General features: G+C 62.6%; 100 protein-coding genes and 1 pseudogene. 49 read left to right on the forward strand and 52 right to left on the reverse strand.

Annotated features, from left to right (window positions below; translation table 11 throughout):
• The first annotated feature begins 1,049 nt into the window (after window positions 1-1,049).
• From aepX to PQR67_RS28085, 3 genes are read left to right on the forward strand one after another with little or no spacing between them, the layout of a single operon-like run.
• Window positions 1,050-2,771 (forward strand): phosphoenolpyruvate mutase, encoded by a 1,722-nt coding sequence (aepX, locus tag PQR67_RS28075; protein WP_408466101.1) that lies wholly within the window; start codon window positions 1,050-1,052, stop codon window positions 2,769-2,771.
• On the forward strand, window positions 2,768-3,934 hold the full coding sequence (gene aepY / locus PQR67_RS28080; protein WP_408466102.1) for a phosphonopyruvate decarboxylase: 1,167 nt from the start codon (window positions 2,768-2,770) through the stop codon (window positions 3,932-3,934). The genes aepX and aepY overlap by 4 nt, the downstream gene beginning before the upstream one ends.
• An 11-nt stretch (window positions 3,935-3,945) precedes the next feature.
• Window positions 3,946-5,013, forward strand: a complete 1,068-nt coding sequence (locus tag PQR67_RS28085) for a 2-aminoethylphosphonate aminotransferase (protein WP_408466103.1) — start codon at window positions 3,946-3,948, stop codon at window positions 5,011-5,013.
• Window positions 5,014-5,093: 80 nt separating this feature from the next.
• Here the strand turns inward: PQR67_RS28085 and PQR67_RS28090 are convergent, their stop codons facing one another.
• From PQR67_RS28090 to PQR67_RS28105, 4 genes are all read right to left on the reverse strand, one after another.
• Complete coding sequence (locus tag PQR67_RS28090; protein ID WP_165614491.1) at window positions 5,094-5,246, reverse strand: hypothetical protein; 153 nt, start codon at window positions 5,244-5,246, stop codon at window positions 5,094-5,096.
• 166 nt (window positions 5,247-5,412) lie between these two features.
• Window positions 5,413-6,117: a PIG-L deacetylase family protein gene (locus PQR67_RS28095; protein ID WP_408466104.1), complete on the reverse strand. Its 705-nt coding sequence runs from the start codon at window positions 6,115-6,117 to the stop codon at window positions 5,413-5,415.
• A gap of 192 nt (window positions 6,118-6,309) precedes the next feature.
• Window positions 6,310-7,827 carry a UdgX family uracil-DNA binding protein gene (locus tag PQR67_RS28100; protein WP_408466105.1) on the reverse strand — a complete coding sequence of 506 codons (1,518 nt, stop codon included), beginning with the start codon at window positions 7,825-7,827 and terminating at the stop codon, window positions 6,310-6,312.
• A 206-nt stretch (window positions 7,828-8,033) separates the two neighbouring features.
• Window positions 8,034-8,738 carry an SDR family NAD(P)-dependent oxidoreductase gene (locus PQR67_RS28105; RefSeq protein WP_408466106.1) on the reverse strand — a complete coding sequence of 235 codons (705 nt, stop codon included), beginning with the start codon at window positions 8,736-8,738 and terminating at the stop codon, window positions 8,034-8,036.
• 174 nt (window positions 8,739-8,912) lie between these two features.
• Here PQR67_RS28105 and PQR67_RS28110 point away from each other — a divergent pair, with 174 nt between their 5' ends.
• A complete protein-coding gene (locus PQR67_RS28110) occupies window positions 8,913-9,839 on the forward strand; it encodes a LysR family transcriptional regulator (protein ID WP_408466107.1) in 927 nt (308 codons plus the stop codon).
• 76 nt (window positions 9,840-9,915) lie between these two features.
• On the opposite strand, the gene PQR67_RS28115 is transcribed toward PQR67_RS28110, so the two are convergent.
• The 8 genes from PQR67_RS28115 to PQR67_RS28150 all read right to left on the reverse strand — a co-directional run bounded on the left by PQR67_RS28115 (window position 9,916) and on the right by PQR67_RS28150 (window position 19,736).
• Complete coding sequence (locus PQR67_RS28115; RefSeq protein ID WP_408466108.1) at window positions 9,916-10,503, reverse strand: nucleotidyltransferase family protein; 588 nt, start codon at window positions 10,501-10,503, stop codon at window positions 9,916-9,918.
• 77 nt (window positions 10,504-10,580) lie between these two features.
• Window positions 10,581-12,803, reverse strand: coding sequence for a xanthine dehydrogenase family protein molybdopterin-binding subunit (locus tag PQR67_RS28120; RefSeq protein WP_408466109.1), 2,223 nt, complete (start codon window positions 12,801-12,803; stop codon window positions 10,581-10,583).
• On the reverse strand, window positions 12,800-13,801 hold the full coding sequence (locus PQR67_RS28125; protein WP_408466110.1) for an FAD binding domain-containing protein: 1,002 nt from the start codon (window positions 13,799-13,801) through the stop codon (window positions 12,800-12,802). Before PQR67_RS28125 ends, PQR67_RS28120 begins: the two co-directional genes overlap by 4 nt.
• A gap of 13 nt (window positions 13,802-13,814) precedes the next feature.
• Entirely contained in the window at window positions 13,815-14,567 is a 753-nt protein-coding gene (locus tag PQR67_RS28130; RefSeq protein WP_408466111.1) for a 2Fe-2S iron-sulfur cluster-binding protein, read from the reverse strand.
• Window positions 14,568-14,750: 183 nt separating this feature from the next.
• On the reverse strand, window positions 14,751-15,434 hold the full coding sequence (locus tag PQR67_RS28135) for a Fe2+-dependent dioxygenase (RefSeq protein WP_408466112.1): 684 nt from the start codon (window positions 15,432-15,434) through the stop codon (window positions 14,751-14,753).
• Window positions 15,431-16,237, reverse strand: coding sequence for a tetratricopeptide repeat protein (locus tag PQR67_RS28140; RefSeq protein WP_408466113.1), 807 nt, complete (start codon window positions 16,235-16,237; stop codon window positions 15,431-15,433). Before PQR67_RS28140 ends, PQR67_RS28135 begins: the two co-directional genes overlap by 4 nt.
• Window positions 16,238-16,247: 10 nt before the next feature.
• The gene (locus PQR67_RS28145) at window positions 16,248-18,497 is read right to left on the reverse strand and encodes a TonB-dependent receptor (RefSeq protein ID WP_408466114.1); all 2,250 of its coding nucleotides are present in this window, start codon (window positions 18,495-18,497) and stop codon (window positions 16,248-16,250) included.
• Between the two features lie 327 nt (window positions 18,498-18,824).
• Window positions 18,825-19,736: a LysR family transcriptional regulator gene (locus PQR67_RS28150; protein ID WP_408466115.1), complete on the reverse strand. Its 912-nt coding sequence runs from the start codon at window positions 19,734-19,736 to the stop codon at window positions 18,825-18,827.
• 90 nt (window positions 19,737-19,826) lie between these two features.
• Here PQR67_RS28150 and PQR67_RS28155 point away from each other — a divergent pair, with 90 nt between their 5' ends.
• Window positions 19,827-20,915, forward strand: coding sequence for a zinc-binding dehydrogenase (locus PQR67_RS28155; protein ID WP_408466116.1), 1,089 nt, complete (start codon window positions 19,827-19,829; stop codon window positions 20,913-20,915).
• A gap of 18 nt (window positions 20,916-20,933) precedes the next feature.
• Here the strand turns inward: PQR67_RS28155 and PQR67_RS28160 are convergent, their stop codons facing one another.
• The gene (locus PQR67_RS28160) at window positions 20,934-22,397 is read right to left on the reverse strand and encodes an amino acid permease (protein ID WP_408466117.1); all 1,464 of its coding nucleotides are present in this window, start codon (window positions 22,395-22,397) and stop codon (window positions 20,934-20,936) included.
• A gap of 240 nt (window positions 22,398-22,637) precedes the next feature.
• On the reverse strand, window positions 22,638-23,930 hold the full coding sequence (locus PQR67_RS28165) for an aspartate carbamoyltransferase (RefSeq protein WP_408466118.1): 1,293 nt from the start codon (window positions 23,928-23,930) through the stop codon (window positions 22,638-22,640).
• A 461-nt stretch (window positions 23,931-24,391) separates the two neighbouring features.
• On the opposite strand from PQR67_RS28165, the gene dapA reads away from it, so the two are divergent.
• The 4 genes from dapA (at window position 24,392) to PQR67_RS28185 (ending at window position 27,503) form a co-directional block, all read left to right on the forward strand.
• The gene (dapA, locus tag PQR67_RS28170) at window positions 24,392-25,303 is read left to right on the forward strand and encodes a 4-hydroxy-tetrahydrodipicolinate synthase (RefSeq protein WP_408466119.1); all 912 of its coding nucleotides are present in this window, start codon (window positions 24,392-24,394) and stop codon (window positions 25,301-25,303) included.
• A gap of 279 nt (window positions 25,304-25,582) precedes the next feature.
• Window positions 25,583-26,563 (forward strand): M23 family metallopeptidase, encoded by a 981-nt coding sequence (locus PQR67_RS28175; protein ID WP_408466120.1) that lies wholly within the window; start codon window positions 25,583-25,585, stop codon window positions 26,561-26,563.
• Window positions 26,556-26,942, forward strand: coding sequence for a hypothetical protein (locus PQR67_RS28180; protein WP_408466121.1), 387 nt, complete (start codon window positions 26,556-26,558; stop codon window positions 26,940-26,942). The genes PQR67_RS28175 and PQR67_RS28180 overlap by 8 nt, the downstream gene beginning before the upstream one ends.
• A gap of 126 nt (window positions 26,943-27,068) precedes the next feature.
• Complete coding sequence (locus PQR67_RS28185; RefSeq protein WP_408466122.1) at window positions 27,069-27,503, forward strand: bactofilin family protein; 435 nt, start codon at window positions 27,069-27,071, stop codon at window positions 27,501-27,503.
• An 81-nt stretch (window positions 27,504-27,584) separates the two neighbouring features.
• Here the strand turns inward: PQR67_RS28185 and PQR67_RS28190 are convergent, their stop codons facing one another.
• The 3 genes from PQR67_RS28190 to PQR67_RS28200 all read right to left on the reverse strand — a co-directional run bounded on the left by PQR67_RS28190 (window position 27,585) and on the right by PQR67_RS28200 (window position 31,167).
• Window positions 27,585-28,391 carry a hypothetical protein gene (locus tag PQR67_RS28190; protein ID WP_408466123.1) on the reverse strand — a complete coding sequence of 269 codons (807 nt, stop codon included), beginning with the start codon at window positions 28,389-28,391 and terminating at the stop codon, window positions 27,585-27,587.
• A gap of 122 nt (window positions 28,392-28,513) precedes the next feature.
• Complete coding sequence (locus PQR67_RS28195; protein ID WP_408466124.1) at window positions 28,514-30,583, reverse strand: putative bifunctional diguanylate cyclase/phosphodiesterase; 2,070 nt, start codon at window positions 30,581-30,583, stop codon at window positions 28,514-28,516.
• Window positions 30,584-30,735: 152 nt separating this feature from the next.
• On the reverse strand, window positions 30,736-31,167 hold the full coding sequence (locus tag PQR67_RS28200; RefSeq protein ID WP_408466125.1) for a rhodanese-like domain-containing protein: 432 nt from the start codon (window positions 31,165-31,167) through the stop codon (window positions 30,736-30,738).
• 133 nt (window positions 31,168-31,300) lie between these two features.
• On the opposite strand from PQR67_RS28200, the gene ftrA reads away from it, so the two are divergent.
• The 13 genes from ftrA (at window position 31,301) to PQR67_RS28265 (ending at window position 46,928) form a co-directional block, all read left to right on the forward strand.
• Window positions 31,301-32,272 (forward strand): transcriptional regulator FtrA, encoded by a 972-nt coding sequence (gene ftrA / locus PQR67_RS28205; RefSeq protein ID WP_408466126.1) that lies wholly within the window; start codon window positions 31,301-31,303, stop codon window positions 32,270-32,272.
• Between the two features lie 410 nt (window positions 32,273-32,682).
• Window positions 32,683-33,627, forward strand: a complete 945-nt coding sequence (locus PQR67_RS28210; protein ID WP_408466127.1) for a hypothetical protein — start codon at window positions 32,683-32,685, stop codon at window positions 33,625-33,627.
• Between the two features lie 154 nt (window positions 33,628-33,781).
• Window positions 33,782-34,549, forward strand: a complete 768-nt coding sequence (locus tag PQR67_RS28215) for a bestrophin-like domain (RefSeq protein WP_408466128.1) — start codon at window positions 33,782-33,784, stop codon at window positions 34,547-34,549.
• Window positions 34,550-34,613: 64 nt separating this feature from the next.
• On the forward strand, window positions 34,614-35,831 hold the full coding sequence (locus PQR67_RS28220) for a DUF2252 domain-containing protein (RefSeq protein WP_408466129.1): 1,218 nt from the start codon (window positions 34,614-34,616) through the stop codon (window positions 35,829-35,831).
• Window positions 35,832-36,232: 401 nt separating this feature from the next.
• Window positions 36,233-38,698, forward strand: a complete 2,466-nt coding sequence (locus PQR67_RS28225) for a DUF6531 domain-containing protein (protein ID WP_408466130.1) — start codon at window positions 36,233-36,235, stop codon at window positions 38,696-38,698.
• Window positions 38,699-38,718: 20 nt separating this feature from the next.
• Window positions 38,719-39,144 (forward strand): hypothetical protein, encoded by a 426-nt coding sequence (locus PQR67_RS28230; protein WP_408466131.1) that lies wholly within the window; start codon window positions 38,719-38,721, stop codon window positions 39,142-39,144.
• A gap of 182 nt (window positions 39,145-39,326) precedes the next feature.
• Window positions 39,327-39,770: a hypothetical protein gene (locus tag PQR67_RS28235; RefSeq protein WP_408466132.1), complete on the forward strand. Its 444-nt coding sequence runs from the start codon at window positions 39,327-39,329 to the stop codon at window positions 39,768-39,770.
• 227 nt (window positions 39,771-39,997) lie between these two features.
• Window positions 39,998-41,413 carry a GH1 family beta-glucosidase gene (locus PQR67_RS28240; protein WP_408466133.1) on the forward strand — a complete coding sequence of 472 codons (1,416 nt, stop codon included), beginning with the start codon at window positions 39,998-40,000 and terminating at the stop codon, window positions 41,411-41,413.
• A 39-nt stretch (window positions 41,414-41,452) separates the two neighbouring features.
• Window positions 41,453-42,694 carry an ABC transporter substrate-binding protein gene (locus tag PQR67_RS28245; RefSeq protein WP_408466134.1) on the forward strand — a complete coding sequence of 414 codons (1,242 nt, stop codon included), beginning with the start codon at window positions 41,453-41,455 and terminating at the stop codon, window positions 42,692-42,694.
• 9 nt (window positions 42,695-42,703) lie between these two features.
• Window positions 42,704-43,657 (forward strand): carbohydrate ABC transporter permease, encoded by a 954-nt coding sequence (locus tag PQR67_RS28250; protein WP_408466135.1) that lies wholly within the window; start codon window positions 42,704-42,706, stop codon window positions 43,655-43,657.
• Entirely contained in the window at window positions 43,657-44,568 is a 912-nt protein-coding gene (locus tag PQR67_RS28255) for a carbohydrate ABC transporter permease (RefSeq protein ID WP_408466136.1), read from the forward strand. Before PQR67_RS28250 ends, PQR67_RS28255 begins: the two co-directional genes overlap by 1 nt.
• A 98-nt stretch (window positions 44,569-44,666) precedes the next feature.
• Entirely contained in the window at window positions 44,667-45,818 is a 1,152-nt protein-coding gene (locus PQR67_RS28260; RefSeq protein ID WP_408466137.1) for an ABC transporter ATP-binding protein, read from the forward strand.
• 45 nt (window positions 45,819-45,863) lie between these two features.
• Entirely contained in the window at window positions 45,864-46,928 is a 1,065-nt protein-coding gene (locus tag PQR67_RS28265) for a LacI family DNA-binding transcriptional regulator (RefSeq protein ID WP_408466138.1), read from the forward strand.
• Here the strand turns inward: PQR67_RS28265 and PQR67_RS28270 are convergent.
• Together PQR67_RS28270 and PQR67_RS28275 are read right to left on the reverse strand one after the other, a co-directional pair.
• On the reverse strand, window positions 46,898-47,755 hold the full coding sequence (locus PQR67_RS28270; protein WP_408466139.1) for a PA4780 family RIO1-like protein kinase: 858 nt from the start codon (window positions 47,753-47,755) through the stop codon (window positions 46,898-46,900). The genes PQR67_RS28265 and PQR67_RS28270 overlap by 31 nt on opposite strands.
• A 76-nt stretch (window positions 47,756-47,831) precedes the next feature.
• Window positions 47,832-48,770 (reverse strand): LysR family transcriptional regulator, encoded by a 939-nt coding sequence (locus PQR67_RS28275; protein ID WP_408466140.1) that lies wholly within the window; start codon window positions 48,768-48,770, stop codon window positions 47,832-47,834.
• 124 nt (window positions 48,771-48,894) lie between these two features.
• Here PQR67_RS28275 and PQR67_RS28280 point away from each other — a divergent pair, with 124 nt between their 5' ends.
• From PQR67_RS28280 to PQR67_RS28290, 3 genes are read left to right on the forward strand one after another with little or no spacing between them, the layout of a single operon-like run.
• Window positions 48,895-50,082, forward strand: coding sequence for a M20 aminoacylase family protein (locus tag PQR67_RS28280; protein WP_408466141.1), 1,188 nt, complete (start codon window positions 48,895-48,897; stop codon window positions 50,080-50,082).
• Window positions 50,083-50,121: 39 nt separating this feature from the next.
• A complete protein-coding gene (locus tag PQR67_RS28285) occupies window positions 50,122-51,300 on the forward strand; it encodes a porin (protein ID WP_408466142.1) in 1,179 nt (392 codons plus the stop codon).
• 14 nt (window positions 51,301-51,314) lie between these two features.
• Entirely contained in the window at window positions 51,315-52,598 is a 1,284-nt protein-coding gene (locus tag PQR67_RS28290; protein ID WP_408466143.1) for an MFS transporter, read from the forward strand.
• A 13-nt stretch (window positions 52,599-52,611) separates the two neighbouring features.
• Here the strand turns inward: PQR67_RS28290 and PQR67_RS28295 are convergent, their stop codons facing one another.
• Window positions 52,612-52,986: an antibiotic biosynthesis monooxygenase family protein gene (locus tag PQR67_RS28295; protein ID WP_408466144.1), complete on the reverse strand. Its 375-nt coding sequence runs from the start codon at window positions 52,984-52,986 to the stop codon at window positions 52,612-52,614.
• A gap of 524 nt (window positions 52,987-53,510) precedes the next feature.
• Between PQR67_RS28295 and PQR67_RS28300 the strand changes: the two genes are divergently transcribed.
• On the forward strand, window positions 53,511-55,220 hold the full coding sequence (locus PQR67_RS28300) for a SulP family inorganic anion transporter (RefSeq protein WP_408466145.1): 1,710 nt from the start codon (window positions 53,511-53,513) through the stop codon (window positions 55,218-55,220).
• Window positions 55,221-55,278: 58 nt separating this feature from the next.
• Here the strand turns inward: PQR67_RS28300 and PQR67_RS28305 are convergent, their stop codons facing one another.
• The 3 genes from PQR67_RS28305 to PQR67_RS28315 form a co-directional block, all read right to left on the reverse strand.
• Window positions 55,279-55,638, reverse strand: a complete 360-nt coding sequence (locus PQR67_RS28305) for a hypothetical protein (protein ID WP_408466146.1) — start codon at window positions 55,636-55,638, stop codon at window positions 55,279-55,281.
• 69 nt (window positions 55,639-55,707) lie between these two features.
• Entirely contained in the window at window positions 55,708-56,346 is a 639-nt protein-coding gene (locus PQR67_RS28310) for a LysE family translocator (protein ID WP_408466147.1), read from the reverse strand.
• Window positions 56,347-56,578: 232 nt separating this feature from the next.
• Window positions 56,579-57,454: a LysR family transcriptional regulator gene (locus tag PQR67_RS28315; protein WP_408466198.1), complete on the reverse strand. Its 876-nt coding sequence runs from the start codon at window positions 57,452-57,454 to the stop codon at window positions 56,579-56,581.
• 203 nt (window positions 57,455-57,657) lie between these two features.
• Here PQR67_RS28315 and PQR67_RS28320 point away from each other — a divergent pair, with 203 nt between their 5' ends.
• On the forward strand, window positions 57,658-58,092 hold the full coding sequence (locus tag PQR67_RS28320; RefSeq protein WP_279224762.1) for a VOC family protein: 435 nt from the start codon (window positions 57,658-57,660) through the stop codon (window positions 58,090-58,092).
• Window positions 58,093-58,197: 105 nt separating this feature from the next.
• Here the strand turns inward: PQR67_RS28320 and PQR67_RS28325 are convergent, their stop codons facing one another.
• The 3 genes from PQR67_RS28325 to PQR67_RS28335 form a co-directional block, all read right to left on the reverse strand.
• Window positions 58,198-59,505, reverse strand: a complete 1,308-nt coding sequence (locus PQR67_RS28325) for an MFS transporter (protein WP_408466148.1) — start codon at window positions 59,503-59,505, stop codon at window positions 58,198-58,200.
• A gap of 94 nt (window positions 59,506-59,599) precedes the next feature.
• Window positions 59,600-60,559: a dihydrodipicolinate synthase family protein gene (locus PQR67_RS28330; RefSeq protein ID WP_408466149.1), complete on the reverse strand. Its 960-nt coding sequence runs from the start codon at window positions 60,557-60,559 to the stop codon at window positions 59,600-59,602.
• Window positions 60,560-60,734: 175 nt separating this feature from the next.
• Complete coding sequence (locus PQR67_RS28335; protein ID WP_408466150.1) at window positions 60,735-61,628, reverse strand: LysR family transcriptional regulator; 894 nt, start codon at window positions 61,626-61,628, stop codon at window positions 60,735-60,737.
• 127 nt (window positions 61,629-61,755) lie between these two features.
• Here PQR67_RS28335 and PQR67_RS28340 point away from each other — a divergent pair, with 127 nt between their 5' ends.
• The 6 genes and pseudogenes from PQR67_RS28340 (at window position 61,756) to PQR67_RS28365 (ending at window position 71,589) form a co-directional block, all read left to right on the forward strand.
• Window positions 61,756-62,880, forward strand: a complete 1,125-nt coding sequence (locus PQR67_RS28340) for a mandelate racemase/muconate lactonizing enzyme family protein (protein ID WP_408466151.1) — start codon at window positions 61,756-61,758, stop codon at window positions 62,878-62,880.
• Window positions 62,881-63,211: 331 nt separating this feature from the next.
• Window positions 63,212-66,445, forward strand: a complete 3,234-nt coding sequence (locus PQR67_RS28345; RefSeq protein ID WP_408466152.1) for an efflux RND transporter permease subunit — start codon at window positions 63,212-63,214, stop codon at window positions 66,443-66,445.
• A 61-nt stretch (window positions 66,446-66,506) separates the two neighbouring features.
• A complete protein-coding gene (locus PQR67_RS28350) occupies window positions 66,507-67,733 on the forward strand; it encodes an efflux RND transporter periplasmic adaptor subunit (protein ID WP_408466153.1) in 1,227 nt (408 codons plus the stop codon).
• A gap of 98 nt (window positions 67,734-67,831) precedes the next feature.
• Window positions 67,832-69,358 carry an efflux transporter outer membrane subunit gene (locus PQR67_RS28355; RefSeq protein ID WP_408466199.1) on the forward strand — a complete coding sequence of 509 codons (1,527 nt, stop codon included), beginning with the start codon at window positions 67,832-67,834 and terminating at the stop codon, window positions 69,356-69,358.
• Window positions 69,359-69,437: 79 nt separating this feature from the next.
• A complete protein-coding gene (locus PQR67_RS28360; protein WP_091802526.1) occupies window positions 69,438-70,124 on the forward strand; it encodes a heavy metal response regulator transcription factor in 687 nt (228 codons plus the stop codon).
• Window positions 70,121-71,589, forward strand: a pseudogene (locus PQR67_RS28365) (heavy metal sensor histidine kinase). The gene PQR67_RS28360 and the pseudogene PQR67_RS28365 overlap by 4 nt, the downstream one beginning before the upstream one ends.
• Here PQR67_RS28365 and dinB read toward each other — a convergent pair.
• From dinB to PQR67_RS28385, 4 genes are all read right to left on the reverse strand, one after another.
• Window positions 71,556-72,722, reverse strand: coding sequence for a DNA polymerase IV (gene dinB, locus PQR67_RS28370; RefSeq protein WP_408466154.1), 1,167 nt, complete (start codon window positions 72,720-72,722; stop codon window positions 71,556-71,558). The pseudogene PQR67_RS28365 and the gene dinB sit on opposite strands and share 34 nt — an antisense overlap.
• A 192-nt stretch (window positions 72,723-72,914) precedes the next feature.
• Window positions 72,915-74,066, reverse strand: a complete 1,152-nt coding sequence (locus PQR67_RS28375; RefSeq protein ID WP_408466155.1) for a substrate-binding domain-containing protein — start codon at window positions 74,064-74,066, stop codon at window positions 72,915-72,917.
• 131 nt (window positions 74,067-74,197) lie between these two features.
• Window positions 74,198-75,199, reverse strand: a complete 1,002-nt coding sequence (locus tag PQR67_RS28380; protein ID WP_408466156.1) for an ABC transporter permease — start codon at window positions 75,197-75,199, stop codon at window positions 74,198-74,200.
• Complete coding sequence (locus tag PQR67_RS28385) at window positions 75,196-76,830, reverse strand: sugar ABC transporter ATP-binding protein (RefSeq protein ID WP_408466157.1); 1,635 nt, start codon at window positions 76,828-76,830, stop codon at window positions 75,196-75,198. Before PQR67_RS28385 ends, PQR67_RS28380 begins: the two co-directional genes overlap by 4 nt.
• 254 nt (window positions 76,831-77,084) lie before the next feature.
• On the opposite strand from PQR67_RS28385, the gene deoC reads away from it, so the two are divergent.
• The 7 genes from deoC to PQR67_RS28420 all read left to right on the forward strand — a co-directional run bounded on the left by deoC (window position 77,085) and on the right by PQR67_RS28420 (window position 86,539).
• Complete coding sequence (gene deoC, locus PQR67_RS28390) at window positions 77,085-78,095, forward strand: deoxyribose-phosphate aldolase (RefSeq protein WP_408466158.1); 1,011 nt, start codon at window positions 77,085-77,087, stop codon at window positions 78,093-78,095.
• A 16-nt stretch (window positions 78,096-78,111) separates the two neighbouring features.
• Window positions 78,112-80,514 carry an aldehyde dehydrogenase family protein gene (locus tag PQR67_RS28395; RefSeq protein WP_408466159.1) on the forward strand — a complete coding sequence of 801 codons (2,403 nt, stop codon included), beginning with the start codon at window positions 78,112-78,114 and terminating at the stop codon, window positions 80,512-80,514.
• A 105-nt stretch (window positions 80,515-80,619) separates the two neighbouring features.
• Window positions 80,620-81,594 carry a ribokinase gene (gene rbsK, locus PQR67_RS28400; RefSeq protein ID WP_408466160.1) on the forward strand — a complete coding sequence of 325 codons (975 nt, stop codon included), beginning with the start codon at window positions 80,620-80,622 and terminating at the stop codon, window positions 81,592-81,594.
• A 32-nt stretch (window positions 81,595-81,626) separates the two neighbouring features.
• On the forward strand, window positions 81,627-82,694 hold the full coding sequence (locus PQR67_RS28405; protein WP_408466161.1) for an ABC transporter permease: 1,068 nt from the start codon (window positions 81,627-81,629) through the stop codon (window positions 82,692-82,694).
• A gap of 110 nt (window positions 82,695-82,804) precedes the next feature.
• Window positions 82,805-83,809, forward strand: a complete 1,005-nt coding sequence (locus tag PQR67_RS28410) for an autoinducer 2 ABC transporter substrate-binding protein (RefSeq protein WP_408466162.1) — start codon at window positions 82,805-82,807, stop codon at window positions 83,807-83,809.
• 103 nt (window positions 83,810-83,912) lie between these two features.
• On the forward strand, window positions 83,913-85,466 hold the full coding sequence (locus tag PQR67_RS28415; protein WP_408466163.1) for a sugar ABC transporter ATP-binding protein: 1,554 nt from the start codon (window positions 83,913-83,915) through the stop codon (window positions 85,464-85,466).
• Window positions 85,467-85,480: 14 nt separating this feature from the next.
• On the forward strand, window positions 85,481-86,539 hold the full coding sequence (locus PQR67_RS28420; RefSeq protein ID WP_408466164.1) for an ABC transporter permease: 1,059 nt from the start codon (window positions 85,481-85,483) through the stop codon (window positions 86,537-86,539).
• Window positions 86,540-86,599: 60 nt separating this feature from the next.
• Here PQR67_RS28420 and PQR67_RS28425 read toward each other — a convergent pair whose 3' ends face one another.
• The 5 genes from PQR67_RS28425 to PQR67_RS28445 form a co-directional block, all read right to left on the reverse strand.
• A complete protein-coding gene (locus PQR67_RS28425) occupies window positions 86,600-87,325 on the reverse strand; it encodes a DeoR/GlpR family DNA-binding transcription regulator (protein ID WP_408466165.1) in 726 nt (241 codons plus the stop codon).
• 206 nt (window positions 87,326-87,531) lie between these two features.
• On the reverse strand, window positions 87,532-88,149 hold the full coding sequence (locus PQR67_RS28430) for a hypothetical protein (RefSeq protein WP_408466200.1): 618 nt from the start codon (window positions 88,147-88,149) through the stop codon (window positions 87,532-87,534).
• Window positions 88,150-88,626: 477 nt separating this feature from the next.
• Window positions 88,627-89,205 (reverse strand): YceI family protein, encoded by a 579-nt coding sequence (locus PQR67_RS28435; RefSeq protein WP_408466166.1) that lies wholly within the window; start codon window positions 89,203-89,205, stop codon window positions 88,627-88,629.
• Window positions 89,206-89,253: 48 nt separating this feature from the next.
• Window positions 89,254-89,817 carry a YceI family protein gene (locus tag PQR67_RS28440; RefSeq protein ID WP_408466167.1) on the reverse strand — a complete coding sequence of 188 codons (564 nt, stop codon included), beginning with the start codon at window positions 89,815-89,817 and terminating at the stop codon, window positions 89,254-89,256.
• A 122-nt stretch (window positions 89,818-89,939) separates the two neighbouring features.
• Window positions 89,940-90,494 (reverse strand): cytochrome b, encoded by a 555-nt coding sequence (locus tag PQR67_RS28445; protein ID WP_408466168.1) that lies wholly within the window; start codon window positions 90,492-90,494, stop codon window positions 89,940-89,942.
• Between the two features lie 315 nt (window positions 90,495-90,809).
• On the opposite strand from PQR67_RS28445, the gene PQR67_RS28450 reads away from it, so the two are divergent.
• Window positions 90,810-92,057 carry an arsenic transporter gene (locus PQR67_RS28450; RefSeq protein WP_408466169.1) on the forward strand — a complete coding sequence of 416 codons (1,248 nt, stop codon included), beginning with the start codon at window positions 90,810-90,812 and terminating at the stop codon, window positions 92,055-92,057.
• Here PQR67_RS28450 and PQR67_RS28455 read toward each other — a convergent pair.
• Window positions 92,054-92,293 carry a hypothetical protein gene (locus PQR67_RS28455; RefSeq protein WP_408466170.1) on the reverse strand — a complete coding sequence of 80 codons (240 nt, stop codon included), beginning with the start codon at window positions 92,291-92,293 and terminating at the stop codon, window positions 92,054-92,056. The two genes, PQR67_RS28450 and PQR67_RS28455, sit on opposite strands and share 4 nt — an antisense overlap.
• Before the next feature lie 254 nt (window positions 92,294-92,547).
• The gene (locus PQR67_RS28460) at window positions 92,548-92,760 is read right to left on the reverse strand and encodes a hypothetical protein (RefSeq protein WP_408466171.1); all 213 of its coding nucleotides are present in this window, start codon (window positions 92,758-92,760) and stop codon (window positions 92,548-92,550) included.
• Between the two features lie 435 nt (window positions 92,761-93,195).
• Here PQR67_RS28460 and PQR67_RS28465 point away from each other — a divergent pair, with 435 nt between their 5' ends.
• The 3 genes from PQR67_RS28465 (at window position 93,196) to PQR67_RS28475 (ending at window position 95,696) form a co-directional block, all read left to right on the forward strand.
• Complete coding sequence (locus PQR67_RS28465) at window positions 93,196-93,498, forward strand: EF-hand domain-containing protein (protein WP_408466172.1); 303 nt, start codon at window positions 93,196-93,198, stop codon at window positions 93,496-93,498.
• A 129-nt stretch (window positions 93,499-93,627) separates the two neighbouring features.
• Entirely contained in the window at window positions 93,628-94,341 is a 714-nt protein-coding gene (locus PQR67_RS28470) for a response regulator (protein WP_408466173.1), read from the forward strand.
• The gene (locus PQR67_RS28475) at window positions 94,338-95,696 is read left to right on the forward strand and encodes an ATP-binding protein (protein WP_408466174.1); all 1,359 of its coding nucleotides are present in this window, start codon (window positions 94,338-94,340) and stop codon (window positions 95,694-95,696) included. The genes PQR67_RS28470 and PQR67_RS28475 overlap by 4 nt, the downstream gene beginning before the upstream one ends.
• Before the next feature lie 10 nt (window positions 95,697-95,706).
• On the opposite strand, the gene PQR67_RS28480 is transcribed toward PQR67_RS28475, so the two are convergent.
• From PQR67_RS28480 to PQR67_RS28500, 5 genes are all read right to left on the reverse strand, one after another.
• On the reverse strand, window positions 95,707-95,973 hold the full coding sequence (locus PQR67_RS28480) for a hypothetical protein (protein WP_408466175.1): 267 nt from the start codon (window positions 95,971-95,973) through the stop codon (window positions 95,707-95,709).
• A gap of 181 nt (window positions 95,974-96,154) precedes the next feature.
• A complete protein-coding gene (locus tag PQR67_RS28485) occupies window positions 96,155-96,475 on the reverse strand; it encodes a DUF1634 domain-containing protein (protein WP_408466176.1) in 321 nt (106 codons plus the stop codon).
• On the reverse strand, window positions 96,472-97,359 hold the full coding sequence (locus PQR67_RS28490) for a sulfite exporter TauE/SafE family protein (protein ID WP_408466177.1): 888 nt from the start codon (window positions 97,357-97,359) through the stop codon (window positions 96,472-96,474). The genes PQR67_RS28485 and PQR67_RS28490 overlap by 4 nt, the downstream gene beginning before the upstream one ends.
• Entirely contained in the window at window positions 97,356-98,102 is a 747-nt protein-coding gene (locus tag PQR67_RS28495; protein ID WP_408466178.1) for a GntR family transcriptional regulator, read from the reverse strand. The genes PQR67_RS28490 and PQR67_RS28495 overlap by 4 nt, the downstream gene beginning before the upstream one ends.
• Window positions 98,103-98,407: 305 nt before the next feature.
• A complete protein-coding gene (locus tag PQR67_RS28500; RefSeq protein WP_408466179.1) occupies window positions 98,408-99,379 on the reverse strand; it encodes a LysR family transcriptional regulator in 972 nt (323 codons plus the stop codon).
• A 207-nt stretch (window positions 99,380-99,586) separates the two neighbouring features.
• Between PQR67_RS28500 and PQR67_RS28505 the strand changes: the two genes are divergently transcribed.
• Window positions 99,587-100,438 (forward strand): aldo/keto reductase, encoded by an 852-nt coding sequence (locus PQR67_RS28505; protein ID WP_408466180.1) that lies wholly within the window; start codon window positions 99,587-99,589, stop codon window positions 100,436-100,438.
• A 175-nt stretch (window positions 100,439-100,613) separates the two neighbouring features.
• On the opposite strand, the gene PQR67_RS28510 is transcribed toward PQR67_RS28505, so the two are convergent.
• From PQR67_RS28510 to PQR67_RS28545, 8 genes are all read right to left on the reverse strand, one after another.
• Entirely contained in the window at window positions 100,614-101,000 is a 387-nt protein-coding gene (locus tag PQR67_RS28510; protein WP_408466181.1) for a BON domain-containing protein, read from the reverse strand.
• A gap of 30 nt (window positions 101,001-101,030) precedes the next feature.
• Window positions 101,031-102,176, reverse strand: coding sequence for a porin (locus PQR67_RS28515; protein WP_408466182.1), 1,146 nt, complete (start codon window positions 102,174-102,176; stop codon window positions 101,031-101,033).
• 108 nt (window positions 102,177-102,284) lie between these two features.
• Complete coding sequence (locus PQR67_RS28520) at window positions 102,285-102,641, reverse strand: Rieske (2Fe-2S) protein (protein ID WP_408466183.1); 357 nt, start codon at window positions 102,639-102,641, stop codon at window positions 102,285-102,287.
• Window positions 102,628-103,176 carry an RBBP9/YdeN family alpha/beta hydrolase gene (locus tag PQR67_RS28525; RefSeq protein WP_408466184.1) on the reverse strand — a complete coding sequence of 183 codons (549 nt, stop codon included), beginning with the start codon at window positions 103,174-103,176 and terminating at the stop codon, window positions 102,628-102,630. The genes PQR67_RS28520 and PQR67_RS28525 overlap by 14 nt, the downstream gene beginning before the upstream one ends.
• 46 nt (window positions 103,177-103,222) lie before the next feature.
• The gene (locus tag PQR67_RS28530) at window positions 103,223-104,071 is read right to left on the reverse strand and encodes a TauD/TfdA dioxygenase family protein (protein WP_408466185.1); all 849 of its coding nucleotides are present in this window, start codon (window positions 104,069-104,071) and stop codon (window positions 103,223-103,225) included.
• 10 nt (window positions 104,072-104,081) lie between these two features.
• Window positions 104,082-105,062, reverse strand: coding sequence for a quinone oxidoreductase family protein (locus PQR67_RS28535; protein WP_408466186.1), 981 nt, complete (start codon window positions 105,060-105,062; stop codon window positions 104,082-104,084).
• A gap of 105 nt (window positions 105,063-105,167) precedes the next feature.
• Window positions 105,168-106,484 carry an MFS transporter gene (locus tag PQR67_RS28540; RefSeq protein WP_408466187.1) on the reverse strand — a complete coding sequence of 439 codons (1,317 nt, stop codon included), beginning with the start codon at window positions 106,482-106,484 and terminating at the stop codon, window positions 105,168-105,170.
• Between the two features lie 152 nt (window positions 106,485-106,636).
• A complete protein-coding gene (locus PQR67_RS28545) occupies window positions 106,637-107,692 on the reverse strand; it encodes a beta-keto acid cleavage family enzyme (RefSeq protein ID WP_408466188.1) in 1,056 nt (351 codons plus the stop codon).
• 245 nt (window positions 107,693-107,937) lie between these two features.
• Here PQR67_RS28545 and PQR67_RS28550 point away from each other — a divergent pair, with 245 nt between their 5' ends.
• Window positions 107,938-108,939: an AraC family transcriptional regulator gene (locus PQR67_RS28550; protein WP_408466189.1), complete on the forward strand. Its 1,002-nt coding sequence runs from the start codon at window positions 107,938-107,940 to the stop codon at window positions 108,937-108,939.
• Between the two features lie 216 nt (window positions 108,940-109,155).
• Here the strand turns inward: PQR67_RS28550 and PQR67_RS28555 are convergent, their stop codons facing one another.
• A complete protein-coding gene (locus PQR67_RS28555) occupies window positions 109,156-110,283 on the reverse strand; it encodes an aminotransferase class V-fold PLP-dependent enzyme (protein ID WP_408466190.1) in 1,128 nt (375 codons plus the stop codon).
• 391 nt (window positions 110,284-110,674) lie between these two features.
• Here PQR67_RS28555 and PQR67_RS28560 point away from each other — a divergent pair, with 391 nt between their 5' ends.
• The 3 genes from PQR67_RS28560 (at window position 110,675) to PQR67_RS28570 (ending at window position 113,024) form a co-directional block, all read left to right on the forward strand.
• The gene (locus PQR67_RS28560; RefSeq protein ID WP_408466191.1) at window positions 110,675-111,421 is read left to right on the forward strand and encodes an SDR family oxidoreductase; all 747 of its coding nucleotides are present in this window, start codon (window positions 110,675-110,677) and stop codon (window positions 111,419-111,421) included.
• 155 nt (window positions 111,422-111,576) lie between these two features.
• A complete protein-coding gene (locus PQR67_RS28565; protein WP_408466192.1) occupies window positions 111,577-112,431 on the forward strand; it encodes a DJ-1/PfpI family protein in 855 nt (284 codons plus the stop codon).
• Window positions 112,432-112,559: 128 nt separating this feature from the next.
• Window positions 112,560-113,024 carry a YybH family protein gene (locus PQR67_RS28570; RefSeq protein ID WP_408466193.1) on the forward strand — a complete coding sequence of 155 codons (465 nt, stop codon included), beginning with the start codon at window positions 112,560-112,562 and terminating at the stop codon, window positions 113,022-113,024.
• A gap of 145 nt (window positions 113,025-113,169) precedes the next feature.
• Here the strand turns inward: PQR67_RS28570 and PQR67_RS28575 are convergent, their stop codons facing one another.
• Window positions 113,170-114,117 (reverse strand): GlxA family transcriptional regulator, encoded by a 948-nt coding sequence (locus tag PQR67_RS28575; protein ID WP_408466194.1) that lies wholly within the window; start codon window positions 114,115-114,117, stop codon window positions 113,170-113,172.
• Window positions 114,118-114,184: the final 67 nt, after the last annotated feature.

The following is a 114,184-nucleotide window of genomic DNA, read 5'->3' on the forward strand; positions in this document are numbered from 1 at the left end:
CGCAAAGAAAGATAAGCAAAGAAAGCGGCTCACACCGCCAGCTCATAAGCGGAGCCCCCGCACAGCCACGGTAGTGGTGCATCTGGAATCTGTGCTCTCGCACATTTGGCGCTTGTGACAACGCAGTCATACCTCCGGCGGCGCTGCGCGCGCCGTAGCGGTAGTTCACTAAACCCTATGTCGTTGCTAACGCCTCGCGATATTTCCTCCAACCGTGTGTTGCTCGCCAGCGCTCAGCAGTCTGCATTGCCCAAGTGATGTTCGCCGACACTCAGCAGTCTTCATCACCCGCGTGCTGCCCATCCACGCTCAGTAGTCTGCATTACCTGTGCGCTGCTCGCCCACGTTCACCAGTCTTAATTACACGCGCATTTTTCAGGAATTAGGTAGTATTCCATAGCAAAATACATGGCGCTTTCCGCACGTTGGCGAGGCGAAACTGATGGTCCCGCTACGCGAAGGGAGGCGTGGGTTTGCCTGATGAACCTTTCCGGCGAGCACGTAGTGCGAGGCGGGAGGTATGACTGCCTTGTCGCTTACGCTCAATGTGCGGGGGCACGGATTCCAGATGCACCACTACCGTGGCTGTGCGGGGGCCCCGCTTAAGAGTTAGCGGTTTGAGCCGCTTTCTTTGCTTATCTTTCTTTGCGGCGGCAAAGAAAGTAAGTGCTGCCCCGCACAGGGGCAACGCTAATAGACCATTACCGCAATTAATGCAGAAAGCAAATAAACCCCACCAATATGAAACTCCCAAAAAACCATAAAACCAAAATAGAAGAGAAAAACAAAAAACCGCCAAACCCCAAGCCCCGCAGGGCCCCCTCACATTCCTCCACACAACGCCAAAAAAATCCAACCAAAACCGAGCAGCATGAAATGCAAAAAAACAGCACATTTCCACACTTAACAACAACATCAAAAAAAACCAAACCCAACCCTCACTACCAATAAAAACGATTTCAGCTATAGTCGCCATTTTCCAGTCGCCAGCCGGGCAAAAAAAGAGCACCAAAGAGCACCAATAAGCCCGCCACCAGGAGTTAAAAAAAATGAACGCCCGCGAACCTGCATTTATCCCGGTTTCCCGTAGCGCACGTCTGCGCCAGATGCTCGTCAGCAACGAACTCGAATTCATGATGGAGGCCCACAACGGTCTCTCCGCCCGTATCGTCCGCGAAGCCGGCTTCAAGGCGATCTGGGGTTCGGGTCTCGCGATCTCCGCCCAATTCGGCGTGCGCGACAATAACGAAGCCAGCTGGACGCAAGTCGTCGATAACCTCGAATTCATGGCCGATGCCAGCGATCTGCCCATCCTGCTCGATGGCGATACCGGCTACGGTAACTTCAACAACGTGCGCCGCCTCGTGCGCAAACTCGAACAACGCGGCATCGCCGGCGTCTGTATCGAAGACAAGCAATTCCCGAAAACAAATAGCTTCATCAACGGCGAAGCTCAACCGCTCGCCGATATGGACGAGTTCTGCGGCAAGATCAAAGCCGGTAAAGACTCGCAGTCGGATGAAAATTTCTCGATCGTCGCGCGCGTCGAAGCACTGATCGCCGGCTGGGGCATGGACGAAGCGCTGCGTCGCGCGGAAGCCTATCGGCAAGCAGGCGCCGATGCGATCCTGATCCACAGCAAGCTCTCGCGTCCCGACGAAATCCTCGAGTTCGCGCGCGAATGGGCCGGCCGCGGTCCGCTCGTCATCGTGCCGACCAAGTACTACAGCACGCCCACCGAAGTGTTCCGCGAGGCCGGCATCAGCACGGTCATCTGGGCCAATCATCTGATCCGCGCAGCAACCTCGGCCATGCAGGCGGTCGCCAAGGAAATTCACTCGAGCGAAACGCTCGTCAACGTCGAAGACAGCATCGCCGCCGTCAACGAAATCTTCCGCCTGCAAGACGCCGACGAATACTCGGAAGCCGAAGACCGCTATCTGTCGAGCGGACGCGCGGCCGGTGCGGCCGTCGTGCTCGCGGCAAGCCGCGGCAAGGGGCTCGAAGCCGTCACCGAAGATCGTCCGAAAGTCATGCTGCCGATCGCGGGCAAGCCGCTCCTGCGCTGGCTCGTCGATTCATTCAAGAAGCAGAGCGTCAATGACATCACCGTGGTCGGCGGTTATCGCGCCGATGCGATTGATACGGCCGGTATCAAGCTGGTCGTCAACGAACGTCACGCGCAAACCGGCGAGCTGGCGTCGCTCGCCTGCGCAGCCGACAAGCTCGCGGGCGATACGGTCATCTCGTACGGCGATCTGCTGTTCCGCAGCTATATCCTGCGCGATCTGGTCGAGAGCGAAGCCGCGTTCAGCGTGGTGGTCGATTCGTCGCTGACCGATGCGGAAAACGCCAGCGTGCGCGACTTCGCATGGTGTTCGGCGGGCGACGACCGCGGTCTGTTCGGCAGCAAGGTCACATTGCGTCATGTGTCGAGCGGGCAGGACGCAGCGTCCGCCATCGCTTCGCAAACACCGCATGGTCGCTGGGTCGGTCTGCTGAATGTACGCGGCGAAGGGCGTGAGCGTCTGCAAGCGGTGCTCGGCAAACTGCAGGCGCGCCCGGATTTCGATTCGCTCGACATGCCCGCGCTGCTCAATGCGCTGATCGAAGCAGGTGAAGCGATCGAAGTGCAATACGTGCACGGCCACTGGCGCGGTGTGAACGATCTCGAAGACTTCCGCCGTGCGGGCGATTTCGCACACGCACAAGCGCCGTTCGCGGCAGCGGTCGGCGGCAAGACGAACGAAGCCAGCGGAGCCGCGCAATGATCGAGGCGGCACAGTTCGTCGAGGCGGCTCGCGAGCGTGGCTTCGACTGGTATGCAGGCGTGCCGTGCTCGTATCTGACGCCGTTCATCAACTACGTGTTGCAGGATGAGTCGCTGCATTACGTCTCGGCGGCCAATGAAGGCGATGCGGTTGCGTTGATCGCGGGCGTCACGCTCGGTGCGCAGAACGGCCGGCGCGGCATCACCATGATGCAGAATTCCGGCCTCGGCAATGCGGTGAGCCCGTTGACCTCGCTCACGTGGACCTTCCGTTTGCCGCAATTGCTGATCGTGACGTGGCGCGGGCAACCCGGCGTCGCGGACGAACCGCAGCACGCGCTGATGGGTCCCGTCACGCCCGCGATGCTCGATGCGATGGAGATTCCGTGGGAGACCTTCCCGACCGAGGCTGACGCGATCGGCCCGGCGCTGGATCGCGCCATTGCCCATATGGATGAAACCGGCCGTCCGTACGCGCTCGTGATGCAAAAGGGCAGCGTGGCGCCGTACGAGTTGAAAGAGGGTGCGGCCAGCGCTCGCCGCGTGCCGGCCGCGCCGCGTTCGCAATTCAAAAACGTTGCGGCGAATGAATTGGCTTCGCGTCACGAGGCGCTGCAGAAAGTCATCGCGCACACGCCGCTCGACTCGACGGTGGTGCTCGCGTCGACCGGTTTTTGCGGGCGCGAGCTCTATGCCATCGACGACCGTCCGAACCAGTTGTACATGGTCGGCTCGATGGGTTGCGTGACGCCGTTCGCGTTGGGTCTGGCACTCGCGCGTCCGGATCTGCACGTGGTCGCGCTCGACGGCGACGGCGCCGCGCTGATGCGCATGGGCGCCTTCGCGACGCTCGGCGCGTACGGCCCGTCGAATCTCACGCACGTGCTGCTCGATAACGGCGCACACGACTCGACCGGTGGTCAGGCAACCGTGTCGTCGCAAGTGTCGTTCGCGGGTGTCGCCGCGGCTTGCGGTTACGCGTCAGCGGTTGAGAGCGACGACGTCGATGTGATCGACGCGCTGTTCGAAACGGCGCCGTCACCCCATGGTCCGCGCTTCGCGCGACTGGCGATTCGCCGCGGCACGCCCGATGGCCTGCCGCGTCCCACTATCACCCCGCCCGATGTGAAAACGCGCCTGATGCGCCACATCGGCGCCGCTTAAGGAGTCCGCTCATGCTGCTGCTCAATCCCGGCCCGGTGACGCTCACCGAACGCGTCCGCAACAGCCTGTTGCAAACGGATCTGTGCCACCGCGAAAGCGAGTTTTTCGACTTGCAGGAAGAGGCGCGCACACGTCTGGTCGATCTGTACGGTCTCGACGCAAGCGAATGGCAAGCGGTCCTGATGACGGGTTCCGGTACGGCCGCTGTTGAAAGCATGACCGCCGCGCTGGTGCCGCAAAACGGCAAGCTGCTGGTCGTGGAAAACGGCGTGTACGGTGAGCGTATTTCGCAGATCGCCACGCAATACGGCATCGCGCACGAGTCGCTGAAGCACGACTGGATGCAGGCGCCGGATCTGGCAAAGATCGTCGAACGCCTCGACGCGGACAAAGCGTTCACGCACGTCGCGGTGATTCATCACGAAACCACCACGGGCCGTCTGAACGATCTGCAGGCGCTCGGCGCGCTGTGCCGCGAACGCGGTCTGCGTCTGCTGGTGGACGGCGTGAGCAGCTTCGGCGCGGAAGCGATCGATTTCGCCGACGCCAGTCTCGACGCCGTGGCGGCGACCGCGAACAAGTGTCTGCATGGCGTGCCGGGCGCGTCGTTCGTGCTGGTGCGGCGCGCGGCGCTGGCGCAGGCGGCGAGCCGCACGTATTACCTGGACCTCGGGCGCCTCGCGCGCTTGCAGGATCAGCGCAATACGCCGTTCACGCCGTCGGTCCATGCGTACTACGCGCTGGTCGAAGCGCTGCGCGAACTCGCCGAGGAAGGCGGCTGGCGTGCGCGTCACGCGCGTTACGCAGCACTCGCGGAGCAGGCGCGCGCGGGCCTGGCTGAGCGGGGCATCGGCAGTGTGTTGCCGCCGGAGCAGTCGTCGGTGGTGCTGCGCGCGTATCGCTTGCCGGACGGCGTGTCGTATCCGCAACTGCACGACGCGCTGAAGGCACGTGGTTTCGTCATCTATGCCGGCCAGGGTGGGTTGTCGGCCGAGCTGTTCCGCATCTCGACGATGGGCAATATCCACGCCGCCGACATCGAGCGTCTCCTGCAAGGCTTTTCCGAGCTGACACGCTAAGGCGAGCGTTCACTCACGCCTTCAGTCGCGCGTCCGGTAACAAGCCTGGTGAGAAACCTGGCGACAAGCCCTCGGCGGCGTCACACCGGATCTTTGTCCGGCGGTCCATCGGGCCGCTGCGGCTCCTCGGTGTGATGACCCGGCGACGGCGGCACTAGCGGGTCGGCTTCCGGGTCCCGATTCGGATCGGCGTTCGGATCGGGAATCGGGCTGGTATGCATGTCGTAGCTCATTGCATCACCTCTTTGAGTCGGGAAGAGGGCTGAAAGCGTGCCAAACAGGTGGACCGGCAAGCGTGCCTGAAAAATGGCTCAAGGCTCACGGGCGGCAGGTCCGCCCGAATCCGCGCAACCACCGGTCGTTTCCTTCTAGCGTAGGCGATCCAGCACGCGGCGCCCGTTACTTTTTCCTGCGACGGCCCGCGCTCAATTGCCAGTAGCGTTCGGCGGCGAAAATGTCGTCATAGTTGCCGGCACCGAAAGCGCGCAACTGGCTTTCGTAAGCGTTGACCGCTTCGCGTTTGAGCTGGATGCGCCGTGGCAGATCAATCGTGTGGTTCGCGTTCGGATAGGCTGGGGTGGCGACGATGCCGCGTTGCGCGAGGTCGGCAAGGCGTGCCTGCACGACACCCGGCGTGCGGCGATGAATCGCCTCCTCATAGGCGAACCATGTGAGGTGCGACAGGCGCGGCAGGATTTCGCAACAGGCTTCGAACACGAGCACGTGATCCTCGTGACGCAGGCCGAGCGGCATGAGCAGCGTATTCGCGGTGGTGCGGTAGATGGTCTCTTCAAGCGCCGCCGCCAGTCGGGCGATCGACGGCGAATCCATGTATTGGCCGTCGCGAAACGACATGCGTAGCGGAATCGCGTCGAGTACCTCGAGCGCAAGATTGTCTTCGCGCGTGCGGGCGTGGATGGCCTGATGGGCGCTCGTGAACCCGGACTTTTCATCCCATTCGGTATGCATTTCCTGCTGGGGCGGTGCCGCGAACACCGTGCAGACCGCGGCGTCGGGATGGGCGGCGAGCAATGCGCCGCAACTGAAGACGGCGTCGTCGAAATGGGGCGAGACGATGAAAAGGCGTGGGCTGGTTTCGCTCATGGAATAGGTGGAGATTGCGAGACGTGCGGGGCCGTATCCGAAGCTTCGATATTGCGCGCGACAAACTTGCCGGATCGGCGGCGTCACATCAGCTTAGGCGGAATTGGCGCGGCGTGTGTAATCGGCGTGAGCGCCGCAAACCGCGTGCCTGGCCGGGCCGATTCTGCGGTGGCCTCCCGTAGAGGCTCACCGTCAGGCATCCGGCGTATCCCGAACCTGCTCACCTTCAACGGGCACGTTGCCGTTCGCCAGCGCCGCTGCACGGCGGAACGCCGTCGCGATGGTTGCCACGATGTCGTCGCGCAAGGTGGCGTCGGCCATTCCTAGCGCATACGACGGATGCCAGGTCGGCACGATCAGACGCCCCTCGTGAGCGATGGTTTGACCGAGGTATTCGGACAGGTTGACGTGCGTGCCGGTCAATGTTTTCAGCGCCGTCGCGCCGAGTGCGACGATGACGCGCGGCGCGACCCGCGCCAGTTCCTTGTCCAGCCAGTACTGGCAAGCCTCGACTTCGCGCCACACGGGCGTGCGATGGACGCGCTGCTGGTCGAGCGTTTCCCATTTGTAATGCTTGACGGCATACGTCAGATACAGCGCCTGACGCTCCAGTCCGGCGCGCGCCAGCACGGTGTCCAGCAGTTGACCGGCCGGGCCGGTGAAGGGCTCGCCGTGCTGGTTCTCGTGCTCGCCCGGCTGTTCGCCGATCACCATGATCGCCGCAGGCGCGGGTCCGGCGCCCGCAACCGCCTGTTTCGCGTTGCGCCATAACGCGCAGCGCCGGCAGGTGGCGAGCGGGCCAGTGTGCTCCCGCAAGGGGGGCGTCACGGCCGAGTACTCGACCGGTGGTGCGCGAGGCACGGTGACGGCCGCGCTTTGCGCGCCGAGACGACTGCGCTCGCGCGCGAGGTGTGCGGGCAGCGGGGGACCGGCGGGCGGCATTCTCCAGTAGCGCAGCGGCACCGGCGATGGCTGGGCATTGAAGGCGCTGCTGTAGTACGCGAGCCAGAGTGCTTCCGTGGGCGTGCTGGTGACGGCTTCGCCGGTCATGGCGCCGGCCGCTAAGGCAGGCGCGGCTTGCTCGCTTTCCGTCATGACCGGCCGCTCGATGCGCAGCAGCATGCCGTTCCAGAACACCGCGCCGTGCGGCGTGGCCAGCATCCACGTGGAATTGCCCATGTGCTCGGCGAACCGCGCGGCGGCACGCTCCAGCAAGTCATGATGCGGCTCGTACCAGCCGACGAATTCGGGCGGCCCCATTGACGGATCACGCCGTCTGAAGAAGGTGAGTGTCAGCAGATCTTCGGTTTCGCGCTCGATAGTCCGGATGCGCTGATCCAGCAACGCGCCGTCGGGGTCGTCGGGATCGAGGACGTTGCGCTCGCCGCGCGTCCAGCGCCATAGGACGCGGTACAGCAGCGCCCAGCGATCCGGCGCGCGGAAGCACGCTGCCGTTTTCAGCCAGGCGAGCAGTTCGCGGGGAATCGCGGGCGTAGCGAGGGCTGGGGCTGGGGCCGGGCCGGCGGCGATTCCCGTGCCGCAGGCGCTTGCAGTGGGGTGTGCGGACTCAGTGGGTAGCGCGCCTCGCGCCCCGGCTTCATCTTCAGACTCAATCCACTCGATCTGCGACGGCTCGACAGCTTGACGCAACAGCGCCCGCGCGGCGCGCCGCCATGCGGCGAAAGACGGTTCAATCGGAATGTGTTTCATGCTGACGCGCCGTGGATACGCGCACCGTGATGCGCGTACCTATGCGGCCAAAATACTGTATGAATATACAGTATGCGCCAAACCGCCGGCCTGGATCAAGTCAGCCGGATCACGCCCACGCAATGGGCGCACATCATTGCAACCGGGGCAGAGGCAGGGGCGATGACCTATCCGCAATCAGACAGGCTTTTCCGTTATAGGGCTCGTCACCAGGGAACGACCCGTCCGAGATAGTCAAGGTAGTGCAGGCCGGCGCGCCCTTCATAAGCCTCGATCGTATTGACCAGGTTCGGAATGCTTTCTTCAATGGTCAAGCGCGCCGTAGGACCCCCCATGTCTGTCTGGACCCATCCAGGCGCCATCAGCAGGAGGCTGCGCGGAGATTCGGCGCTGCGCGCCGCGAAGGTACGCATGAACATATTCAGTGCGGCCTTGCTCCCCCGGTAGACGTCGTAATTCGCGTTGGTGGCATTCGTGAGACTGCCTTGCCCCGAAGACATGACGCCGATCGTTCCAGTCGGCGGGACCAGGTCTTGAAACGCATCAATGACTCTCATCGGACTCAGCGAATTCGTCACCATCACCCGCACGAATTCCCCGGTCGAGACTTCCGCGATCGTTTCGCCATCGTCGTTTTTGACGCCTGCGTTCACAAAGAGCACGTCGACGCGCCGGTCCGCGAGGCGGGCGCGCAGCGCTGCGACCTGCTCGGGAATCGTGATATCGACAGTCTCTACTTCGAGCGCACCAGAGGAGGCTTGCGCGAGCTGCCGAAGCTTTTCGGTCGAATCCGTTCGCCCGGTAGCGATGACCTGGTAGCCGCGCTTCAAATACTCCTCGACCATCGCGAATCCAAGGCCGCGGGAGGCGCCGACAAGGAGAACGGTTTTCTGCGAGCGTATGTTTTGCATTGACATTCCCGGTAAGCGAAGCCGCTCCCGAACCTGAAGGTAACGAGAGCGATCCTCTTAAGTAAATTGGTCAAACCAATATAGCGATACACAGGGAATGGCGGAAGCTGCGCTGAATGCAACTAATATCTGCATCAGACGCCCTACCTCACCTCTGCCGACGACGATTAAAAAATGCCAGAACCGGACCTCAATCTTCTTTTCGCGCTCGATGCGTTGCTTGCCGAGAAAAACGTGACGCGCGCTGCCCGGTCGTTGCATCTAAGTGCGTCGGCCATGAGCCGCACGCTGACTCGCCTTCGTGCCGAGACTGGCGATCCACTCCTCGTGCGGGCCGGGCGTCAGATGGTGCTGACGCCATATGCCGAAGAGATTCGCGAGCGAACCCGGAATCTCGTGCATGAGGCGCGTTCCTTGCTGCGTCCGTCGCCCGCCGCACCCGATTTTTCAACGTTGCGCCGAACCCTGACGATTCGCGTCAATGAAGCTTTCGTCGAAGCTCTCGGCGCTCCCTTGATTGCCGAAGTGACGGCACTGGCGCCGTTCGTGCGTTTGCACTTTTCGTCCAAGCAGGAAAAGAACGCGGAATATCTGCGAAATGGCTCCGCCGATCTTGAGATTGGTGTTCTGGAGGACATGGGGCCTGAGATACGCGTTCAGGCATTGTTTCGAGACCGCTTCATGGGGGTGGTCAGAAAGGGGCATCCGCTCGACCTGAAACAGGCGGTGACGATCGAGCAATACGCAGCGTTTGGCCGCGTTGTCGCTCCGCACGGTCGTCAGGTCATTGACGCTCTCGACGCCGCGATTGCCCGGTTAGGGTTGGAAGGAACGACCGTAGCGATCGTGCCCAGCTTTCCGGCCGCGTTGGCGGTGGCACGCGCGTCCGATCTGGTCGCGCTCCTGCCGGCGTCCTTTGTGGACACGCAGCCCGCCACATCCGTCACCGTTTTCGCGTTTGAGCTTCCTGTCGCAACGGATGGTTTTACGATTTCTCAGATGTGGCATCCCCGTTTGGAGAATGACCCGGTTCATCGTTGGCTTCGGCAGCTCGTTCTCAGAGTGTGTCGTCAGCAGGTGCAGGTGTCAGCCGGTTTGTGATCAGCCCGGACGTTCGGGCTCAGCCATTTCATTCCCGCGCCGGTTTGTCCACGGCGCGGTCGCGCTCGCGCTCGCGTTAAACGTTGCGCAGATCTTCCGGCGTATCCACGTCCCGCAGAATCCCGGGGTCGTCGAAATCCAGCCGCATCACCCGTTGAGAGGTCAACAGCGCGCGTGCGCCAGTGTCGCCGTCGAGTGCTATCAGGGCGTCCCGATGCTCGATGCCGAAGCCGACTGGATGGCCGCGTTGCCCCTGATAAAACGGCGCGACGATCGACGCGCCGCCGTCGAGCGCACGCGCCACCGCTTCGATCGTCGAGGTGGCGATGCGCGGCATGTCGGCCAGCGCGACGATCCAGCCCTCGGCGTCGTCGCTGGCTTCGATGCCGGCGGCGAGACTCGCGCCCATGCCACGCTTGGCGCTCTCGGCGAATACCACGTCGCAGCCGGCGTCGTTCAGGAGGCGCGCGAGCGCGTCCGAGCCCGGCCGCACCACGGCCAGCACACGCGAGACAACCCGTAGCAGCCGGTGCGCCGCTTCGTGCGCGACGGGCGTGCCGTCGGGCATCTGCGCGAGGAGCTTGTTGTGCAGGCCGTCCGGGTCGAAGCGGGAGCCGAAGCCGGCGGCGAGCAACACGCCGGTAGCAAGCGAGGCGTAGGCCATGGACGGGCACCGATAGAAAGAACGTGCCCGATTGTGCGATGCAACGCAGCGGCAGGCAAGCGCCAATGCATGGGCCGTTATGCGCGTGTCGTCCCCATGACCTTGTCGAGCGTCACCGGCAGATCGCGCACGCGCACGCCGGTCGCGTGATACACCGCATTCGCGATGGCCGCCGGAACGCCGGTAATGCCGATTTCGCCGATGCCGCGCACGCCGAGCGAGTTGACGTACGGATCCGGCCGGTCGATGAACGTGATGTCGAGCGAACCGATGTCGGCATTCACCGGCACGTGGTACTCGGCGAGATTCGCGTTGGTGAAGCGGCCATAGCGCGTATCGAGCAAGGTGTCTTCCTGGAGCGCCGCGCCCACGCCCCACACGATGCCGCCCAACATCTGGCTGCGCGCGGTTTTCTGGTTCAGCACGCGCCCCACGTCATACACGCCGACCACACGCGCCACGCGAATCGTGCCGAGGTCCGCATCGACATGCACTTCGGCGAACACGGCGCCAAACGAGTGAAGCGAGTACTTCTGCCGCTCGTCACCGGGTTTGACCGTCGCGGTCGCTTCGATCGGTTTGCCGCCTGAGCGCGCGATGATCGCCGCTGCCGGATCGCGCTTCGTGGGCTGCGAGCGGCTCATGACCCAGCCATTTTCAACCGTGATGTCGTCGGGTGAGATGCCATGTACCGGCGAGGCTTCGTCGGCGAGTGCCAGGGCGATTAGCTGGTTGCGTACCTCGCTGGCGGCCTCGCGCACGGCGGGCGAAACGCTCGCCGCCGATTGCGAGCCGCCCGACCCAGGCGCTTTCGGCAGAGACGAATCGCCGAGTGCGAAGTGGATGTTCTCCGGCGCGAAGCCGAGGGCGTCGGCGGCCACCTGAGTCATCACCGTATAGGTGCCGGTGCCCAGGTCCTGGGTGCCGGAAGCGACCATGGCGCTGCCGTCCGGCAGAATCCGTGCGATGGCCGAGGCTTCGCTGCGGTTGGCCGGATAGGTGGCGGTGGCCATGCCCATGCCGATCAGCGTGTTGCCGTTGCGCATCGAGCGCGGCGCGCCGGTGCGCCGCGACCAGCCGAATTTCTCCGCGCCGATCTGATAGCACTCGCGCAAGGACTTGCCGGACCACGGCTTGTTTTCCTGCGGATCGGTTTCGGCGTAATTCTTCAGGCGCAGTGCGAGGGGGTCCATCTTCAACGCCACCGCGAGTTCGTCCATGGCCGATTCGAGCGCGAACGAACCGGTCGTCTCGCCGGGCGCGCGCATGAAGGTGGGTGTGCCGAGATTCATCGGCACGATCCGGTGCGTCGTGACCTGATTGGGCACCGCGTACAACATGCGTGTGACCATGCAGCAGGTTTCGGTCCAGTCTTCGATTGTCGACGTATTCGACACGCTATCGTGACGCATGGCCGTCAGTGTGCCGTCGTGCCGCGCGGCAAGCGTGAAATGCTGCTCGGTGCGCGGCCGCGCGCCGACCGACCCGAACATCTGCGGCCGCTCGAGCACGAGACGCACCGGACGCCCGGTCTGTTTCGCCGCCATCGCGCACAACGATACGTGCGACCACGACGATCCCTTGCCACCGAAGCCGCCGCCGATAAACGGCGAAATCACGCGCACGTCGCCCGCCGGCATACCGAAGGTTCTCGCGACCGCCTGCGCCGCATTGCTGACGCCTTGCGTCGAGTCGTAGAGCGTGAGTTGCGGGCCGTCCCAGCGCGCCATCGTGGCGTGCGGCTCCATCGGATTGTGATGCTCGATCGGTGTCGTGTAGACGGCGTCGATGTGGACGGCGCCACTGCGCAGCCCGTCCTCGAAACTACCGCGCTGCGTGTCCGTGGTGCGGCCTTGCGGTTTGTCGGGCGCATGTCCGTTTGGCTTTGCCTGGGTGAAATCGAGTACCGCGGTGCTGCTCTGATACGTGATACGCAGTTGATGCGCGGCATCGGTGGCATGTTCGAGCGTATCGGCGACCACCACCGCGACCGGCTCGTTGTTGTAATGAACCTGGTTGTCCTGCAGCAGCGACAGGCGCCTGCCTGCCGGCGGCGCTAGCGCGGGCTTGCCGCCATTCGGCAGGCGCGGCGCGTTCTGATACGTCATCACGAGCAGCACGCCGGGCAACGCTTGCGCGCGGCTCGCGTCGATCGACGTAATCGTGCCGCTGGCAATCGTGCTGGTGACCAGCACAGCATGCGCCAGCCGCGCCTCGGGGAACTCGGCGGCGTAACGTGCTTCGCCAGTGACTTTCAGCAGGCCGTCGATGCGGTCGAGCGGTTGACCGATCAGATTCATACGACACCTCCGCTGCGGCCCGCGGCCAGGTTCACCGCGCGTACGATCGCGCGTTGCGCGAGCTGCACCTTGAACGCGTTGTCGTGCTGCGGCCTCGCATCGTGTAACGCGGCGGCCGCGGCGTCATGCAACCTCGCCTGCGTGAGCGACTGGCCGTTGAGCATCTGCTCGGCCGCGCTTGCGCGCCACGGTTTGTGCGCGACGCCGCCCAACGCGATGCGCGCGGTTTTCACGTGCTCGCCGTCCATCTGCAACGCGGCGCCCACCGAGACCAGCGCGAATGCGTAACTGGCCCGGTCACGCACTTTCAGATAGTGCGAGTTCGCGCTGAACAGCGGCGGTGGCAAATCGACGGCCGTAATCAGCTCGCCCGGTTGCAAGGTCGTATCGACATCGGGCCGTTCGCCCGGAAGCCGGTGAAAGTCCGCAAACGGAATCGTCCGCTCGCCTGCGGGGCCGGTAACCCGCACGACGGCGTCGAGCGCGGCGAGCGCCACACTCATATCCGACGGGTTCACGGCGATGCATTGCGGACTCGCGCCGAGAATCGCCTGCGTGCGATTGTGGCCCTCGAGCGCCGCGCAACCGCTGCCTGGCATGCGCTTATTGCACTGCGTGAAGGCGGTGTCGTAAAAGTAACCGCAGCGGGTGCGCTGCATCAGATTGCCGCCCACGGTCGCCATATTGCGCAGTTGCGACGAAGCGCCGGCCAGAAGCGCCTGCGACAGCAACGGGTATTGTTCGCGCACCAGCGCGTGGTTGGCCGCGTCGCTATTGCGCACCAGGGCGCCGATGCGGATGCCGCCATCCGGCAGCGTAGTGACCGTATCGAGCCCGCCGATGCGCGTGATGTCGATGAGGCGCATTGGCCGCGCCACGCCGCCCTTCATCAGGTCGAGCAGATTGGTGCCGCCGCCGATGAACACCGCCCCTGGCTGCTGCACTGCGCGCACGGCGCCGGCGACGTCGCCGGCGCGTTCGTAAGAGATCGCATCCATGCTGGTCGCTCCGTCAGGCGTTGCTGTCGTGATGGTCGCTGTTGCTGGCGGCGCCGGCACTGTTCTGTGCGCCACCCTCATGCACGGCGCGCACCGCCGCGACGATATTGGCGTACGCGCCGCAGCGGCAAATGTTGCCGCTCATGCGTTCGCGGATTTCGTCGTCGGAAAGTTGGGGTGCACGGCTGCGCACATCGAGGGTCACGGCACTGGCCGTGCCGTTGCGGAATTCGTTCAGCAGGGCAGTCGCGGAACACAACTGCCCGGGCGTACAGTAGCCGCACTGGAATGCATCGTGTTCGATGAAGGCCCGTTGCAATGGACTCAGCACGTCGTTGCTGACGAGTCCTTCAACCGTCGTGATGTTCTCTCCTTCGTGCATCACGGCGAGCGTCAGGCAGGAATTGATGCGGCGGCCGTCGGCGATCACCGTGCATGCGCCGCACTGTCCGCGGTCACAGCCTTTCTTCGTGCCCATCAGGCCTGCGTACTCGCGCAGCGCATCGAGCAAGGTCACGCGCGGTTCGAGTTGCAACGTGTAGGCGCGGCCGTTGACGCTCAGCGTGACCGGGCGGGGCGGCACCGGTACATGTACTTCCGCAGGCGGCGCGGTTGGGGCCGGTGTTTGAGTTTGCGCGCGCAAATGCGGTGCCACGCCGACCGTGGCGGCCGCGGCAGCCGACTGCAGAAAGCGGCGGCGCGAAGGTTGGGGTGGCGTAACGTCGGGCTCGTCGCCCGAATCTTCAGGTTTGTTTCTCGTGGACATGACAGTCTGCTGGCTCCATTGAAAGGTCAATGCAGGCACGGCGACATGCGGGTAACCGAGTGTCAACTACTGACGTTGCGCTTAACGAACAGGAAAGTAAATACGCGGACGTGCCTTCTTTCTGGATGCAAAACGAAAGACTGTTTTGCGCGGGACGAGGAGTCCGCGCAATCAGGCTCAGGCTCAGGCATCAGCCCAGCGCCGCAGCAGATTGTGATAAATCCCGGTGAGACTGATCACGGTTGGATCGTTCGAACCTTTTTCGGCGGCGAGACGCTGCACGTCGTTGTCGAGTTGGAACAGCATGGCGCGTTCGCCGTCGTCGCGCACCATGCTCTGAATCCAGAAGAACGACGCGACCCGCACGCCACGCGTTACCGGGCTCACGTGATGCAGGCTAGAAGCGGGGTAGAGCACCATGTCGCCGGCGGGCAGCTTCGAGCGATGCACGCCGTAAGTGTCTTCGATGCAGAGTTCGCCGCCGTCGTAGGTTTCCGGTTCGGCGAGAAAGAGCGTAGCCGACAGATCGCTGCGGATGCGAAAGTCGGTGCCGCGCAATTGGCGGATCGCGTTGTCTACGTGTGTGCTGAAACCGTCGCCACCGGCATAGCGGTTAAAAAGCGGCGGAAAGACTTTCAGCGGCAACGCCGCGGAAAAGAACCGTGGATTGCGCCCGAGCGCGTCCTGAATCGCATCGCCCACCGCGCGCGCGGCCGGGGAGCCTTCGGCCAATTGCTGGTTGCGCTTGGCGTGCGCCGACTGTTCGCCGGAAGTCGCATTGCCGTCGATCCATTGCGCCGCGTCGAGGATTTCGCGGGATTGCGCGACCTGTTGCTTACTGAGCACGCCTTGCAGATGCAGCATCATGCGCGTGCCTCTTCGGTGATGTCTGCGTTGAGCTCGTTGTTGAACTCCTCATTGCGCTCTTCATTGAACGCATCATTGAGTTCCACAGCCAGCGCACGAAACGCGGCCACCGGCGAAGCGGCCAGCCACGTCCGCATTTTCTCGACGAATGCCGCCGTTGCCGTCACCGGCACGCGTCGCAGCCACGCCAGCGCGGCGTCGATCTCGCCACGCGCGGCCAGCCGCCGTGCATAGTTGAACTGGCCGCGAAAGTCGCCGCCCACCGCGGCGCGCCGGTAATAGTCGAACGCGATGCCGGCGTCGGCATCGACGGCCCAGCCGTCTTCGTAAAAGCTGCCGATGTAGTTGAGCGACTTTACGTGACCCATGTCGGCGGCGCGCCGGAACCACTGCAGCGCCTGCGCTCGATCGCACTCCACACCATTGCCGAGCGCAAGCGCCGACGCATAGTTGTACATGCCCCAGTCGAGCCCCGTCCGCGCCGCGAGCCGGTACCAGTAGACGGCCACCGGCGCGCACGCGAGCGTTCCCCAGCCGTGTTCGTAGCAGCGGCCCAGCATGTTCATCGCCATCGGATGATCCTGCCGGGCCGCGTGCTTGAACCACGTCAGCGCGTCTTCGGCATTGCGCTCCACGCCATGGCCGTCGAGCAGATACTGGCCGTACACCGCCTGCGCTTCGACGATGCCGTTGTGCGCGGCTGCCGCCACCCACGCGGCGGCGTGGGTGGGCGGCCCGCGGAGGATGGCGGCGAGTTCGTCATGCGATACGCTCGCCAGCGCCTTCAGCGTCACCTGTTCCATTGTGCGGCGCTTAGTAATGCGCGTTGAGCGTCAGGAAGGCGGAGCGGCCGGCTGCGATCGACGCATAGTGCGCCGGGTACGCCTGGTCGTAATACGTGCGGTTGAAAATGTTCTGCACGTTCAGTTGCAGATCGACCTTCTTGTTGATCCGGTACGTCGCCATACCGTCGAAGCGCCAGTACGAAGGCACCGCGCGCAGATTCGCCGTGTCGCCGTACACCTGCGACATGTAGAACGCGCCGCCGCCGATCGTGAACTTCGGCAGTACGTCGTAGTTGGTCCACAGGCTGATGCTGTTCTTCGGCGTGTTCGGGAACTGATGGCCGTTGTCCGACGCGGTCTTGCCGTTGTCGCGCAACTGGCTCTTCATGTACGTGTAACCGCCGAACACCTGCCACTTGTTGGTCAACTTGCCCGCTACGCCGAATTCGAAGCCTTGCACGCGCTTGTTGCCGACCATCGCGTATTCGTTGTTAGGCAGCGTGACGCGGGCGTTGGTCGTATCGATCTGGAACAGCGCACCCGTCAGCGAGAGCTGGTTGTTCAGCACGTTCCACTTGGTGCCGAGTTCAATGCTGCGGTTCTTTTCCGGCGCGAGTTGATCCGCGTTCGCACCGACACCGCCGCGGCCCGGCGTCAGCGATTGCGTTTCGCTGCCTTGACCGAGCAGGGCGCCGGCCGGCGTCGACGAAGTCGCGATCGACGCATACACGCTGCCGTTCGACGCCGGTTTGAAGACGAGGCCGAACTGGTAGTTGAACAGCGTGTCGTCGCGCGAGGTGCGCTTACCGCCGTTGGCCACCGTGTTGCGGAAATCAGTCGAGTAATCGTCGACGCGCAAGCCGACGTTGGCCTGCCAGCGCTTCGTGAGTTCGATCGTATCGAACGCATACAGCGATTTGGTGGTGGTGCGCTGCTCGCTCGGATCGTTCGTCTGCTTGACCGAACCGGCCCACGGATCGTTCGGATTCGGCGACCACAGGCTCGTGCAGTTATAGCCCGACGCCGCGCCGATACCCTTGGTCTTGCAGATCGCGCCGGTGGCGGCCGCCACGGTGTACGAGTCGTTCACGCTGGTTTCACGCGACAGTTCGAGGCCGGTCGTGAAGCTGTGCTTCAGGAAGCCGGTCTTGAACTCACCGAACAGTTCGGTCTGGTTCGCGAGGCTGTAGACGTCGCTGGCACGCGTATTCGCGCGGCGCCACACCATGCCGTTGACGACGTTGCCCTGGCTGTCGTCCGGCTGCGTCCAGATGTAGTCCTGGGTGGACTTCGTGTAGCGCGTGGTGTTGCGGATCGTCAGATTGCTGTTGATGTCGTGTTCGATACGCACCGTGCCGACGTCCGAGGTCGTCTTGCGGAAATCGCGGTCGATCAGGCCGTAAAAGTTATGGCGGTCCACGTTCGCCGGATAGATCGTGTCGACGTTGGCCGGTTTGTTGGTGGTTGTATAGAAGTACGGAATACCGCTGTCGGGCAGGTCGTCGGTCGAGAGATGGTAGTAGCTCGCCGTGACGCGGGTCGGCGTGCCGAGGCCGTAGGTGAACGACGGCGCGATGCCCCAGCGCTCGTTGTTGACCGCGTCGCGGCCGGGCACGTCGTTGTTGTGGCTCATCACGTTCAGGCGGAACGCCGCGTGATCGGCCATTTGCCAGTTGCCGTCCGCGGTGAAGCGGCGGTAGCGGTCGGTGCCGAGACCCGCGCTGCCGTCGGCGGAATTGCCCAGATGCGGGGCCTTGGTGATCAGGTTGATGCTGCCGCCCGCGCCGCCGCGGCCACCGTAGGCGCCGTCCGAACCCTTGGTCACTTCGACGCTTTCGATATTGAACACTTCACGGGTGGTCGCGCCGATGTCGCGCATGCCGTCGACGAAGGTGCTGCCCTGCGCGTCGTAGCCGCGAATGAACGGCCGGTCGCCGAGCGGGTTGCCGCCTTCGCCGGCGCCGAAGGTGATGCCCGGCACCGTACGCAGCGCTTCGGTCAGCGTCGAGGCGCCCGTGCTCCTGATCAACTCCTGCGGAATCACGGTCACCGACTTTGGCGTATCCACCAGCGGCGCCGTGAATTTGACCGACGCCGAGTGATCGGTCTTGAAGCCGTCGTCCAGTTGGCCTTGCACGGCAATCGGCGCGAGCTGGCTGTCCTTGTCGGGCGGCGTGGTGCCGGGCGTGCCCTGCGCGAGCGCGGGACCGGCCGCCAACATGCTGCACAGCGTCGTGCTGATTTTGCCGAGCTTCGGTTCATCGGACCGCAACTTCATTTTTATCCCCGTTGTTGAGTGCTGATCGCCGGGTAGATCACGCGTTCCTTACCCGGACATGTCATGTTTATTACAAAGTGTTTTCGGCGTGCATTCTATGCAATATGTCTGTAATTGAGAAGCGTTCTCAACATAAAATCTCGGAATGTGGGAGCGAATGCATGGGCCGTCAGACGAAATTGGCGTGCTGATCGGCGAAGATGGGGGGAGAAGGCGCGGCTTTGGCGACTTCGGAGGGCGTGGTTTTTCTGTCTGTTGCGTAAGCGGTATGTGCAGCGCGAGATTTGCCCCGTCTCGGCTGAGGGCGGACGCTATCCGCCAGAGGCCCTACCGTGCGGCCAATTCCGCCAGTGTCTCGCGCAGCCACACGAGCGCCGGATCGGCCTGATTGCGCGGATGCCACCCTGCGTACAACGTGAAGCCGCGCGCGTCGAACGGCAGCGTGAAGGTATCGATCCGATCGGCGTAGCGCGCCGCGAAGCGCGACGGCAGCGTCGAAACATAGTCGGTTTTCGACAGCAACTCCGGCACCAGCGCGAAGTGCTGGAGCGACAGCGCGACGCGCCGTTCGCGGCCGAGCTCGTCGAGATGCTCGTCCATGAAGCCGTAAAAGCTGCCGCCGCTGGTCGACACCAGCACGTGATCGAGCGCGCAGTAGGTGTCGAGATCGAGTGGGGCGATGCCGCGCGGGTGGCCCTTGCGCTGCACGAACACGAAGTGCTCGTCGTAGAGCTGGCGGACTTTCATCGACGGCGGAATCATCCGGTCGGAACCGAGCAGCAGGTCGATCTCGCCGCTTTCGAGCCGCGACGCGGCGGTGGGCTGATCGCCGATCACGAACGCCACGCGCACACCCGGCCCCGCCACGGCGGGCAGCAGCTCCATCAGACGCATGCCGAGTACTGCGGTGGCATTGTCGTGCGCGGCAATGACGAAGCGCCGCGTGTCGGTGAGTGGATCGAAGGCGGACTGGTGGCGCACCACGGCTTCGAGATTCTTCAACGCCGTATGAAGCGGCTCCATCAACTCCAGCGCCCGGGCCGTGCGCGTCATGCCACGGCCGGTTTCGGCGGGTAGCAGCAGTGGGTCGCCGAAGATCTGCCGTAAGCGCGCGAGTTGCGTGGAGACGGCCGGTTGCGTCAGATGCAGCCGCTCGGCCGCGCGCGTGACATTGGACTCGGCGAGCAGCGCGTCGAGCGAAACCAGCAAATTCAAATCGATGCCGCGCAGATCAATCATGTTGATAGGTCGCATATAAGTAATTGATTTCTAGAATACGTACCGCGCTACTACAGTTCAAGCACCGAAACGAACTGAAGGAACCTCAACATGAAAGCCTGGATGCTCGATGAACCCGGCAAGCCGCTGGCCCTGCGCGACGTGACGCAACCGCAGCCGCGCCGCAATGCCGTGCTGGTGAGGATGGAGGCGGTGCCCTTGCTCAGTTACACGCGTGAATACGTCGAAGGGACGTTGCCCTACGCGTATCCGCCGACACCGTTTTCGCCCGGCACCAATGGGGTTGGCCGGATCGTCGCGGTCGGCGAGGGCGTGGTGGCGTTTCGCGCCGGTCAGCGGGTTGCTGTGAATCCCTACTGGATTGCCGACGAAACGGTGCGCGAACCGGCGCAGGCGCTACTGGGACTCACCGCTATCAGCGCCGACAGTGGCGCGTTGCTGGCGGAGTTTCCGCACGGCACATTGCGCGAACTGGCCGAATTTCCGGCCTCGACGCTGATCGCTCTCGACGGGCTGGAAGAGATCGACGCCGCGCGTCTCGCGGTGCTGGGTAAATTCTCCGTACCGTTCGGCGGTTTGCGGCGCGGCCGTCTGTCGGCGGGCGAAACGGTGTTGGTCAACGGCGCCGGCGGTTACTTCGGTTCGGCGGCCGTGCTTGCGGCACTGGCACTCGGCGCGAGCAAGGTCGTAGCACTCGGCCGGCGCCCGGAACCGCTGCAGGCGCTGGTCGAGCAAGGCCGCGGGCGGGTGGTGCCCGTCGTGTTGACGGGCGACGCCGCGCAAGACACAGCGGCGATTCGTGCCGCAAGCGGTGGCGGCGTGGACCTCGGGTTCGATATGGTCGGCCAGGCCACCGACGCGAACGCGACGCTCGCCGCATTACGCAGCCTGCGCCGTGGCGGCCGGCTCGTGCTGATGGGCAGCATGCAAGTGGATTTGCCGATTACGTACCGGGAGATGCTGCTGAACAACTGGGAATTGATCGGCCACTTCATGTACACGCGCGCCGACTATCTTGCGCTGGTTTCGCTGGTGGCGTCCGGGCAGATTCCGCTCGAGGCGGTCGAGCTGAAGTCCTATCCGTTCGCCCAGCTCGAAGCGGCCATCGACGCCGCAGGCCGCATGTCGGGCCCGCAATGCATCGTCGTGGAAGGCCAGTCCCCACATGCGTGGGGCTGACCACGACGGGTTGGGGTCTCAGTCGGGAGCCCGTTCCGGATGACGAAGACGCGAGTGATTGCGGCCGTAGAACCAATAGATGACGAGCCCGATGACGAGCCAGACGAAGAGCCGTAACCACGTGACGAGCGGCAGCCCGGCCATCAGAAGCAGGCAAAACAGAATCCCGAGAACCGGGATCACGGGCACGCCCGGCGCGCGGAACGGCCGGGAGGCGTCCGCGTCGCTGCGGCGCAGATAGATCACGGCGCCGCAGACGAGAATGAACGCGAACAGGGTGCCGATGCTGACCATTTCGCCTAACACATCGATCGGCGTGAACGCCGCCACAATCGCGACAATGGTGCCGATCATCATCTGGCTCAGATGGGGTGTTTGCAGGCGCGGGTGGACGCGTGCGAACAGGTGCGGCAGCAGGCCGTCCTGTGACATCGTGAAGAAAATGCGGCTCTGGCCATACAGCAGCACGAGTATCACGGTCGTGAGGCCAGTCAGCGCGCCGATCTTGATGAGCACGGAAAACCAGGTGACACCGATTACGTCGACACCTTTCGCGATCGGATCCGGGACGTTGAGCTCCGCGTACGGAACCAGTCCGGTCAGCACGCCGGCGACCGCAATATAGAGCACCGTGCAGATCACCAGCGAGCCCAGAATGCCGATCGGCATGTCGATCTGTGGCTTGCGTGCCTCCTGGGCCGCGGTGGACACCGCATCGAAGCCAATGAAAGCGAAGAAGACGACGGCCGATCCTCGGAGAATGCCACTCGCGCCGAAATTGCCGAATTGGCCCGTATTCTGCGGAATGAACGGATGCCAGTTGGCCGGATGCACGAAGAAGGCGCCGATGACGATGAAGGCCAACACCACCGTCAACTTGATCGCCACCATGATGTTATTGAGCCGCGCCGACTCCTTGGTGCCGAGCACAAGCAAGATGGTTAGCGCGGCGATAATGAAGATCGCCGGCAAATTGACGATCCCGCTCACCGTGCTGCCATCGGCGAGCGTGACCGTGGTGCCGGGCGCAGCCGCCAGGGTGGGTGGAATGCTAATCCCGACGTTATGCAGCAGGCTCACAATGTAGCCCGACCAGCCGACCGCAACGGTCGCCGCGCCCATTGCATACTCGAGGATCAGATCCCAGCCGATGATCCACGCGAATAGTTCGCCGAGCGTCGCATACGTGTAGGTATAACTGCTGCCGCAGACCGGCAGCATGGCGGCCAGTTCGGAGTAGCAAAGTCCGACAAAAGCGCAGGCAATCCCGCCGAGAACAAACGAAAGAATGATGCTCGGCCCCGCATAGTGCGCCGCGGCCGTGCCGGTCAGAACAAAGATGCCGGCGCCGATAATCGCGCCGATGCCCATTGCCGTAATGCTGAGCGCGCCCAGCGACTTCGACAGATGATGTTCACCACCCTCAGCGCTTGCGACAATATCCGCGACGGATTTGCGCGCCGTATAGCTTGTGTCGGCCATGATGAGTCGTCCAGTTCGTATGTTGGTGAATCCGAAATCGAATCGATTCGTGACGCACTGCAATAAGCGACTGCTTTTAAGGCGACTGGCACTGTTGATATTGCGGTTAAGGAGGGTACTGAAGAATTCAGTCTAGTCTGGATTTAATCGTGTGGGTACTGAAGATGGGTGGTGCGCATGCTAAAACGGCCTTGCGGGTGAGCCGCAAGGCCGTCTTTCAATTCAATCATGGAATCCTGATCAATCGATGCCGTGAAACACCGCATCGTCTGGACCGAGATATACGGGCGGGCGCCAGGCGGCGTCGCGCATCGAATGCTGGACCAGTTTTTCGACGCCCAGCAACACCGCGAAAATCGCCATCCGCACCGGAATGCCGTTGTCGGTTTGCCGGAAAATCGCGAGACGCGAATCGTGATTCAGATCGACGCTCAGATCGTTCGCGCCCGGCCGGCTGTCGCGCGGCAGTGGGTGCATGATCAGCGTGTCGGCGCCGCATACGCTGTCCATCAGCGCCAGATTGATCTGGAAATCCGGCGTATAGCCTTCGAACGATTCGTCGGTGAAGCGCTCTTTCTGGATCCGGGTGGCGTACACCACGTCGGCGCCGCGCAACCCGGCCGTCAGGTCATGAGTCTGCTCGATCACGTGGTCGTTGCGCGAAATCTGCTCGATGATGTAGCTCGGCATTTCGAGCATGGGCGGCGAGATCAGCGTGAACTTGATGCCGCGATACAGCGCCAGCAGCTTGACCAGCGAATGCACCGTGCGGCCGTATTTCAGATCGCCGACCAGCGCGATATGCGCCCCGTCGACAATCTTGCCGAGCCGCGAGAATTCGCGCTGGATCGTGTACAGATCGAGCAGCGCCTGGCTCGGATGCTCGCCCGGGCCGTCGCCGCCGTTGATCACCGGCACGTTGGTGGCGCGCGCGAATTCGGCCACCGAGCCTTGCTCAGGATGACGGATGACCAGCGCATCCACATAGCCGCTCATCACGCGGCTGGTGTCGTAGATCGACTCGCCCTTGGCCATCGACGAAAACGTGAAACCCGTGGTGTCGCACACCGAGCCGCCGAGCCGGCAGAATGCCGCGCCGAAGCTCACACGAGTTCGCGTGCTGGCCTCGAAGAACAGATTGCCGAGCACCGCGCCTTCGAGCACGCGGGAGATTTTCCGGCGCCGCGCGATCGGCTGCATGATGTCGGCGACGCGAAACAGCGCCTCGACCGAGTCGCGCGAGAACTGATCGACCGACAGCAGTTGCGGTTTGCCCTCGAACAGCATCTGGCTGGCAAGCGACTGCGAGTCTACGCTTTGCGTATGCTTTTCGCCCGGCTCTCCATGCACCACGATTTCCGACACGAAACGCTCCACGATCTCCGGCATGGCGCGCGATTCCTGCGAATCGTCGGGTAGCAGCCAGGTGTCGAGCGCGCGGCGCGATACGCCGATGCGGCTCGCAAACGTGTCGCGGGTCATGTTCATGCGACGCATCGCGTCGCGTAGGAAGGCTTGTTGTGGGACGCTCATGCGGGCACCTGTCGGGAAAGGGCTGCGTATCGGCTATGTACGCGGTGCGTATATTAGTTTCCCTGTCGCAGAAGTCAAGCAATTTTGTGAGTGTTTGGCGGAACGGTTTGGCCAACCGTGTTTGGCGAACCTCTTTGGCAGATATCTTTAGCCGGGCCGCTTTGCAAACTCCGGTCGGACCCGGTTACACTGCGTGTCATGCATTCCGGCCAAACGCTCCGACTCTGCCCGTCAACCATCGCACGTCTCGCTTTTGCGGGCGTCGTGGCGGCACGCGCGCATGCTGTCAATGTCGCGAGCATTAGCGCCAAAGCCAAAAAACAGCCGCTCATCTGACCGGAGCCGCTGTTCCGTCAGATGTTGCGACGGAACAGCCGGTCAACGCCCACCTGCGGCAATCCCTGTTTTTCCTCCCTCGCATCACTGATCGGAATCGATACGGTCGTCATCGAGGTAAAGACATGTCTATTTTTTCGGGTATCTGGGTTCCGCTCATCACCCCATTCGCCGACGGCGAGGTGGATCACGCCGCACTGCGCGCGCTGGTGCGCCGCTATGCCGACGCGGGCGTGGCCGGCGTGGTCGCGCTCGGCACGACCGGCGAGCCGTCCGCGCTCGACCCCGCCGAGCAGGACGCCGTGCTGTCGACGATTCTCGACGAAGCGCATCTTGCGCGCCGCGCGGACGCGCAAGCGCTGCCGGTGCTGGCCGGTGTGTCGGGCAACCACACGGCGAGTATGGCGGCGCGCATCGAGCAATTGAACGCACTGCCGATAGCCGGCGTGCTGATGTCGGCGCCATACTACATCCGGCCTTCGCAGGCGGGCATCGTCGGGCATTTCATGACGCTTGCCGATGCGAGCGACAAGCCTGTCGTGCTGTACGACATTCCCTATCGAACCGGTGTGCGGCTCGAACTCGACACGCTCCTGACGCTCGCCGCGCATCCACGAATCCAGGCGGTGAAGGATTGCGCCGGTTCGCTCGACACCACGCTCGCACTGATTCGCGACGGCCGCTTGCAGGTGCTGACCGGCGAGGACATCAATATTTTCAACAGCTTGTGTCTGGGTGGGAGCGGGGCGATCGCGGCCTCGGCGCATCTGCGTCCGGAGCGGTTCGTTGCGCTCTATCGCGCCTTGTCAGCGGGCCGGCTCGAAGAAGGACGGCGCATTTTTTATGAGCTCGCGCCGTTGATCCAGGCGCTGTTTGCCGAACCGAACCCGGCGCCGGTGAAGGCGGTGCTGGCCGCGCAAGGCCTGATACGCGACGGCTTGCGCATGCCGATGACACGCGCTGGCGATGCGCTGATCGCGCGGCTCATGGAACTGGAAGGGCTTGATCCGGGAGCGCCGCGCGCGGCGGCATGGTGAGCGTGTGTGCGGATTCGCTTGCTGCCATTTGTATTTGAGATGTTGCGTCACAATGCCAGGCGATAATCGGCCCCCTTTGTTCACTATCGCCACCGGGATGTTGTCCGGTTGATGCCGCATGCAGTCAGTCTTGTCCGCCGATTTCCGGTCCCACTTCAGTACGCTCAGCACGCTTGGCGCGCCTGGCCCGTTCAACACGCCGGGCGTGCCGAATGTGCATTGCGCCACCGCTCGCGCGCGGCCTTGCGCGTGCCCGGTGGCGCGCGGCGGGGGCCGCTGATGTCCTCCGTGTTTCGCGCCGGCAGTCGGCTGTCCAGCGGCTCGGTTGGCTTCGTGACGCGCCGCACCGCGCTGACCATCGCGGTGGCCACGGCGTTCGGCGCGGCAGCGCTGGCGCTCGCCGCGGGCATCGCGATCGGCATGCATTGGCCGGCGCACGATGGCTCCGGCGAGCTGGCGGCGAATCGTGTGGAGCACAACTACGCAATCGATCAGCTCGGCAAGCTGAACGCCTCCGTGGCGCAGATCGAGCCGCGCATCGCGCGTCTGACGATGCAGGTCGGCGCGTTGCGCGATTTCGAAGCACGCCTGAATACACCGCGGCCGGCGCCGCGCGCGCCAGCCATGCTGGCTGTCCCGGCTGCAGCGGGCGCCGCCTCTGAACCCGACCTGTCCGCTACCGATGGCGAAGGCGGCCCGTCTTTGCCGCCGCGCCGCTGTACGGATGTCATGTCGCAAGCGGCCGGTCATGCCGATGCCGGCCGGACCCGGCAACAACTGGATTGCATCGCCGCGACGCTGTCCGCGCTCGAGCAACAAACCGCCGACCATGCGATCGCCTACGCCGCCTTCCCCGGCCGCATGCCCGCCGACGGCGCGCGCTTCGGCTCGCCGTTCGGCAACCGCACCGATCCGTTCACCCACCGTTTGAGTTTTCATCCGGGCATCGACCTGGTCGCCAAAACCGGTACGCCGATCCTGGCGGCGGCGGGCGGCCGGGTGATCTTCGCCGGCGAGAAATCGGGCTATGGTAACTGCGTCGAAATCGATCACGGCAACGGCCTCGTGACCCGCTATGGGCACGCGTCGCGCGTCGTCGTACATGCCGGCGAGCTGGTGCTGCCGCGTCAGTATGTCGCCGATGTCGGCTCGACCGGCCGCTCCACCGGACCGCATCTGCATTTCGAAGTACTGGTCAACGGCGCGCCGGTCGACCCTACTGCCTACCTCGCGCTGTTCGCGCCCTCGCCACATGGCTGACCGACGTTTTTCCCGCGATGCGGGCAGTCTGGCCCACCGCGCCTATACATTGCAGCCCGCGCGGCCGCTTGCACTCCGCGTGGCCCACTGGGTTCTGGTGGGTGCGCTCAGCGCGGCAGGCGGCGCGGCGGCCGTTGCGGCATGGCACGCGCAGCGCGCCGGCGCCCCGGCTGTTCAATGCGCTGTGGCGCCCGTGGATGAAGACAGCGAACAGCGAGAACTCACCCGCACGCGGCTTGCGCTGGCGCAGGAGTCCGCAGCGCGCACCGCGGTGCAGAAAACCGCGGACAGCGCGGCCGCCGACGTCGCGCGATTGAACGCCGAACTGCAGTTTCTGCGCGGCCAGAGCAAAGCGAAGCCGGCGGAGCCGCGCCGCTGATTACCGCTGCCTGCTGCGGACGCGGCAACAACCTGACAACCCTGCAAGAACAACCCTGCAACACCAGTCCGGATCGTCGCCCGGATGGCATCACGCGACGAACATTTTCATTTTCATGAGGTATTTATGTTCAGCAAGAAAAAGCACGCGGGCATCCGGCAGGCCAAGCTCGCCACACTCATTGCACATGACGTGCGGATCACGGGCGACCTCCTGTTCAGCGACGGTTTGCGCATGGACGGTCACGTGAAGGGCAACGTCAGCGGCGAGCCGGGCGCGCAGACGCTGCTGGTATTGAGCGACCGCGGTTCGATCGAGGGCAACGTGCATGGCTACGACGTGGTGGTCAACGGCCGGATCGTCGGCGACGTGATCGCGGATCACTTCGTCGAATTGCAAAGCAATGCCCATGTGACCGGCAACATCTACTACCAGCAGTTGCGGATGGATTGCGGCGCCTCGGTGGACGGCAAGCTGGCCAAGCGTGAAGCCGCACAGGCGGTGACGCCGATGCTCGTCTCGGTGGCCGATACCGCTCACGACGAACGCAAGGCCGGCTAAGCGGCAACGAAGCTGCAAAGAAGCTGCAAAGAAGCGGCACCGAAGCGGCCAACCCACCCGTCTAACCGGCCGCATGCCGCGTCAAATCGCTCCCGGCAGTGACTGGCGCTGCGTGGAGGTGTCGTGACCGAGCACATCGCCACGCGGCAAGCGCGCATCGCGCAGCGCGCGCATTTCCCTTGCTCCTGCAAGATGTTCCAGCGCGCCGCGGTCGAGTGTGGCGAGCATGTCGCGTTCGGTGACCAACTGGCGCAAGGCCAGCGCGATCAGGCCGACGGTCAGCAGTAGATCACCTGCGAACACGACTGCGTAAAGCACCGAGGTGGTGCGAGGATTACCGTAGAGCAGCGTCATGTTGGCCCGGTCGAGCAGGACGAGCACGAGCGGCACGATGGCATTGAGCGTCGCGATGATGCTGCCCATCGCCACCAGTATTCGTGCCGGTCCGAGATGCGGACGGCGCCGACGGCACACTTCATACAGCGTCGCCGCGCGGCACGGCACGAAAAACAGAGCCAGCAAGGTGGCGCGGACGGGCAGCGGCGCGTTCAATGCCAGCATGCTCCCGTGCAGCACGCCGAACACGGCAGTGACCACGAGGCCGGCGCGCCACGGCGCCGGTGCGCCGAACAGCTCGCGCGTGCCCGCCCAGATCAGAATGCGGCTTTGCAATGCCAGCATCGCGGTGGCCAGCAACAGCAGTTCGCTGGGCCAGATTTTATGCAACGCGAAGCATGCCGTCGCCGTGGCCAGCAGATAAAAGGCGATGGCCCAGAAGCGGAAGGCGCCGACTTGCGCAAACATGCGCGACAGCGCCGTGGTGATGAGGGCGCTGCACAGAAACATGATCAGCCACACCGTTTGGAACGTCGCTACGTCAATTTTCATGAAATCTCCAGCCGCCAATCTGTCTGTTCCTGCTTATCGGTAAAACTGGGCCACGCAGCGGGGCGTGCCATGACGGGCACCTTCGCGGCGCAGCCCTGCGCGTTTCGAACGGATCCGGATGTTCATACGGCCAACATCCTCTCACGGAGCAATTCGCCGAAATCGTCGGCGCTCAGCGGCTTGCCTAGCAGAAAGCCTTGCATCTCGTCGCACATCATCGACTTGAGCTTGTCGAACTGCGATTCAGTTTCCACACCTTCGGCCACGACATCCATCTCCAGCGAGTGCGCGAGTGCAATGATCGCAGAAACGATCGCGCTGCCTTCCGCTCCGTGCTCGTCGAGCCCGTTGGTGAAGAAGCGGTCGATCTTCAATTGCTTGACGCGAAAACGTTGCAGGTAGGCGAGGCTGGAATAGCCGGTGCCGAAATCGTCGATGGCGATTTCAAAGCCGCTTGCCTGGAACTCGCGAATCATTTCGATGGTTTTCGCTGCGTCCTGCATCGCGACGGTTTCGGTGATTTCGAACATGATCTGTTTGCACTCCACACCTTCTGCCTCGACGATCTCGATCATCGTTTTGACGAGGTTCGGCTGCGACAACTGGCGCGGCGACAGATTGATCGCCACTTTCATCGACGGCAGCCCTTGTGCGACCCAGCGGCGAATCTGCCGGCAGGTTTCGTGCAAGACCCAGTAGCCGATCTGCACGATCTGGCCCGAGCGCTCGGCAATCGGTACGAACTCGAGCGGCGCCAGCGCGCCAAGCTGCGGATGATGCAAGCGGATCAGCGCTTCGGCCCCCGCCAGCGAGTCGCCGCTGCCGTGGAACTTCGGCTGGAAGTGCAGCGAGAAATGGCCGGCGACGAGCGCCTCATGCAGCGCGCTCTGAATCTGCAACGTGCGCGTCGCGGCTTCATTCATGCTCTGTTCGAAGAAACGATAGGTGCTGCGGCCCGCGCGCTTGGCTTCGTACATGGCCGCGTCGGCATGTTTGAGCAGCGTGTCGACCGTGTCGCCGTCGTGGGGATAGAGCGCGATGCCGATGCTCGGCATCACTTGCAGCGGTTGCGAATCGGTCCAGATGCCGTGGCGCATGCGGTCGAGCACGCCTTCGGCGATCGTGCCGGCATCTTCGCGTGAATCCAGGTTCTCGGACAGCACGACGAATTCGTCGCCGCCGAGACGCGCGACGGTGTCGCTCGTACGCACGCATAACAGAAGACGCTGCGCGAACGCGGACAGCACTTCGTCGCCGGCCGAGTGGCCGAGCGAATCGTTGATGGTCTTGAAGCCGTCGAGATCCATGAAGAGGATGGCGAACAGCGAGCGCTGCCGGCGCGCGCCATGGATCGCGCGTTCGATGCGCTCGGTGAGCGTGCTGCGGTTGGGCAGACCGGTCAGCGTGTCGAGCGTGGCGAGCCGCACGATCTGGCCGTTCAGATTCGACACGGAGCCGATCAGAAAGCTGGTGCGCGCATCGAAACGCGACAGCATCAGCGTGACGATCAGAATCGCGAACGTGAACAGGATCACCGAGGTCGCCAGCCATTCGGCGTTCACACCCTTGGCCGCGCCGCACACGGCACCGGGCAGAAACTCGGCGGCCGCCATGCCGGTGTAATGCATGCCGCTGATCGCCACGCCCATCACCAGCGCGGCAACGAAACGTTTGCGCACCACGTGGCGTTCGTCGTCGTTACTGAGTGCGCGCGCCATCCACAGCGCGGCACTCGAGGCGCCGATCGCGATCGCCAGCGAGCCGGCGAACCAGGCCGGCCGGTAGTGGATGCCCGGCGCCATTTGCAGCGCCGCCATGCCGGTGTAGTGCATGCCGGCAATGCCGCAACCCATCAGCACGCCGCCGGCCGCGAGCCTGAGCGGGGTGAAGCGGGCGTCGGTCGTCACGACCAGCGCCAGATACGACACGCCGATCGCGAGTCCAAGCGACAAGGCGGTCGTCGTGAAATCGTAGCCGAGCGGAATCGGCAACGAGAAGGCCAGCATCGCGATGAAGTGCATCGACCAGATACCGACACCGAGCGCCGCGGCGCCGCCGAGGCGCCACGCGTGCCGCTGACGTGCCGACGACAGCAGGAAGATGCGGCCGGTCAGATCGAGCGCCGTGTAGGACGCTAGCGCCGCGACGAGGAACGAGATTGCAACCAGCCAAAAATTGTATGAGCTCTGCATGTTAAGTCCAACCGCGAAAGGGAAGCGGCTGAACTTGTTATCGACAGTTCGCGGCGTTTATTTAATTGATTTTCAATATGTTAGTGACGGGGTTTGAGCATCCCGTGTCTGGCTGTGGCCTGGCGGTTAATTGGCGGCAATCCGGCCGTGCTTCAAGCCAAGGTTAACCCTTCGTCGAGCCAGCCTGTGACGCCGCCGATCATCAGTTTGACGGGCCGCCCCAGTTGCGCGAGACGCAGTGCGCCGCGCGCGGCGCCGTTGCAGTGCGGGCCCGCGCAGTAGGTGACGAAGAGCGTGTCCTGCGGGTACGCGGCGAGCTTCGACGCCACGATCTTGCCGTGCGGCAGGTTGAGCGCGCCCGGCACGTGGCCTTGCTCGAACAGCGCCGGCCCGCGCACGTCGAGCAGCACGAAACCGGGCGAGCCGCTGGCGAGTGCCGCGCTCACGTCGGAGCAATCGGTTTCGAATTGCAGCGACGCCTGGAAGTGGGCGAGGGCGGCGGCGCCATCGGCAGCAGGGATGGCGGTGACGGCGTTGACCGGGGTGATGGGATCGGCGGTGTTGATCATGTTGTGACTGGACATGGAAAGGTTCCTGTAGGACGGCGAGGGGCAGCGGGCGTGACGACGTGATGAAGCAAATCCGGAGCCTTCATTGTCGTGACACCGCACGCGCCGGGTAAGTGGCGTAATCGTCAATCTCCGGTAACATCACGCCATGCAAAACCATCTTGTCGTCGCGCTGGCTTACGACCGGCTCTGTACGTTCGAATTCGGCTGCGTGACCGAACTGTTCGCGCTCGAACGTCCCGAACTCGGCGTGGATTGGTACCGCTTCGCGGTATGCGCGAGCGAACCCGGTCCGATCCGCGCCGCGGGCGGCATCACCGTTGCCGCGCCCTACACGCTCAAGCTGCTGGATCGCGCCGACACGATCGTCATTCCCGGCTGGCGCGATGCCGGCGAATTGCCGCCCGAGCCGCTGTTGAAGAAGATTCGCGCCGCTCACGAGCGTGGCGCACGCCTCTGTTCGATCTGCTCCGGCGTGTTCGTGCTGGCCGCCGCGGGTGTGCTCGACGGTAAGACGGTGACGACCCATTGGCGCTACGCCGACGCCTTGCAGCAGCGTTATCCACAATTGCGCGTGCAGCCGGATGCGTTATACGTCGACGAAGGGCAGATCATCACCTCGGCGGGATCGGCGGCAGGGCTCGACATGCTGCTGCATCTGGTGCGGCGCGACCACGGCGGCGCGGTCGCCAACCGGGTTGCACAGCGGCTCGTGGTTGCGCCGCATCGCGAGGGCGGTCAGGCGCAATTCGTGCCGCGGCCGATGCCGCAAGACGAAGGCGGGCGCCTCGCGAAACTGATGGACTGGGTGCGCCGCCATCCCGCGTTGCCGCACACCTTGCGCTCGCTGGCTGAACGGGCGGCGATGAGTCCACGCACGCTGCAGCGGCAGTTTCACGACGCCACCGGCATGGCGCCTTACGAATGGCTGGTGCGTGAGCGCGTGGCGATCGCGCGGGAATTGCTTGAAGCCTCCACGCCGTTGCCCATGGTGCGTGTTGCGGAGCTCGCGGGCTTCGGTTCCGAAGAGTCGCTGCGACGGCATTTCCGCCGCGTCGCTTTGACGAGCCCTGGCGCGTATCGCAAGAAATTCGGAGCGCAGGCCGCAGGATTGGCCTGAATGCTGGCGGCGCGGTCGATGCATGTCACGGCCGTCTTGCCGTCGTCGCATGCGCGCACTGTTTCAAACCAACGCTTGCCGATGCGCAAAATCCGATGAGACCCGTGCAAGACCCATGCATGGCAGGCGGTTCGATGCGAGTCGCATGAGATGTCGAACACGCGCCACGCCAGCTTCTGCGCAGGCTCGAATGTCACGGAGCGCCGCGTGCCGGGCGTTGCGGCTGAATCGCCCGATCGAGTGCCCGCTTCGGTGGGGCGCGAGGGTTCGCGCAATCGGCGGTTTTCTGTCAGCATCACGGCCAGCGTCCGTGGCAACCCACCTCAAAACGTGTGGCGCATACGGCTGCTTGAAACGCGTCTTTGATACGAGTCTTTGAAGCGCGTCATTGCCACCGTCCTCTCTCGCTCATGAACGTCAAAACCATCGTCGCCGCCGCTGCCGTTGTTGTCACCGCCGCAATTGCGGTGCTTACGCCTGCGCTTGTCGCGGCGCAAACGGAAGCCGCCGCGTCGCGTGCCGAACTTTATCGGCGCAACCTGCTGGCAGGCAAAGACGTGCCGTGCCGGACGAACGCGTCATGCGCGGCGTTGGGCGTGGCCGCGCTCGAAGCCGGACGCGTCAAGGAGGCGCAAACGCTGGTCGAGATGGAAGCCGCGCTCGCCGAAGCCACCGCCATGCACGCGGGCGAGGAGAACTCGCCGAAAGCCACCAGTTCGGCGCGGGCCCGCGTGGCGATGGCGCTGGTCCATCAGGGCGACGTGCAACTGAAGCTGGGCGCGCTGCCGGACGCACGCGCGTACTACCGGACCGCAGTGAGCCGTGGCGACGACTATCCCAACGACGCGTTGCTCGGCCGTGCGGTCGCGGCCGCGCGTCAGCGTCTCGAGTCGATTGCAGGCAAAGCAGTGGTGAGCGGGGTGCCGCCGAACGGCGCGCGGTTTGCCAGCTATATGTTTTTCGGCGCGTGGAACAGCATCGAGCTGAAGCCGGTGAAAGGGCGGCGCGGTGTCTACAAGATCGACGGCGACTTCGTGTATCCCACTGTGGGCGCTGACGGTCAGCCTGGTGCGAACATGGGGAGCCTGTCGGCCTACGTGCGTTTTTACGACGGTGTGGCGCGCGTGCCGATGACCGATGGCGGTGGCGATGCGCCGCTCGATGCCACCGCGAGGATCACTAACCTGGCGCCTTACGACAAAACAGCGGACAAGCCCACGGACAAATGCCTGATCGAGTTCAAGCTCTCCGCACCGGAGACGCTCGACGTTCGGACACACGGTTCTCCGATGGAATGCGGTTTCGGTTTCAATGTCAGTGCGGACGGACGTTACTATCTGATGACAGGCTCCTGACGGTCGGCATGCTGCCCGCGACCCTGCGGCCGTTCGTTTCCGGTGCATGCTTCCCCATCCACGCCGCGTCTCTTATGATGCGGTGGCAGTGCACGTTTGATCACCGCCCAAAGCGTTCCCGCTAACAGAACTTTGATGAGAAAAACGCTCGCCCATGCAAAGCCTGCTCGACTATCCTGGACTCGTATTCATTTTTTCCTTCGTGGCGATGTGGTTGTCGGCGCGCCTCGGCGCCTCGGTGTTGCGCAGATTCAGAAAGATCGACGAGGATGTGCGTGACGACTTCAGCGTGATTCAGGCCGCCACGCTAACGCTGCTCGCGCTGATCATCGGCTTCACTTTCTCGATGGCGGTAGGCCGCTACGATCAGCGCAAGAACTACGAGGAAGAAGAGGCGAACGCAATCGGCACCGAATTTGTCCGCGCTGATCTGTTGCCTCCCGCCGATGCGGCGACCGTGCGCGGCTTGCTGAAGATCTATCTCGACGAGCGCGTGCTGTTCTATACGACGCGCGACGGTGGCGATCTCGTCCGGGTCAATGCCGAGACGTCACGTTTGCAGAACGCAATGTGGTCAGCCGTGAAGAACGCCGCCGCCGCGCAGCCCACACCGGTGATTGCGCTCGCGGTCGCCGGAATGAACGATGTGCTCAACACGCAAGGTTACACGCAGGCCGCGTGGTGGAATCGCATTCCCTACGCGGCGTGGGCGCTGATGCTGCTGATCGGCGTGTGCGCCAACGTGCTGGTCGGCTACGGCGCGCGCGGTTTGAAAGCGGGTGCCGGGTTGTTGCTGATCGTTCCGATGATCGTGTCGCTGTCGTTCATGCTGGTCGCCGATATCGACAGTCCGCGCGGCGGCGTGATTCGCGTGAAACCGCTCAATCTCCATGCGCTCGCGGATTCGATCCGCGCGCCTTGAGCCCATACTGAACCCGAGTTGAATCCGTGCTGACCCTGCAACGAGCCGCATGAAAGAGAAACCCATGTCCGATATCGCACACACCATCGCCAGCTTCAATACCGGCCGCGATCCTGAACGGCTCGCCATGAAATACAAGCTCATGCGTAGCTCGCCGTTCGTGTTTCTGCGTGGCACCTGTCATCTGTTTTACGCGCGTCTGCCGCGCGATAAGGTACTCGACGATGCACCGCCGGTGTGGATTTGCGGCGACATGCATCTGGAAAATTTCGGCAGCTACAAGGGCGACAACCGCCTCATCTATTTCGACAATAACGACTTCGACGAAGCTTGCCTCGCGCCGAGTCTTTACGAACTGGTGCGGCTTCTCACGAGCGTGCTGGTCGGCGCGAGCGACCTCAAACTGAGCCGCGCGCAGGCACTCGCGCTCTGCCATACGGCGGTCGACTCGTATAGCGGGGCGCTCGCCTTCGGCAAAGCGCGCTGGATCGAAGCGGAGACTTCCGTCGGCATGGTGCGCGATCTGTTCGACGCACTGGCGAGCCGCACGCGCGCCGCGTATCTCGACCGGCGCACCACGCTCAAGGGCAAAACCCGCGTGCTTAAAGTGGACGGCAAAAAAGCGCTGCCGGTCAGCGACGAGGCACGGGCTACCGTCACCGCGTTCTTGCATGAGTTCGCCGCCGGTCAACCCAATCCGGACTTCTATCGCGTCATCGACGTGGCCCGGCGGATTGCCGGCACCGGCAGCCTGGGCGTGGATCGCTACGCGATTCTTGTCGAAGGCAAGGGCTCGCCGGACGGCAACTATCTGCTCGATCTGAAAGAGGCGCTGCCTTCTTCGGTGACGCCGCATGTGCGCACGCCGCAGCCGAAATGGCACAGCGAGGCGCAACGTGTGGTTGAAATTCAACGGCGCAATCAGGCCGTCTCGCAGGCGTTCCTGCACGCGGTCGATTTCAATCAGTGCTCGTATGTGCTGCGCAGCTTGCAGCCTTCGGAAGATCGCGTGGCGTTGAGCGCCTGGGACGACAAGCTGCCGCGGCTCGAAGCCGTGATCAATAGCATGGCCGAATTGAGCGCATGGGGGCAACTGCGCAGCGGCGGTCGGCAAAACTCGTCGATTGCGGATGAGTTGATCGCTTTCGGCAATCGCAAGGACTGGCGTTTGCCGTTGATCGAACTCGCGGCGCAGTGTGAGGCTCAGGTGAATGCGGACTGGAAAGCGTATTGCGAAGCTTATGATGGTGGTGCGTTTAATCTGCCAGCGCAGAAGTCTTAATGGTGCGTGTGCAGGGCACTTAACGCGGTGCCCGATGCTTTGCATTGAGATTCTCACGGCGTTCTGAGCAGTCGGTGGTGGCGCTTCGCCGCGCCACACACACATCCCTTTGGGTTGCTGCCAATGCGCCCCGTCTTCCCTTTCCAGTTGTCCCGGATCAGACCGTCCGTCTCCATCCATCCTCATACAGGTATATCTCACGTCGGATCGGACCGCGTGCAGCCGTTCCACGTCTGACGTTCTGGTTTTCATCGCTGTGATCCGGCAACGGCTCACAGACTTGTGCGTGGTTCCCTACGAGCCTTGACGAGCACATTGAAGGCGGTTTTTGTGTAGACGCATTGATCTTGTAATTTTAGGAATTGTCGGATAGCGGGGTTGGAATCCTCCTTATAGGGTGCTTGGGCTTCAAACAAGTACAACTAATAAGGATGACTATGAAAAACAAAAGCGTAGCTGGTAGCTCAGCAAGCATGGCGGCCCGCCTGCTGGCCGCATTCATACTGCTCATGGTCGCGTTTGGCGCCAACGCGGCTGATTGCGACGCGGTGTGGACAGCAACTGGCGCAAAACCGGGCTCGCCCACCTGCCGGTGGGATGCTTACGCCGGCGTACCAGGCGGCATGCAGTACTACAACTGCCTTAGTTTCCCGCTTATCGACGCGTGGTGCGCAACACCAACTACGGAAGAACCAGAAGCGAGCTGTCCAGTCGCTGACCCGGTGTACCCGGGCAATGGCGCTGTCACCTTGACTGAAGCGGACTTTGTCAGCGGGGACGACATTCCGATGCAGTTCGCGCGAACCTATCGATCCAAATCGCTTGGCAATTCCGCCACGGCAATGGGACCGGTCTGGTTTCATAGCTGGCAACGCAACCTGGGACTCGCGAACGCCAACAGCGGTAGCTCGTCGAAAGTGCTTGCGTATCGCGAGAACGGTGAACCCGTCACATTCAACTGGTCAGCCGGCACCTGGCGCACGGCGGGCTTTACCGGTCTTGCGCTGGCACAGACCGGCTCCGGATGGGCGCTGACTGATCTCAAAACCGATACCGTCGAATCGTATTCGACTCAAGGCGTGCTGCGTTCGGAGAGCACGAAGACAGGATTTGTCCGAACGCTGACCTATGGCGGCTCAGGGCTGCTGACCGCGATCACGCAGCATGCAGCAGGCACGGACGCGAACAACGACATCACGCTTCGCCTCGATTATGACGACAGGAACCGTCTATCACGCCTGAACGATCCCTTGGGCCGCATGACGCAGTACGGGTATGACGCGAATGGCAATCTGGCTTCGGTCACCTGGCCTGACGGATATGCCCATCGCTACGTCTACGACGACGCCCGCTTCAAGAATGCACTGACTGGCGAGATCGATGAGGCGGGTAATCGCATTGCGACGTGGAGCTACGATTCCCAAGGGCGCGCCACGGCGGTCAACCATCCCGACTCGTCTCGCAACGTGCAGTTCGCTTACAGCACAGGGGCGACCTCCGTTACCGATAGTAAGCGCACGACGACACTGAATTTCTCTTCAGTCGGCGGCATGCTGCGGCCCACTTCCAGCAGTTCTGCCGATGGCGTAACCAATCTCACGTGGGACGGTTCGGGCAATCTGCTGAAAGATACCGACGCAAGCGGTGCTACCGCGTACAGCTACGACGACGCCGGACGGCCAGTTCGGATCACCGCCGACAATGCGTCCGGCACGTCGATAACCACAATCCGTTACGCCGATGCTACGAGCCTGCATCCGGCGACCATCGCGTCGCCCGGTGTGATCCAGTCGTTCGTCTACGACGCGTGGGGCAATGCTACCGGTATGAGCGAAACGCCCACTGCGGATAGCACGGGGGCAAGCGGATTCGACGCGGCGAAATCAGACGGCACAACGCGTGCCTACGGCATGGTGTATGACGCGTTCAACCGGCTCTCGTTCGTGCAGATGTATGAGGCCGGGCAACTGGTCGGGCAGTACAAAGTCACCCGTGATGCAACGGGGAACGTCTTTGCAATCATCGCCCAGCAGGAGCTTCCGGAAGCCACGGAAATGATTTCGCGCGACGCCGCCCATCGTGTTCTGTACGGCTACAACCCGACTGGCGATTTTTACCTTCGCTATGACCAACGCGGGCGCATTGATCTTTTCAAGTTCAATGAATATGCGAGCCCGGCGAACGGTGGCATTCGGCGCGTGTTCAAGGTCAGGTTCGGCTATTCACCAGACGGCCAAGTCGTGTCACGTACCGGTACCGTTGCAAAGAACGGCAGCGTTCTTGACCTGAACGACGGGACGGATATCGCGATCTCAAGCGGCGAGATTGACCAGTGGATCGACAACTATAACTTCGGCGAATCCCCGATAGGACCGCCCGCCAATCTCCAGGGCGCGCGGGGATTGCTGGGCGATAACTTCCTCGGCACTTCGACCGTGTGCAGTGGTTGCCATTTCTCGGCAGGCTTGCCCGACGGCATACTTCGCGGCATCGTGTTTGTGTGGCGGCTGGTGCAGAACCCGGCAGTCCGCTATGGCATCGGGCAGGGTGTGCAAAAAGCCCGGCAAACGATCGAGCGCATCAAGGAGCAGTGCAAACCGGTCGTTAAGGACACGTCCGAGATAAACTGGGGCAGAGACGCGAATCAGATCAACCATACGTTCCGCCACCTAGATGAAAAGAGTATCCCCCGGCAGCCGGTCATTGAAGCGATTACCAAGGACGTCGCGGAAAACAGCGGTGCAAAGTTGACGGTAGGCGACGGGGAGACTTTCTACGTAACCGTCGATGGTATGCGGATCGGATACTCAGCCCATCGACTGTCCGCGGACGTCGTTCGCGTTGGCTCGATCCGGCCACCACGGTAAATGCGTCGAAGGGAAGAACTATGCAACGAACCTTAAAACCGCAAGAGCGCCGACTCATTGAGTTTCTTATATCCGTCAATGCTTCCTTGTACGAGGCAGATGCACCTCGCTGGATGGATCAGATTCAAAACTGTACAGTTCGCGAAGTCAATGTTCCGTATTGTCTGTCGATCAGTCACGAGGCGGAAAGCTATGAAGGCTGGGAAAATTCCCACACGCTCGCGCGTGAACTGATAGCCGTCGATGAGGGGGTAGCGGTGCTTGTCTATGCAATCGTCCATGACACTCAGGCAGGTTTGGTCTTGGACTCTTTCAATATCGATCGCCTTGATGGAGAGCCGCTAATTACCTATCCAGACGCAGGCGACGGGTTAATGATTGTTGAGGGGAACAAGAGGATCAGTGGGGCAGACTTGCGCCATCTATATGGCGGATCGCGTTCATAACTTGTGGTGTCGTATGGCCCGTCAGCGTAACACCTGACTGTCGCAGCGCAGTTCGCTTTAAATCGTCGGACAGCGCCCCGGTTCTCTCGGACTGACGGCGCTGATTCAGTCCAGGCAACGAGCGTTCTATTTCAGCGTGTGAACCGTTGTGGCCGTGTCATGGAAAAACATGAGGAGCAGTTATGCAACGGCCTTTGGCGAGCCACGAACGCCGGCTACTGGAGTTTCTTCTTACCGTGAACGAGTCTTTTTATGGTGCTTACGTCCAAAGGTGGGAAGCCCAGCTCAAAACCTGTACGGTTCACGAAGTCAATGTGCCGTATTGCCTGGCTATCAGTCATGATGAAATCAGATTGCCGGGTGGCGGCTACACTACTCTCGCGCGTGACTTGATCGCCATTGACGAAGGCGTACCGGTGCTTATCTATGCTTATGTGGCGGAAACACAGTCAGGTTATGTCCTTCACTCATTCGACATTGACCGTCTCGATGGCGAACCGCTCGTTGCTTACCCGGAGCCGGGCGACAGTCTTATGATCATGGAAGCTGGGAAACGCATTGGTGGAGCAGATTTGCGGTACGTGTTCAAGGAGTCGGATCTGCCTGCGCACCATAAGCTTTCATAGCAGCCTGTCGATTTACGTTCAGGTAACACCCAATGCGCGACGCATAACAGCGCCGCGCATGCAAGTCAGCCCTCCAGACAAACCCTGATTGCTGCGTTGAATTCGCCACTGCTATCGTTCGCTGGTCGCTGTGGAAGCGCTTCCACTTCAGCTTTCAGACACTTTCCAGCCACTTCCGCATCAAGCTTCGCCGTACCCGGTTCAACGACTTCAGTGAAGGAGAATCCGTGGCAAACGACGCATCCGCTGTATCCGACGCGCGGTCCCCCGCCGTTTCTGACAACCCACTCGCCGATCCCTTCAGCCCGTCCGCTGACTCCGCGTTGTGGCGCAAAAACTTCCTGCTTGGCGCCGCCACGGCTTCGTATCAGATCGAAGGCGCGGTGAACGAAGACGGTCGCCTGCCATCGATCTGGGACACCTTCTCGGCGACGCCCGGCAAGGTGCTGGCCGGCGACACCGGCGCGGTTGCCTGCGATCACTATCACCGGTGGGAAGCCGACATCGACTTGCTGGTCTCGCTCGGTCTTGAAGGCTACCGGCTCTCGATTGCATGGCCGCGCGTGATGGACGCGGCAGGCGTGCCCAACCGCAAAGGGCTCGACTTCTACAAGCGCCTTCTGAACCGCCTGAAAGAGAAGGGCGTCACGACCTTCGTGACGCTCTATCACTGGGACTTGCCGCAGCATCTGGAGGATCGCGGCGGCTGGCTCAATCGCGACACCGCTTACCGTTTCGTTGACTACGCCGATCTGATGAGCCGCGAACTGGCCGGCACGGTCGACGCATGGGCCACGCTCAACGAGCCGTGGTGTTCGGCCTATCTTGGCTACGGCAATGGCCACCACGCGCCGGGTCTCGCCGACGGACGTTTTGCGACGCAGGCGATGCATCATCTGCTACTCGCGCATGGCCTCGCGATTCCGGTATTGCGCGCCAACGATCCGGCCTCGCAGAAAGGTATCGTCGCCAACATCGGCCGCGGTACGGCCAATAGCGGGAGTGCCGCCGATCAGCGCGCGGCGCATCTGTTCGAAGTCCAGCACAACGCGTGGATTCTCGATCCGCTGCTCAAGGGCGCTTATTCGCGCGACCTGTTCGAGTTGTGGCCGGGTACCGAGCCGCTGGTGCTCGACGGCGACATGCAGACCATTGCCGCACCGCTCGATTTCCTCGGCATCAACTATTACTTCCGCACGAACGTCGCGAGCGACGGCGGCCATGGATTCCGGGAAGTGCCGCTCGAAGGCGTCGAGCGTACGCAGATGGGTTGGGAGGTGCACCCCGATGGCTTGCGCGATCTCCTGACCGGTTTCAGGAGTACGTATCACAATCTGCCGCCGATCTATATCACCGAAAACGGCATGGCCTCGGACGACAAAGTGATCGACGGGCACGTCGACGACACGCAGCGCATTTCGTTCCTCAAGCGCCATCTCGCGGCGGTCGATCAGGCGATCAAGGCCGGTGTGGATATTCGCGGCTATTTTCTGTGGTCGTTGATGGATAACTTCGAGTGGGCGTTTGGTTATGAACGTCGCTTCGGCGTCGTGCATGTCGATTACAGTACGCAGAAGCGCACGGTCAAACGCAGTGCGGAGCTGGTGGCGAAATTCTTGAAGGAGCGGAAGGCACGGATTTAAGGGCAGATGGAGCTTGTTTGTAAGTCGACAGGAGACGGAATGAACAGCAAAAAAATGATCGCAGCGAGTGTGGCAACGGCACTGGCGTTGGTTGGCGCCGTCGCGCATGCCGCTGAGCCCTTGAAAGCCAACGTGATTCACTGGTGGACCTCGGGCGGTGAATCGGCCGCGATCCGCCAGTTCGCCGATGCGTATAACAAGGCCGGCGGCCAGTGGATCGACAACGCGGTGGCCGGCGCCGATCAGGCGCGCTCCACCGCGATCAACCGGATCGTCGGCGGCGATCCACCCACCGCCGCGCAATTCAATACGTCCAAACAGTTTCACGACCTGATCGACCAGGGCCTGCTGAACAACGTCGACGACGTTGCCGCGAAAGAAAACTGGAACAACGTGTTCCCGCAGTCGATCATCGACAGCGTCAGGGTGAAAGGCCATTACTACGCCGCGCCGGTCGATATTCACATGCCGGCCTGGTTCTTCTATTCGAAGCCGGTATTCCAGAAGGCCGGCATTGCCGCCGAGCCGAAGAGCTACGACGAATTCCTCTCCGATCTCACCAAACTGAAAGCCGCGGGCGTGATCCCGCTCGCGCTCGGCGGTCAGCCGTGGCAGGAAAAAATCACGTTCGATGCGGTATTCGCCGACGTAGGCGGTCCCGATCTCTATCTGAAGGTGTATCGCGATCGCGACCAGAACGCTGTCAAGTCCGACGCGTTCAAGAAGGTGCTCGCGTCGTTCAAGCGCTTGCATGACTTCGTCGATCCGGGTTCGCCCGGCCGCAACTGGAACGACGCCACCGCGCTGGTGATTTCCGGCAAGGCGGGGGTGCAGATCATGGGCGACTGGGCCAAGGGAGAATTCTCTGCGGCCAACCAGACCGCCGGCAAGGACTTCGGCTGCTTCCCGGGTTTCGGTCCACATTCGCCGTATCTGGTCGCGGGCGACGTATTCGTGTTCCCGAAAACGGACAATGCCAACGCCATCAAGGCGCAGAATCTGCTTGCCACGGTGATGACCTCGCCGGCCGCGCAAGTCGCATTCAGCGCGAAAAAAGGCTCGATTCCGATTCGTCCCGACGTGGACGCGAGCAGTCTCGACATCTGCGCGAAGGAGGGCATTGCGATCATGAAGGACAAGTCGCGTCAGTTGCCGAATCCGGAAATGCTGCTCTCGCCTGACACGCAAGGCGCGTTGATCGACGTCATCACGAACTTCTGGAACAAGAACCAGTCGGTCGAGGATGCGCAGAAGGCGTTTGCCAGTGCGTTGAAGAGCTAGGCGCCCGTCATGCACGCGCTCAAGCTGCCGGCCGCCGACTCGACTCATCGCAAAGGTCATCGCAAAGGGCCGCTGAAAAAGCCGCTAAAGAAGCGTTTGCCGATAGCGGTATGGGTGGCGTTGCTGCCGATGGTCCTGACCGTCGTGTGCGCGTATCTCGGCACGATGGTCTGGACTGCGCGCGTGTCGCTCAGCAATTCGCGCACGTTTCCTTCCGGCGACTTCGCGGGCCTCACGCAATACACGCGGCTGTTTAACAACGACCGCTGGTTGCTGTCGCTGCAAAACATCGTGATCTACGGCGCGTGCTTCATTGTTGCGTGCATGGTGATCGGCTTGCTGCTGGCGATCTTCATCGATCAGCGGGTGGTGGCGGAAGGCGCGTTGCGCACGGTGTTTCTCTATCCGTACGCGATGTCGTTCGTCGCCACGGGTCTGGTCTGGCAGTGGATTCTGAATCCCGAGCTGGGCGCGCAGGCCGTGTTGCACAAGCTCGGTTTCGTGCATGCGCGTTTCGACTGGATCGTCGATCAGGACTGGGTGATCTACACGATCGTGATCGCGACGGTGTGGCAGGCGTCCGGCCTCGTGATGGCGCTGCTGCTGGCGGGCTTGCGCGGTATCGACGACGAACTCTGGAAAGCCGCGCGTATCGACGGGATTCCGCGTTGGCGCGTGTATGCGAGCATCGTCGTGCCGATGCTCGGGCCTTCCATGTCCACCGCCTTCGTGCTGCTCTTCGTGATGGTGGTGAAGCTTTACGATGCGGTGGTCGCCATGACACAAGGCGGTCCCGGCACGGCGAGCGAAGTGCCCGCGAAGTTCATCATGGATTACCTGTTCGGCCGCGCGAACATCGGTCTCGCGTCGGCAGCGTCGATCGTGTTGCTGGCAACGGTGCTGGCGATTCTCGCGCCGTTCTTCTATGCCCGCAGCCGCGCTGCGTTGCGCAAGGAGGTGTGATGAACACGCTCAGTCCTTCACTGAAGGGCGTCAAACCGAGCCATGGCCGCCGGCGCCGCCGGACTTTTACGCCCGCGCGTCTCGGCGTCTACGCATTTTTGCTCACCGCCGCCTTGTTCTTTCTGCTGCCGTTGTACGTGATGCTCGTGACCTCGGTCAAACCGATGAGCGAGATTCGTCTCGGCAATCTGCTCGCTTTCCCCACCCATTTCACACTCGACGCATGGAGCGCCGCGTGGCAATCCGCCTGTACCGGGCTCGATTGCAACGGTATTCAGGTGGGTTTCTGGAATTCGGTGCGGATCGTCGTGCCCAGCACGGTGTTGTCGATCGCGATCGGCGCGGTGAACGGCTATGCGCTGTCGTTCTGGCGGCCGCGTGGAGCCGGCTTGCTGTTCGGTGTGCTGCTGATGGGTGCCTTCATTCCTGTGCAGGTGATGGTCTATCCGCTCGTGCGGGTGCTGGCGAGCGTGCATCTGTTCAGTTCGCTGCCGGGCATCGTGGTGATTCACACCATCTTCGGCATGCCGGTGATGACGCTCCTGTTTCGCAACTATTACACGTCGATTCCGCAGGAGCTGTTCAAGGCCGCGCGCATCGACGGTGGCGGCTTCTGGCGCATCTTCCTGCAACTGATGCTGCCGATGTCCACGCCGATCATCGTCGTCGCGGTCATCATGCAGGTGACGGGTATCTGGAACGACTTCATTCTCGGGCTGGTGTTCGCCGGCACGAAAAACCTGCCGATGACGGTGCAATTGAACAACATCATCAACACGACGACCGGCGAGCGGCTCTATAACGTCAATATGGCGGCGACCATTCTCACCTCCATGGTGCCGCTTGCGGTCTACTTCGTTTCGGGCCGCTGGTTTGTGCGCGGCATTGCGTCGGGCGCCGTCAAGGGTTAGGGCTCTGAGGCATGGCATGCGCGATGAATAGGGCAAATGCGAGGGCAAATGCGAGGGCAAATGCGGTGGCAACTACGGTGGCAAATACGATGACGCACATGGCAGCAGACGCGGCAGACGTGGTGAACCTCGGCAACCCGGCGGATGCGGCCGGCCTGTCGAATCCGGCCAATGTATCGGTACGCAACCTGAAGATCGAACTCGGCGCGAATACGGTGATCGAGAATCTCGACCTCGACGTGCGCGCGGGGGAGTTCGTGGTGCTGCTCGGACCCTCTGGCTGCGGCAAATCCACCTTGCTGCACAGCATTGCGGGCCTGATCGATGTGACAGACGGCAGCATCGAAATTGCGGGCGAAGACATGACCTGGGCCGACCCGAAAGATCGCCGCATCGCGCTCGTGTTTCAGTCGTACGCGTTGTATCCGACCATGAGTGTCGAGCGCAATCTGTCGTTTGCGTTACGTATCAACGGCACGCCGAAGGCGGAAATCGAACGGCGCGTCGCGCGGGCCTCCGAGATGCTGCAACTCGGCCCGCTGCTCAAGCGCAAACCCGCGCAGCTCTCCGGCGGACAACGCCAGCGCGTGGCGATCGGCCGTGCGATCGTGCGCGAGGCCGACGTGTTCCTGTTCGATGAGCCGCTGTCGAATCTCGACGCCAAGTTACGCACCGAATTGCGGCGCGAACTCAAGCAACTGCACCAGCGTCTGGGCGCGACGATGATCTACGTGACCCACGACCAGGTGGAGGCCATGACGCTCGCCACGCGCATGGCGGTGATGCGCGGCGGCGTGATCCAGCAGTTCGGCACGCCCGCCGAAGTCTATGCGCGGCCGAACAATCTGTTCGTCGCGACGTTTCTGGGCTCGCCCGCGATGAATCTGCTCAAAGGCACGCTCGAGGTGCGTGAGGGTTCGCTGCACTTCTGCACCGCGCATTTGCGACTCGACGTGTCGAACTATCCTTTCAGAAACCTGCCAACGGATCGTCTGTCTTGTGTGCTCGGCGTACGGGCCGAAGACGTGCGCGTGGGCGAGGGTTCGAGCACGACCATGAGCGAGCGCGCGAATATTTCGCTAGTCGAGCCGATGGGCAACCACCGCGTCATTTGGCTCGACTATCATGGAGTGCAAATTGCGTCGATTGATCAGACGAAGACACCGGTGGCGATAGGGGATGCCGCGGTGTTCTCGTTCGATGGCGCGCATATTTCGCTGTTCGACGAGGAGGGTGGCGCGCGTCTGTGACTGGACGCGGCGTCGCGCAATACAACAGGTTTGACGGAGAACCGCGTGGCAACACTCAAGGATGTCGCGGCATTGGCGGGCGTTGGGATGTCGACTGCGTCGCGAGCCATTTCCGGTAAGGGACCCATTTCAGCCGATGCCGCCGCCCGTGTGAAGGCCGCAATCGAAGCGCTGAATTTCCGCCCGTCGTCGATCGGCCGGGCCATGGCCACGCAGTCGCTCGGCATGATCGGCATTTTCGTGCCGACCTTCTTCGGCTCCTACTACGGCACGATTCTCAAGCAAACCGACACCGAACTGCGCGCGGTGCGTCGTCACGTGGTGGTGGCGACCGGTTGCGGGGAAGTGTCGCCGCGCGAGCAGGCCATCGAGGCAGTGCGCTTTCTGATCGGCCGCGATTGCGACGGCGTGGTGGTGATCAGCCACGATCTGCACGACGAGGATCTGGACATGCTGCATCGCATGCACCCGAAGATGGTGTTTCTGAATCGCGCGTTCGATCAGTTGCCGGAGGCGTCGTTCTGCGCGGATCATCGACGCGGCGGCGAACTGGCGGCACGCACGCTGCTCGATCACGGGCATCGGGATATCGCGGTGATATCCGGCCCGTTCAGCGCGTCGGACAATCAGACCCGGCTCGAAGGCTTCTTTGCGGAACTATTGCGCGAGGGCATCGCACGCGAGGATGTCACGCTGATCGAGTCGGACTTCTCGCCGGAAGGCGGCTATCTGGCCGCACAGAAGCTGCTCGATTCGAAGCAGCGCTTCACGGGGCTCTTTTGCGCGAACGACACGATGGCGGTGAGCGCACTGGCGCGTTTCCATCAGGCAGGCATTGCCGTACCCGACGAAGTCTCGGTGATCGGCTATGACGATGACTATTCGGCCGCCTTTGCCGCGCCGGGTCTCACCTCGGTGCACATCCCGACGGCGGAGTTGACGCAGAACGCCGTACGCTGGCTCGTGAATCAGTGCTACCGGACTTCGTGGGAGATTACCCGCGAGTTCCCGGTGAGCGTGACGATGCGCGAGTCGGTGGGGCAGGCGCCGGGTGCGCTGACGCGCAGTGCCGGGTCTGCTTACGTCCCGCTGCGCAGCGACTGCTCGTAGCGCAGGCGCGCTTCTTCGTCGAGCCGGGTGTCTTCGAGTTCCTGCAGCACGCCTTCGAGATCGATCGGCGTGGTGTCGAGTTCGACACGGCCGGTCAACTCGGCATCCACGTGCAAGGCGCCCGCTTCGTATAGCGACCAGATTTCCTTGCCGTAGCTCGTGTCGAGCAACGCGGGCGCGAAGCGGCCGAAATACGTGGCGAGGTTGTTCACGTCGCGCTCCAGCATGGCCGGCGCTTCCAGATTGCCGGCGGCATTCACGGCTTGCGGCAGGTCGATGATCACCGGGCCGTCTGTCGCGAGCAGGATGTTGTATTCGGACAGGTCGCCGTGAATCATGCCGGCGCACAACATGCGCACCACCTGGTTGAGCAGCAGCGCGTGCAATTCGAGCGCGCGAGCCTCGGTCATTTCGACATCGTTCAGACGCGGCGCGACGTTGCCGTCCGCATCGGTCACCAATTCCATCAGCAACACGCCGTCCGTGCAGATGAACGGCTGCGGCACGCGCACGCCGGCATTGGCAAGCTGGAACAGCGCATCGACTTCGGCGTTCTGCCACGCCTGTTCCTGCACTTCGCGGCCGTAGCGGCTGCCCTTTTCCATCGCGCGCTGCTGGCGGCTGTTCTTGACCTTGCGGCCCTGCTGATAGGACGCGGCCTGGCGGAAACTGCGCTGTTTGGCGTCCTTATAGACTTTCGCGCAGCGCGTGGATTCGCCGCTGCGGACCACGTAGACGGTGGCTTCCTTGCCGCTCATCAACTGCGAGATGACTTCGTCGATCAGGCCTTCCTCGACCAGCGGGAGCAGACGTTTGGGTGTTTTCATGCGACCGCCAAAGAGCGGTGGGCGACTGATCGGCCGTGTGCGGCCGTTTGACGGGGGAGAGAGTGCGGGATTCGGGTCATGCCGGATTATAAGGGGTGGCGCCGTTCTGCCCGACCACCCCCTTCAACAATGGCCCGATTGCCTGTTCGATGCAGTGGACGAAATACTCCGCCGGCCGGGTCAACTGCGATTCCTGCGGTGACAGCAGATACAGCTGCAACGGCGGTGGCGCGACGGGCAGCGCGAGGCGCACGAAGCTCTGCCCGAGCAAGGTTTCTTCGAGCGAATGCGTGGTCCACGCGAAGATCGCGTCGGTGCTGATCGTCAGGCTATAAAACAGCGCGTACGACGTGCAACGCGTGATGCGCCGGGGTGGCGCGAGCCCGGCGGATTCGAACATCGCCCGGACAAAGCCCGGATAGTTGTCCGTCACGTCGGTGTGAATCCACTCGGCGTCCTGCACCGCTTCGAGTGACGCCGCGTCCGCGTAGGGACTCTGCGCGCGCGTCACGAACACGGTCTCGAACGAGACCATCCGTTTCACGCTCGCCAGATCGCCCACCGGTCGCGCGAAGGCGGCGAACGCCAGATCCAGCGTGCGATTGCGGAGTTGTTCGTGCAACTGGTTGAAACCCAGCTCGCGAAACTCCAGCGTCACCATCGGCCAGCGTTTGCGAAATTCGACAAAGGCCTCGGCAAGCCCCGTCGTACCGACGATCGGCGTGATGCCGATCACCAGGCTGCCGTCGCGCAGCCCCTTCAGATGCGCCATATCCTCCTCGGCGCGCTCCATCTCGCGCACCACGGTGCGCGCCCGGCTCACCAGCGCCGCGCCTTCTGCCGTGGGCACCACGCCCCACGGATTGCGCTCCAGCAGCCGCACGCCGAACTCCGTCTCCAGTTCCCGCACGGCCTTCGTGATGGCCGGTTGCGTCACGTACAGCGCTTTGGCCGCACCGTTGATGCTGCCGGTCGAGGCAATCGCGACCAGTGCCCGCAGATGATGAATTTTCATGATGCGGAATATAGCACTGGTAGTTATGCACATCAAAATTTGTGCTTATTTGTTTTCGGGCCGGATCTTTACGCTTGGCTTCGACGGTTGCGAAACGACAGCCGGCTTAATCGGAGCCATACGAATGACGCAGTCTTTTCCCCAGCTTCTCGCCGAACTGCGCGAGACCGAGCACGAATTCATTTCGATTCGTCACGACATCCACGCGCATCCGGAACTCGGTTTCGCTGAAACGCGCACCGCCGAACTGGTCGCGCGCAAGCTCGCCGAATGGGGCTATGAGGTGACGACGGGCGTCGGCGGTACGGGCGTGGTCGGCCAGTTGCGGCGCGGCGCGTCGAGCCGCACGCTGGGCCTGCGCGCCGACATGGACGCGTTGCCGATCCAGGAAGCCACCGGCCTGCCGTACGCGAGCACCGTCGCGCAGACCATGCACGCGTGCGGCCACGACGGCCACACCGCGATCCTGCTGGCTGCCGCGCATCGCCTTGCGACCCGAGGCGAATTCGACGGCACGCTGAACCTGATCTTCCAACCCGCGGAAGAGGGCTTGGGGGGCGCCTCGAAGATGATCGCGGACGGCCTGTTCACGCGCTTTCCGTGCGACCAGGTGTTCGCGTTGCATAACGCGCCCGGCCTGCCGGTCGGCCACTTCGCGCTGCGCCACGGCTGCATGATGGCGTCGTCCGATTCGGTAACGATCACCGTGACCGGCAAGGGCACCCATGGCGCGATGCCGCAGTTGGGCTGCGATCCGATCGTCGCGGCGGCCAACATCGTGCTGGCCTTGCAATCGATCGTCGCGCGCAACATCGAGCCGACCCGCGCGGCCGTGGTGACAGTCGGCGCGATCCACGCCGGCACCGCACCCAATGTGATCCCCGAAACCGCCACGTTGAAGCTTTCGGTGCGCGCGCTCGATTCGGACACGCGCGACAAGGTCGAAGCGCGGATCCGCAGCATCGCGCAATTGCAGGCGCAAACCTACGGCGCCACGGCGGAAGTCGACTACCGCCCGATCTCGCGCCCACTCGTCAATCATCGCGGCGCGGCCGACCTCGCGATCGAAACGATCGAAGCGCTCGCGGGACCGCAGGGCTACACGCTGATGCCCGATGCGGTGATGGGCAGCGAAGACTTCTCGTGGATGACCGAAGTGGTGCCGGGCTGCTATGTGGTGCTCGGCAACGGCGTCGACTCGAAAGGCGGTTGCGCGGTCCACAACCCGGAATACGACTTCAACGACGCGGCGCTCAGCTGGGGTGCCGCTTATTTCGTCGGACTCGCTGAGCGGTGTTTGAGCGTGTCCTGAGCATTGCATATCAATCGCAAATGAGGAGTAGGGAGACCCATGAAAAAATGCATCGCAATGAGCGCGGCACTGCTGACGCTCGGGACAGGCACGGCGCACGCCGAGCCGTATCAGATGACCTTGCTGAGCGCACTGCCGGAGTTCAACGGCAGCCTGCGTGAAGGCGTGGCGTTGTACGGCTCGGTCGATATGGGCATCAACTATCAGACCGTGGGCGGCAAGTCGTTGGTGCAAACCCAGAGCGGCGGCGAATGGACCTCGAAATTCGGCCTTTTCGGACGGGAAGATCTGGGCGGCGGTCTGCGCGCCGAATTCAACCTGGAAAACGGTTTCCTGGCCAATAACGGCGCCATGCAGGACAGCACGTCATTCTTCAATCGCGAGGCATGGGTAGGGCTGAACTCCTCGACGTATGGCCGCGTGCGGTTCGGCAAGCAGATCGGCACGGGCTTGCCGCTCTTCGTCGATGTGTTCGGCACGGTGGGCACCAACTCGGCCTATACATGGCTCGGCACCGCCGTCGTGCAGACACCAAAGGGCTTCGGCTACAACAGCGATCTCGGCGCGGGCGCGACGCAACTGGCCGCGCGGGTGAACAACGCGATCACGTACCTGTCGCCGAGCTTTGCGGGCTTCAGCACGGAACTGATGTACGCGCCGAGCAACGTGGCGGGGCAGTCGCCTACCGCGGCGGCGCAGGGCGCCCTGCTGCAGTGGTACGACGGCACGACCTACCTGACGGGCACCTACAACCAGGTGTGGGGCACGACAGGCACAGGCGCCACGAGCACCGTGCGCAACGATCTGTACGGTCTCGGGGTGGTGGTCGACACCGGCAAGATCGTGTTGTCGGGCGCGTTCAACCAGTACGCGCCGAGGCTCGCCAACGACGGCATTGCGCGCGTCTATACGCTCGGCACGATCTGGCCGGTCGGGCGCAATGCGTTTCGCGCTTCGGTGGTGTATCGCGATACGTCCGGTGTGCACGACTCGGCAAACAACCCCGCAAAAGATTCGGCATTCGGCGTGATGCTCGGCTACGACTACACCCTCTCCAAACGCACGGGGTTGTATGCGCGCGCCGGCTTCATCCGCAACTACGGTATTTCCACCGTACTGCTGAACAATAATCCGCTGCCGACGCAACCCGGCAGCAGCGCGCCGGAACTCGGTACGACGCCGGTCACCATGTCGCTGGGCATGTATCACAACTTCTAGGCGCACCGTTCCCCATGAATGCAATCCAACACACCGCAAGTGCCGTCGCGAGCCATGCAGCGGAGCAGCGCGCGTCGCGCCGGACCATCTTCGCCGCGGCGCTGGGCAATGGCCTCGAGTTCTTTGACTTTACGGTCTATAGCTTCTTCGCCGCGGTGATCGGCAAACTGTTTTTTCCGGCTGGCAGCGAAGTCGGCGCGCTGATGATGTCGCTTGCGACGTTCGGCGTTGGCTTTGTCGTGCGGCCGCTTGGCAGCATCGTGATCGGCGCCTATGCCGACCGCGCGGGCCGCAAGCAGGCCCTCGTCCTCACGGTGTCGCTGATGGCGCTCGGCACCGGCATGATCGGCCTCGCGCCGACTTACGCGACGATCGGTCTGGCTGCGCCGGCGATCATCGTGCTGGGGCGTTTGCTGCAAGGCTTTTCGGCGGGCGGGGAAGTGGGCGCGGCGACCACCTTGCTGATGGAGTCGGGCAGCGCGGGGCGGCGCGGTTCGCTGGTGAGCTGGCAGATGGCCTCGCAGGGCGGCGCGGCGCTGGTCGGCGCGCTGGTGGCGGCGACGCTTTCGCGCAGCCTGTCGCACGAGGCTTTGCTCGCATGGGGATGGCGCGTGCCCTTTCTGATCGGGTTGCTGATCGGCCCGCTCGGGTTCTATCTGCGCCGGCATCTCGACGAGACCTTGCCGCCCGCGCATGCAGCGAAAGCGGCTTCGCACAAGGCTCGCATCGAATGGCGGCAGATCGTGGCAGGCACGATGCTGGTGATCGGCGGTACCTCGTCGATGTATGTGATCGTGTTTTTCCTGCCGTCGTTCCTGACCATGACGACGGGCATGCCTGCCGCGGTGTCGCTGCTGGCCGGTTGCACGGCAGGCCTCGTGCTGCTGGTCGGCTCGCCGTTCGCCGGCCGTCTCGCGGACCGCATGCCGCGTCGCAAGACCTTGCTGTACGCGGCATCCGTCGTGTCGCTGGTCGTGCTGCTGCCGGCGTTCTACGCGATCAGGACCTGGCCGTCGATCTATACGGTGGTGCTGGTCGTATTCGTACTGATCGGCTTGATGACGCTTTCGAGTCCGGCGGGTTTCGTGCTGATTCTCGAAGCCTTCAAACCGGAAGTGCGGGCGACCTCGCTGGGCATCATCTACGCGTTGGGCGTGACGATTTTTGGCGGCTTCGCGCAATTGATCGTCAGTGCGTTGTGGCGCGTGTCAGGTAGTTTTTACGCCCCGGCCTGGTACGTGCTGACGTGTGGACTGCTGAGTTTCGCCGGCGTCGTGCTATTCAAGGAAGCGAAATAAGGCGGTTGCACTTTTATGGTGCCTTCGGTGGCACGCGTGCCTCCCTTGCTTCCCGTGTCTCGTGCGCCTGGTGGGCTGAGGCCGGATGCGCGAACCCTGCGTCGCCGTAAGTGCGCAGCACTTCAGAGATGATCACCTGGTAGCCATCGAGCCAGTTGGCCTGCGCTGCTTTCGCCTCCAGATGCGCGGGGTGCTGCATCAACGCCTGCAATGCGTCGAGCGACGCCCAGTAGTACACGTTCGACGTCAGTCCGGTTGAGGCGTTGTCCCACGCCTCTTCGCCGAGATAGCCGGGAATGGCCTTGGCGGCGGTGGCGATGATCTCGTCGAGCCGGTGAAAGCGGTCGTCCAATTTCCCGGTTGCGAAGATGAAAGTTGAGGTGTACATGGCGTAACCGGTTTGTAGGCAGGTGAGCGTTTGCGCATCATAGCGCGTCGTATCGAATGCTCGACTGTCGGCGTGATGGGCCGTATTTTCAGATCTATTTTTCGCAAGCCGTCTGCCATGCGGTCGTAACGAGGTTGTAATACTCCGCAATAGTGTTTTGCGTTTTCCCTCATTCAATTCGCACCGCAATCGCTTAAACTCGGTGGTAACAATTTGTTACGGGGTGCGAGATGTTGGCCGTGTTCATCATCGCCTGTCCGATCGGCATCGCCGCGTTGTTTGGTTTCGCGCGGCATGTGGATCCGCTGACGGGGCAGTTCAGGCGTTAACCCCAAGTGGGCCGCTTTCAGTGGCGAGTGCGGCGTTCGGCGTTCGGGTTCAAAGCCCGCGTTTGGAGCCCGGGTTTGGCGTCACTCAGCAGGCTTTAGCCCGTTTCTTTCGCCGATCAACGCCCTCAATCCTTGCCTTTATGTGCCGAGTCACGGCACGATGCGCGATAACCTAAGTTCGGGGCACCATCGCGCATGCGAGATTTTCTGGCAACTATCACGACACGCCTTGGCGTGCTGAAGGGCGTTCTTCCTTTGAGCCGCGCTGCGGCGGCGCGCGATGCACTGGCCGGCGTGCAACTGGCGTCAATGGATATTCCGCAGGTGCTCGGCTACGCGCGCATTGCCGGCATGCCTGCCGTTACGGGTCTTTACACCGTCTTTCTGCCGCTTATCGCATTCGCGTTCTTCGGCGCGTCGCGGCACCTCGTGGTGGCCGCCGACTCCGCCACCGCCACCATTTTCGCGAGCCGGCTCTCGACCATGGCGCCGGCTTCGAGTGCCGAATATGCAGCGCTCGCCGGAATGGTCGCTTTGCTCACCGCCGCGCTCCTGTTCATCGCGCGGATCTTCAAGCTCGGTTTTCTCGCGGATTTTCTCTCTCGCACGGTGCTGGTCGGCTTCCTCGCGGGCGTCGGCGTGCAGGTCGGCATTGCCATGCTGGGCGACATGTTCGGCGTCCCCGGGCATGCCGCGACCAGCGTCGGCCAACTCGCGGCGGTGGTGCGCGAGTCGGCGCAGATCAATCTGCCGACGCTCGCTATTTCAGTGCTGGTCGTGGCGTCAATTCTGGTTTGCAAGCGCTTTTTGCCACGTGTGCCGGTGCCGTTGATCGCGGTGGTAGCGGGTATCGCAGCGAGCGATGTCTACGGTTTCGCGGCGCATGGTATCGCTGTTCTGGGGCCGGTGGCCGGAGGATTGCCGCCGCTGCGGATGCCCTCGGTCACGTGGCGGCAGTTGCTCGATCTGCTGCCGGTCGCGGCGTCCTGCTTCGTGATGATCGTCGCGCAAAGCGCCGCCGCGAGCCGTGTGTTCGCCGAGCGCTATCACGAAACCGTCGACACCAATGCCGATCTGCTGGGTATTGCCGCCGCCAATGCCGCGGCGGCGTTTTCCGGTGCGTTCGTGGTGAACGGCAGTCCGACGCAAACCGCCATGGCCGATCGCGCCGGTACGCGCAGCCAGTTGGCGCAGGTCGTATTCGCGCTGGTGGTGGTCGTGGTGCTGCTGTTTTTCAGCCGTTTCTTGCAGTACCTGCCGCACTGTGTTCTGGCCAGCATCGTGTTTACGATCGCTGTCGGTTTGATCAATGTGAAGACGCTGTTTTCGATTCGCCGCGAAAGTCCCGGTGAATTCACGCTGGCCCTATTCACCGCGGCGGCCGTGGTGCTGATCGGTGTCGAGCACGGCATTCTGGTGGCGGTGGCGTTATCGCTGCTGCGGCACGTGCGGCATAGTTACCGGCCACATACCATGATTCTCGTGCCCAGCGAAGGCGGTATCTGGGCGCCGGTGCCGGCCGCGCCGGGACTCCAGACCGCGCCCGGGCTGATCGTCTATCGTTTCGGCTCCGATCTGTTCTACGCGAACGACCATTTTTTCATCGACGACACCCGCGGTCTGATCGACCATGCGCCGAGCCCGGTGCACTGGTTCGTGATCGACTCCGGCGCGATCACCGACCTCGATTATTCGGCGGCGCGTTCGGTCGGCGAATTGTGCGAGACGCTAAAGAAGAGCGGCGTCGACGTGATCTTCGCGCGCGTGAATCAGTATCTGCACTCGGATATGAACCGGCATGGAATCACGCCGATCGTCGGCGCGAATCGCATCTTCAGTACCTTGCATGAGGCGCTGCGCGTGGCGGGCGTGGAGCAGCCGGGCACGCGCAAAGAGGCGTCGTAAGCGAGGGCCTATAAGGAGGCGTCGTAAACGCCTGTTTGGCCGAAGGCGGCGGGTCGCGTCAGGTGGTGGGCTCTTCGTCGGCGAAGAAGTAGCCGATAAAAAAGCATGCACCTGCGAGCAGCGCCCCGAGCACGGCCACCGTATACGCGAGCGCGGTGCCCTGCCAAAGACCGCCGAACCACTCGTGAAGCTGCGCCATAACCACCTCCGCAGTGCCGCCGATGCGCTGCAATTCGATCTGATAGCGCGGGTCTGCAATGCTGTACATGGAGACGGCGCTGTCGGGCGGCGGCGCCATGGCATAGATGATCGCTGCGGCGATCAGACTGCCGAGCAGCACAACGGCGCCTGCCAGATAAAGCCGCTTTTGAAATGGCGAGCGCGTTGCTGCCGGATTCAGGTCATTGCCACCGCTCATTGTGTTCGTCTGTCTACTCGCGTCATCAAGGTGACAGTATCGCAGAGCTGACGCGCTCTGAAGGCCCGGCTAGCTTTTCGACGTCAGCAGCTTGATCCCGGCAATGCCGAACATGATCGCGAGCGAGCCGTCCAGCCAGCGGCGGATCGCGACGTAGATGCGCCGCGCGGACGCGGTTGAAAACAGCACCGCGTAGCTGCTGAACACGGATACGCCAATCACCATGCAGCCGAGCACCACGGGCGCGGTGTGTGACGTGCCGCCGGCCGGCGACATGGCCAGCGACACGATCGAGAGCCACACGAGAATCGCTTTCGGATTGGTGAGGTGTAGCAGCAGGCCGCGCAAATAGAGCCGCTTGAGCGGTTCGCCTTCGCGTGTGGTCTGCGTGGGCAGCACTTCTGCGCGCAAGGCGGAGCGCGCGGATTTGAAGCCGAGCCACAGCAGATACAGTCCACCGGCAATCTTGATCGCCACCAGACATTCCGAGTAGGTGGCGAGTACCGCCGACAAACCCAGCGACGCCAGCAATGCCCAGAAGAACGAACCGGACACCACGCCGAGCGCGAAGGTCAGCGCGGATTTCCTGCCGGCGCTCATGGCAAGCGACATGATCGCGAGATTGCTGGGCCCCGGACTCGCCGTACCGACGAAGTAGGCGCTATAGGCGATCAGGACATCGGTGGTGAGGAATGTGCTGGCAGTCATGGGCGGGGTGACCTTGGAGACGGGCAAATCGCGCTGCTCGAGAGGGTACAGGCCGAGCCGCGCGGAGCGATATGAGTCCAACGATTCTGCCCGGCTGCGCGCGAATCGCACAGATACAGTTGCGGGCCCCCGCAACTGCACAATCGTGCGGGTGCCGGGTGCCGGGTGCCGGGCGGCTCAGGCGGCTCAGGTAGCTCAGGTCATTCAGTCCGCTCAGGCCGGCCGGAACAATTCACCCTCCCGCCGCTGTGCCGATGCAATCCGCCAACTCCCCCGCCACCGCTTGCCGGCTATGCCGTGGGCGTTGCACGAGCCCGATTTCACGGTGAAACGTCGCGTCGCCGAGTTCGAGGGCCTTCACGTTGGCGGGCCACCTGCTGAGTCCGGCCGTATTCGGAATCAGCGCCACGCCGATGCCGCGCGCGACGAGTTGCGCGATGCCCTGCAACTCGTCCAGCTCGATCACGTCATGCACGTTCAGCCGCGCGCGCCGCAGAAAGCGGTCGACCAGCCGGCCACCGAACGATCCACGGTCATAGCGGATGAACGGCTCGCTTTTGAGCAGCTCGCGCCAGGAGCGCTTGCCACGCGCGAGCGCTTTGGGCGCCAGTAGCACGAACGGCTCGGTGACGAGCGTGCGCCATTCCAGTTCGGACGGCAGCGCGAAGGGCGGTTTGATGATCACCGCGAGATCGAGTTCGCCCGAGTCCACCTGGCCCAGCAAACCCAGCGACACGCCGGGCACGACGCGAATCCGCCAGCCGGGGCGGTCGTCGCGAAAGCGGGCCAGCGCGTCGGCGAGAAACGAGACTTGCGCGGATGCAATCGCGCCCACCCGCAGCATGCCGCTTTCGGCCGCACCCGCGCCGCGCTCCGAGAGCCGTGCGTACAGCGTCATCATTTCTTCGGCGAGCGCGAGCGTTTCGCGGCCCGCGTCGTTGAGTGTGGCGGAGCGCCCCGTGCGGTCGAACAGCGCGAAGCCGAGTTCCTCTTCGAGCCGCTGCATCTGCGCGCTCACGGCGGATTGCGTCAGGCCGATGCGCGCACCCGCGCCGGAAAACGTACCGTACTGGCTGACGGCGATAAAGGTCTTGAGTTCGCTGAGCATCGTCGATTGATCGATTCTGGTGTTGGTCAGGTCAAATATATATCGTTTTTCACCATTTTTGGTCATGGTTAAAATTGGCCTCACGCGTGCGGCTTCAGGGGCTGCTTCATGGACCGCTTCATAGTCCGCTTCATAGACCGCTTCATAGTCCGCCTCATGGACCGACACGCGATCCCACTTTCCTCTCTGCGAGTTTTCCCATCATGAGCGTTGCCGAAACCGTTTTGCCGCCGTTCCATCTGGCGTTTCCTGTGCATAGTCTTGCCGCTGCACGCGAGTTCTACGGCGAGTTGCTCGGCTGTCCGGAAGGGCGCAGCTCACCGGACTGGGTCGACTTCAACTTCTACGGCCATCAGATCGTCGCGCACCTCGCGCCTGAGGAAATCGGCCACCGGCACACCAGCAAGGTCGACGGCGACGCGGTGCCGGTGCGCCACTTCGGCGCGGTGCTCTCGATGGCGCAATGGCAGGCCGCCGCGGACAAGCTGCAACAGGCCGGCATCGACTTCATCATCGAGCCGCATGTGCGTTTCAAGGGCGAGGTCGGCGAACAGGCGACAATGTTCTTCCTCGATCCGTCGGGTAACGCGCTGGAATTCAAGGCGTTTGCGGATATGTCGTCGTTGTTTGCGAAGTAAGCCCGGGACATGGGCAAGGACGCCGGCGGCACGCGCCGGCGCCTGGAAAGGATAAGGCCGGTCGACCCTCACGGTTGACCGGCCTTATTTGCGTCATGCCGACGTTCAGCGATTCACCAGCCGGGCCGGAATGAACACCAGGATCAACACGGCGGAAAGCGTCAGCGTGCAGGCCGTCAATACGAGCCCCGACGCCAGCGTATGCGTGTAGCCCTTGAGCCAGCCGATCACGGTCGGACTGATGAAGCCGGCCAGGTTGCCGGTGCAGTTGATCAGCGCGATCCCCGCCGCCGCGCCGCTGCCGCCGAGAAACGCGGTGGGCAGCGCCCAGAACATCGGCAGCGCGGTGACCACGCCGGAAACGGCCAGGGTGAGCCCGATCATCGACAGCAGCGAGCTGTCACCGTTGGCCGCGCACAGGCTGAAACCGCTTGCCGCCACCAGCGCGGGCACGACGATATGCCAGCGGCGCTCGCGCGTGCGGTCCGCGTGACGGCCGACGGTGATCATCGAGATCAGCGCCACCGAGTAGGGAATCATCGTCAGCAGGCCGATCATCAAGGGATCGTCGATTCCCGTGCCGCGAATGATGGTGGGTTGCCAGAAACCGATGGCGTAGGAACCCATCACCACGCCGAACAGCACGAGGCACAGCAGCCAGACGCGCGCCGAGCCGAACACCGCGCGCACCGAGCTATGCGTACGCACCACGGTGTCGGCGTCGATCTCGTTCTGAATCAGGCGCTTTTCTTCGCTGCTGAGCCACTTCGCGTCGGCCACGCGATCGTCGAGCCAGCGATAGATGACGAAGCCGAGCGCGATTGACGGCAGCGCTTCGACGATGAACAGCCACTGCCACCCTTCGAGTCCTCCCGCGCCGTTGAAAGCGTGCATCAGATAGCCGGACAGCGGGCCGCCTAACAAACCGGAGACGGGAATGCCGGCCATCAGCAGCGCGGTCATCCTGCCGCGCCGGTGCGAGGGGAACCAGTAAGTGAGGTACAGGATCATGCCGGGGAAGAAGCCCGCCTCGGCAACGCCGAGCAGAAAACGCACGACATAGAACATCAAGGGCGTGTGTACCCAGGCGGTGACCATCGACAGCAGTCCCCACGTAATCATGATGCGGGCGATCCAGCGTCGCGCGCCGAGGCGATGCAGCAGCAGGTTGCTCGGCACTTCGAACAGAAAGTAGCCGATGAAGAAGAAGCCGGCGCCGAGGCCGTAAGCCGCTTCACTGAAATGCAGGCTGTTGAGCATCTGCAGTTTCGCAAAGCCGACGTTCACGCGATCCAGATAAGCGACCACGTAACCGACGAACAGCAGCGGCATGAAGCGCCACGCGACGCGCCGGAATAGCTGATCGGCCGGATTCACATCGGCCGTGACAGGGTAGGACGTTTGGGTTAGCAAGACTTGTCTCCTGGCCCGCCGTGCTGATTGTTTTGAAGGCTTGGGCGGGCGAACGATGTGAGAGTGTAAGGGCAGGTGAGCCGCGTTTCCATGACTAGGCGGGGCTGATCTCCTGACGGCCGGCCGCGAGCGTTGCGGCGTCTTCGATTTCGAAGCCGATCTGGGTGAGCGCCTCTTGCAAGTCATGTTGCTGGGCGTCGTCGAGTTCGACTAGCGGCGCGCGCAGCGCGGCCCATTGCGGATCGCCCGATTGCCAGGCGATCGCGGCCTTCATCGCGGCGATGATCGGGTAGCGCTGGAATATCGCGCGCGTGTCGTTGAGCCGTTGTTGCTGGCCGGCGGCATCCGCCTCGCGCCATGTTTGCGCAAGACGCACGATCGCGGCCGCGTTGACGTTGCCGGTCGCCGTGATGCAACCGGCGCCGCCATTCTGAAGGGTCGGCAGCAACAGCGTCTCGGTGCCGGCGAAGACATCGAAGCCCGCGTTCTGGAACTCCTTGAGCAGCGTGGCGGTGTGATTCCAGTCGCCGGAACTGTCCTTGATGCCGGCGATCACGCCGGGATAGCGCATGAGAAGACGCTCGATCAGGCCGAAGCTGATACCGATCTGGGCGACCGGCGGGATGTGATACAGATAGACGCGCAGGCGGGCATCGGCCACTGCTTCGATGACTTCGGCAAAGCCGCGAAACAGCCCTTCGTCGCTTACGCCTTTGTAGAAAAACGGCGGCAGCATCAGTACCCCGGCGCAACCGCTGCTCACTGCATGGCGTGTGAGTTCGATCGCATCGGGCAGCGCGCAGGCGCCGGTGCCCGGCATCATCCGTCCGGGCGGCAAGCCGGCGTCGAGCAACGCATCGAGCAGCGCGCGCTTTTCGCGGACGGCGAGCGAGTTCGCTTCCGAGTTGGTGCCGAACACGGCGAGTCCTACACCCTGGCGTTCCAGCCAGCGGCAATGGTTGATGAAGCGGGCGGGCGAGGGCGAGCGGTCGGCGTTGAACGGCGTGAGTACCGGCGACAGGACGCCGCGTAAGCCGGACATGGGCGTGCTCATGAGCGTGTCTCCTTCGATGTTGCGTTGTTCGTATAGGTCAGGTCGGGTCCTTGAATGCATGGCAATGCCGGGTAGGCCGGGCAGGCCAGGGCCAGTGCAAGGCATTCAGGCGCCGACGCAGTATTGCGTGACCGTGAACAGCGAAGAAGCGCGAGCCGCTTGCTTCAAACGTTAATTATTTTTGTGTTTCGCGAGGCGCGGCATTCAGTTCCTGCGCGGCCTTGAGGAAGGCGTGGACAAGCCGCATGCGCGCCGACGAGCGCCCCCACAACAAACCGACCACGCGTTTCGGAAACGCGTGCGGTAACGGCCATTTCGCGAGCGACAGCCCGGAAAAGCGCGTCATCAACCAGTCCGGCACCAGGGATACACCCAGGCCCCGGTCCACCATCACCGCGATGGCATCGAGCCCGTCGAGCTCGCAGCGCTGATGCGGCTGGATGCCGTGCTGCCGCAAATACCCGTCGGCGAGTTGTCCGCCGACCACATTGCGGTCGTAGCGCACGAACGGCTCACGTTGCAGCACGGCGTGTGGATCGTCGACCGCCATCGACGCGGGCGTGAGCAGCACCAGCGGTTCTTCACGAAAGGTGTGCCAATCGCAGCTTTTCGGCAGATCGAAGAGCGGCTGCACCAGCATCGCCGCATCGAGATCGCCGCTCACCACCTTGCGGTAGAGCTCGACCGAATTGCCCGGCTCCAGATAGATATCGATCTGCGGGTGCCGCGCGAGCAGCCCGGCCAGCACGTCGGGAATCAGGCTCGTCATCATGGTGGGGGTGCCGCCCAGCCGCAGTTGACCGGCGAGCACGGATTCGTCGTTCAGGTCGGATTTCAGGTCGCGGATATCGTGCAGCACCGCGCGGGCGCGTTCCAGAATGCGCTCGCCGGCCTCGGTCGTGCCGACCGTGCGGCCGGAACGGCGCACCAGCTTCGCGCCGAGTTCCTGTTCGAGCATTTTCACGCGCTGCGCCACCGCGGCGGGCGTCAGATCGAGTCTGCGCGCGGCTTCGGCAATCGATCCGAGTTCGACCACATAGACAAAGCTCTGCAGATAGCGCGAGTCCATCGAATAGAATTTTTATCTTTTGAAGAAGCCAAAGGATACTGTTTTTGACGCCTTGCGGCTATCACACTTCGATCTCACCGAACGCGCATCAGACGCGGACGGCCAGCAAATTTGGAGGAGTGTGGAAATGCCAAGGATTGAATCGGTGTCGGTTTGTGCGGCGGCTGTGCCGCTCGATCGCGTGACGTCATTTGCGACTCGCACGGTCTCGACGCGTCACTATGGTCTGGTGAAAGTGCGCTCGACCGATGGCGTGGAAGGGATCGGCTTCTGTTATATCGGCAGTGCGGGCGGCGAGCTGCTGCGGGTGGCCGTGGAGCAATTGCTGGCGCCCGTGCTGATCGGCAAGGATTCGTATGCGGTCGAGGGACTGTGGCAGGCGATGTATCAGGAGGCCTTGCTGCAAGGCCGTGCCGGCACCGTGATGCGCGCCATCAGTATTCTCGATACGGCGTTGTGGGACCTGAATGCGCGCAGCCACAACGTGCCGCTGCACAAGTACCTCGGGGCGGTCGAACTCGACAGCGTGCCCGCGTATGCGAGCGGCGGCTACTACCTCGACGGCAAGTCCGCGGGCATGCTCGGCGAGGAAATGGCGAGCTACGTCGAGATGGGTTTCAAGGCGGTGAAGATGAAGGGCGGGCGCCTGTCGCCACGCGAAGAAGAAGCGCGCGTGCGCGCCGCGCGCGAAGCGATCGGCCCGGATGTCGAACTGATGATCGACATCAACAACGGCTGGACCGACACCACTCAGGCGCTGCAGCACCTGCGGCGGATCGAGCAATACGACCCGTACTTCGTGGAGGAGCCCTTTTCCCCCGACGATATCGACAACCACGCGCGCCTTGCCAAGCTCACGCGCGTGCCGGTGGCGACCGGCGAAATCGGCTATGGCCGCTGGTATCACAAGGAGTTGCTCGACAAGGGGGGCGCTGCGATCCTGCAAACCGACGCGGTGGTGTGCGGCGGCATCAGCGAATGGCGGCGGATCGCGGCGACTGCCGCGAGCTATGGCGTGGTGATGTGCCCGCACTGGTTCCATGACGTGCACGCGCCATTGGTTGCGGCCACACCTAACGCGCGCTATGTCGAGTACTTCTGGGACGACCAGGTGCTCAATTTCCGTCGCCTGATCGATCGTCAGCTCGGCCACAGGAATGGGCGCATCGTGCTGCACCAGACGCCGGGCCTTGGCTTCAATTTTGACGAGCGTGAGCTTGCGAAGTACGGCAAGTGGACCGCGATCGGCTAACCCGGGTTCGAGTCGAACGTCAAGGCGTTGTATGACGCGAATCTGGCCGTAAGGTATTAGTATTGCGCAATAAAATATAAAGGCATGGCTCGCATGAGTTCAGCGGGACTTGCGTGAGACATGCCTTTAATCGCCCCCTTAAAATCGCCCATCTCCCCCTCTTCAAACGTTTGCATCCTCCTGATGCCCCATACGTTTGAAGCATCGTCTATCCTTACATTAGCCTTCCTGACAATTTCGCCATTTTGGTGCCATGCAGGCGTTGGTGCTATCGATCTAGCATAGCTGCAGATTCACCCATCCCTTATCGGCATTCTCTCAGGCGCGTTTCATGTGGATCGTCAACGTTGCGCTTAAGCGGCCATACACGTTCATCGTGATGGCCATTCTGATCTTGCTGGCGACGCCGTTCGTGCTGTTGACCACGCCGGTCGACGTGCTGCCGGAGATCAATATTCCGGTGGTCAGCATCATCTGGAGTTACACGGGCTTGTCGGCCGAGGACATGGCCAACCGCATCACGTCCGTCAACGAGCGCAGTCTGACCACCACGGTCAACGACATCGAGCACATCGAATCGCAGTCGCTTGCGGGGATCACGATTCTCAAGGTGTTCCTGCAGCCGAACGCGAACATCCAGACCGCGATCGCGCAGACGGTGGCCGTCGAGCAGGCACAACTCAAGCAGATGCCGCCGGGCGCGACACCGCCTCTCGTGATCAGTTATTCGGCGTCCAGCATCCCGGTGATCCAGCTCGGCTTGTCGAGCCCGAAGCTCTCGGAGCAGGCGCTCAACGACACCGCGCTGAACTTCCTGCGTCCGCAGTTGGTGACGATCCCGGGCGCGGCCGTGCCCTATCCGTACGGCGGCAAATCGCGTCTGATTTCGGTCGACCTCGACACGCGCGCCTTGCTCGCAAAAGGCTTGACGCCTTCGGACGTGGTCAACGCGTTCAATGCGCAAAACCTGATTCTGCCGACCGGCACGGCCAAGATCGGGCCGAGGGAATACACGATCAACATGAACGGTTCGCCCGCCACGGTGGACGGTCTCAACGACATTCCGGTGCGCACGCTCAATGGCGCGACGACGTATCTGCGTGAAGTGGCTCACGTGCGCGACGGTTTCTCGCCGCAGACCAATATCGTGCGGCAGGACGGGCATCGTGGCGTGCTGATGTCGGTGCTGAAGAACGGCAGTGCGTCGACGCTGTCGATCGTCAATACGCTGCAAGGCCTGCTGCCGACCGCGCGCGCCGCGTTGCCGCCGGACCTGAGCATCACGGCCTTGTTCGACCAGTCCGTGTTCGTGAAAGCGGCAGTGCAGGGCGTGGTGCGCGAAGCGGTGGTCGCCGCCGCCCTGACCGCGGCGATGATCCTGCTGTTCCTCGGTAACTGGCGCAGCACCTGCATCATCGCGATTTCGATCCCGCTGTCGATTCTGTCCTCGCTGATCGCACTGCATGCGCTTGGCCAGACCATCAACATCATGACGCTGGGCGGCCTCGCGCTAGCGGTCGGGATTCTGGTCGACGACGCGACGGTGACGATCGAGAACATCGAACGGCACCTGCATATGGGTACGAATCTGCACGATGCGATTCTCGACGGCGCCGGCGAAATCGCGGTGCCGGCGCTGGTCTCCACGCTGTGTATCTGTATCGTGTTCGTGCCGATGTTCTTCCTGACCGGCGTCGCGCGTTATCTGTTCGTGCCGCTCGCGGAAGCCGTCGTGTTCGCGATGCTGGCCTCGTACGTTCTGTCGCGTACGCTGGTGCCCACACTGGCCATGCTGCTGATGGGCCACGCGCACAAGCCCAAAGCCAACGCCAACGCCAGACCGAATCTGTTCCGGCGTCTCTATCTGCGTTTCGATCACGGCTTCGAGCGCATGCGCTCCGCCTACATCGTGATTCTCAGCAGCGTGCTGGTGCGCCGCGGCAGGTTCGGCGGCCTGTTCCTCGGTTTCTGCGTGGTGTCGATGGGCCTGGTTTTCGTGCTCGGCGAAGACTTTTTCCCGAGTGTCGACGCGGGCGACATCCGTCTGCACATGCGTGCGCCGACCGGCACGCGCATCGAGGAGACCGCGCGTCTCGCGGACGAAGTCGAGAAGGTGATCCGCGAGGTCGTGCCGGCCGATGAACTCGGCACGATCCTCGATAACCTCGGCTTGCCGTATAGCGGTATCAACCTCTCGTATAGCAACGCGGGCACGATCGGCACGCTCGATGGCGAAATCCAGGTAGCGCTGAACGAGAACCACAAGCCGACGCAAGGCTATATGGACACATTGCGCACGATCCTGCCCAAGCGTTTTCCGGGCGTCGAGTTCTTCTTTCAACCGGCGGACATCGTCACGCAGATTCTCAACTTCGGCCTGCCTGCCGCGGTCGATGTGCAGATTTCCGGTGCGGATCAGCAGGGCAACTTCGACATTGCACGCAAGCTGCTGAAACAGGTACGGATGATTCCCGGCACCGTCGACACACACATCCAGCAGAAACTGGATGAACCGGTGATCAATCTTCAGATGGATCGCACGCGCCTGCAGCAACTCAATCTGAGCGCGAGCAATGTGGCGCAAAACGTGCTCATTTCATTGTCGGGCAGTTCGCAGACGTCGCCGGGGTTCTGGTTCAACGACAAAAATGGTGTGGAATACAGCGTCGGGGTGCAAACTCCGCAGTATCGGATTTCGTCGATCGACGAGCTGTTGCGCACACCGGTCTCAGGTTCCGCCAACGGGCCGACGCAACTGCTCGGCAACCTGGTGCAGGTCTCGCCGCACACCCAGTTCGCGGACGTCACGCACTACAACATCAGGCCGGTCATCGATCTGTATGTGAGCGTCGAGAAGCGCGACCTGGGCAGCGTCGCGAATCAGGTCGACAAGCTGGTCGATAACGTGCGGGCCTCGCTGCCGCGCGGCAGTCAGATTGTGGTGCGCGGCCAGGTGCAGACCATGCGCAGCTCGTTCTTCGGTCTGGGTCTCGGTGTGGCGATGGCGATCGTGCTGGTGTATCTGCTGATCGTGGTGAACTTCCAGTCGTGGGTCGATCCGCTGATCATCATCAGCGCCTTGCCGGCGGCACTGGCAGGCATCGTGTGGATGCTGTTCCTGACTGGCACGCATTTGAGCGTACCGGCCTTGACCGGCGCGATCATGACGATGGGCGTCGCCACCGCCAACAGTATTTTGATGGTGTCGTTCGCGCGCCAGCGACTCACCGCCGGCGCGCCGCCGCTCACCGCGGCGCTCGAAGCCGGTGCAAGCCGGATCAGGCCGGTGTTGATGACCGCGTTCGCGATGATCATCGGCATGATTCCGATGGCGCTCGGTCTCGGTGAAGGCGCCGAGCAGAACGCGCCGCTGGGCCGTGCGGTGATCGGTGGCTTGCTGTTTGCCACGATCTCCACGCTGTTTTTCGTGCCGGTGGTGTTCGCGGGCATTCATAGCCGTCTCGCGCGGCGCCACCGCGACGATGACGACACGGATGCGACGGGCGGGCACGGCGGCGACCACGGCCCCACGTTGGATCACGGCGGTGATGGCAAGCCCGCGTAACGTTAATTGACAGCTGAAATTTACGGCTGATTGTGATGGCTGACTGAGATGGCTGACTGAGATGACCGAAAAAACTCATGCATCGCTGGCGATTCCGGCGCGAGAGACCGAAGGTGGCCACAGCTTGCCACCGCGCAATCGCGAGTGGAAGCGCGCCAAAATCGCCGTCTGGATCGTGCTGGCGCTGCTCGCCCTGGGTGCATTGCGCACGGTGATCGCGAACGTTCTGCAAAGTCGCGCGGTGGTTGCAACGACGACCCAGAACGCCACGCAGTACGTGAACGTGATAAGCCCGGCGGAAACGGGCGGCGGTGGCGGCGACAACCTGTTGCCGGGCACCTTGCGCGGCTATGTCGAGTCGCCGATCTATGCGCGCTCCACCGGCTATCTGCTGCACTGGTACGTCGATATCGGCGCACGGGTGAAGCAGGGCCAATTGCTCGCCGATCTGGATACGCCGGAAATCGATCAGGAACTCGCGCAGGCGCTGGCGCAGCGTCAGCAAGCCAGTTCGAGTCTCGGCCTTGCCAAAAGCTCGGCGGAACGCTGGCAGCAACTGCGGCAACGCGATGCGGTCTCGCAGCAGGAACTCGACGAGCGGCAGAGCGCCTACACGCAAGACGTGGCCAATCTTGCCGCCGCCGATGCCAATGTAAAACGCCTGCAGCAACTCGAATCGTTCAAGCGCATCGTCGCGCCGTTTGCGGGCGTGGTCACGCAGCGCAATGTCGACGTCGGCGATCTGATCGACGCGGGCAGCGGCACGAGCCGCGCGTTGTTCGCGCTCGCGCAGTCGGATCCTTTGCGCGTCTATGTGCAACTGCCGCAGGCCTACGCGCAGAACGTGTCGGTCGGACAGAAGGTGGTGGTGACGCAGGCCGAATTGCCGGGTCAGCAGTTCCACGGCACGATCACGCATGTCTCCGGCGCGATCGACGTGCCGACCCGCTCGCTGCAGATCGAAGTGACCTTGCCGAATCCCGACGGCACGCTGCGGCCAGGCGCCTATGTACAGGTTGCGGTGCCCGCGGTGGCTCGTGCGGAATTGACGGTGCCGGGCAATGCCTTGCTGTTTCGCGCCGAAGGTCCACGGCTCGCGGTGGTCGATGAGAAGGGTACCGTGACGTTGCGCAAGATCGTGATCGCGCGGGACCTGGGGCAATCGCTCGAAATCGAAAGCGGCATCGAGGCAAGCGACAAGATCATCATCAACCCGAGCGATTCGATCGCGGACGGCGATCATGTGCAGATCGCGCAGCCGCAGAAAAACGGCAAGGGGGCGTCGTGATCGCGAAGCAGGCGAGCGTTGACCGGGCGCCCACATCACGAACGACACGCACGTCACGAGCGGCACTCAGCGCGTTTGCGGCCGCCGCGAGCGCGGCCTTGCTGGCCGCGTGCACGGTCGGCCCGGATTATCAGCGGCCGCAAGCCGAGGTGCCGCCGAGCTGGCAAACCGATTCATACTGGCGCGTCGCGGCGCCTTCGCATGCACCGATCACGCCTGACTGGTGGAGCGCGTTTGGCGATTCGACACTCGCCGCGCTGGAAACCCAGGCGCTCGCGCAGAATCAGACATTGGCCGCGGCAAGCGCGCACTATGAGCAGGCCAGAGCGACGCTCGCCAACACCCGTGCGCAGCAGATTCCCGAAGTCGATCTGGGCGCGACCGGTTCGCGCTTCCGGATTTCGAAGGACCGCCCGCTGACCAATTACGCCACGCCGACCACGTCGACGGTGCAGAACAACGTGCAACTCGGTCCGACGATCAACTACGACACCGATCTATTTGGCCGGATACGTCGCGAGGTGGAAGGCGCCGCGGCCTCCGCGCAGCAATCGGCCGACGATCTCGCCAACGCACGGCTCGTCCTCACCACCGATCTCGCCACCGACTATTTCTCGCTGCGTGAACTCGATGCCGAGATCGACGTGCTGAATCAATCGGTGAAGCTGCAGCAGAAGGCGCTCGATTACGTCACGTCCGAGCACGATCTCGGCTCGGTGTCCGGGCTCGACGTGCTGCAGCAGAAGTCGCTGCTCGATTCGACTCGCGTGCAGGCGCAATTGCTGCTGAATCAACGCGCGCAGCAAGAACATGCGATTGCCGCGCTGGTCGGCGTGCCCGCGCCGCAGTTCGCCATCGAAGCCCGTGTGCTCGACACGCAGGTGCCGCCGATTCCGCTTGGACTTCCTAGCGACGTTTTGCAACGCCGCCCGGATATCGCATCGGCGGAACGCGCAATGGCTGCGGCGAACGCGCAGATCGGCGTCGCCAAGGCGGCGTTTTTTCCGAGCCTGACACTGACGCCGGGCATCGGCTGGGAAAGCACGCAGTTCGCCAGCTTGCTGAGCGCGCCCACGCTGATGTGGACGCTCGGCGCGACGGTGGGGCAGGTGCTGTTCGACGGCGGCCGCCGTGCGGCCAACGTAAAGTTCGCGAGCGAAGGCTACCAGGCGAGCGAGGCGAATTACCGGCAAACCGTGCTTACCGCATTCCAGCAGGTGCAGGACGGCATCACGGGCCTGTCGGTGCTGGACGGCGCGGCGAAGCAGTCGCACGAGGCCGTGACCGATGCGCAGCATCTGCTGGCGCTCGCCAACGACCGCTATTCGGGCGGCCTGGTGGCCTATCTCGACGTGATTACCGCGCAGCAGTCGCTGCTCACGAGCGAGCGTCAGGATGTACAGATCCATGGCCAGCAGATGACGCTGTCGGTTTCACTGGTGAAGGCGCTCGGCGGCGGCTGGGATGGGAGCACGGACGTAGCGGGCGCCCAGCGGCCCGGCGGCGCAACGAACCCGGCGAATGCAGCGGAGGTTGCGAACGCAACGACCGTAGCCAACGCGACCAACGCAATCAACGCAACCAACGCAACGGCCACGAAGGAGGCGATGGCTCCCGCGAAGTGAGCCGCCCGACGATGACACGGCCAGACAGGAAAAGCGTAAAACGAGGCGTTTCGTATAATGCAGACACAAGGGGACGCGCATGAAATTGCTGATCGTTGAAGACGAGCACAAGGTGGTGGATTACCTGCGCTCCGGTTTGACAGAGCAGGGCTGGGTCGTCGATGTCGCGCTCGACGGCGAGGAAGGCATGCATCTGGCTACCGAATTCGATTACGACGTGATCGTCCTCGACGTGATGCTGCCCAAACGCGACGGTTTCAGCGTGCTCAAGGCGCTGCGCATGCGCAAGTCGACCCCGGTCATCATGCTGACGGCCCGCGATCATGTGAACGACCGTGTGCGGGGCCTGCGCGAAGGCGCCGACGACTACCTCACCAAACCCTTTTCCTTTCTCGAACTGGTCGAGCGGCTCCATGCCCTGGCACGCCGCACGCGCTCACAGGAATCGACGCTGATTTCCGTGGGCGATCTGTTCGTCGATCTGATCGGCCGGCGCGCCACCCGCGACGGCGTGCGTCTCGATCTGACCGCCAAGGAATTCCAGTTGCTCAGCGTGCTGGCGCGCCGCCAGGGCGACATTCTCTCGAAGACCGCGATTACCGAACTGGTGTGGGACGTCAACTTCGACAGCCATACGAACGTGGTCGAAACCGCGATCAAGCGGCTGCGCGCCAAACTCGACGGCCCGTTTTCCTCGAAGCTGCTGCACACCGTGCGCGGCATGGGCTACGTGCTCGAAGTACGTGAAGAGGCAGAACAATCATGAACCGTTCTATTGCGCGCCGCCTGGCATTGATGTTCGCGCTGGTGGCGCTGCTCGTGTTCACGCTGGTGGGCACCTGTCTGTTTCTGGTGTTGCGCACGCAACTCGAACACCATTTGCGCGAATCGCTCGACGCTCGCGCCGAGATCGCGCGCATCATCGTCTATCATTCGGTGACGCCCGAAAAATGGCGCATGGCCCGCGAAAAGCTCACCGACATGACGCCGCGCGACGGCAGCACCGTCTATGCGGTGTCGAGCGCCGATCCGTATTTCCACTATGGCAAGCCCGTCGAGGGGCCGGTCGTATCGAATTGGGCGGGCGGCTACGCGAAGATTTCGCCGCTCGGCGGCGGCGCGGATATGCTGACCGTCAACGTGACGATACCGGCTTACGGCGCCCGCCCACCCGTGCAATTGCAGGCCGCCGCCAGTTGTTCGCCAAACGCCCGCACGATGCGCGTGTTCGGCTCGACGCTCGCCGCACTGTCCGCGTTGGGCAGTCTCGCCGTGCTGCTGCTGAGTTACTGGGTCACGCGGCTGGGTCTTGCGCCGTTGACGCGCTTGACGAGAGATGCGTCCGCGGTGAGCCCGAATAACCGCTCGCAACGTCTGAATACGGCCTCGCTGCCGTTTGAATTGAACGATCTGGCCAACTCGTTCAACGGCGCGCTCGAACGTCTGGACGGCGCCTACGGCCGCCTCGAATCGTTCAATGCGGATGTCGCTCACGAATTGCGCACGCCGGTGACGATTCTGATCGGTCAAACCGAAGTGGCGTTGACCCGCAATCGCTCGGTCGACGATTTGCGCCATACGCTGCAATCGAATCTCGAAGAGTTCGAACGCATGCGCGCGATCATCAACGACATGCTGTTCCTCGCCCGCGCTGACCAGGGCGAGCGCGCGACGGGCCTCGTCGAAGTGTCGCTGGCCGGAGAAGTCGCGCATACGCTGGAGTTTCTGGAGATTCCGTTTGAAGAAGCGTGCGTGCATGCGCAGTTGCGCGGCGACGCGGTGGCGCGCGTGAACCGTTCGCTATTCGGCCGCGCCTGCACGAATCTGCTGATGAACGCGATCCAGCACTGCGCGCCGGGCGCGGCGATCACGGTGACGATCGCGAACACGGCGGATCAGGTGCGCGTTGCGGTGGCCAACCCGGGTGAGCCGATCGAGCCGGGCGTGCTCGAACACCTGTTCGACCGGTTCTATCGCGCGGAAGTGTCCCGCACCAACAGCCGCGAAAACCACGGGCTCGGTCTCGCGATCGTGAAGGCCATTGCGGAAATGCATCGCGGCGCGGTGTCGGCGGAAAGCGCGAATGGGATCAACACGTTCACGTTTTCGATTGCGGCCTCGAGTGTGGAAACCAGCATCCCGGCGGCACGCGCGAATGCCGGTGTGGCCGCGGTCGCAGCGGGTTAATCGCTGTGGATTACTCGTCGCTGGAAAAAGGCAAATCGGCCTGAACCGGTACGCGCGGTTTCGCCACTTGCGCGTTGGCCGGCGTCAACGCGCTCACGCGCACGCCCAGCAGCCGCAGCTTGCGGTTCAGTTCCACTCGCCGCAGACACTCGGTTGCCGCGCGCCGGATTTCGGCGGCGTCGGCCGTCGGTTCGTCGAGCGTCAGGTCGCGCGTGACCGTGCGGAAGTCGTCGTAGCGCAGCTTGATGCCCACGGTACGGCCCACATAGCCCTTGCGCACCAGGTCTTCCGCCACCCGTACGCACAAGCCGGTAAACGAACTGGACAAGGCCGGGCGATCATGACGTGGATGCAGATCGCGTTCGAAGGTCGTCTCGCGGCTCATCGACTTCGGCTCCGATTCGACCACCACCGGCCGCTCGTCGTAACCTTGCGCGACTTGCATGAGCCAGGCCGAATAACTCCGCCCGAAGTGGTCCTGCAACAGACCCGCGTCCGCAGCCGCGAGATCGCCGACCGTGGCGAGACCGAGCGCGGTGAGTTTCTCCGCGGCCTTCGGTCCGATTCCGTTGACCTTGCGCACCGGCAAGGGCCATACGCGCAACGGCACGTCCGCGGGCGTGAGAATCGTGAGGCCGTTGGGTTTGCCGAGTTCGGAGCCGATTTTCGCCAGCAGCTTGTTCGGCGCGACGCAAATCGAGCAGGTGAGGCCGGTTGCCTGATTGACGGCCTGCTTGATGCGCGCGGCGATCTCGCGCGGCTCGTCCGGCAACCCGGTGAGGTCGATATAAATTTCGTCGATGCCGCGGTCTTCGATCCGGTCCGTGAACGTCGCCACCGCCGCTTTGAACAGACGCGAGTAGTGACGATACGACTCGAAATCGGTGGGCAGCAGAACCGCGTCCGGCGCGAGCACGGCGGCTTTCATCATGCCCATTGCGGAGAATACGCCGAGCGCGCGGGCCTCGTAAGTGGAGGTGGTCACCACGCCGCGGCCCGCGTAATCGCGCAGCTTCGCAAAGCGGCGGCTGCCGTCTTCAAGCGTTTGCGGCGCGCCGTTGCGGCCGCCGCCGATCACCACCGGCGTGCCGCGCAGTTCGGGATAGCGCAAGAGTTCAACGGACGCGTAGAACGCGTCCATGTCCAGATGCGCAATACGGCGGCTTGCAGAACTCATGGATGGCGGATGGGGTGACAGCGCGGGCCGCGAGCATCACAGTCGATGAACAGTCGATGCGCGCGGCCGTTGCCCTAGGGCATGGCTTGCTGCGTTGGGCGCCCGGACGTGTGAGCCATGATGCGCTGCACGCCCGACGCCAAACCGTCATAGTACCTTGCTCCGCCCGGGCAAGGTGTCAGCCGGCCAACGTCAACCGCAAGCCGGTTTGGCTTTCTTGCAGGCGTCCGCAAGCTGGGGCGGCGGGTCCTTCTTGAACACAGTCTTATACGACTCGAGCACGTTCGACTGAACCACCGGCAGGGACTGCACGCCGATCCACGCCGGCGGCGTCTGGCCGATCAGCGCTTTCATCATCGCCATCGCCTCGGCCACGCCCTGATCGTACGGCCGTTGCGAGCCGGTTGCCTTCAGCGGTCCGCCTTTGGCAATCTCGATCGCGGATTGCAGGCCCAGGTCGACCGTCGTCACGGGAATGTTCACCCCCTGTGCCCGCATCGACGTCAGCGTGTCGAGCGCCGGTTGATCCCACACGGCGAACAGTCCCTTGACGTCCGGATTACCGGTCAGGAAATCGCCCGCGATCTGCCCCACCTTCGAGGGATCCGTAAAGGCCACCTGCTTGATCTTGATGTCCGGCCGATTTTTCTTGAACCAGTCGTTGACGGCCTTGGTGCGCTCCGTCGTGCTGAAGTAGTCCACGCCGAAATTCACGAGCCCGATGGTGGCGCCTTGCGGCACGCACGAGGCGAGCACCTTCGCCGCGATCTGGCCGTTGCCTTCGCTGTCGGCGGAAATCATCGAGGCGTATTGCTCAGGATGCTTCAGGCCGGTTGGTACGTTGTCCATGAACACGAGTTTGATGCCGGCTTCGGACACCTTCTTGTAGGTGGCGGCCGTGGCCGTTCCGTCGACCGGAATCGAGATGATGCCGTCCGGGTGGCGCTGGATCGTGTTCTCGATATCCGCGATCTGCTTGTCGACCTGATATTCCGCCGATGCCGTGCCGATCACTTCCACGCCGTATTTCTTGAGCGTATCCGTGATGCCTTGCACCTGCAGTTGCGACCAGTCGAGATTCATGGTCTGCATCGAAATGCCGACCTTGAATTTGCCGGCCTTGATTTTGGCGATGTCGGCGTCGCTCAGCCTCACGGCTTCCACCGAGGCCGCTTTTTCGCCGTTCGGCCCTTGCCCGACAATCGTCTTCGGTCCGATCGACCCGGCCGGCAGACTGGTCACGCATTGCGCGTAGGCGCCCGGCGTTGCCAGCGCCATGACGGTGGCAGCGGCGGCCGCCATGAGAGTGGGTAGAACGTATCCTGAGCCACGACGATGTTTCATGATTCTTCTCCGTTGGTCTTCATGTTGGTGTTACGTCTCCTGCCATTCACGAACAGCGCGGGCACGCGAGCTCACGCTTGATTGAGATGCCTTCGTCGCTTGCTGGGCCACTTGCCGGCTTATTTCATGGCTCATTTCCTGGTGAAGGCCACAGCCGCGACGATGATGGCCCCCTTGATCACCAGTTGCAGCGATGAACTGACGCCGAGCAGGACCAGCCCGTTATTGAGCGTGCCGATGATGAGACTGCCGAGCAGCGTGCCGAGCACGAAGCCGCGGCCGCCGAACAGACTGCAGCCGCCGAGCGTCACCGAGGCGATCACATCGAGCTCCATGCCTTGCACGACGTCGGGCCGTGCCGCATGCGAGCGCGCGGAGAGCACGAGCGCGGCGAGCCCGGCCAGCATGCCGGTGAGCACGAAGGCGACCGTGGTCACGCGTCTCGTGTTGATCCCGGAGTAGAGCGCCGCCGTCGGATTGCCGCCGGCTGCATAGATCTGCCGGCCGAACACGCTGAAATGAAGCAGCAGGATGCCGGCGATCACGGTCAGCCCGGTCCAGATGATCGGCACCGGCACACCGGCAATGTCGCCTTCGCCGAAGATCGCGATGAACGAATCGTTGGTGATGATCTCGGGTCTCGTCGTCGTGACCATCAGGGCGAGTCCGCGTGCCGCGCTCAAGGTGCCGAGCGTCACCAGGAACGACGGGATGTTCAACCGCGTGGTCACAACCCCGTTGATCGCGCCGACAAGCGCGCCGGTGCCGATCCCGGCAATCGCGCCGATGATCCAGTTGTCGCCGACATACGCCATGGCGAGCGCCGCGGACATGCCCGACAGCGCCAGCGTCGAGCCCACCGACAGATCGATTTGCCGCGCGATGATCACGAAAGTCATGCCGACAGCAACGATCGACACGAGCGCGGTTTGCCGGCCGATGTTCAGGAAGTTGTCGATGGAGAGAAACCAGGGCGAGGCGAAGCTGAACACCACCAGCAGGATCGCGAACGCGCCGTACAGCGCGTAGGGCCGGTCGCCTTGCAGCAGGAGTTGCGCGATGCGCCGCATACGGCTCTTGCGCGGTGGCGATGCCTGCCGTTCGGCCGTCATCGGCGAGACAGAATCGTTCATGTTGAATGCGCCCTGGAAGACGTCCCAGCGGGGGACTCGATGGAAGAACGGGACAACTGGATCAGGTGATGGAGCGCCTCGGCGTTGGCGAGGTCGGCGCGCTCGACGGTCTTGACGATCGAGCCGTCCACGACGATCGAAATCCGGCCGCACAGGCGCAACAGTTCATCGAGGTCCGAGGAAACGACGAGCACGCCGGTGCCCGCGCGCGCGGCGTCCTGGATCACGCCGTAGATCTCCTCGCGTGCGCCGACGTCGACGCCGACCGTCGGTTCGTCGAGCAGAAGGATCTTGGGACGCGGGTGATTCCACTTCGCAAAGACCACCTTCTGCTGGTTGCCGCCGGACAGGAACTTGACCGCGGTCGACGAGCCGGGGGCCTTGACGCTCAATTCCTTCATCGAGCGCTTCGCCTGGTTGACGGCCGCCTGGCTGCGCAGCCAGCCCCACCGGGAGAATCGCGGCAGCCGCGGCAGGGTCAGGTTGCGTTCGATCGAATGATCGAGGACGAGTCCTTCAAGATGGCGATCTTCGGGCACCAGCGCCACGCCGAGCCGGATGGCTTCAGCGGGCGTCATACGCGCGCGGGATTGACCGTCGATCACAATGGCGCCCGCCTCGATCTTGCGAATGCCAAAGATGGTCTGCAGTATTTCCGTGCGCCCGCTGCCGATCAATCCCGCGAGCCCGTGAATCTCGCCGCGCCGAATCAACAGGTCGACGTGGCGAAGCCTGTCGTTGCTGACGTTCGACAACTTGAGCATGGGTCCGGCGGCGGCATGGAACGTGGCCAGGGTTTGCCGGCCGACGCCGGGTTCGTCACCGGCAATGCCGGCAGCCGTCCTTTCGCGTGCCTGCAAAGCGGCATGACCGGGGCCGACGATCGCCGCGACCAGTTGCTTCATATCGGTGTGGGCGGTCTGGAACACGCCGGCATTGGCTCCGTCACGAAACACGGTGACGCGCTGAGAAATCCGGAACACCTCGTTCAGACGATGCGTCACATAGATCACGCCGACGCCCCGATCCGTGACCGCGCGAATCGCGTCGAACAGGATCTGCTCTTCGCCGCCCGTCAGCGCCGAGGTGGGTTCGTCGAGGATCAGCACGCGCACGTCGCCCATCAGCGCCTTGCAGATTTCGGTCATTTGCCGGTACGCGAACGGCAACGCGCCAACCGGCGTGCGCGGGTCGAGCGGGATGCCGTGCGAGTGGAGGAATTCGCGGACGGTGGCCATGAGTTGCCGGTTTTTCACGAAGCCGAGGCGGGTGCGGGGTTCGCGCCCCAGCATCAGATTGGCCCCGACCGACAGCGATTCGACCAGGCTCAGATCCTGGTAGACCACGGCAACGCCTGCTTCACGCGAGCGCGCCGGCGAATCGAATGCCACTTTTTCGCCGGCAATCTCGATGATGCCGTCGTCATAGGCATGAACGCCGCTGAGGATCTTGATCAGCGTGGATTTGCCCGCGCCGTTTTCGCCGAGCAACGCGTGGACTTCGCCGGGCAACACGTCGAGGCTGACGCCGCGCAGCGCCTGCACGCCACCGAACCGTTTGGTGACGCCCGCAACACGGATCAATGGAACCTGAGGCGATGACGCGGCCGCGACCGCAACCGGCTCACTCATCTGACACGTCTCCTTCGTCGATACGGCGGAATCTTTCTCTTTGTATGTACGGCGCTGATGGCCGAAACCGTTTTGTTATCTTCGCATCATGAATATGGTGCGTCAATAACATTTGTAGCCTGAGGTACGGCTGGACGTCTGATTATGTAATGATTGAATCGGAAAGCTTGTGATAATTCTATCAATCGTTGTAGCATAAGTGCGAACAACTTGTCGGCGGCCGTGGTGCGCCGCGTCAAATTTCCGGATGCCTTATGCCTGAAGCCCCTGTGCTTTCTTCCTCGGTCGTTACGCTGCGCGGCGGCCCGCTCGTTCATCCGGTTCGTAATCCGGGCCTGCCGTTCGACGCCTCCTGGCTGGACGGCTTGCGGGTCAACCAGTCCGCGGTCGAGCGGCGCACGGCCACGCTCGGAACGCGCCGCAGCGTCAAGAAAGATGCGCAGGCGGCCTGGCTGCTGAAGGCCGTCACCTGTATCGACCTCACCACGCTCAACGGCGACGACACCGAGGGGCGCGTGCGCCGCCTTTGCGCCAAGGCGCGCCAACCCGTGCGAGCCGATCTGCTCGAAGCGCTCGGTATCGCGCCGCATGGCATCACCACGGGCGCGGTCTGTGTTTATCACCGTTTCGTTGCGGCGGCGGTGGATGCGCTGCAGGGCAGCGGCATTCCGGTCGCCGCGGTATCCACGGGATTTCCGGCCGGACTGATTCCGCATCCGCTGAAACTGAAAGAGATCGAGGCATCGGTCGCGGACGGTGCGCGGGAAATCGACATTGTCGTCACGCGTGAATACGTGCTGACCGGCAACTGGCAGGCGCTCTACGACGAGGTGCGCGAGTTCCGCGCGGCCTGCGGCCCGGCGCATCTGAAGGCGATTCTGGCGACCGGCGACATCCGCACGCTTTCCAATGTGGCGCGCGCCTCGATGGTCTGCATGATGGCCGGCGCCGACTTCATCAAGACGTCGACCGGCAAGGAAGGCGTCAACGCCACGCTGGATGTCTCGCTGGTGATGGTGCGCATGATCCGCGAGTACCAGGAGCGCACCGGCGTGCCGATCGGCTTCAAGCCGGCGGGCGGCGTGTCAGGCGCGAAGTCCGTGCTGTCCTATCAGATCCTCATGAAGGAGGAGCTCGGCCGGCCGTGGCTCGAACCGGAGCTGTTCCGTATCGGCGCATCGAGCTTGCTGGCCGATATCGAACGCCAGCTCGAACATCACGTGAGCGGGCGTTACTCCGCTTTCAACCGTCATCCCGTAGCCTGAACAGAAGACCGATCCCATGAGCGTAGCCGAGTATTTTTCATCGATGGAGTACGGTCCCGCACCCGAGGACGATCAACCCGCGCGCGCCTGGCTCGCGCAACATGAGCCGGGCTTCGGGCATTTCATCGGCGGGGCATGGCATGAGCCGGCGGCCGGAGAGCGCTTCGTCTCGCACGCGCCCGCCACCGGCGAGCGGCTCGCGGCAATCGCCCAGGGCGACGCGGCCGATGTCGACGCGGCGGTGGCCGCCGCGCGCGCCGCGCAGCCGGGCTGGCTCGCGTTGGGCGGTGCCGGGCGGGCTAGGCACCTGTATGCGCTCGCACGCATGGTGCAGCGTCATAGTCGCCTGTTTGCCGTGCTCGAAGCGCTCGACAACGGCAAGCCGATCCGCGAAACGCGCGATATCGACGTGCCGCTGGTCGCGCGGCATTTCCTGCATCACGCGGGGTGGGCGCAGTTGCAGGAGAGCGAATTCGCCGATTACGCGCCGCTCGGCGTGGTCGGCCAGATCGTGCCGTGGAATTTCCCGCTGCTGATGCTCGCGTGGAAGATCGCGCCGGCGATCGCTATGGGCAATTGCGTCGTGTTGAAGCCGGCTGAATACACGCCGCTCACGGCGTTGCTGTTTGCCGAACTTGCGCATCGGGCCGGTTTGCCGGCAGGCGTGCTGAACGTCGTGACGGGCGATGGCCGCACCGGTGCCGCGCTCGTCGAGCATCCGCAAGTGGACAAGATCGCCTTCACGGGGTCGACGGAAGTGGGGCGCCTGATTCGCGCGGCCACGGCGGGTTCGGGCAAATCGCTGACGCTCGAACTCGGCGGCAAGTCGCCCTTCATTGTGTTCGACGACGCGGATCTCGACGGTGCTGTCGAGGGCGTTGTCGACGCGATCTGGTTCAACCAGGGGCAGGTCTGTTGCGCGGGTTCGCGCCTGCTCGTGCAGGAGGGAATCGAAGCGCGCTTTATTGCGAAGCTGAAGCGCCGCATGGAAACGCTGCGGGTCGGCACGTCGCTCGACAAGAGTATCGATATCGGCGCGATCGTCGATCCGGTGCAGCTCGAGCGCATCCAGTCACTGGTGGAAGCCGGCCGCCGCGAAGGCTGTGCGGTATGGCAGTCGCCCGATACGGCGATGCCCGCCGGCGGCTGTTTTTATCCGCCCACGCTCGTCACCGGCGTGGCGCCGGCTTCCATTCTGGCGCAGGAAGAAATCTTCGGACCGGTGCTGGTCACCATGAGCTTTCGCACGCCGGATGAAGCGATTGCGCTCGCCAATAACTCGCGCTACGGACTCGCCGCGAGCGTGTGGAGCGAAACCATCGGCCGGGCGCTCGATGTCGCGCCGCGCCTTGCCTGCGGCGTCGTGTGGATCAATGCAACCAATCTGTTCGATGCGGCGGTCGGCTTCGGCGGCTACCGCGAGTCGGGCTATGGTCGCGAAGGCGGTCGTGAGGGCATCTACGAATATCTGAAACCGCGTGCCTGGCTCAAGCTTGCCGTCCGTCAGGCTACGCGCGCTGAACGCATCGAACCGACAGCAGGCTCCGGCGAGCGCGAGCCGTTGTCGAATGTCACACTGATCGACCGTACTGCGAAGCTTTTCATCGGCGGCAAGCAGGTGCGTCCGGACAGCGGCTATTCGTTGCCGGTTCACGCGCCGGATGGCGCTCTGGTCGGCGAAGTGGGCGAGGGCAATCGCAAGGACATTCGCAACGCGGTCGAAGCGGCGCGCGCGGCGCAGAAATGGTCGCAGGCGAGTACGCATAACCGCGCCCAGGTGCTGTTCTATCTTGCGGAGAACCTGGCCGTTCGCGCGGATGAGTTCGCGCGGCAACTGGTGATCAGAAACGGCGCGACGGAGGCGGCGGCACATGCTGAAGTCGAGGCCGCGGTGGCGCGTCTGTTTACTTACGCGGCGTGGGCCGACAAGTTCGACGGCGCCGTGCATACGCCGCCACTGCGCGGCGTCGCGCTGGCGATGCACGAGCCGCTCGGCGTGATCGGCATCGCCTGTCCGGAGGAAGCACCGTTGCTCGGCTTTGTCTCGCTCGTGGCGCCCGCGCTGGCCATGGGCAACCGGGTGGTGGTGTTGCCGAGCGTGGCGTGCCCGCTCACCGTGACCGATTTTTATCAGGTGGCTGAGACCTCGGATGTGCCGGCCGGCGTGCTGAATATCGTGACGGGTGAGCGTAGCGCGCTGTTGCCCGCGCTTGCCAAACATGATGACGTCGATGCGGTCTGGTGTTTCGGCGATGCGGCGGATTCGACGCTGGTCGAGCGCGAATCGGCCGGTAATCTGAAGCGGACGTTCGTCGATTACGGCCACCCGTTCGACTGGTCCGACCGGTCGAGCGAAGGCCGCCCGTTTCTGCGTCAGGCCGTGCAGGTGAAGAACATCTGGATACCGTACGGAGACTGACCGGCAGACCCGCCGGGTGTCGGAACCAATTGCACGCCAACCAGAAAATGGAGGAGACAACGTGCTGAAGCATCTGGATTTGCGGTTTTTTCAGGGGGCGCGCGAATGAACACGTCGCCGCAACGAAATGGGCGTGTCGTCATTCTCGGCATCTATGTCACGGATCTGACGTTTCGCGCCGGGCGTATGCCCCTGATCGGCGAGACGATCGCCGGCACGGCATTCGCGATGGGACCCGGCGGCAAGGGTTCGAATCAGGCGGTGGCGGCAGCGCGCGCCGGCGCCGACGTGGTGTTCTGCACGCGCATCGGCAACGACGCGTTTGGCGAGATTGCGCGCAAAACGTGGGCCACCGAAGGCATTACGGCACGCGCGTCGGTGATCGAGGGCGTGTCCACCGGGGCGGCGCATATCTTCGTCGACGACACGACCGGCATGAACGCGATCATCGTCGCCTCCGGTGCGGCCGGCACGATGAATGCAGCCGACGTCGATGCGATCGAAGCCGACATCGCCACCGCGCGCGTCTTCGTCACACAACTCGAGCAGCCGCTCGCGGCGGCGCGCCGCGGCCTTGAGGTGGCCCGCCGGCACGGCGTCGTCACCGTGTTCAATCCGGCGCCTGCGTTGCCGCTCGACGACGACATCTTCCCGTTGTGCGACTACATCACCCCCAACGAAACCGAAGCCGCCGCACTCACCGGTGTGCCGATCGCGAATGCCGACGACGCGCGCCGCGCCGCCGACGTGCTGCTCGCCAAAGGTGTCGGCGCGGTCATTGTCACGCTGGGGGAAAGCGGCGCGCTGCTGCACTCGGCAACCCAATCGGTGCTCGTGCCGGCCTATCGCTGCGGCCGCGTGGTGGAGACCGCCGGTGCGGGCGACGGCTTCACCGGCGGTTTCGCGGCGGCGCTCGCACGCGGCGACGATGCGATTGCCGCGCTGCGTTTTGGCTGTGCGCTGGCGGGCATTTCCGTCACGCGAGCGGGCACGGCGCCGTCCATGCCGACGCTCGACGAGGTGAATCGCGTGTTGAATCAGCCGGCCGAGCGGTCCCCGGCTTCTTCACCGCAGTCCTGACTATTCGAAGACTCAAGGAGATCGTGCCCGCCATGAAGTCCTCGTTTACCACTGAAAAAATGTTCGGCGACCGGCAACTGAATTTTCTGCTGATCGTCAACGTACTCGTCGTGCTGGCCGCAACGTGGCTCTCGCGCGGGCAATTCGTCGATATCGACAATCTGCAGTCGATGGGCGGCCAGTTGCCCGAACTTGGCCTGCTTGCGCTCGGGATCATGCTGTCGATGGTGTCGGGCAACGGCGGGATCGACCTGTCGGGCGTGGGGCTCGCCAACCTGTCCGGGATGGTCGCCGCGCTGGTCGTGCCGCGCTTCGTGAGCGGTGACGACTCGCCGGCGCTCTACACGGCGCTCTTCTGCGTGATCGTCGTGGTGACGGGACTGCTCGGCGGACTTCTGAATGGCGTGGTGATCGCGCGCCTGCGGCTCACGCCGATTCTCTGCACGCTCGGCACCCAACTGCTCTTCACGGGTTTTGCGGTGGTGCTCAGCAATGGCGCTTCGGTGCACGTCGACTATGTCGACCCGTTGTCGAATATCGGTAACGGCACCGTGTTTCAGGTGCCGATCGCGTTCTGCATCTTTATCGCCGCGGTGATCGTGTTGGGGTGGTTGCTCAAACGCAGCCCGTTCGGCCTGCGCCTCTATCTGATGGGCACCAATCCCAAAGCCGCGTTCTATGCCGGCATTCCGCGCGCGCGGATGCTGATTACGACCTATGCGATGTGCGGCGTGCTGGCGTCGCTCGCCGGTCTGATCAGCGCGACGCATACGTCCAGCGCGAAATGGGATTACGGCAACTCCTATCTGCTGATCGCCATTCTGATCGCGGTGATGGGCGGCGTGAATCCGGCCGGTGGTCACGGCCGCATCATCTGCGTGTTTTTTGCGGCAACCGTGCTGCAGTTTCTCTCGAGTCTGTTCAACCTGCTGGGCGTGTCGCAGTTTTTCGGCGATTGCGCATGGGGTTTTCTGTTGCTGCTGTCGCTCGCGTTCGCGGGCGGCGAGCGGGTGCGCGCGATCTTCGGCTTCGGCGGCGGTGGTGGTGGCAGTGGCAGTGGCAGCAGTGCGGCGAGTTCCGGCACGGCGCCGAAAAGTTAGCGCGCAGGAACAGACGCGCGCGCAACACGATTTCAGTAGCGACGGACAACGGGCCCTGGCTGTCCGTGACGGTGAAGCGGGGCGACATCGAACCATAAAGGAGACATCGCATGAAATTGACTCGACTGGGTGCTGCGCTCGCAGCAGGCGCTCTTACGGTGGGCGTGATTGCCGCTGCGCACGCGGCAACCAACGAGACGATCGTCACGGTCGTCAAGGTGACCGGTATCAACTGGTTCAACCGGATGGACGACGGCGTCAAGCAGTTCGCGAAAGACAACCCGGGCGTGACCGCGTATCAGACCGGTCCCGGCCGCGCGGACGCGGCACAGCAACTGAAGATCATTGAAGACCTGATCGCCAAGAAGGTCACCGCGATTGCCGTGGTGCCCTACGATCCGCCGACGCTCGAACCCGCGCTGAAAAAGGCGATGGATCGCGGTATCAAGGTGGTGACGCATGAAGCCGACAATGCGAAGAATACGATGGTCGACATCGAAGCATTCGACAACACCGCCTACGGCGCCGGCCTGAACGAGCGTCTCGCCTCGTGCATGCACGACGACGGCAAGTGGGTGGCGCTGGTCGGTTCGTTAGGCAGCCGCTCGCAGGTGCAATGGGCCGACGGCGGGATCGGCAACGCCAAGGCCAAATATCCGAAGATGGATCTGGTCGAACCGAAACTCGAAACCAATAACGACGGCGAGCGCGCCTATGAAGTCGCGAAGGAAGTGCTGCGCAAGCATCCCGACCTGAAGGGCTTCCAGGGCTCGTCCTCGCTCGACGTGATCGGCATTGGCCGTGCGGTCGAAGAAGCTGGCATGCAGGGCAAGATCTGCGTATACGGCACGGGCCTGCCGACTGAAGCGGGCAAGTTCCTCGAGAGCGGCGCGATCAACGGCATCGCATTCTGGGACCCCAAGCTTGCGGGTATCGCAATGAATAAGGTCGCGCAGATGCTGATCGATGGCAAGACGGTCGAGAACGGCGCCGATCTCGGCATTCCGGGCTACACGAAAGTCACCGTCGCCAAGGGGCCGGGCAAGGGGATTATCGTGCGCGGCCAGGGCTGGGTGAACGTCGACAAATCGAACTACAAGCAGTATCCGTTCTGATCGGGCTTGAGTCTTTTGCTTCATGTGTCACGGCGTCCCCCTTTGGGGGGGCTTCCTTCAAGGCGTGCCCGCATGGGCACACCTTAACTTGCGACTCGCCATCATGAATCAAGACGTATCGTCACCGCAGCAGTCCGGTACCTCACAACCGTTTCTTCAGGTTGTCGGCGTGCACAAGCGTTTCACCGGCGTGCACGCGTTGCGCGGGGTGAGCCTGTCGTTCGAGCGCGGTCAGATTTATCACCTGCTCGGCGAGAACGGCTGCGGCAAGAGCACGCTCATCAAGATCATCTCCGGTGCGCAGCCGCCCGACGAAGGCGAGCTCGTGATCGAAGGCGTTCGGCATGCGCGGCTCTCCGCACTGGAATCGCTGGCTGCGGGAATCGAGACCGTCTATCAGGATCTTTCGCTGCTGCCCAACATGAACGTGGCGGAAAACGTCGCGCTCACCGCCGAGCTGGCCACGCACGAAGGCCGGCTCGCGCGGACCTTCGACCGGCGCGCGCTCGCGCGCACGGCGGCCCGCGCGCTGGAAGCGGTGGGCCTGCCCGGCGACGCTGAGTTTCAGGCGACCCTGATCGAGCAATTGCCGCTCGCCACGCGTCAGCTCGTTGCGATTGCGCGCGCGATTGCCAGCGAGGCGAAGTTCGTCATCATGGACGAGCCCACCACGTCGCTTACCCAAAAGGAAGTCGACAATCTGATCGCCGTGCTCGCGAATCTGCGTGCGCAAGGCGTCACGGTGCTGTTCGTGAGCCACAAGCTCGACGAGTGTTACGCCATCGGCGGCGAGGTCATCGTGCTGCGCGACGGTCAGAAAATGGCGCAGGGACCGATCGCGCAATTCACCAAAGCGCAGATCAGCGAACTGATGACGGGGCGCCACCTGTCGAACGAACGCTATCGTGAAGGCGCGTTTAGCCAGGAGGTCGTGCTCGACGTGCGCGGCTTCACGCGCGCGGGCCAATTCAGCGACGTATCGTTCACGCTGCATGGCGGCGAGATTCTCGGCATCACCGGTCTGCTCGATTCGGGGCGCAACGAACTTGCACGCGCACTCGCGGGCGTTGCCCCGGCGCAATCGGGTCAGATAATGCTCGACGGTAAGGCGATTTCATTGCGTACGCCTTCGGACGCGAAACATCATCGCATTGGCTACGTGCCGGAAGACCGCCTGAACGAAGGGCTGTTTCTCGACAAACCGATCCGCGACAACGTGATCACCGCCATGATCTCCAGCCTGAGAGACCGGTTTGGCCAGATCGACCGCGCGCGTGCGCAGGCACTCGCGGAACAGACGGTGAAGGATTTGCAGATCGCGACGCCCGGGGTCGACAAACCCGTGCAGTCGCTCTCGGGCGGTAATCAGCAGCGCGTGCTGATCGGCCGCTGGCTGGCGATCGATCCGCGCGTGCTGATTCTGCATGGGCCGACGGTCGGCGTCGACGTCGGATCGAAGGACATCATCTACCGCATCATGCAGCGCCTGTCGCAACGCGGCATTGGCATCATTCTGATCAGCGACGACCTGCCCGAGCTGCTGCAGAACTGCGACCGTATCCTGATGATGAAGAAGGGACGTGTGGCGAGCCAGTATCAGGCCGACACGCTGAGCGAAGGCGACCTGTATCGCGCGCTGCTTTCAGAAGCGGCATAAGGAGCCCGATACCCATGAACTCGCGGATCCCCTCGCACATGAACCAGACCATGACCACCCCGAGCGTTGTTGAAGTCGCCCCCGAGGTCAAGCCGCCCACCTTGCGGGCCAGGCTCTCGCGCAACCCCGAATGGTTCACCGTCGCCTTGATCGCGGCGACGTGCGTGATTGTCGGCGCGATCAATCCGCGCTTCTTTCAACTCGCGACGCTATTCGATCTGCTGCATTCCGCCACCACGATGTCGCTTTTCGCGCTGGGCACGCTCGTCGTGCTCGCGTCCGGCGGTATCGACGTCTCATTCACGGCCATCGCCGCGCTGACGATGTACGGCATCACGAAGGCGGTGTTCGCATGGTGGCCGGACGCGCCGTTCGCGCTGATTCTGATCACCGGCGCGCTGGGCGGTGTGTTGCTCGGTCTCATCAACGGCCTGCTGGTGCATCGTTTGAAGGCGCCTTCGCTGATCGTCACGATCGGCACGCAGTACCTGTATCGCGGCCTGCTGTTGACGTTCATCGGCACGACGTTCTTCATGAACATTCCGCACAGCATGGATCATTTTGGCCGGATTCCGCTGTTTTTCTATCACACCAGCGAAGGCCTGCGCGCCGTGTTGCCGATTTCTGTGCTGGCGCTAGTAGCGGCCGCCGGTGTGACGTGGTGGCTGCTGAACCGGACCATGATGGGGCGCGGTGTCTATGCAATGGGCGGCAGCCTCGCGATCGCCGAGCGGCTCGGCTACAACCTGCGCGCGATCCATCTGTTCGTGTTCGGTTATACCGGCATGCTTGCCGGTATTGCGGGCATTCTGCATGTATCGAACAACCGGCTCGCGAATCCGTTCGATCTGGTGGGCTCGGAACTCGATGTGATCGCCGCGGTGATCCTGGGCGGCGCGCGCATTACGGGCGGCACGGGTACGGTGGCCGGCACGTTGCTTGGTGTGGTGCTGGTCACGCTGATCAACAGCGTGCTGATTCTGGTTGGCGTGCCGAGTACCTGGCAGAAGGTGATTATCGGCGCGTTCATTCTGATCGCCGGGACGCTGTTTGCCTTGCAGCGCAAAAGCTGAAAACTGAAGGGCGGCTACGCTGGCCGCTCGATGGCGCGATGCCGGGCGGCGCTCGCGCATTTATTTGCGCTTGCGAAGCTCCTGGCCTTTTTCGGTGATGATGGAATCGAAGTCGTCGACTTGCGAGAAGCGTACCGCCTTGACGACTCCGAACTTGCTCTGGTCCACAACCAGATGCCGTTCGACGGCGCTCGCCATGGCCGCCTGCTTGAGCGCGACTTCGTGAAAATTCCAGCACGTTACGCCGCGTGCGTTATCGACACCGCCCGCGGAAATAAACGCTTTGTTGATGCCCATGCGGCGCAGCATCTCCAGGCTCTCTTCGCCCGAAAATGAATCGGAAGACGGCACGTAGACGCCGCCCAACAGGATCATCCGCACATTCGGCTTGCGCCGCAGAATCTCCGCCACGTTCAGCGAATAGCAGACCACGGTGACGTGACGCTCGAGCGGAATCAGGCGCGCAAGCGTGGTGAGCGTCGTGCCGCAATCGATGAAGATCGTTTCGTGGTCGACGACGAGCTTTGCCGCGATCGCGGATGCTTCCGCCTTGGCCTGGGCGAAATGGTCCTTCTCTTCTTCGAGCGAATAGCCGGCGGTGTTGGGTACGTCAGTCGCGCTGACGATGTAGCCGCCGAGATACGTGAATCGTTCCGGACTGCCTGCGATATCGCGCCGGACAGTCATCTCCGATACGTCCAGCAGGCTGGCGGCGTCGCGCAGGCGCATGACGCTCTGCTTGGCCAGCGCATCGGCGAGGGCGCGGAGGCGATCGGGTTTCAGCATGGAGGTCCTGTCGCGCAGTGTGAGGCGCAGTGTAGAGGCGCGTTATGTTTTGTTCGCGTTGGTGGGAGAATTATAACAAGAGGTCGTCTGCGCGGCGAGCCTGTTTGTGCGTCGAATGTGAAGACTCGCTCGAATCGGGAACGGAAAAAAGCCTTTAGCCCGATGGGCTAAAGGCGCGTTACCGGCGAATCAGGCGGCGTGCCGGGTCAGAACCGGTAGCTCACACCAATCTGCACCACCGGATACAGCTTGTAGCGCTCCAGCTTGTTGCTGAGGTTCTGTTCTTCCTGATCGATGTTCGCTTGCGTCGTAAAGGCCGAATAGATTTGCGGCACGCTGTACGAAGTATGTGGGCGGCCATAGGCCACGCCGAGATCGAGCGTCAGACCAAAACCTTTCGAAACCGGTTTGTGGCCGTAACCGATACCCAGGTAAGGCATCACGCGCGGCATGGTGGCGGTGACTGAAGGCGCGGCGCCTACGGCCGGTACGAAGTCGTTGCCGATCTTGTAGTTGCCTTGCGCGTTCGGTGTTGCGTGGGCCGTCAGTTCGTCGTCGTTGATCAGCGCGCCGGCCGTCACGCGAAAACCGCTCGACGCAAACGGGAACAGATCGAGATACAAGCCGCCTTGCAGCAGCTTGAGATGGCCGTCGTAATCGTTCCCGCTGACGTTGACCGAATGCGAGAAACCGAGACCTTCGAATTCCGCATGCACGCCGGCCCACGAGTTCAACGGCAGCGCGGCGCCAATCCCTGCGCCGAGTGTGCCGCCGTGTACATAGACTTCCTGCGCATGCGTGGCACTCGCCATCATCATCGCCATCGCCGCGACCAGAGCCGCTCTTTTCACCTGATTCACCGCAGAGTCTCCAACAAGGGGTTAATTCCGTGCTGGCGACTTTAAGGTTTAACCGTGCGGTTCAAACCGGCGAAAAGCGGGGAGTTATGGCAACTCATCGCGCTCAAGTTTTCGCGCGCGATGAAACGGGAAGAAATGACCTGTCACGCGTGACAAACAGGTGACGGAAATCGGCCTATTGATCAGACGAGTGCTGTTTTAAAGGGCTATTCGGCGAGTCGCGGGAATTGTTCGGACGAATCGACTGTCGGCGCGGCGGTGATGTCGAATGCGCAGGCGAGGAGCAAAGCGGAAAGTGAAGCGGAAAGCGTGGACGACCACCATTGTCTCGCGGGCGGCCGAGTGGAGACAGAGCCTGGTGTGGGGAGCGGGCTGCGGCAACGTGGCGGGTTCTCCACCCGGTGCCGCAGCCGCTTAACGCAGACTGCGCGGAGCTTGCGATTACTGCTTGATGCCTTCAGCCTGAATATGCAGCGTGGTCTGCATCTTGAAGCCATAGGTCTTGCCGAAGTCGACGCCGAAATCGTCGCGATTGAACGTTGCAGTCGATTCGGTGCCGCACACTTCGCGCTTGAGCATCGGGTTCATGATGCACTTGAACGATTCGATCTTCAGGTTGACCGGCTTGGTGACGCCGTGCATGGTCAGCGTGCCGATCACTTCCACCGGCTTGTCGCCGTCGAAACGGATCTGCGTACCCTTGTAGGTCGCGCTCGGATACTTTGCGGCGTCGAAGAACTTCTCCGTGACCAGTTCCGAGTCGAGCTTGTCGTTACCGATGTCGATCGAGCTCATGTCGATCGTCACGTCCACCGTGCCGGTCTTCGCCGCGCGATCCAGCACCACGGTGCCGCTGCTCTTCTTGAACTTGCCGCGCCAGATCGACAGGCCGCCGAAGTGGTCGGTTTCGAAGCTCGGGTAGGTGTGCATGGGATCAAGCTGATACGTATCGGCGGCCATGGCGTTGAACGACATAGCGGCGGCCAGCGCGCCCGCGGCGAGCAAAAGTTGTTTCTTCAAGTGATTCTCCAGGTTTCAGAAAGTGTTGCGACGCTTGGGTGTATTCCGTTACTTCTTCGAAGCGACGATGTGAAATTTGATGACGACTTCGTCGGCGACAACCGACGTGTCTTTCCATTCGCCCGTACCGACATCGAACTGCGAGCGTTTGATCGGCAAGGCGCCGTCGAAGGTCTGGGCGTTGCCCTGGCTGGCGATCGTGACGGGCACCACGACGGTTTGCGATTTGCCTTTGATGGTGAGCTTGCCGGTGATCTTGTACTGATTGCCGCCGGCCGGCGCGATCGCACTCGAGACGAATGTGGCGACCGGATAGGTTGCGCTATCGAACCATTCCTTGCCTTGGGCCTGCTTGTTGTAATCGTCCGCGCCGAGGTCATAGCTGCCAGTGTCGATCGATACGTTGGCGCTGCCGGCGGTCGGCTTGGCCGGATCGAAATTCAGCTGCGCCGAAAACTTCTTGAACTTGCCGTCCACCGGCACGTTCATCTGCTTGGTCGTGGCGACGACGCTGCTTTTGCTCGTGTCGACATCGGCGTGCGCGAGGCCCGCACCGAAGAACGAGAGGGCGGCGGCGCCGGCCAGAATGGAGTGATAAAAGCTTGATTTCATAGTGGTACGCATCCTATCGAACCCGCGCGCGCCGATTGCACGCTGCTGGGAATTAAATTGCCAACGGGCTGTAGCGAATCGCCTGTGACTCGCCTGTGACCCGTCCGTGACCCGCCAATGACTCATTTGAGGAACGGAATCATCCGCGCCAGCAATCCGTCGCGGTCGACAAATTGATGCTTGAGCGCCGCGAGTACATGCATGACAACGAGCGTCAGTAACGTGTAGTTGAGCAGTACGTGGACTGTGCGCAGGCTTGCCTTGAGCGCCTGATCAGGGCCGATGAGGGTGGGCAGCGGCACGATGCCGAGGTACACCACCTGAATGCCCGCGGCGGAGCTATAGAAGTAGCCGGACAGCGGAATGGCCAGCATCAGTACGTAGAGCACGCCATGCACGAGATGGGCTGCCGCCTTCTGCCACGTGGGTGTAGCGCTATCCAGCGCCGGCGCGCGGTGAGTGGCGCGCCACAGCACGCGGGCCACGCCCAGCGCGAAGACGGTCACGCCGATCCACTTGTGCCACGAGAAGTACTTCAGCTTGGTGGGCGTAAAGCCGGGGATATCGGTCATGATCCAGCCGATATAGAACCCGCAGGTGATCAGCAATGCAATCAGCCAGTGCAAGGCGATGGCTGGGCCGCTGTAATGCTCGACGTCTGAAGGACGGGGTTTCATGCGGGGTTTCATGGATTCATGCTCGCTATTCGTGATGCGCGTGATGCTTACCGCGTGCGGTATGTCGCGTGTGAATGCGGATAGTAGGGATGCCAATGAAAACTGAATAGACGGGCGGAAGAGAACAGATTGTTCCAGCCGTGACGTTAATGGGGAGGGAAGAAATGCACATGACCGCCTGAATGGCGTGGCACGCCACTTGCGCCCCGGTCCCGGCCGCACTGTGGTCATGGGTTATGCTGCGCTCCATTAGCGAGTTCCATTACCGCGCTCGAGCGCAATCAGAAATCAGAAATCAGAATCAGGACCTGGCCAGTGAATTCCGTCTTTCTATCCTGGGGTATCGCCATCGCCGCCACGGCGGGCGTCATCACCCGTCCGTTCAAATGGCCGGAGGCTGTGTGGGCCGTCGCCGGCGCGTTATTACTCGTATCGCTGGGCCTGCTTCCCGTCGATCTGGCCATCGAGGCGGTCGGCAAAGGCACCGACGTCTACCTCTTCCTGTTCGGCATGATGCTGCTATCGGAAGTCGGGCGTCGCGAAGGCCTGTTCGACTGGGTCGCCGTGTTCGCGGTCAACCACGCCAAAGGTTCGCCGCGAAAGCTCTTTTTGCTGGTCTATCTGGTCGGTGTGGTCATCACGGCTTTTCTTTCCAATGACGCCACCGCGGTTGTGCTCACGCCGGCGGTATTTGCCGCCGCCAGGAAAGCGAAGACGGATCCGTTGCCCTTGCTCTTCATCTGCGCATTCATCGCGAATGCCGCGAGTTTCGTGCTGCCGATTTCGAACCCGGCCAATATCGTGCTTTACGGCAATCACACACCCGCGCTCGGTGCGTGGCTGATGCGCTTCACGCTGCCTTCGCTGCTGTCGATTGTCGCGACCTATGCACTGTTGCGCTGGACCCAGCGCGATGCGCTCGCCGGCACCTGCGAGACCGATCTCGAACCGCTCGTGCTGTCGTCGAGCGGGCGCGTTGCGCTGGCGGGTATTGCGGTGACGGCGGCCGTGCTGCTGACGGTTTCCGCCTTCGATGTCCCGCTCGGCCTGCCTACCGCGATACTCGGTGCGCTAACCGCCGCGGTCGTGCTGATCCAGGAGCGCAAATCACCGCTGCCGATGATCCAGGAAATATCGTGGAGCGTGCTGCCGCTGGTCGCCGCCTTGTTCGTGCTGGTCGAAATGCTCGATCAAACCGGCGTCATCAAGACGCTCGTCAATCTGCTGCGAGACGCGACACAGCACAGTGAGTTCGCGACCGCCGGCTGGGCGGGCGGCATCATCGCGATCGGCAGCAATCTGATGAACAATTTGCCGGCGGGCCTGATCGCCAGTTCGACCGTGATGCAGGCGCATAGTCCGGAGCGGGTGATCGACGCGCTCCTGATTGGCGTCGATCTGGGGCCGAACCTGTCGATCACGGGCTCGCTTGCAACCATCCTCTGGCTCAACGCCATTCGCCGCGAGGGCGAGGACGTGAGCTTCATGACGTTCCTGAAAGTGGGGATCGTGGTGATGCTGCCGGCCCTTGCGCTGGCGCTTGCCGCGCGGATCCTGATCTAGGTCCCGGTAGGACGCAAGGGTGGCTTGGCCACCAGCGTTCGCACGGACTGTTCGAGTGCGCGCAGCACGACGTCGAGCCGCGCGAGGCGTGCGCGCTGTGAGGGCATCAGCGATGTTTGAGGAAGCGAGACCAAGCGCTGGCGCCAATACGACAAAGGAATGCGATCGTTGGCGGAAATCTGCCCGAATACGAGTTCGAGATGGGCAATCTCTTTGTCTATCTGTTGAAAGCTCATCTATCGTTCCTGAAGAAGAGATGAATGGGCAACGGAACGGCGCGGACGGGAGGGCGGCTGCCGGACAGACAGGTCTGACGGTCTAACGGTCTAACCAATGGACACGCCTGATGGCCGTACAAGTAAGTAGCAAGCGCCGTACCGCACGCCGCCATGTTGAGTTGACATCGAGCTTTCAAACGCCTGTATTTGTCTGACGGGTTGACGCCGTCCGGTTAGGGCGGCCTTCGGAAGAGGCAAATCTTCTGCATGATTTATTTCGCGCCAGCCACGGGAACGGGAGCGGGCGGAGGCGCCACCACATAGACTGGTTTGACCGGCGTGTAGCCGTAGTAATAGACGGGGCGTGGCGGCGGTGCGTAGACCACGGTAGCGGGGAGGGCGACGATCACCCGGGCGAACACCGTGGACCAGCAGGCGAGACCGATGGCGGTGAAGGTAGAGGCGCAGACGAGACGAATACTCACTTGATACTCCTGAGGCATTTTGAACGGCACAGGCGCGTCTTCCGGTCAGCCAGCAACGAGACTGATTCGGATTGCTTGAGAACCCGCCGGAACCGCTGACGTGCTTGAGGTCCTTGAGGTCATTGAGGCGCTTAAGATGGGTGTGGCGCCGGCAGACGAAAGATACGCAAATGGCGTTCGAAACGGCAGCGCGAACTTATTTCGTTTCATGTCGCGCGAAAGTGGGCGAGGAGATAGGCCTGCCGGTGCACGAAGCGGGTGCCGCGTTGGAAAGGCAACGCATGCCCGCCGCGCCTGTGTCACGAAGCCATGAAATATGACGACATGATTCTGAAATTGCCTTCGGGCTGCGCTTGCCCAAGAATGCGGCCTGTCATCGAACGGATCGCGGCGGTTTGCAGGCGACGCACGATGGCTCAATCGAAGGAGTCAGTCATGAAGAAGTTGATCGCCGTTGTGCTGCTGTGCTGCGCATCCACCGTCACGTTCGCCCAAACGGCACAAACGGCCGCACCGCAGGGAGGCAATCCCCAGCGCATGGAACGCATGGCGCAACAACTGCAAACGCGCTTTGCGAATGCCAACACCACGAACGACGGCAAGCTCACGAGACAACAGGCCGCTGCCGGCATGCCGATGGTCGCGAAGCATTTCGATGAAATCGACACGCAGAAAGCGGGCTACATCACGCTGCCGCAGATCGTGGCATTCATGCAGGAACGCGGGGCAGCGCACTGAGCCGCGCGGATATCGGCAGGATCGTAGAATTGGCGTTTATGCTGTCGTTCTACGCGCGGATGCAGCGCCCGGCCGGACGGCACGCGGCGCGCCATGCACCGCCTGGCGCTTGAATCGAGGAGCTTTCGTATGGAACGCCCCGCCAAGATTATCGTGCTCGACGACGAAGCCGAACTGCGCAACATGCTGCAGCGTTTCCTGCGCGGCCACGGTTTCGACGTGCGCGTCGCGGAGGACGGCAAGCGTCTCGACCGTTATCTGGAGCGCGAGCCGTTCGACCTGCTGGTGCTCGATCTGATGATCGGCGAAGAAGACGGCCTTGCCATCTGCGCCCGGTTGCGCGAGCAAGGGCAAACGCTGCCGATCCTGATGCTGACCGCCAAGGGCGATCCGCTCGACAAGGTGGCCGGCCTCGAAACCGGCGCCGACGACTATCTCGCCAAACCCTTCCTGCCGCGTGAACTGGTGGCACGGATCAATGCGCTGCTGCGCCGCCAGAAGATGGCCTCGGGCGATGTCACCGTGACGTCGCAGAGCGTGCGTTTCGGCGAATTCAGTCTCGACGTCGGCAAGCAGCAGTTGTCGCGTGGTGGAGCGTTGCTGGAGATTCATTCGGCGCAGATGCTGCTGCTGGTTGCGCTGGCTTCGTCGCCGAACCGGCCCGTGAGCCGCGACAATCTGCTCGCGCGCGCCCGTGGGCGTGAACACGATGCGCTCGATCGCAGTATCGACGTCCAGGTGCTGCGGCTGCGGCAGATCGTCGAGGATGACCCGTCGAAACCGCGCTTCATCAAGACCGTGTGGGGCGTCGGCTACATGCTGGTCGCGGACGTCGACTCATGACGCGCGCGTGGCTGCAGCGGGTGCTGCCAAGAACGCTATTGGCGCGCAATATCGTCCTGCTGATCGTGCTGGTGATGCTAAGCCAGGTGTGTTCGCTCGGCGTGTTGCTGCACTACGTGCAGCGGCCCCGTGTCGAGCGCGCGGGCGCGGTGTTCGCCACCTATGTGACGACGCTCGATGGTCTGCTTCAAGCCACGCCGCCGAACGCGCGCGCCGAATTGACCGCGCGCCTCGATGCTCGCGCGCAGCTTCCCGCCGAAGCCACCGTTGAGCCGGCGCCCAGTTTATTGCGCGCCTATCGCAGTTATCAGCGCAGCGTGTTTCTCGACAGCTTGCGCGCGCACCTGCCTGCCGACATGCCCGCGCTCTGGCAGTCCGAAGGCGGCCAACGCCTGTGGATTCGCATGCGTGCGCCGGCCGATGCGCCGCACGCGCCGTACTGGATCGCGCTGCCGATTCCGGAGGACGCGCAAGGCGCCGGACTCGACGTCGCGATCCTGCTGTCGCTCGGGTTGGGCGCACTGGCGGCATTGACCGGCTACGTGATCCAGCGCCACCTCAACCAGCCGCTCCGGCAATTGACGCGCGCGGCGCGCCGCGTGAGCGCCGGCGAAACGCCTGCGCCGCTGCCGACCGACGGCCCAACCGAGATCGCCACCGTAAGCAGTGCATTCAATCAGATGACGCATGCGTTGCAGCAAGCCGAGGCGACACGCGCGCTGATGCTGGCGGGCATCTCACACGACATCCGCACACCGCTCACCAAGCTGCGGCTTTCGATGGCCATGGCGATGCCGGACGGCAGCGACAGCGGTTTCGTGGTCGCCGCCGAGTCTTATCTGGACCAGATCGAGACGATCTTGCAGCAATTCATGGATTACGCGGGCAGTGGCGAGCGTGAAGCCGCCGAGCCTGGCGATCTCAATGTGTTGATCGAAAGGCTCGCCGGCGATTTCGCGGGGCTGGGCCATGAGTTCGCACTGTCGCTCGCGGTTTTGCCCGCCATCGCGTATCGGCCGATCAGTATGATGCGGCTCCTGATGAACCTCATGCAGAACGCGATCGTCTATGGTGGCAGCGGACTCGCCGTGCGGAGTTGGGCCACGGCCGAAGCGGTGTATGTGGCGGTTGGCGATCGTGGCAAAGGGCTTCGCGCTGAGGAGCTGGAACAGTTGAAAGCGCCGTTTCAGCGTGGCCGCAATGCTCGCGCGCATAGTGGCGGCACCGGGCTGGGGCTTGCGATCGTCGAGCGGATCGCGCGGCTGCACCACGGCGGCCTGCAGTTTCATGCGCGCGAGGGTGGTGGGCTGGAAGTGTGGGTGGTGTTGCCGCTGGCGCCCTCGCTCGCGCCTTAGTCGAACTCGCTCATTTCCTGTCCAGCCACGCGTCCAGTCCCACCCGGAACGCGACGCCCGCGATAACCGGCACGGTCAGCATCAGAATGATGCCGAAGTTGGGAATCTCGTCGCCGTACGTAATCGGGCCGTAGAGTACAACCGTCGCCACGATCGCGAAGACCACCACGCCGACCGCAACCATCAGAAGGTTGCGCGACATAATGGACAGATCCTTGCGCTTTGCCTTGTCCGGCTTGGCGCTGGCAGTGGGAACTTCGTCGTGTTGGGCGGGCATGATGGTTCTCGTGGCTAGAAGAAGTGCCGCGCAAGACGCGGCTGCAACTACAAATCGAAACGTAAAGACAAGGCGCGGTAACAACGCGCAGTAACACGGCGTAATGCCAACGCGTGGCGATGATTCGCACACTGACTGGCGCGCGTTCGCATCATACCCAGGGTCGTTCGCGCCGCGCACATCAGGCCGCGCCGGCCAGCAATCCCGCAGTGACGATCAGCAGCACGAAGGCGGTAATCGCGCCAAACCGGTAGTCGCGTTGATGCAGGAACATCCCTAACATCAATATAAGCCGCATTACCGGTAACAGGATGAAAAGCGCGATGCCGGCGGTCACAACAGGCATGCCGGGCAGAGCGCTTTCGAGGGGGCTTTCGCGATTGCTCAGAAGGCTGATTGCAAGGCCGGTCGCAATGATGCCCGTTGCCACCCATGTGCCGCAATGCAGGAGCTTCGCGAGCCAGTGTTCGAGCCGTCCCACGGTCGATACGATGCGGTTCATGCCGACACCCCGCCGAGCCGGACGCCGAATGCTTCGAGCAGCATCTGCACGGCGAGCACCGTAAGCACTACGACAAAGAGCACGCGCAGCTTGTCGCCCGATACGCGCGTGAGAACGCGTGCGCCGAGTACCGCGCCAACCACCGAGCCCAATGCCACCGGGCCGGCGATTGCAGCCACGATCTCGCCGCGCAGGAAGTAAGCACCGGCGCTGGCCGTTGCCGTCACGCCGATCATGAAATTGGAGGTGGCGGACGAGACTTTGATCGGCAGGCGCAGTGCCGTATCCATTGCCGGAATCTTGAGCACGCCGCTGCCGATGCCGAGCAGCGCCGAAATCAGACCCGCCCCATACATCAGGGACAAGCCCAGGGGCACGCGTTGCACACGATAGTCGACGTCGCGTCCGAGCGCGCGGTCCGGATAGCTCGAATCCAGTTGCAACGACGCGCCCCACGACGGTGCGCCCGCCGCGTGCGCGCCGAGGCTCGCGATCGGATCGGCGCGCCGGGCGAGCATTTGCTGGGCGGAGAGCAGCAGAACGACGGCGAAAATGAAAAACAGCACCGGCACCGGGATGAGTCCGCTCAGCAGCACGCCCGACAATGCGCCCAGCGTGGTGGCGGTTTCCAGAACCACGGCGAGACGAATGTTGGTCAGGCGGCCGCGCAGGAAGGGCGCGGCGCCCCCGCACGAACAGGCGATCACCGAAACGATGCTGGCGCCAATCGCGACGTGAATGTCGAGGTGACCGAACATGGTCAGGATGGGTACGATAAAAATGCCGCTTGCCATGCCGAGCATGCCGCCCAGCGCGCTTGCGCCAAGCGACACCGCGAAGAGCCACAGGACGTAGCTCAGATCCGCCGCATGCGCGCCGGTCATGGACGGTTCGGCTTGCGCCGGGCGAGACGGGTAGTGAACTGGATCTGATCGCCGCGGTAATACAGCTTTTCATAGTCGACCGGACGATTTTCGCCGCTATACGAGGTTCGCTCGATCAGGAAAATCGGGCTGCCCGCGTCGACCTCGAGGGCCCGCGCCACGGCCGCGTCTGCAGCGATTGCTTCGAGCCGGTATTCGGCCTCGATTAGCGCGATACCGTATTTCTCCTCGAGCAGCGTAAAGATCGGTTCCGCCTCGAGATCGTTTTCGACGATCTTTTCGCCGATGTCTTGCGGCAGCCAGGTTTCGTCGAACGAAAGCGGCGTGCCGTCGGCGATGCGCACGCGTTGAATGTGGACGACGGGCGTGCCCGGTTCGAGCGCAAGCCTGGCCGCGACGGCCTCGCTCGCGTTTTCGATTCGTCTGGCCAGCAGGCGCGCGCTCGGATGGCGGCCGTGCGCACGCATATCCTCGACAAAGCCGCTCAATTCGGTCAGCGGCTGGGTGAGGCGTGGCTGGGTGACGAAGGTGCCTTTGCCGCGGCGGATTTCAATCAGGCCGCGCGTAATCAGGTTCTGCACCGTTTTTTGCAGCGTGGTGCGGCTGACGTTGAAACTTGCCAGCAGGCTCGCTTCATTGGGCAACTGTGTGCCGGGTGAATACGTGCCGTCTGCGATTCGCGCGGCGAGTACCGCTTCGACCTGTGCGTAAAGAGGGAGTTGGTTGCTTCTGTCCGTGTTCATAGGAGACATCATGACGTCATGATGTCTTGGTGTCAAGGCGTGGTATCGAGGGTGAAGCGAGGGACGAAGAGGTTACGGAAGAGGGCGAGACGGGTGCCCAGAATGGTCATCGGCAAACGCGCGTTGCGCTGCTATTGATCTTCGAAGCTATTGATCTTCGAAGCTATTGGTCTACAGATCGCGCCTGGCGACCGTGCCGCCGACAGAGGACAGCTTGCGACCCGTCGCTGCCGGTCGACCCGTTGCTGTTGCAACGGCCGTTCAGTTTGAGCGCGCAGGATTCATTCTTGACGAACCAGGGGGCATTACCGAACGCGGCTGGATCGCATCGATCGCGACCTGAGCTGCGCCAGCTCTTTGTCAGTAAGCGCGTATTCGCTGGAATCAAGCAGGCGAGCCAAGGCAAGGTCCAGGAACGCTCGGACTCGCTTGGGCTGTGCCGCCCGGCTTCCGTAGTACACGTGCAAACCGATGTGCGCACTCATGTGCTGCAGGAGAACCGGCACCAGTCGTCCTGCCCGGATGTGGGGCGCCGCCGAGAAGCTCGCGAGCTGACCGATTACTTGCCCCGAGAGCACGGCTTGCAACTCCAGCTCCGCGTCGTTCGTCGCGAACGCAGGGGACATCTGCCGATATTCGAGCTTGCCATCCACGCTCAAGTACCAGGGCGCCACCTTGCCGGTGGCCGAATGCCGGAACACGCTGCAGCGATGCGCCGCCAGCTCAGCAAGCGTCGATGGGGCTCCGTACGCTTTCAGGTAGCCGGGCGCCGCGCACACGATCATCTGGATCGGGAAGAGTTGCCGGGCAATCACGCCCTCGCTGGCCGACGCGCCGATCCTGAAGCCGACATCGACCCGGTCCAACACCCAGTTGCCGATTCCGTCATCAAGCTGGACGTCCGGCTGGATACCGGGGTAGTCCAGGCAGAACTCGTCGAGCAGCGGCATGAGGATGGCGGCGAACGACGATTTCGGCCCAACGATCCGCAGCGGCCCCGCGATCTCATCCTTGGACTCGCGCGCGAGAGCCAGAGCCCTATCCAGCGCCGCCAGGGCGGGCTGCGTGTTCTCCAGGAACCGTTGACCTTCCTCAGTGAGGGCGAGGCTGCGCGTTGTCCGATGCAACAGGCGGACGCCCAGATGCTGTTCCAACTGCGCAATGGCCTGACTGGCAGCCTGGGGCGTGACGCCCTGGGCCAGCGCCGCCTGCCGGATGCTGCCGAGTTCCACTGCTTTGCCGAATGTTGCAATGGCCTTGAAATCGTTGATGGGCATAGTCGATTCTTCTGCTGAAGCACGGACGGAAGCGTCGCGTGGGCCATCCAGTATCAACCTGAGCTTGATACTGGTGCAAGACGCAATCGACTAGTCGCTTGAAACCGCGGCGCCTAAAGTAATGGGCATCGGGCCACCGCCCTCGTCGTCGGCAACGGGGAGTGCATCCTGCATACCGCCAACGGCTTTCAACACTAAGGACAGACCATGCAACACGTGACCCTGAACAATGGGATGAAGATGCCGATCCTCGGCTACGGCGTTTTCCAGATCGCCGACGAGGCGGAATGCGAACGCTGCGTCGTGGACGCGGTGCAGGCCGGCTATCGCCTCATCGACACCGCTGCGTCCTATAAGAACGAGGAGGCGACTGGGCGTGGCCTCAAGCGTTGCGGGGTACCCCGCGACCAGCTTTTCGTCACCAGCAAGCTGTGGGTTGAGGATGCTGGCTATGAACGTGCCCGAATGGCCATCGACCAGTCGCTGAAGCGACTCGGCCTCGATTACCTCGACCTGTTCCTGATCCATCAGCCGTTCTCAGACGTTCACGGCGCGTGGCGAGCGATGGAGGAGGCGCATCGCGCCGGCAAGCTGCGTGCGATCGGACTGAGCAACTTCCAGCCGGATCGCCTGATGGACATCACGGCTTTCAATGAGGTTTTGCCTGCTGTCAATCAGATTGAGGTCAACCCCTTTCATCAGCAGGCCGGGAGCGTCGATTTCATGCGCGAGCTTGGCGTTCAGCCGGAGGCCTGGGCGCCCTTCGCTGAAGGACGGAACAACCTGTTCCAGAACGAGCGGCTGCTGACGATTGCCGCGCGCCACGGCAAGACCGTGGGGCAAGTCGTGCTGCGATGGCTGGTTCAGCGCGGCGTCGTTACCCTTGCGAAGTCCGTGCGAAAAGAACGGATGCTGGAAAACCTGGCCGTGTTCGACTTCGAGTTGTCCGGGGAAGACATGCAGGTCGTCGCAACGCTGGAGACCGGCGCGAGCAGCTTCTTCTCGCATCGCGATCCGGCGATCGTGAAGTGGATGAGCGAACGAAAACTGGGCCTCTGACGAGCGTTCTGGTCGACCAGGGAAATTCAAGGCCGGAATGGGCAAGGTGCCTCGACGAAGGTGCCTCTAGCGACATTTGTGAATGCACTGGGTCGCAAGTCGGGCTGAGGAGCGGGCTGGAACCCAGGCTGGAATCCAGGCACCAGGCGATGAGAGATATCTGTTCCTGGGCAGCTTACATGCCACCAAACGGTTTCTTCACCGTCAGCTTGTTAGTCACCGACGTTACGCCCGAAACGCCCTTCGCGATCGCCCCGACCGTGCCGATCTGGGCAGCCTCGGCGACCGTGCCATTCAGTGTCACCGCCCCGTCTTTCGCGACCACGCTGATTTCTCCAGCGCTAATTTCCTTGTCCTTCCCGATGGCGGCATAAACCCTACGGCGCAGGGCGCGGTCAGCTTTCCTGCCTGCGGGAGTCACAGCGCCCGATGCCGCCATGGTGGAAGCACGTTGCGCATCGGTAGGTGCGCTCACCGCGTTACCGCCCTGGGACCATACCGCCGTGGACGCTACAACGAACCACGCGGCGATTGCCAACTCGAGTGCCTTAATTGTTTTCATGGATTACTCCGGTTCTTGAGGATAACGAAATCAGAAACTATGGCGAATGCCAACCATGGCCGCGGTGGTGGACATTCCTGGCGCAACCGGCGCGCCATAGATAATCGTCTGATTCATCGTCCCCTTGTTGTTGACATAGCCAACCTGCGCGTATGCCTTGGTCCTCGCAGACAGGTTGTATTCCGCGCCTATGGCGAACTCGCTCGAGTGATTGGCTGAATTGTTCCGGTCTTTCAGGTAGTAGTAGCCGGACGTGATCTTGAACGCGGGACTGAACTGGTAGCCAAGGCCGCCTGACGCCATTTCGAAGTCGGCGCTATTGCTCTTCGCCGGGTTCCTGGCAATGGCGTACGAGGCGGACACCGAAAAGCCGCTGATCGTGTACATCGCACCGAAATAGTAGAAGCGGTTGTTGTCCAGGCCGGTTGCCGGTGCAGCCGGAGCCGCTGGATAAGTGAGCGGATAGGGGTTGGTGTCATGCCCGTTGTAGTACACCGCGGACAGATTCAGACCGTAATTCGAATACTTGAGCACAGCCGACTCACGCGTGCCGCCCTGGAACTGTCCCGCGACTCCGCCCGGCGCGAACTCGAGCGCAAGCGTTGCGCCATAGAATTTCGGCGACGTGTAGACCAGCGCGTTGCTGTCATACAGTGCGCCGACCGGAGCATTCGTGCTGGTGCCGGGCCAGCCGGCCGCCTGATTGATGCCCAGCCATGCAGTCAGGATGCTGCCGAAATACTGCGCGCCGCGTACGTCCGTTTCCGCCATCGCGTAGATCATCGGGACGATCTGCCGGCCGGCGTCGAACGTGCCAAACGGCCCGCTTGCCCCGATCGTCGCATACTGGTTGAAGAGCGCGGTTGTGCCCGGTGTGTCGGACAGCCCGGACTTGCCGTTCGTGGTGTTGAATGTGCCTTGCAGCTTGAAGGTGATTTTGTAGCCGCCGCCGATGTCCTCGATTCCCTTCAAGCCCCAGTAGCTGGAATAGATGCCGCCGTCCTTGAGTTGATATACGTGTCCCAGGTTGTGTGCGGCCGGCTGGAACGTTGCAGCCGATGTGCTCTGATAGAGGAGTCCAGTGTCGAGTACGCCATAGAGCGTAACCGACGACTGGGCATGGGCTGCCGTCGAAAAAACTATCAGCACTGCCAGGCTACCTGATTTGAATTTCATTGTGTCTCCGCCGGGTTTGGGGTGCGCCGGGTGGGCCCGGCAGCTTATGGTTTATTGCTCGAATGAAACGGGGTTACTGCCGCGTCGGTATCTCAGGCCGACAAGTCGTCATCGTCCGGCCGCTTGTTCCCGCGGGGGACTGGCAGCAGGGTCCTCGAGACTGACGAATAGCTGTCCGTCAATGACCCGGACCGGGAAAGTCGTCAGGCTCAAGCCAACTGCGCCTGGCATGCAGCCGGTGCGTAGGTCGAACCGCAGGCCGTGCGCGGGGCAGCTCAGCACGCACCCGTCGAGCCGACCGTTTGCGACTGAGGCCCCCTGGTGGGGACAGGAATCGTCAATCGCGTGGATCGTGCCTTCGATGTTAAAAAGCACAACACCGCGGCCGTTGCTGAAGACCAGTTTTCGCTGGCCCGGCCCGAGTTCGTCGAGCGTGCCAACCGGTAGCTGATCAGACGAGTTCACGGATCAGTGTCTCCGCCATCGGCCATTCACCAAACCCCGCAGCGGGGTTCAGATGAGCGACTTCGCCAAGATCGACGAGGCGACTGCCCCAATCTTTCGCCATCGCCGCGGTACGTTCGAACTGCGCGAGCGGATCGTTGCGGCTCGCACCGACGATGCTCGGAAACGGGAGCGGCTTTCGTGGAATCGGTTGCCAACCATTCTGAGCGAGTGCATCGAAGTCCGGATAGCCTGCCGGCAACGGCGTCTCGAGGTCGGCCGGAGCAGCAAGCAATGCGCCGTGAATCTTGCGGCTGTGCTGCTGGGCCCAATGCACGGTGATCATCACGCCCGCGCTATGCGCAACCAGAATCACGGATCCATCGATTTTTTCGAGTGCAGCATCGAGCGCCGCGACGCGTGCCGCGCAACTGAGTTTGTCGTGTTCGAGCGGCGGCACCGAGATCGCCTTGGGCAACTTTTGCTCCAGCAACGTTTGCCAATGCTCTGCGACGTGATCGCGCAAGCCGGGCACCATCAGGATGGTTGGTGTCATATCGCGAGTCTCATTGAGCGGTCTCATTAAGCGGTCTTATTCCTGATCAGTACGGCTTGTCGCCGACAATTCCGGCGCGCTCCATCTTGCGGTGACACGGCTGGTAGTCCATTACTGCATAGTGCTGCGTGCTGCGGTTGTCCCAGATCGCGATGCTGTTGGATTTCCAGCGCCAGCGGACCTGATACTCCGGAATGTAGGCCTGGCTGATGAGATGGCGCAGCAACTCGCCCGCGCCCGGATTGGCGTCCTGTCCGAAGCGCACCCGCGCCGGTGTGTGGTAGTTGGTGAAGTGGGTGGTGAAGGCATTCACGAACAGCACCTTCTCCCCGGTCTCCGGGTGCGTGCGCACAACCGGGTGCTCCGCGTCGGGGAATTGCGTCTTCAGAGCGAGGCGCTTTTCGATCGGCATCGCTGCGCCGAAGCTCGCCTCGATGCTGTGGCGGGCGCGCAGGTCGGCGATCTGGGTCTTGACGTGCTCTGGCAGGTTTTCGTAGGCAAGGACCATGTTCGCCCACATCGTGTCACCGCCGACCGGCGGGCACTCCACGCAGCGCAGCACAGCGCCGAACTGCGGCGCCTCGCGCCAGGTAGCATCCGCGTGCCACGCGTTTTCATAACGGTCGTTAGGCTGTTCCGGGTTCTTGTAAATGCGCACAAGGCCCGGATGTTCCGGGTCGCTGCCGGCGACAGGATGGTCCTCCAGTTCGCCGAAACGGCGCGCAAACGCAACATGCTCGGCGCGCGAGATGTCCTGGTCGCGCAGGAACAACACCCGGTGTTTGAGCAGCGTCGCACGGATCTCGGCAAACAGGCCGTCGTCTTCAATGGCATCGGCAAGATTCACGCCGAGCAGTTCGGCGCCGATGGCGCACGTCAATTGTTCGACTCGCATGGCGTTCTCCTCAGATGACGAAGACTGACGAACCGGTCGTCTTGCGCGATTCAAGGTCACGGTGGGCCTGCGCCGCGTCCTCCAGCGCGTAACGCTGATTGAGTTCGATCTTGATTCGGCCCGCCGCGACGTGCCCGAAGAGTTCGCCGGCGAGTTCGTCCTTTTCGGCGGGGTCGGCGATATAGTCCGCGAGCGCAGGGCGCGTCAGGTAGAGCGAGCCCTTCATTGCGAGAATCTGTGGGTTGAACGGCGGAATCGGACCAGACGCCGTGCCGACGCAGACCATCAACCCACGGCGCCTGAGGGAATCGAGCGACGACTCGAAGGTATCCTTGCCGACGCTGTCGAACACGACGTCCACGCCGACGCCGTTGGTCAATTCGCGCACGCGCTTCGCCACGTCTTCCCTGCTGTAGTAGACGATGTGGTCGCAGCCGTGCGCACGGGCCACTTCGCCCTTGGCCTCGTTCGAAACGGTGCCGATCACCGTGATACCCATCAGCTTCGCCCATTGCGACACAATCAGGCCGACTCCGCCGGCGGCGGCATGCAGCAGGATGGTGTCACCTGCCTTGAAATTGTGAATGCGGCGCATCAGGTACGACGAGGTCAGGCCTCGCATCGTCATGCCGGCGGCCGTTTCGCAGGAGATCGCGTCCGGCAGCTTGATGAGCGGCGCGGCCAGGACCAGGCGTTCGGTGCTGTAGGCGCCGAGTGTGTTGAGAAAGCCGGTGTACGTCACGCGATCGCCGACGGCGACGTTGGTCACCTCGGAGCCGATTGCCTCGACGACACCTGCAGCCTCGACACCCATGCCTGCGGGCAGCGGCACGGGATACAGGCCGCTACGGAAGTAGGTGTCGGCGAAATTCAGGCCCACTGCCTCGTGGCGCAAGCGAACCTGTCCGGGGCCGGGATCGCCCACTTCAACGGTTTCGTAACGCAAAACTTCGGGACCGCCGGTTTCATGGAAGCGCACTGCTTTTGCCATATCGATTCACCTATCCTTTACTTGAACTGCAAATTTATTCGGCTTGAGATGGGGCTGTCCGTTCCGCTCTCAGGCGCACTTGCCTGGTCGAAACGCAGCGGGTGACTAGCCGGCCTCTTCGCGCAGTGCATTCACGCGATCGACATCGACGCCGTAGTTCCGCTTGCCAATGAAGAAGGCGATAGCCGCGGCGAGAGGGGCAAACGGTACGAGTTGCAACGCGCCGAGCAGCCCGATCCGGTCAGCCACGATGCCCGTCAGGACGGCAGCAGGAGCCAGTCCCAGCAGGTTGTTCGCAAGTGTCAGCGTGGCAAACGCCGACGCGTGGATCGACGGCGGGGTGAGATTCGCCACCATGGCACCCGAGGGGCCGGTCGCGCCTGCGCTGAAGAACATGCCTGCACCAATCACGACGAGCTGTGCCGGACCCGCCGGCATCCGAAAACCGATCGTGAGCAAAACGAAACAGATCAGACAGAAGGTGACGGCTGTGCTCCACTTCCTTTCCCGGTCATGCTTGCTGAGCCGGTCGGTCAGAATTCCGCACACCACCATGCCGAAAGCGGTTGCCAGCACGAACACTGCCGCGCTCATTGCCGCCTTGCCGGTGGACATGCCGTAATAGCGATTCAGGAAGCTGGGCATCCACGCCCATACGGCTGCCGGGACCAGCAGATGGATACCGCTGCCGACGTAGGCGCACACAACTGACCTTGTCGAAAAGAGTCCTTTCATCAGCGCGCGGAAGCTCATGCATACACTGCGGCCCTGCGTTTGCCGGATCACACTGGCGGGTTGCAGCCGCGCCAGCCGTTTTTCGGTGACGGCAAACCGATAGATAACCAGCAGCACGATTCCCAAGGCCGCCATTGCGCCGAATGCCGCGCGCCAGCCAAGGTGAGCCGCAACTGTCCCCCCAAGCGCCATGCCCAGCACTGAACCGAATGCTCCGCCGGCCATGAATGCGGCGGTGAGCGTGGAGCGTAGCCGGGCCGGAAAGATGCTGAGGACGACCGCGATGCCGACACTGCCATAGGCGGCTTCACCGATACCCACGAAGGCGCGTGCGAACAGCATTTCGTTATAGTTCGTCGAGAGCGCACAGCCGAGCGTCGCGAGGCTCCACATCGCCGCCATCAGGACAATGCTCTTCACGCGGCCCCAGCGGTCGGCGAGCACCGACAGCGGAAACGTGAGCACGCCGACCATCAGCGCGACCACACTGCTCAGCGAACCCAGCCGGGTGTCGGAAAGATGCCACGTGGCCTTGAGCATTGGAAACACTGCGTTCAACACCTGCCGCGACATGTAGTCGGAAAGCAGCAACCCGACCGTCAGGGCAAATACCACCCATGCGTACACGCGCACGTCTTTTTGCGTTGTCGAAACATCGGCCGTCGCGGGCCCGGCGTGCGTGAACATGAGTCGTCTCCTTCGTGTCCAGCTCGTTGGTGGTCACCGTTGCCCTGCAAGGCAAAGGGGCCTTTGTGGTTACCGTGCAACCTTCCCCCGGCAATTCGGGGCACTACCTCTGGAATGCGGCATCCGCGAAGCGTCGGCCGCGTTCCAATCCTTTACGCCGCGCGCAAGGGCAGGTTCTTCACACCGGCATTGCGATTCGGTGCCATGCCATTGGCCGCGAGCGTCTCGCCGACCGTCTCGTATTGCACACCGATACGGTAGATGTCGCGCGCTTCCTTCCCTGAAGCAATCTCGCGACCCAGTTCGCGCGCCACGCGCACGCACTGTTCGATCTGCTGTACCGAAGTCATCCGGTTGCCGTGCTGGTCGATGATCGTGTCTTCGATGCCGCAGCGGGGATGCAAGCCCATGGCCAACGCCATCATGTTGAACGGCAATACGTTCTTGAGCAGCGACTCGGCCGTGAGCGTGCAGCCGTCCGGAGCACGGTGCACGAAGTTGAAAAAGTTGAACGGGTTCGGGCCGTCGAAGCCCCCGCCAATACCGATCCATGTCAGATTGAGCGGACCCTTGTACGCACCCTTGCGCACGAGACGATCGAGTGTCTCGAGCGCATGGATGCCCGTGAGCTGGAAGTGCGGCTGGATGCCCGCGGCCTGCAGGCGGCGCAGATGCTCCTCGACCCATGCCGGGCCGGCCGGAACCGTCATTTCGCTATATGCGGCCATGAGCGCGGGATTGGACAACGAGGTACCTTCCAGATACGCCGGATAGAGCAACTCCATGATGTTCATCTGGGTGGTGTTGATCGCCACCGTTACCTGATCGGGCGCCGGGTCGAGATCGGCCAGCATGTGACGCGTATCGTCAGACAGCCACTTGGCGGCCTGGCCATCGTCTTCCGGTGCGAACGAGATCGACCCTCCGACCTGGATGATCATGTCCGGCACGGCTGCGCGCACACCCGCGATGAGTTCATTGAATTTCGACAGGCGCTTGGAGCCCTTGCCATCCAGTTCACGCACGTGCAGGTGCAGGACGGTCGCGCCAGCGTTGTAGCAATCGACGGCCTTCTGGATCTGCTCTTCCATCGTCACCGGAATGTCTTCTGGGAAGTCTTCGGGCATCCATTCCGGGCCGTACGGAGCGGTCGTGATGACAACCTTGTCCTGGTTCTCGGGGTGCAGCGAATCGTCAAGGAATTGCATCGTGTTCTCCAATAGGGGGACGGTATTCCGACGCATGCGGCACGGCTAGCCGAATCAAAACTGGTCGGAAGATGATGAACCGTTGAGATCGCACGATACGGCAATCCTGCGTTACACTTTTGTGATTAGGCGCCATCTTTTTAGGATTTCATGCCACTGCGTGTTAACACCAGTACGTGTGCGCGGTAGGCATTTCATGACCCGGGACGGCGACACCGTCTGCGAGACGGTGCGGAGGCACAGCAATGGAAACGATGGTGCGCTCGGTGGCCATGAGCGGCTATTTCGATGTGACGCGTCGGGTCGGACTGAACCCCATCGAGCTTGCACAGCAGGTCGGGCTCGATACCGCAGCGCTTGCGAATCCGGACGATCGCATTCCGGCGGCAGCCGCATGCCGCCTGCTGGAACTGACGGCCGAAAAGGCGTCATGCCCGACATTCGCGCTGCAGATGGCCGAAACCCGGCAGAAGTTCGGTACCGGCGTGGTCAATGTCCTGCTCGCACACAAGCGCACGCTGCGCGAGGTGTTGCTGGCCACGGCCGAATACCGGCATCTGTTGAACGAAGCTCTGGCTGTGTACGTCGAGGACGTGGGTGAAACGGTTACCATCCGCGAAGAACTGGTTGTCGAACCGGGAATTCCAACGAATCAGGCGATCGAACTCGCCGTCGGTGTGCTCTGGCGCCACTCCAGCGCCTTGCTCGGCGATCACTGGAAACCGCGCGCGGTCCATTTCGTTCATCAGGGACCCAAAGACCTCACGTTTCATCGACGGTTCTTCGGCTGTCCGTTGGAGTTCGGCAGCGATTTCAACGGGTTCGTCTGCGCGAGCGCCGATCTCGACTACCCGAATCCCGCAGCTGACCCGGAACTGGTGCGATATGCCGAGAGTCTCGCGGATTCACTCAACGTGACGGGCGTCGATTCAACCGCGCTGGAGGTGCGCAAGGCGATCTACCTGTTGCTGCCCGTCGAGCAGGCCAGCGTCGAACGGGTTGCTCGCCATCTGCGTTTGAGCGTGCGCACCATGCAGCGCCAACTCGAACTTGCGCATACGAGCTTCTCGCGCCTGGTCGAGGAAGTCCGGGGCGAGCTTGCCGTGCGGTATATGAGCAACCCACGCTATCCCATCGGGCGGGTTTCCGCACTGCTAGGTTATTCGCAGCAGGGGTCGTTTACAAACTGGTTTAGCTCACGCTTTGGCGTGACACCGCGTGACTGGCGCAACAGCCATTTGAAATAATTGCACTGTGCCTGGGTCCTTCGCACAAGTGGTCTCGGATAGCTGATAACCCGTCTCGAGATGTGACTGCTTCCAGGGCCGCAACAGGCTCTGAAGCAGTCCCACCATCGGACATGACCGAAGCGTGCCCATCGCTATTCCGGCAGGTTCCGGAGCGCCCCTGCCGATGCGGCTGCGAGGACGGCGAGCCATGCGCACCTGCTCCGGAAAGACGCGCTAAAGGATACTGTCCAACGCCTTGGTAAACCTGGCGACCGCGCCTTCGACGTCATGCAGTTTGTCGAGGCCAAATAATCCGATGCGGAAGGTCTTGAAGTCTGCGGGCTCGTCGCATTGAAGGGGAACCCCTGGCGCGATCTGCAAACCGGCATCGGCAAATTTCTTGCCGGATCGTATGCCGTCATCGTCCGTATAGCTGACCACGACGCCCGGAGCCTGAAAACCTTCAGCCGCCACGCTTTTGAAACCCCTGGCGCCCAGGAGTGAGCGAACGCGCGCGCCGAGTTCAAGCTGCTCCGCTTTCACCTTGTCGAAGCCATATGCCTCGGTTTCCTTCATGACGTCGCGCAGGGTCGCAAGACCGTCCGTGGGCATCGTGGCGTGGTACGCGAACCCGCCGTTCTCGTAGGCTTCCATAACCTGCAGCCACTTGCGAAGATCGCAGGCGAAACTGGTGCTGGTGGTTGCGTCGATTCGTTCGCGGGCGAGCGGGCTGAGCATGACCAGTGCGCAGCAGGGTGATGCGCTCCATCCTTTTTGCGGCGCGCTGATCAGGACATCGATGCCCGTGGCCTGCATGTCCACCCAGATCGTGCCGGAGGCGATGCAATCCAGTACAAACATGCCGCCCACGGCATGAACAGCGTCGGACACCGCGCGCAAATAGGCATCAGGCAGCATCATTCCGGATGCGGTTTCGACATGCGGGGCAAAGACCAGATCCGGCTTGTTTTCCCTGATCGCGGCGACCACTTCTTCAATCGGCGGCGGTGCATAGGCGGCCTGCCTGCCTTGTTCGACCGGACGCGCCTTTAACACAATCGCTTCAGACGGAATGCCGCCCATGTCGAAAATCTGCGACCAGCGGAAACTGAACCAGCCATTGCGGATGACCAGACACTTCCTGCCCGTCGCGAACTGCCGGGCGACGGCTTCCATGCCGAAAGTCCCGCTGCCCGGGACGACAACGGCCGACTGCGCGTTGTAGACCTTTTTCAGGGCGACGGAAATATCCCGTACGACTCCCTGGAAAAGCTGCGACATATGGTTGATGGATCGGTCGGTGTAAACGACGGAATATTCGAGGAGTCCCTCGCGGTCGACATTGGGAAGTAAGCCTGGCACATTTGTCTCCGGTTATAGACGAATCTGAGGATCGAAAACAGATTCTAACGAAAGCCACCGGAACCGGCATCGACCAGGACGCCGCGTTACCCATCCGGCAAGTTTCGGCGCGGACCAGCGTCGTCATCACAGACAGCATTTCGCCGGCCAATCCCGGACTAGGCGCGGACCAAACGCAGAAACGGGTCTGCCCGGCAGCGACGCGGATTCGCACTCCTGAGCCGCTATTTGATCGCAATCGTGTGACGTTTTTTGAGGGATATACGACCTTTGCGCCATATGGATCGCGCTCCATAATTTGCCCAGGACATCAAGCCGGGACAAGCGCACAAACGTGATTGCCCTTGAATCTTCGGCTTGACCAATCGCGAAGCAGAGAAAGGAGCATGAGATGAGGCTTAAAAACAAGTCAGCTTTGATTACGGGCGGTACAAGTGGCATCGGTCTTGCAACCGCCAGGCTCTTCATTGCGGAAGGCGCCCGTGTAGCGGTTACGGGTCGCGACGATACCGTATTTGAGCGTGTGAAGGCCGAGCTCGGCGAGAACGCGCTCGTTCTCAAGGGCGACGTCCGTTCGATCGACGACATGCGGGCGATTGCCGCTGAGGTGAAAGAGAAGTTCGGCGGCCTGGACGTCGTGTTCGCCAACGCGGGTCGAGCTTTCCCGTCAGCAGTCGACGACATTGACGAGGCCCTCTATGACGAGATCATGGACATCAACGTCAAGGGCGTGGTGTTCACGCTCCAGGCGGTGTTGCCGGATTTGCGAGAGGGCTCCTCAGTCATCCTCAATACATCGTTCGTCGCGCAGACCGGCAAGCATGGTATCTCGTTGACTGCAGCGGCGAAGGCCGCCGTACGATCACTTGCCCGTAGTTGGTCCTACGAGTTTCTCGATCGCAAAATCCGCTTCAACGCAATCGCTCCCGGCGCAATGGACACACCCCTGATCAGCAAGTGGGGCATGTCCGACGAGTGGGTTCGCGACCGTAAGGCCGAATTCGCCAAAGCTATTCCAGTGGGCTACATGGGCCAGGCCGAGGACATTGCCTACGCGGCGCTCTATCTCGCTAGCGATGAATCCTCCTACGTTGTCGGCGCCGAACTGGTCGTCGATGGCGGCGCCTCGCAGCTTTAAGTCTTCGGTTCCCGATTCCGGAGCCCTACACGTCATTCCGGCTCTTTCACATCTTGATCACACGCCCGCCACGTTTTTCGTGGTGGTGGTTCTTTAGTCTGGCCTACCCTGGATGCTCTCGCAGAGAGGGGGCCGAAGTACAACGAGAAATTATCTTGACCGACAATAGCGAAAACAACGCCTCCGGCGAGCGACTCACCGGAGCAGGCCACTCGCGCCGCGATGTTCTCAAGTTTGGAAGCGTCGCCACGCTCGGCGCCATCCTGGGAGGCGGGGGCCTGCTTGGCCGCGCCACTCCCGCTTTTGCGCAGGCGGGCAGCGACGGGGAACTTGCCCCGAATGATCCCCTCGATATTTTGATCGTCAATTACGATGGCGGTACGCTTCTCGATTTCGCCGGCCCCAGCGAGATTTTTCACCGGCTACCGAATACGAACGTTCGCTATGCGAGCCTCAATGGGGGCAACGTGACACTCGAATTTGGCGTCGTGTATGGCAAGACTGAACGACTGGCCGATATTGAGAAGACAGACGTGATTCTGGTTCCCGGCGGATCTGATTTGACGGCGCCGATGCGCCCGGAGTATCAAGCGCAGATCCGGCGTCTGGCTCAAAGCGCCAAACACGTTACGTCGGTTTGCAACGGATCGCTCGTGCTCGCCGCAACAGGCGTTCTCAAGGGAAAGCGAAGCGCCTGCCACTGGGCCTTCGTTAATAAGCTGTCCGAATATGGTGCCATCCCCGTTCCGGATCGTTTCGTAGAAGACGACAATGGCCGGTTCATGAGCGGCGGCGGCGTGACGGCAGGTATCGATTTCGCACTCCGCGTTGCCGCGAAACTGCGCGGTCAACAGGCCGCCGAATTCACGCAGCTCGTGATCGAATATGATCCCGCTCCGCCGTTCCATTCCGGTCATCCCAGAGACGCGCGGCCGGAAGTCGTCGCGATGGTCGACAAGGAACTGCCCGGCGCATCGAAGGGTCTCGCACGAATTCCAGGTGTTCGCTGAAACGCTTCCAGCGTCGTGCGCGAGCCGACGCCAATGACCTCAATGAAGGCCGCAACCGGCATTGTCTGCACCATTCGCCCAATTCGGTGCGGTCCTCTCCAATTCAAGCCAGGATCGGAAATCATTAAATGCGACAGACTCGTCTTTGTGCTGCTGCCCTTGCAGCCTGCTTCTCCCTTTTCGCTTTTGCGGCACCTGCAACTGCGAGTAGCTCCCAGCGTCCGCCCGAAGCGGCAATCAAAGCCGAAAACACACGATGGGCGCAAGCCTTCGGGCGAGGTGATTATGACGCGATAGGTCGCCTCTATACGGAAGATGGTGCGCTCTTACCGCCCGGAGGCGAGCGGGTCACGGGCCCCAGCGCGATCACCGAATACTTCAGCAAAGGATATTCCGGATCCACGCCAGACACCGTATCCTTCGGCAATTACGAGTTCTACGGTAATGATCGGATCGTGACTGAAGTTTCGGATGCCGAAATCCGTGACCATAGTGGAAAGCTCAAGTTTCGCGGTAAGCAGATCCTCGTTTTCCTGAAGCAGGGCGGCGCCTGGAAGCTACATCGCGACATCTGGAACAGTTACGCCCCCTGAAACCTGACGCTCGTTAAGTGTCGGCGAAAGTCTCCTGGGCGGCGGGTTCGACAGCAGTGACGTGATCTGCCGGAATCAGATCCTGTGAAACACGGCTCGCCGCCCAGGCTTCCCGTTGGTACAACGATTACTGATCGGCCGTCGATCAGCGCTCACCGTGCAATCTGCTTTCGCGTCGGATCGATTGCGGCGGATGTCCATGCAGTTTGACGAAGGCTCTTCGCATCCGTTCCGGATCGGCGAACCCCACAGCCAGAGCAATCTGTTCGATCGGTTCGCTACCACCCTGCAGGCGCAGCCGCGCAGCTTCAACACGCAAGCGCTCGACAGCCTTCGCTGGCGTTTCACCCGTTTCCCGGCGAAATGCTCGTCCGAATTGTCGCAGACTCAATCTTGCTGCCTCAGCGAGTCGCTCGACAGGTAGCGCTTCAGCCAGATGTTCTCTGGCAAAATTCAGAGCGATGCGGATACGATCCGACTCCGGCTCCATTTGCGACATAGCGGAGAATTGGGACTGACCTCCCGGTCGGCGATACGGAACGACCAGATATCTCGCGACAGCGCGCGCTATTTCCGCGCCCATATCTCTTTCAATCATAGCGAGCGCCAGGTCTATTCCGGCGGCGATGCCGGCCGACGTCCAGATGCGGCCATCTGCCAGATAGATGCTATCGCTCTCGACCCTGATGCGAGGGAAGCGCGACTGCAACTGAGCAGCGTACAGCCAATGCGTCGTTGCTCTCAGACCGTCCAGCAAACCGGTTTCGGCAAGCAAAAACGCCCCCGTACACACGCTTGCCACCCGCGAGGCTCTGGAGCCCAATTTCCTGGCAGCGGCGATGTTCTCCGATGTCTGCATCGGCTCGATATCGCCGCCCACGAATACGACGGTGTCGAACTTGCGCCTGCCGATTGGCTTTGTCTCGATCGGAAGGCCCGCATTGCCAAGCACGGGTCCTCCAGGTTGCGAGATTACGTGAAGATCATATGGGGTATGACCAGCGGCCCTGGCCACCTGATTGAAAGCCGAAAGGGGTCCACCTAGATCGAGCGCATCGTAGCCGTGGCAAACGAAGAATCCAATTCGATGCATGATGAAGTAGTTATCGAAGCTATCGAAGTGACCTATTTTACGGGGAACCCTTAAATAAAGCCATTAG

This window comes from Paraburkholderia fungorum (genome assembly GCF_046026025.1).
Taxonomy (GTDB): domain Bacteria; phylum Pseudomonadota; class Gammaproteobacteria; order Burkholderiales; family Burkholderiaceae; genus Paraburkholderia; species Paraburkholderia fungorum_E.

What these genes read in the sequence shown, in the direction of transcription:
- aepX (WP_408466101.1), top strand. Translation starts at nt 1,050, where the DNA reads ATGAACGCCCGCGAACCTGCATTTATCCCGGTTTCCCGTAGCGCACGT.
- aepY (WP_408466102.1), top strand. Translation starts at nt 2,768, where the DNA reads ATGATCGAGGCGGCACAGTTCGTCGAGGCGGCTCGCGAGCGTGGCTTC.
- PQR67_RS28085 (WP_408466103.1), top strand. Translation starts at nt 3,946, where the DNA reads ATGCTGCTGCTCAATCCCGGCCCGGTGACGCTCACCGAACGCGTCCGC.
- PQR67_RS28090 (WP_165614491.1), bottom strand. Translation starts at nt 5,246, where the DNA reads ATGAGCTACGACATGCATACCAGCCCGATTCCCGATCCGAACGCCGAT.
- PQR67_RS28095 (WP_408466104.1), bottom strand. Translation starts at nt 6,117, where the DNA reads ATGAGCGAAACCAGCCCACGCCTTTTCATCGTCTCGCCCCATTTCGAC.
- PQR67_RS28100 (WP_408466105.1), bottom strand. Translation starts at nt 7,827, where the DNA reads ATGAAACACATTCCGATTGAACCGTCTTTCGCCGCATGGCGGCGCGCC.
- PQR67_RS28105 (WP_408466106.1), bottom strand. Translation starts at nt 8,738, where the DNA reads ATGCAAAACATACGCTCGCAGAAAACCGTTCTCCTTGTCGGCGCCTCC.
- PQR67_RS28110 (WP_408466107.1), top strand. Translation starts at nt 8,913, where the DNA reads ATGCCAGAACCGGACCTCAATCTTCTTTTCGCGCTCGATGCGTTGCTT.
- PQR67_RS28115 (WP_408466108.1), bottom strand. Translation starts at nt 10,503, where the DNA reads ATGGCCTACGCCTCGCTTGCTACCGGCGTGTTGCTCGCCGCCGGCTTC.
- PQR67_RS28120 (WP_408466109.1), bottom strand. Translation starts at nt 12,803, where the DNA reads ATGAATCTGATCGGTCAACCGCTCGACCGCATCGACGGCCTGCTGAAA.
- PQR67_RS28125 (WP_408466110.1), bottom strand. Translation starts at nt 13,801, where the DNA reads ATGGATGCGATCTCTTACGAACGCGCCGGCGACGTCGCCGGCGCCGTG.
- PQR67_RS28130 (WP_408466111.1), bottom strand. Translation starts at nt 14,567, where the DNA reads ATGTCCACGAGAAACAAACCTGAAGATTCGGGCGACGAGCCCGACGTT.
- PQR67_RS28135 (WP_408466112.1), bottom strand. Translation starts at nt 15,434, where the DNA reads ATGATGCTGCATCTGCAAGGCGTGCTCAGTAAGCAACAGGTCGCGCAA.
- PQR67_RS28140 (WP_408466113.1), bottom strand. Translation starts at nt 16,237, where the DNA reads ATGGAACAGGTGACGCTGAAGGCGCTGGCGAGCGTATCGCATGACGAA.
- PQR67_RS28145 (WP_408466114.1), bottom strand. Translation starts at nt 18,497, where the DNA reads ATGAAGTTGCGGTCCGATGAACCGAAGCTCGGCAAAATCAGCACGACG.
- PQR67_RS28150 (WP_408466115.1), bottom strand. Translation starts at nt 19,736, where the DNA reads ATGATTGATCTGCGCGGCATCGATTTGAATTTGCTGGTTTCGCTCGAC.
- PQR67_RS28155 (WP_408466116.1), top strand. Translation starts at nt 19,827, where the DNA reads ATGAAAGCCTGGATGCTCGATGAACCCGGCAAGCCGCTGGCCCTGCGC.
- PQR67_RS28160 (WP_408466117.1), bottom strand. Translation starts at nt 22,397, where the DNA reads ATGGCCGACACAAGCTATACGGCGCGCAAATCCGTCGCGGATATTGTC.
- PQR67_RS28165 (WP_408466118.1), bottom strand. Translation starts at nt 23,930, where the DNA reads ATGAGCGTCCCACAACAAGCCTTCCTACGCGACGCGATGCGTCGCATG.
- dapA (WP_408466119.1), top strand. Translation starts at nt 24,392, where the DNA reads ATGTCTATTTTTTCGGGTATCTGGGTTCCGCTCATCACCCCATTCGCC.
- PQR67_RS28175 (WP_408466120.1), top strand. Translation starts at nt 25,583, where the DNA reads ATGTCCTCCGTGTTTCGCGCCGGCAGTCGGCTGTCCAGCGGCTCGGTT.
- PQR67_RS28180 (WP_408466121.1), top strand. Translation starts at nt 26,556, where the DNA reads ATGGCTGACCGACGTTTTTCCCGCGATGCGGGCAGTCTGGCCCACCGC.
- PQR67_RS28185 (WP_408466122.1), top strand. Translation starts at nt 27,069, where the DNA reads ATGTTCAGCAAGAAAAAGCACGCGGGCATCCGGCAGGCCAAGCTCGCC.
- PQR67_RS28190 (WP_408466123.1), bottom strand. Translation starts at nt 28,391, where the DNA reads ATGAAAATTGACGTAGCGACGTTCCAAACGGTGTGGCTGATCATGTTT.
- PQR67_RS28195 (WP_408466124.1), bottom strand. Translation starts at nt 30,583, where the DNA reads ATGCAGAGCTCATACAATTTTTGGCTGGTTGCAATCTCGTTCCTCGTC.
- PQR67_RS28200 (WP_408466125.1), bottom strand. Translation starts at nt 31,167, where the DNA reads ATGTCCAGTCACAACATGATCAACACCGCCGATCCCATCACCCCGGTC.
- ftrA (WP_408466126.1), top strand. Translation starts at nt 31,301, where the DNA reads ATGCAAAACCATCTTGTCGTCGCGCTGGCTTACGACCGGCTCTGTACG.
- PQR67_RS28210 (WP_408466127.1), top strand. Translation starts at nt 32,683, where the DNA reads ATGAACGTCAAAACCATCGTCGCCGCCGCTGCCGTTGTTGTCACCGCC.
- PQR67_RS28215 (WP_408466128.1), top strand. Translation starts at nt 33,782, where the DNA reads ATGCAAAGCCTGCTCGACTATCCTGGACTCGTATTCATTTTTTCCTTC.
- PQR67_RS28220 (WP_408466129.1), top strand. Translation starts at nt 34,614, where the DNA reads ATGTCCGATATCGCACACACCATCGCCAGCTTCAATACCGGCCGCGAT.
- PQR67_RS28230 (WP_408466131.1), top strand. Translation starts at nt 38,719, where the DNA reads ATGCAACGAACCTTAAAACCGCAAGAGCGCCGACTCATTGAGTTTCTT.
- PQR67_RS28235 (WP_408466132.1), top strand. Translation starts at nt 39,327, where the DNA reads ATGCAACGGCCTTTGGCGAGCCACGAACGCCGGCTACTGGAGTTTCTT.
- PQR67_RS28245 (WP_408466134.1), top strand. Translation starts at nt 41,453, where the DNA reads ATGAACAGCAAAAAAATGATCGCAGCGAGTGTGGCAACGGCACTGGCG.
- PQR67_RS28250 (WP_408466135.1), top strand. Translation starts at nt 42,704, where the DNA reads ATGCACGCGCTCAAGCTGCCGGCCGCCGACTCGACTCATCGCAAAGGT.
- PQR67_RS28255 (WP_408466136.1), top strand. Translation starts at nt 43,657, where the DNA reads ATGAACACGCTCAGTCCTTCACTGAAGGGCGTCAAACCGAGCCATGGC.
- PQR67_RS28260 (WP_408466137.1), top strand. Translation starts at nt 44,667, where the DNA reads ATGGCAGCAGACGCGGCAGACGTGGTGAACCTCGGCAACCCGGCGGAT.
- PQR67_RS28270 (WP_408466139.1), bottom strand. Translation starts at nt 47,755, where the DNA reads ATGAAAACACCCAAACGTCTGCTCCCGCTGGTCGAGGAAGGCCTGATC.
- PQR67_RS28275 (WP_408466140.1), bottom strand. Translation starts at nt 48,770, where the DNA reads ATGAAAATTCATCATCTGCGGGCACTGGTCGCGATTGCCTCGACCGGC.
- PQR67_RS28280 (WP_408466141.1), top strand. Translation starts at nt 48,895, where the DNA reads ATGACGCAGTCTTTTCCCCAGCTTCTCGCCGAACTGCGCGAGACCGAG.
- PQR67_RS28285 (WP_408466142.1), top strand. Translation starts at nt 50,122, where the DNA reads ATGAAAAAATGCATCGCAATGAGCGCGGCACTGCTGACGCTCGGGACA.
- PQR67_RS28290 (WP_408466143.1), top strand. Translation starts at nt 51,315, where the DNA reads ATGAATGCAATCCAACACACCGCAAGTGCCGTCGCGAGCCATGCAGCG.
- PQR67_RS28295 (WP_408466144.1), bottom strand. Translation starts at nt 52,986, where the DNA reads ATGTACACCTCAACTTTCATCTTCGCAACCGGGAAATTGGACGACCGC.
- PQR67_RS28300 (WP_408466145.1), top strand. Translation starts at nt 53,511, where the DNA reads ATGCGAGATTTTCTGGCAACTATCACGACACGCCTTGGCGTGCTGAAG.
- PQR67_RS28305 (WP_408466146.1), bottom strand. Translation starts at nt 55,638, where the DNA reads ATGAGCGGTGGCAATGACCTGAATCCGGCAGCAACGCGCTCGCCATTT.
- PQR67_RS28310 (WP_408466147.1), bottom strand. Translation starts at nt 56,346, where the DNA reads ATGACTGCCAGCACATTCCTCACCACCGATGTCCTGATCGCCTATAGC.
- PQR67_RS28315 (WP_408466198.1), bottom strand. Translation starts at nt 57,454, where the DNA reads ATGCTCAGCGAACTCAAGACCTTTATCGCCGTCAGCCAGTACGGTACG.
- PQR67_RS28320 (WP_279224762.1), top strand. Translation starts at nt 57,658, where the DNA reads ATGAGCGTTGCCGAAACCGTTTTGCCGCCGTTCCATCTGGCGTTTCCT.
- PQR67_RS28330 (WP_408466149.1), bottom strand. Translation starts at nt 60,559, where the DNA reads ATGAGCACGCCCATGTCCGGCTTACGCGGCGTCCTGTCGCCGGTACTC.
- PQR67_RS28335 (WP_408466150.1), bottom strand. Translation starts at nt 61,628, where the DNA reads ATGGACTCGCGCTATCTGCAGAGCTTTGTCTATGTGGTCGAACTCGGA.
- PQR67_RS28340 (WP_408466151.1), top strand. Translation starts at nt 61,756, where the DNA reads ATGCCAAGGATTGAATCGGTGTCGGTTTGTGCGGCGGCTGTGCCGCTC.
- PQR67_RS28345 (WP_408466152.1), top strand. Translation starts at nt 63,212, where the DNA reads ATGTGGATCGTCAACGTTGCGCTTAAGCGGCCATACACGTTCATCGTG.
- PQR67_RS28350 (WP_408466153.1), top strand. Translation starts at nt 66,507, where the DNA reads ATGACCGAAAAAACTCATGCATCGCTGGCGATTCCGGCGCGAGAGACC.
- PQR67_RS28360 (WP_091802526.1), top strand. Translation starts at nt 69,438, where the DNA reads ATGAAATTGCTGATCGTTGAAGACGAGCACAAGGTGGTGGATTACCTG.
- dinB (WP_408466154.1), bottom strand. Translation starts at nt 72,722, where the DNA reads ATGAGTTCTGCAAGCCGCCGTATTGCGCATCTGGACATGGACGCGTTC.
- PQR67_RS28375 (WP_408466155.1), bottom strand. Translation starts at nt 74,066, where the DNA reads ATGAAACATCGTCGTGGCTCAGGATACGTTCTACCCACTCTCATGGCG.
- PQR67_RS28380 (WP_408466156.1), bottom strand. Translation starts at nt 75,199, where the DNA reads ATGAACGATTCTGTCTCGCCGATGACGGCCGAACGGCAGGCATCGCCA.
- PQR67_RS28385 (WP_408466157.1), bottom strand. Translation starts at nt 76,830, where the DNA reads ATGAGTGAGCCGGTTGCGGTCGCGGCCGCGTCATCGCCTCAGGTTCCA.
- deoC (WP_408466158.1), top strand. Translation starts at nt 77,085, where the DNA reads ATGCCTGAAGCCCCTGTGCTTTCTTCCTCGGTCGTTACGCTGCGCGGC.
- PQR67_RS28395 (WP_408466159.1), top strand. Translation starts at nt 78,112, where the DNA reads ATGAGCGTAGCCGAGTATTTTTCATCGATGGAGTACGGTCCCGCACCC.
- rbsK (WP_408466160.1), top strand. Translation starts at nt 80,620, where the DNA reads ATGAACACGTCGCCGCAACGAAATGGGCGTGTCGTCATTCTCGGCATC.
- PQR67_RS28405 (WP_408466161.1), top strand. Translation starts at nt 81,627, where the DNA reads ATGAAGTCCTCGTTTACCACTGAAAAAATGTTCGGCGACCGGCAACTG.
- PQR67_RS28410 (WP_408466162.1), top strand. Translation starts at nt 82,805, where the DNA reads ATGAAATTGACTCGACTGGGTGCTGCGCTCGCAGCAGGCGCTCTTACG.
- PQR67_RS28415 (WP_408466163.1), top strand. Translation starts at nt 83,913, where the DNA reads ATGAATCAAGACGTATCGTCACCGCAGCAGTCCGGTACCTCACAACCG.
- PQR67_RS28420 (WP_408466164.1), top strand. Translation starts at nt 85,481, where the DNA reads ATGAACTCGCGGATCCCCTCGCACATGAACCAGACCATGACCACCCCG.
- PQR67_RS28425 (WP_408466165.1), bottom strand. Translation starts at nt 87,325, where the DNA reads ATGCTGAAACCCGATCGCCTCCGCGCCCTCGCCGATGCGCTGGCCAAG.
- PQR67_RS28430 (WP_408466200.1), bottom strand. Translation starts at nt 88,149, where the DNA reads ATGGCGATGATGATGGCGAGTGCCACGCATGCGCAGGAAGTCTATGTA.
- PQR67_RS28440 (WP_408466167.1), bottom strand. Translation starts at nt 89,817, where the DNA reads ATGAAATCAAGCTTTTATCACTCCATTCTGGCCGGCGCCGCCGCCCTC.
- PQR67_RS28445 (WP_408466168.1), bottom strand. Translation starts at nt 90,494, where the DNA reads ATGAAACCCCGTCCTTCAGACGTCGAGCATTACAGCGGCCCAGCCATC.
- PQR67_RS28455 (WP_408466170.1), bottom strand. Translation starts at nt 92,293, where the DNA reads ATGAGCTTTCAACAGATAGACAAAGAGATTGCCCATCTCGAACTCGTA.
- PQR67_RS28465 (WP_408466172.1), top strand. Translation starts at nt 93,196, where the DNA reads ATGAAGAAGTTGATCGCCGTTGTGCTGCTGTGCTGCGCATCCACCGTC.
- PQR67_RS28470 (WP_408466173.1), top strand. Translation starts at nt 93,628, where the DNA reads ATGGAACGCCCCGCCAAGATTATCGTGCTCGACGACGAAGCCGAACTG.
- PQR67_RS28475 (WP_408466174.1), top strand. Translation starts at nt 94,338, where the DNA reads ATGACGCGCGCGTGGCTGCAGCGGGTGCTGCCAAGAACGCTATTGGCG.
- PQR67_RS28480 (WP_408466175.1), bottom strand. Translation starts at nt 95,973, where the DNA reads ATGCCCGCCCAACACGACGAAGTTCCCACTGCCAGCGCCAAGCCGGAC.
- PQR67_RS28485 (WP_408466176.1), bottom strand. Translation starts at nt 96,475, where the DNA reads ATGAACCGCATCGTATCGACCGTGGGACGGCTCGAACACTGGCTCGCG.
- PQR67_RS28490 (WP_408466177.1), bottom strand. Translation starts at nt 97,359, where the DNA reads ATGACCGGCGCGCATGCGGCGGATCTGAGCTACGTCCTGTGGCTCTTC.
- PQR67_RS28495 (WP_408466178.1), bottom strand. Translation starts at nt 98,102, where the DNA reads ATGAACACGGACAGAAGCAACCAACTCCCTCTTTACGCACAGGTCGAA.
- PQR67_RS28500 (WP_408466179.1), bottom strand. Translation starts at nt 99,379, where the DNA reads ATGCCCATCAACGATTTCAAGGCCATTGCAACATTCGGCAAAGCAGTG.
- PQR67_RS28505 (WP_408466180.1), top strand. Translation starts at nt 99,587, where the DNA reads ATGCAACACGTGACCCTGAACAATGGGATGAAGATGCCGATCCTCGGC.
- PQR67_RS28510 (WP_408466181.1), bottom strand. Translation starts at nt 101,000, where the DNA reads ATGAAAACAATTAAGGCACTCGAGTTGGCAATCGCCGCGTGGTTCGTT.
- PQR67_RS28515 (WP_408466182.1), bottom strand. Translation starts at nt 102,176, where the DNA reads ATGAAATTCAAATCAGGTAGCCTGGCAGTGCTGATAGTTTTTTCGACG.
- PQR67_RS28525 (WP_408466184.1), bottom strand. Translation starts at nt 103,176, where the DNA reads ATGACACCAACCATCCTGATGGTGCCCGGCTTGCGCGATCACGTCGCA.
- PQR67_RS28530 (WP_408466185.1), bottom strand. Translation starts at nt 104,071, where the DNA reads ATGCGAGTCGAACAATTGACGTGCGCCATCGGCGCCGAACTGCTCGGC.
- PQR67_RS28535 (WP_408466186.1), bottom strand. Translation starts at nt 105,062, where the DNA reads ATGGCAAAAGCAGTGCGCTTCCATGAAACCGGCGGTCCCGAAGTTTTG.
- PQR67_RS28540 (WP_408466187.1), bottom strand. Translation starts at nt 106,484, where the DNA reads ATGTTCACGCACGCCGGGCCCGCGACGGCCGATGTTTCGACAACGCAA.
- PQR67_RS28545 (WP_408466188.1), bottom strand. Translation starts at nt 107,692, where the DNA reads ATGCAATTCCTTGACGATTCGCTGCACCCCGAGAACCAGGACAAGGTT.
- PQR67_RS28550 (WP_408466189.1), top strand. Translation starts at nt 107,938, where the DNA reads ATGGAAACGATGGTGCGCTCGGTGGCCATGAGCGGCTATTTCGATGTG.
- PQR67_RS28560 (WP_408466191.1), top strand. Translation starts at nt 110,675, where the DNA reads ATGAGGCTTAAAAACAAGTCAGCTTTGATTACGGGCGGTACAAGTGGC.
- PQR67_RS28570 (WP_408466193.1), top strand. Translation starts at nt 112,560, where the DNA reads ATGCGACAGACTCGTCTTTGTGCTGCTGCCCTTGCAGCCTGCTTCTCC.
- PQR67_RS28575 (WP_408466194.1), bottom strand. Translation starts at nt 114,117, where the DNA reads ATGCATCGAATTGGATTCTTCGTTTGCCACGGCTACGATGCGCTCGAT.